The organism is Enterococcus sp. 5H (assembly GCF_028128615.1).
Lineage (GTDB): Bacteria > Bacillota > Bacilli > Lactobacillales > Enterococcaceae > Enterococcus_L.
Genome location: NZ_AMDP01000022.1, coordinates 57,672 through 173,014, shown reverse-complemented (window position 1 = coordinate 173,014; position 115,343 = coordinate 57,672). Strand labels below are relative to the sequence as shown.

106 protein-coding genes, 1 pseudogene and 1 other annotated feature (1 of these 108 only partly in view) are annotated in these 115,343 nt (G+C 34.4%); of the genes and pseudogenes, 26 read left to right on the top strand and 81 right to left on the bottom strand.

Features of this window, described 5'->3' with window-relative positions; translation table 11 throughout:
- Together ezrA and C240_RS10065 are read right to left on the bottom strand one after the other, a co-directional pair.
- A protein-coding gene (gene ezrA, locus C240_RS10070) for a septation ring formation regulator EzrA (protein ID WP_271494984.1) crosses the window boundary here: on the bottom strand, window positions 1–1,388 show its 5' portion. It extends 334 nt beyond the left edge of the window; the window shows 1,388 of its 1,722 coding nt (coding positions 1–1,388); its start codon is at window positions 1,386–1,388; the stop codon falls past the left edge of the window.
- 231 nt (window positions 1,389–1,619) lie between these two features.
- Complete coding sequence (locus C240_RS10065) at window positions 1,620–2,285, bottom strand: HAD family hydrolase (protein WP_271494981.1); 666 nt, start codon at window positions 2,283–2,285, stop codon at window positions 1,620–1,622.
- Between the two features lie 194 nt (window positions 2,286–2,479).
- Between C240_RS10065 and C240_RS10060 the strand changes: the two genes are divergently transcribed.
- The 3 genes from C240_RS10060 to C240_RS10050 all read left to right on the top strand — a co-directional run bounded on the left by C240_RS10060 (window position 2,480) and on the right by C240_RS10050 (window position 6,324).
- Window positions 2,480–3,832 (top strand): aspartate kinase, encoded by a 1,353-nt coding sequence (locus tag C240_RS10060; protein ID WP_271494978.1) that lies wholly within the window; start codon window positions 2,480–2,482, stop codon window positions 3,830–3,832.
- Window positions 3,833–3,983: 151 nt separating this feature from the next.
- On the top strand, window positions 3,984–4,748 hold the full coding sequence (locus C240_RS10055) for an ABC transporter ATP-binding protein (RefSeq protein WP_271494975.1): 765 nt from the start codon (window positions 3,984–3,986) through the stop codon (window positions 4,746–4,748).
- The gene (locus C240_RS10050; protein ID WP_271494972.1) at window positions 4,741–6,324 is read left to right on the top strand and encodes an ABC transporter; all 1,584 of its coding nucleotides are present in this window, start codon (window positions 4,741–4,743) and stop codon (window positions 6,322–6,324) included. The genes C240_RS10055 and C240_RS10050 overlap by 8 nt, the downstream gene beginning before the upstream one ends.
- Window positions 6,325–6,372: 48 nt before the next feature.
- On the opposite strand, the gene C240_RS10045 is transcribed toward C240_RS10050, so the two are convergent.
- The 4 genes from C240_RS10045 to C240_RS10030 form a co-directional block, all read right to left on the bottom strand.
- Window positions 6,373–6,894 (bottom strand): HAD family hydrolase, encoded by a 522-nt coding sequence (locus C240_RS10045; protein ID WP_271494969.1) that lies wholly within the window; start codon window positions 6,892–6,894, stop codon window positions 6,373–6,375.
- 48 nt (window positions 6,895–6,942) lie between these two features.
- Window positions 6,943–7,782: a Cof-type HAD-IIB family hydrolase gene (locus C240_RS10040; protein ID WP_271494965.1), complete on the bottom strand. Its 840-nt coding sequence runs from the start codon at window positions 7,780–7,782 to the stop codon at window positions 6,943–6,945.
- Between the two features lie 35 nt (window positions 7,783–7,817).
- Window positions 7,818–8,651 carry a DUF72 domain-containing protein gene (locus C240_RS10035; RefSeq protein WP_271494962.1) on the bottom strand — a complete coding sequence of 278 codons (834 nt, stop codon included), beginning with the start codon at window positions 8,649–8,651 and terminating at the stop codon, window positions 7,818–7,820.
- A gap of 145 nt (window positions 8,652–8,796) precedes the next feature.
- On the bottom strand, window positions 8,797–9,540 hold the full coding sequence (locus tag C240_RS10030; protein ID WP_271494959.1) for an acyl-ACP thioesterase domain-containing protein: 744 nt from the start codon (window positions 9,538–9,540) through the stop codon (window positions 8,797–8,799).
- A 450-nt stretch (window positions 9,541–9,990) separates the two neighbouring features.
- On the opposite strand from C240_RS10030, the gene C240_RS10025 reads away from it, so the two are divergent.
- From C240_RS10025 to C240_RS10015, 3 genes are all read left to right on the top strand, one after another.
- Window positions 9,991–10,836: a helix-turn-helix domain-containing protein gene (locus C240_RS10025; protein WP_271494956.1), complete on the top strand. Its 846-nt coding sequence runs from the start codon at window positions 9,991–9,993 to the stop codon at window positions 10,834–10,836.
- 337 nt (window positions 10,837–11,173) lie between these two features.
- Window positions 11,174–11,758, top strand: a complete 585-nt coding sequence (locus C240_RS10020) for a lytic polysaccharide monooxygenase (protein WP_271494952.1) — start codon at window positions 11,174–11,176, stop codon at window positions 11,756–11,758.
- 127 nt (window positions 11,759–11,885) lie between these two features.
- The gene (locus C240_RS10015) at window positions 11,886–12,830 is read left to right on the top strand and encodes a glycosyl hydrolase family 18 protein (protein ID WP_442896590.1); all 945 of its coding nucleotides are present in this window, start codon (window positions 11,886–11,888) and stop codon (window positions 12,828–12,830) included.
- A gap of 121 nt (window positions 12,831–12,951) precedes the next feature.
- Here C240_RS10015 and C240_RS10010 read toward each other — a convergent pair whose 3' ends face one another.
- The 3 genes from C240_RS10010 to C240_RS10000 form a co-directional block, all read right to left on the bottom strand.
- On the bottom strand, window positions 12,952–13,266 hold the full coding sequence (locus C240_RS10010; protein WP_271494944.1) for a DMT family transporter: 315 nt from the start codon (window positions 13,264–13,266) through the stop codon (window positions 12,952–12,954).
- Entirely contained in the window at window positions 13,263–13,598 is a 336-nt protein-coding gene (locus C240_RS10005; protein ID WP_271494941.1) for a DMT family transporter, read from the bottom strand. The genes C240_RS10010 and C240_RS10005 overlap by 4 nt, the downstream gene beginning before the upstream one ends.
- 903 nt (window positions 13,599–14,501) lie before the next feature.
- Entirely contained in the window at window positions 14,502–15,830 is a 1,329-nt protein-coding gene (locus C240_RS10000; protein ID WP_271494937.1) for an aminopeptidase C, read from the bottom strand.
- 143 nt (window positions 15,831–15,973) lie between these two features.
- Between C240_RS10000 and C240_RS09995 the strand changes: the two genes are divergently transcribed.
- The 3 genes from C240_RS09995 to C240_RS09985 all read left to right on the top strand — a co-directional run bounded on the left by C240_RS09995 (window position 15,974) and on the right by C240_RS09985 (window position 18,349).
- Window positions 15,974–16,348 (top strand): GntR family transcriptional regulator, encoded by a 375-nt coding sequence (locus C240_RS09995; RefSeq protein WP_271494934.1) that lies wholly within the window; start codon window positions 15,974–15,976, stop codon window positions 16,346–16,348.
- 15 nt (window positions 16,349–16,363) lie between these two features.
- Window positions 16,364–17,752 carry a PH domain-containing protein gene (locus C240_RS09990; RefSeq protein WP_271494931.1) on the top strand — a complete coding sequence of 463 codons (1,389 nt, stop codon included), beginning with the start codon at window positions 16,364–16,366 and terminating at the stop codon, window positions 17,750–17,752.
- A gap of 123 nt (window positions 17,753–17,875) precedes the next feature.
- Window positions 17,876–18,349: a GNAT family N-acetyltransferase gene (locus C240_RS09985; RefSeq protein ID WP_271494928.1), complete on the top strand. Its 474-nt coding sequence runs from the start codon at window positions 17,876–17,878 to the stop codon at window positions 18,347–18,349.
- Between the two features lie 90 nt (window positions 18,350–18,439).
- Here C240_RS09985 and C240_RS09980 read toward each other — a convergent pair whose 3' ends face one another.
- The 7 genes from C240_RS09980 to C240_RS09950 all read right to left on the bottom strand — a co-directional run bounded on the left by C240_RS09980 (window position 18,440) and on the right by C240_RS09950 (window position 23,221).
- Window positions 18,440–18,640 (bottom strand): heavy-metal-associated domain-containing protein, encoded by a 201-nt coding sequence (locus C240_RS09980; RefSeq protein WP_271494925.1) that lies wholly within the window; start codon window positions 18,638–18,640, stop codon window positions 18,440–18,442.
- Window positions 18,641–18,675: 35 nt separating this feature from the next.
- On the bottom strand, window positions 18,676–19,122 hold the full coding sequence (locus C240_RS09975) for a CopY/TcrY family copper transport repressor (protein WP_271494921.1): 447 nt from the start codon (window positions 19,120–19,122) through the stop codon (window positions 18,676–18,678).
- Window positions 19,123–19,341: 219 nt separating this feature from the next.
- Window positions 19,342–19,881: a dihydrofolate reductase family protein gene (locus tag C240_RS09970; protein WP_271494918.1), complete on the bottom strand. Its 540-nt coding sequence runs from the start codon at window positions 19,879–19,881 to the stop codon at window positions 19,342–19,344.
- A 103-nt stretch (window positions 19,882–19,984) separates the two neighbouring features.
- Window positions 19,985–20,290: a post-transcriptional regulator gene (locus C240_RS09965; protein ID WP_271495213.1), complete on the bottom strand. Its 306-nt coding sequence runs from the start codon at window positions 20,288–20,290 to the stop codon at window positions 19,985–19,987.
- A gap of 100 nt (window positions 20,291–20,390) precedes the next feature.
- On the bottom strand, window positions 20,391–20,762 hold the full coding sequence (gene yajC / locus C240_RS09960) for a preprotein translocase subunit YajC (RefSeq protein WP_271494915.1): 372 nt from the start codon (window positions 20,760–20,762) through the stop codon (window positions 20,391–20,393).
- Between the two features lie 81 nt (window positions 20,763–20,843).
- On the bottom strand, window positions 20,844–21,989 hold the full coding sequence (gene tgt / locus C240_RS09955) for a tRNA guanosine(34) transglycosylase Tgt (protein WP_271494910.1): 1,146 nt from the start codon (window positions 21,987–21,989) through the stop codon (window positions 20,844–20,846).
- 143 nt (window positions 21,990–22,132) lie between these two features.
- Window positions 22,133–23,221, bottom strand: a complete 1,089-nt coding sequence (locus C240_RS09950; protein WP_271494908.1) for an iron-containing alcohol dehydrogenase family protein — start codon at window positions 23,219–23,221, stop codon at window positions 22,133–22,135.
- A gap of 223 nt (window positions 23,222–23,444) precedes the next feature.
- Here C240_RS09950 and C240_RS09945 point away from each other — a divergent pair, with 223 nt between their 5' ends.
- From C240_RS09945 to C240_RS09935, 3 genes are all read left to right on the top strand, one after another.
- On the top strand, window positions 23,445–24,911 hold the full coding sequence (locus C240_RS09945) for an ABC transporter substrate-binding protein/permease (RefSeq protein WP_271494905.1): 1,467 nt from the start codon (window positions 23,445–23,447) through the stop codon (window positions 24,909–24,911).
- The gene (locus C240_RS09940) at window positions 24,904–25,626 is read left to right on the top strand and encodes an amino acid ABC transporter ATP-binding protein (RefSeq protein ID WP_271494902.1); all 723 of its coding nucleotides are present in this window, start codon (window positions 24,904–24,906) and stop codon (window positions 25,624–25,626) included. Before C240_RS09945 ends, C240_RS09940 begins: the two co-directional genes overlap by 8 nt.
- A gap of 108 nt (window positions 25,627–25,734) precedes the next feature.
- On the top strand, window positions 25,735–26,886 hold the full coding sequence (locus C240_RS09935) for a pyridoxal phosphate-dependent aminotransferase (protein WP_271494899.1): 1,152 nt from the start codon (window positions 25,735–25,737) through the stop codon (window positions 26,884–26,886).
- Window positions 26,887–27,148: 262 nt separating this feature from the next.
- On the opposite strand, the gene C240_RS09930 is transcribed toward C240_RS09935, so the two are convergent.
- From C240_RS09930 to C240_RS09870, 13 genes are all read right to left on the bottom strand, one after another.
- Window positions 27,149–27,850: a recombinase family protein gene (locus C240_RS09930; protein WP_271494896.1), complete on the bottom strand. Its 702-nt coding sequence runs from the start codon at window positions 27,848–27,850 to the stop codon at window positions 27,149–27,151.
- A gap of 347 nt (window positions 27,851–28,197) precedes the next feature.
- Window positions 28,198–31,257, bottom strand: coding sequence for a hypothetical protein (locus tag C240_RS09925; RefSeq protein ID WP_271494892.1), 3,060 nt, complete (start codon window positions 31,255–31,257; stop codon window positions 28,198–28,200).
- 315 nt (window positions 31,258–31,572) lie between these two features.
- Window positions 31,573–32,193 (bottom strand): hypothetical protein, encoded by a 621-nt coding sequence (locus tag C240_RS09920; RefSeq protein WP_271494889.1) that lies wholly within the window; start codon window positions 32,191–32,193, stop codon window positions 31,573–31,575.
- A gap of 12 nt (window positions 32,194–32,205) precedes the next feature.
- Window positions 32,206–33,048 carry a BsaA family SipW-dependent biofilm matrix protein gene (locus tag C240_RS09915; RefSeq protein ID WP_271494884.1) on the bottom strand — a complete coding sequence of 281 codons (843 nt, stop codon included), beginning with the start codon at window positions 33,046–33,048 and terminating at the stop codon, window positions 32,206–32,208.
- 15 nt (window positions 33,049–33,063) lie between these two features.
- Complete coding sequence (locus C240_RS09910; protein WP_333908810.1) at window positions 33,064–33,801, bottom strand: LPXTG cell wall anchor domain-containing protein; 738 nt, start codon at window positions 33,799–33,801, stop codon at window positions 33,064–33,066.
- A 40-nt stretch (window positions 33,802–33,841) separates the two neighbouring features.
- On the bottom strand, window positions 33,842–35,089 hold the full coding sequence (locus C240_RS09905; protein WP_271494881.1) for a hypothetical protein: 1,248 nt from the start codon (window positions 35,087–35,089) through the stop codon (window positions 33,842–33,844).
- A 61-nt stretch (window positions 35,090–35,150) separates the two neighbouring features.
- Window positions 35,151–36,014 carry a signal peptidase I gene (locus tag C240_RS09900; RefSeq protein WP_271494878.1) on the bottom strand — a complete coding sequence of 288 codons (864 nt, stop codon included), beginning with the start codon at window positions 36,012–36,014 and terminating at the stop codon, window positions 35,151–35,153.
- Between the two features lie 600 nt (window positions 36,015–36,614).
- The gene (gene metF / locus C240_RS09895; protein ID WP_271494874.1) at window positions 36,615–37,478 is read right to left on the bottom strand and encodes a methylenetetrahydrofolate reductase [NAD(P)H]; all 864 of its coding nucleotides are present in this window, start codon (window positions 37,476–37,478) and stop codon (window positions 36,615–36,617) included.
- On the bottom strand, window positions 37,479–39,743 hold the full coding sequence (gene metE, locus C240_RS09890) for a 5-methyltetrahydropteroyltriglutamate--homocysteine S-methyltransferase (RefSeq protein ID WP_271494871.1): 2,265 nt from the start codon (window positions 39,741–39,743) through the stop codon (window positions 37,479–37,481). It lies immediately after the preceding gene.
- A 145-nt stretch (window positions 39,744–39,888) separates the two neighbouring features.
- The gene (locus C240_RS09885; protein ID WP_271494868.1) at window positions 39,889–40,614 is read right to left on the bottom strand and encodes an epoxyqueuosine reductase QueH; all 726 of its coding nucleotides are present in this window, start codon (window positions 40,612–40,614) and stop codon (window positions 39,889–39,891) included.
- Between the two features lie 282 nt (window positions 40,615–40,896).
- Entirely contained in the window at window positions 40,897–42,192 is a 1,296-nt protein-coding gene (locus C240_RS09880; RefSeq protein ID WP_271495207.1) for a hemolysin family protein, read from the bottom strand.
- 192 nt (window positions 42,193–42,384) lie between these two features.
- On the bottom strand, window positions 42,385–44,331 hold the full coding sequence (locus tag C240_RS09875; RefSeq protein ID WP_271495204.1) for a KUP/HAK/KT family potassium transporter: 1,947 nt from the start codon (window positions 44,329–44,331) through the stop codon (window positions 42,385–42,387).
- Between the two features lie 473 nt (window positions 44,332–44,804).
- Window positions 44,805–47,441 (bottom strand): calcium-translocating P-type ATPase, PMCA-type, encoded by a 2,637-nt coding sequence (locus C240_RS09870; RefSeq protein WP_271494865.1) that lies wholly within the window; start codon window positions 47,439–47,441, stop codon window positions 44,805–44,807.
- A gap of 687 nt (window positions 47,442–48,128) precedes the next feature.
- Here C240_RS09870 and C240_RS09865 point away from each other — a divergent pair.
- Both C240_RS09865 and C240_RS09860 read left to right on the top strand, forming a co-directional pair.
- Entirely contained in the window at window positions 48,129–48,383 is a 255-nt protein-coding gene (locus C240_RS09865; protein WP_010762625.1) for a helix-turn-helix transcriptional regulator, read from the top strand.
- A gap of 19 nt (window positions 48,384–48,402) precedes the next feature.
- Complete coding sequence (locus C240_RS09860) at window positions 48,403–48,741, top strand: hypothetical protein (RefSeq protein ID WP_271494862.1); 339 nt, start codon at window positions 48,403–48,405, stop codon at window positions 48,739–48,741.
- A gap of 77 nt (window positions 48,742–48,818) precedes the next feature.
- Here C240_RS09860 and C240_RS09855 read toward each other — a convergent pair whose 3' ends face one another.
- Both C240_RS09855 and lanM read right to left on the bottom strand, forming a co-directional pair.
- Window positions 48,819–48,989, bottom strand: coding sequence for a hypothetical protein (locus C240_RS09855; RefSeq protein ID WP_271494859.1), 171 nt, complete (start codon window positions 48,987–48,989; stop codon window positions 48,819–48,821).
- Between the two features lie 81 nt (window positions 48,990–49,070).
- A complete protein-coding gene (gene lanM / locus C240_RS09850) occupies window positions 49,071–51,977 on the bottom strand; it encodes a type 2 lanthipeptide synthetase LanM (protein ID WP_271494856.1) in 2,907 nt (968 codons plus the stop codon).
- Between the two features lie 436 nt (window positions 51,978–52,413).
- On the opposite strand from lanM, the gene spx reads away from it, so the two are divergent.
- Complete coding sequence (gene spx, locus C240_RS09845; protein WP_271494853.1) at window positions 52,414–52,812, top strand: transcriptional regulator Spx; 399 nt, start codon at window positions 52,414–52,416, stop codon at window positions 52,810–52,812.
- Between the two features lie 291 nt (window positions 52,813–53,103).
- On the opposite strand, the gene queA is transcribed toward spx, so the two are convergent.
- Window positions 53,104–54,135: a tRNA preQ1(34) S-adenosylmethionine ribosyltransferase-isomerase QueA gene (gene queA, locus C240_RS09840; protein ID WP_271494850.1), complete on the bottom strand. Its 1,032-nt coding sequence runs from the start codon at window positions 54,133–54,135 to the stop codon at window positions 53,104–53,106.
- Window positions 54,136–55,214: 1,079 nt separating this feature from the next.
- Between queA and C240_RS09835 the strand changes: the two genes are divergently transcribed.
- From C240_RS09835 to C240_RS09820, 4 genes are read left to right on the top strand one after another with little or no spacing between them, the layout of a single operon-like run.
- Window positions 55,215–56,402 (top strand): betaine/proline/choline family ABC transporter ATP-binding protein, encoded by a 1,188-nt coding sequence (locus C240_RS09835; RefSeq protein ID WP_271494847.1) that lies wholly within the window; start codon window positions 55,215–55,217, stop codon window positions 56,400–56,402.
- A 4-nt stretch (window positions 56,403–56,406) separates the two neighbouring features.
- Window positions 56,407–57,042 (top strand): ABC transporter permease, encoded by a 636-nt coding sequence (locus tag C240_RS09830; RefSeq protein WP_271494844.1) that lies wholly within the window; start codon window positions 56,407–56,409, stop codon window positions 57,040–57,042.
- Window positions 57,042–57,974: an osmoprotectant ABC transporter substrate-binding protein gene (locus C240_RS09825; RefSeq protein WP_271494841.1), complete on the top strand. Its 933-nt coding sequence runs from the start codon at window positions 57,042–57,044 to the stop codon at window positions 57,972–57,974. Before C240_RS09830 ends, C240_RS09825 begins: the two co-directional genes overlap by 1 nt.
- Window positions 57,974–58,642, top strand: a complete 669-nt coding sequence (locus C240_RS09820) for an ABC transporter permease (RefSeq protein WP_271494838.1) — start codon at window positions 57,974–57,976, stop codon at window positions 58,640–58,642. The genes C240_RS09825 and C240_RS09820 overlap by 1 nt, the downstream gene beginning before the upstream one ends.
- Before the next feature lie 62 nt (window positions 58,643–58,704).
- Here C240_RS09820 and C240_RS09815 read toward each other — a convergent pair whose 3' ends face one another.
- The 6 genes from C240_RS09815 to C240_RS09790 form a co-directional block, all read right to left on the bottom strand.
- Window positions 58,705–60,528, bottom strand: a complete 1,824-nt coding sequence (locus tag C240_RS09815; protein ID WP_271494835.1) for an APC family permease — start codon at window positions 60,526–60,528, stop codon at window positions 58,705–58,707.
- Between the two features lie 399 nt (window positions 60,529–60,927).
- Entirely contained in the window at window positions 60,928–61,257 is a 330-nt protein-coding gene (locus C240_RS09810; protein WP_271494832.1) for a hypothetical protein, read from the bottom strand.
- Window positions 61,258–61,403: 146 nt separating this feature from the next.
- Entirely contained in the window at window positions 61,404–62,567 is a 1,164-nt protein-coding gene (locus C240_RS09805; protein ID WP_271494829.1) for a cation diffusion facilitator family transporter, read from the bottom strand.
- A gap of 218 nt (window positions 62,568–62,785) precedes the next feature.
- A complete protein-coding gene (locus C240_RS09800) occupies window positions 62,786–65,452 on the bottom strand; it encodes a YhgE/Pip domain-containing protein (protein ID WP_271494826.1) in 2,667 nt (888 codons plus the stop codon).
- Between the two features lie 184 nt (window positions 65,453–65,636).
- Complete coding sequence (locus tag C240_RS09795) at window positions 65,637–65,864, bottom strand: hypothetical protein (protein WP_271494824.1); 228 nt, start codon at window positions 65,862–65,864, stop codon at window positions 65,637–65,639.
- 105 nt (window positions 65,865–65,969) lie between these two features.
- Window positions 65,970–67,322, bottom strand: coding sequence for an FAD-dependent oxidoreductase (locus tag C240_RS09790; protein ID WP_271494821.1), 1,353 nt, complete (start codon window positions 67,320–67,322; stop codon window positions 65,970–65,972).
- Window positions 67,323–67,500: 178 nt separating this feature from the next.
- On the opposite strand from C240_RS09790, the gene C240_RS09785 reads away from it, so the two are divergent.
- Complete coding sequence (locus C240_RS09785; RefSeq protein ID WP_271494818.1) at window positions 67,501–68,982, top strand: helix-turn-helix domain-containing protein; 1,482 nt, start codon at window positions 67,501–67,503, stop codon at window positions 68,980–68,982.
- A 203-nt stretch (window positions 68,983–69,185) separates the two neighbouring features.
- Here C240_RS09785 and lepB read toward each other — a convergent pair whose 3' ends face one another.
- The 35 genes and pseudogenes from lepB to udk form a co-directional block, all read right to left on the bottom strand.
- Window positions 69,186–70,013 (bottom strand): signal peptidase I, encoded by an 828-nt coding sequence (lepB, locus tag C240_RS09780; protein WP_271494816.1) that lies wholly within the window; start codon window positions 70,011–70,013, stop codon window positions 69,186–69,188.
- A gap of 221 nt (window positions 70,014–70,234) precedes the next feature.
- Window positions 70,235–70,609, bottom strand: a complete 375-nt coding sequence (locus C240_RS09775) for a LysM peptidoglycan-binding domain-containing protein (RefSeq protein WP_271494813.1) — start codon at window positions 70,607–70,609, stop codon at window positions 70,235–70,237.
- A gap of 32 nt (window positions 70,610–70,641) precedes the next feature.
- Entirely contained in the window at window positions 70,642–71,994 is a 1,353-nt protein-coding gene (locus C240_RS09770; protein ID WP_271494811.1) for a hypothetical protein, read from the bottom strand.
- 36 nt (window positions 71,995–72,030) lie between these two features.
- The gene (locus C240_RS09765) at window positions 72,031–72,732 is read right to left on the bottom strand and encodes a hypothetical protein (RefSeq protein WP_271494808.1); all 702 of its coding nucleotides are present in this window, start codon (window positions 72,730–72,732) and stop codon (window positions 72,031–72,033) included.
- A 411-nt stretch (window positions 72,733–73,143) separates the two neighbouring features.
- Complete coding sequence (locus C240_RS09760; RefSeq protein WP_271494805.1) at window positions 73,144–73,524, bottom strand: type II toxin-antitoxin system PemK/MazF family toxin; 381 nt, start codon at window positions 73,522–73,524, stop codon at window positions 73,144–73,146.
- Between the two features lie 15 nt (window positions 73,525–73,539).
- Window positions 73,540–74,658, bottom strand: coding sequence for an alanine racemase (gene alr, locus C240_RS09755; protein ID WP_271494802.1), 1,119 nt, complete (start codon window positions 74,656–74,658; stop codon window positions 73,540–73,542).
- A gap of 177 nt (window positions 74,659–74,835) precedes the next feature.
- On the bottom strand, window positions 74,836–75,189 hold the full coding sequence (gene acpS, locus C240_RS09750; RefSeq protein ID WP_271494799.1) for a holo-ACP synthase: 354 nt from the start codon (window positions 75,187–75,189) through the stop codon (window positions 74,836–74,838).
- A gap of 249 nt (window positions 75,190–75,438) precedes the next feature.
- Entirely contained in the window at window positions 75,439–76,971 is a 1,533-nt protein-coding gene (gene cshA / locus C240_RS09745; RefSeq protein ID WP_271494795.1) for a degradosome RNA helicase CshA, read from the bottom strand.
- 335 nt (window positions 76,972–77,306) lie between these two features.
- Window positions 77,307–78,674, bottom strand: coding sequence for a UDP-N-acetylmuramoyl-tripeptide--D-alanyl-D-alanine ligase (locus C240_RS09740; protein ID WP_271494792.1), 1,368 nt, complete (start codon window positions 78,672–78,674; stop codon window positions 77,307–77,309).
- A 113-nt stretch (window positions 78,675–78,787) separates the two neighbouring features.
- Window positions 78,788–79,864 (bottom strand): D-alanine--D-alanine ligase, encoded by a 1,077-nt coding sequence (locus tag C240_RS09735; RefSeq protein ID WP_271494789.1) that lies wholly within the window; start codon window positions 79,862–79,864, stop codon window positions 78,788–78,790.
- A gap of 118 nt (window positions 79,865–79,982) precedes the next feature.
- Window positions 79,983–80,447 (bottom strand): YaiI/YqxD family protein, encoded by a 465-nt coding sequence (locus C240_RS09730; protein ID WP_271495194.1) that lies wholly within the window; start codon window positions 80,445–80,447, stop codon window positions 79,983–79,985.
- A gap of 21 nt (window positions 80,448–80,468) precedes the next feature.
- Window positions 80,469–81,479: a hypothetical protein gene (locus C240_RS09725; RefSeq protein WP_271494786.1), complete on the bottom strand. Its 1,011-nt coding sequence runs from the start codon at window positions 81,477–81,479 to the stop codon at window positions 80,469–80,471.
- 218 nt (window positions 81,480–81,697) lie between these two features.
- Window positions 81,698–82,708, bottom strand: a complete 1,011-nt coding sequence (locus tag C240_RS09720; protein WP_271494783.1) for a sugar kinase — start codon at window positions 82,706–82,708, stop codon at window positions 81,698–81,700.
- A gap of 13 nt (window positions 82,709–82,721) precedes the next feature.
- A complete protein-coding gene (gene dagF, locus C240_RS09715; RefSeq protein WP_271494780.1) occupies window positions 82,722–83,462 on the bottom strand; it encodes a 2-dehydro-3-deoxy-phosphogluconate aldolase in 741 nt (246 codons plus the stop codon).
- Between the two features lie 44 nt (window positions 83,463–83,506).
- The gene (locus C240_RS09710; protein WP_271494777.1) at window positions 83,507–84,601 is read right to left on the bottom strand and encodes a DgaE family pyridoxal phosphate-dependent ammonia lyase; all 1,095 of its coding nucleotides are present in this window, start codon (window positions 84,599–84,601) and stop codon (window positions 83,507–83,509) included.
- Window positions 84,591–85,700, bottom strand: a complete 1,110-nt coding sequence (locus tag C240_RS09705; RefSeq protein ID WP_271494774.1) for an amidohydrolase/deacetylase family metallohydrolase — start codon at window positions 85,698–85,700, stop codon at window positions 84,591–84,593. Before C240_RS09705 ends, C240_RS09710 begins: the two co-directional genes overlap by 11 nt.
- A gap of 8 nt (window positions 85,701–85,708) precedes the next feature.
- Window positions 85,709–86,797 (bottom strand): DUF871 domain-containing protein, encoded by a 1,089-nt coding sequence (locus C240_RS09700; protein WP_271494771.1) that lies wholly within the window; start codon window positions 86,795–86,797, stop codon window positions 85,709–85,711.
- A complete protein-coding gene (locus C240_RS09695; protein WP_271494768.1) occupies window positions 86,794–87,054 on the bottom strand; it encodes a hypothetical protein in 261 nt (86 codons plus the stop codon). Before C240_RS09695 ends, C240_RS09700 begins: the two co-directional genes overlap by 4 nt.
- Before the next feature lie 60 nt (window positions 87,055–87,114).
- Window positions 87,115–88,431, bottom strand: a complete 1,317-nt coding sequence (locus C240_RS09690; protein ID WP_271494765.1) for a PTS sugar transporter subunit IIC — start codon at window positions 88,429–88,431, stop codon at window positions 87,115–87,117.
- 122 nt (window positions 88,432–88,553) lie between these two features.
- Window positions 88,554–88,871: pseudogene (locus C240_RS09685) on the bottom strand (DUF4310 family protein); the annotation flags it as partial.
- Window positions 88,872–88,930: 59 nt separating this feature from the next.
- Window positions 88,931–89,713, bottom strand: a complete 783-nt coding sequence (locus tag C240_RS09680) for a DUF4311 domain-containing protein (protein WP_271494762.1) — start codon at window positions 89,711–89,713, stop codon at window positions 88,931–88,933.
- The gene (locus C240_RS09675) at window positions 89,714–90,088 is read right to left on the bottom strand and encodes a DUF4312 family protein (protein WP_271494759.1); all 375 of its coding nucleotides are present in this window, start codon (window positions 90,086–90,088) and stop codon (window positions 89,714–89,716) included.
- A gap of 29 nt (window positions 90,089–90,117) precedes the next feature.
- Window positions 90,118–90,471 (bottom strand): glycine-rich SFCGS family protein, encoded by a 354-nt coding sequence (locus tag C240_RS09670; protein ID WP_271494756.1) that lies wholly within the window; start codon window positions 90,469–90,471, stop codon window positions 90,118–90,120.
- A gap of 47 nt (window positions 90,472–90,518) precedes the next feature.
- Complete coding sequence (locus C240_RS09665; RefSeq protein WP_271494753.1) at window positions 90,519–90,857, bottom strand: PRD domain-containing protein; 339 nt, start codon at window positions 90,855–90,857, stop codon at window positions 90,519–90,521.
- A gap of 5 nt (window positions 90,858–90,862) precedes the next feature.
- Window positions 90,863–92,731 (bottom strand): BglG family transcription antiterminator, encoded by a 1,869-nt coding sequence (locus C240_RS09660; protein WP_271494750.1) that lies wholly within the window; start codon window positions 92,729–92,731, stop codon window positions 90,863–90,865.
- A 525-nt stretch (window positions 92,732–93,256) separates the two neighbouring features.
- A complete protein-coding gene (locus C240_RS09655; RefSeq protein ID WP_271494747.1) occupies window positions 93,257–94,207 on the bottom strand; it encodes a Gfo/Idh/MocA family protein in 951 nt (316 codons plus the stop codon).
- Window positions 94,208–94,374: 167 nt separating this feature from the next.
- Window positions 94,375–94,716, bottom strand: coding sequence for a type II toxin-antitoxin system PemK/MazF family toxin (locus C240_RS09650; RefSeq protein WP_271494744.1), 342 nt, complete (start codon window positions 94,714–94,716; stop codon window positions 94,375–94,377).
- A gap of 630 nt (window positions 94,717–95,346) precedes the next feature.
- Entirely contained in the window at window positions 95,347–96,774 is a 1,428-nt protein-coding gene (locus C240_RS09645) for a PASTA domain-containing protein (RefSeq protein ID WP_271494741.1), read from the bottom strand.
- Window positions 96,767–97,441: an ABC transporter ATP-binding protein gene (locus tag C240_RS09640; protein ID WP_271494736.1), complete on the bottom strand. Its 675-nt coding sequence runs from the start codon at window positions 97,439–97,441 to the stop codon at window positions 96,767–96,769. Before C240_RS09640 ends, C240_RS09645 begins: the two co-directional genes overlap by 8 nt.
- A 10-nt stretch (window positions 97,442–97,451) precedes the next feature.
- Window positions 97,452–98,948 carry an ABC transporter permease gene (locus C240_RS09635; RefSeq protein WP_271494733.1) on the bottom strand — a complete coding sequence of 499 codons (1,497 nt, stop codon included), beginning with the start codon at window positions 98,946–98,948 and terminating at the stop codon, window positions 97,452–97,454.
- A gap of 54 nt (window positions 98,949–99,002) precedes the next feature.
- Window positions 99,003–99,692, bottom strand: coding sequence for an ATP-binding cassette domain-containing protein (locus tag C240_RS09630; RefSeq protein ID WP_271494730.1), 690 nt, complete (start codon window positions 99,690–99,692; stop codon window positions 99,003–99,005).
- Entirely contained in the window at window positions 99,689–101,032 is a 1,344-nt protein-coding gene (locus C240_RS09625; protein WP_271494727.1) for an ABC transporter permease, read from the bottom strand. The genes C240_RS09630 and C240_RS09625 overlap by 4 nt, the downstream gene beginning before the upstream one ends.
- 57 nt (window positions 101,033–101,089) lie before the next feature.
- Complete coding sequence (locus C240_RS09620) at window positions 101,090–102,181, bottom strand: sensor histidine kinase (RefSeq protein WP_271494724.1); 1,092 nt, start codon at window positions 102,179–102,181, stop codon at window positions 101,090–101,092.
- A complete protein-coding gene (locus C240_RS09615; RefSeq protein ID WP_271494719.1) occupies window positions 102,172–102,840 on the bottom strand; it encodes a response regulator transcription factor in 669 nt (222 codons plus the stop codon). Before C240_RS09615 ends, C240_RS09620 begins: the two co-directional genes overlap by 10 nt.
- 200 nt (window positions 102,841–103,040) lie before the next feature.
- Window positions 103,041–103,670 carry a uridine kinase gene (gene udk, locus C240_RS09610; RefSeq protein ID WP_271494717.1) on the bottom strand — a complete coding sequence of 210 codons (630 nt, stop codon included), beginning with the start codon at window positions 103,668–103,670 and terminating at the stop codon, window positions 103,041–103,043.
- 122 nt (window positions 103,671–103,792) lie between these two features.
- Here udk and C240_RS09605 point away from each other — a divergent pair, with 122 nt between their 5' ends.
- Window positions 103,793–104,245 carry a GNAT family N-acetyltransferase gene (locus C240_RS09605; RefSeq protein ID WP_271494714.1) on the top strand — a complete coding sequence of 151 codons (453 nt, stop codon included), beginning with the start codon at window positions 103,793–103,795 and terminating at the stop codon, window positions 104,243–104,245.
- Between the two features lie 48 nt (window positions 104,246–104,293).
- Here the strand turns inward: C240_RS09605 and C240_RS09600 are convergent, their stop codons facing one another.
- Window positions 104,294–104,980, bottom strand: coding sequence for a YjjG family noncanonical pyrimidine nucleotidase (locus C240_RS09600; protein WP_271494711.1), 687 nt, complete (start codon window positions 104,978–104,980; stop codon window positions 104,294–104,296).
- Entirely contained in the window at window positions 104,970–105,725 is a 756-nt protein-coding gene (locus C240_RS09595; protein ID WP_271494708.1) for a 16S rRNA pseudouridine(516) synthase, read from the bottom strand. Before C240_RS09595 ends, C240_RS09600 begins: the two co-directional genes overlap by 11 nt.
- 429 nt (window positions 105,726–106,154) lie before the next feature.
- Between C240_RS09595 and C240_RS09590 the strand changes: the two genes are divergently transcribed.
- The gene (locus C240_RS09590; RefSeq protein WP_271494706.1) at window positions 106,155–106,766 is read left to right on the top strand and encodes a 50S ribosomal protein L25/general stress protein Ctc; all 612 of its coding nucleotides are present in this window, start codon (window positions 106,155–106,157) and stop codon (window positions 106,764–106,766) included.
- A 166-nt stretch (window positions 106,767–106,932) separates the two neighbouring features.
- Entirely contained in the window at window positions 106,933–107,253 is a 321-nt protein-coding gene (locus tag C240_RS09585; protein ID WP_271494703.1) for a DUF960 domain-containing protein, read from the top strand.
- Between the two features lie 475 nt (window positions 107,254–107,728).
- Here C240_RS09585 and C240_RS09580 read toward each other — a convergent pair whose 3' ends face one another.
- From C240_RS09580 to C240_RS09555, 6 genes are all read right to left on the bottom strand, one after another.
- Entirely contained in the window at window positions 107,729–107,977 is a 249-nt protein-coding gene (locus C240_RS09580; RefSeq protein ID WP_271494700.1) for a GlsB/YeaQ/YmgE family stress response membrane protein, read from the bottom strand.
- 28 nt (window positions 107,978–108,005) lie between these two features.
- A complete protein-coding gene (locus C240_RS09575; protein WP_271494697.1) occupies window positions 108,006–108,476 on the bottom strand; it encodes an Asp23/Gls24 family envelope stress response protein in 471 nt (156 codons plus the stop codon).
- A 37-nt stretch (window positions 108,477–108,513) separates the two neighbouring features.
- Window positions 108,514–108,729: a DUF2273 domain-containing protein gene (locus C240_RS09570; RefSeq protein WP_271494694.1), complete on the bottom strand. Its 216-nt coding sequence runs from the start codon at window positions 108,727–108,729 to the stop codon at window positions 108,514–108,516.
- A gap of 14 nt (window positions 108,730–108,743) precedes the next feature.
- Window positions 108,744–109,301: an alkaline shock response membrane anchor protein AmaP gene (gene amaP, locus C240_RS09565; protein ID WP_271494689.1), complete on the bottom strand. Its 558-nt coding sequence runs from the start codon at window positions 109,299–109,301 to the stop codon at window positions 108,744–108,746.
- Between the two features lie 288 nt (window positions 109,302–109,589).
- On the bottom strand, window positions 109,590–111,230 hold the full coding sequence (locus C240_RS09560) for a peptide ABC transporter substrate-binding protein (protein ID WP_271494686.1): 1,641 nt from the start codon (window positions 111,228–111,230) through the stop codon (window positions 109,590–109,592).
- Window positions 111,231–111,249: 19 nt separating this feature from the next.
- On the bottom strand, window positions 111,250–111,972 hold the full coding sequence (locus C240_RS09555) for a gamma-glutamyl-gamma-aminobutyrate hydrolase family protein (RefSeq protein WP_271494684.1): 723 nt from the start codon (window positions 111,970–111,972) through the stop codon (window positions 111,250–111,252).
- Between the two features lie 287 nt (window positions 111,973–112,259).
- Window positions 112,260–112,487 (top strand) — a binding site (T-box leader).
- Between the two features lie 590 nt (window positions 112,488–113,077).
- Here C240_RS09555 and C240_RS09550 point away from each other — a divergent pair.
- The 3 genes from C240_RS09550 to C240_RS09540 are packed head-to-tail and all read left to right on the top strand — an operon-like array spanning window position 113,078 to window position 115,223.
- A complete protein-coding gene (locus C240_RS09550; protein WP_271494681.1) occupies window positions 113,078–113,719 on the top strand; it encodes an amino acid ABC transporter permease in 642 nt (213 codons plus the stop codon).
- A 36-nt stretch (window positions 113,720–113,755) separates the two neighbouring features.
- Window positions 113,756–114,391 (top strand): amino acid ABC transporter ATP-binding protein, encoded by a 636-nt coding sequence (locus C240_RS09545; protein WP_271494678.1) that lies wholly within the window; start codon window positions 113,756–113,758, stop codon window positions 114,389–114,391.
- 13 nt (window positions 114,392–114,404) lie between these two features.
- Window positions 114,405–115,223, top strand: coding sequence for an amino acid ABC transporter substrate-binding protein (locus tag C240_RS09540; RefSeq protein ID WP_271494676.1), 819 nt, complete (start codon window positions 114,405–114,407; stop codon window positions 115,221–115,223).
- Window positions 115,224–115,343: the final 120 nt, after the last annotated feature.

Genomic DNA, 115,343 nt, shown 5'->3' with positions numbered 1-115,343 from the left:
TCTTCAATTCGATCCGTTGCAACAAAGAAGAATTCTAGGTAATCAGCAGGCAATCCAGGTAAACGTTGTTTTTCAACATGGCGTTTAATGTTGCGTAAACGGAAATCATATTGATCTACTTTTTCTTGGGCTACTTTTTCACCTTTACGTAATTCTTTTAATGAATCATCAATTTCAACTTGTTGATTTTCGATATCATCCAAAATCTTGTAACAATCTTTAAAGAATGCTTGTACTTCAGAATAAGGAATTGTATGTTCTTTCATTTTCGGTTCAAAATCTTCATAACGACGAATAATTTCTTCGATTTCAGTTTGGAACCCTCTTGAACGACCTAATTCATTATGATTTAGTGTATAGCTTTGTGAAGTGTGATCTAGTTCAATCATTAACTGACGATTATTTTTTAGCGCGTGAGCGATATAATCGCCAACAACTTTATGATTTGTGATAACGTATTTCTTCGCATTAATTTCACGTTCCATGATTTCATATAATGCATCAATCGCATTAGCTGTATCACGATTAGCAACTTCTACTGCATCAACTTCTGTTTTCTCTAAATCAACTGTAGAGTTTTTCACACGTTTTTGTACACGTCTTAATTCATCTTCGAAGTTTTTCTCTGGGAAAACATAGTGATCTGCAATCAGGCGCTTATAGCCCTCTTCAATTTCTTTCAATTGATCTGGGAATGTCCGGTTCAATTCGTCGTATAGCGGTGGAATTCGTTTCATAACATCATCTAACTCATAAGTATGACGTTCAGCATTTTCCAAAACTTCACGTGCTTCAATCGGATCTCCCGATGTATTTAATGTAACAAACTGAGTAAATTCAATTTCGATATTTTTTAGTTGTTTTTGTAATTCCGGATACGCAGAACCAAATTCTGATTTTTCATCATGAAGCAGCTTGCTGATTTCTTCATAAACATCTAGAGCCTTTTGAACTTCTAGTGAATTACGTTCTTCACTTTCACGCAGTTCTTTCAGACCGTTACGGATGATTTCAACTTCTGATTCCATCTCAGACATTGTTTCATCAGCTTCAGCTACAGCTCTCTTAGCTTTCATAAAACGGAAGGTTTCATTTAAATTTTCAACTTCGAAAATCTGACTTTCTAATTCTGCAAAAGAACGAGTAGAAATCTCAGTCCAACGTTGATTCCATTCTCTGAATGTATTCTGACTTTGACCGACCATGTGCATCTTCTTGACATCGTCTACTTCTTCAATCACCGGTAAGTCGAAGAGATCTTCCTTCCTCTTTTCCAGATCATCGAGTTTCATTTGATTTTTCTTTCTCATAAAATAACCAACTAGATACAGTACAGCTGCGATGATTATTATAGCTAAAACTACGATAATGATCAGATTATTCTTCATTCATGGTTCCTCCGTTTATTTATCCATATATGATAATGTGCTTACTGATAAATAACATTCATATCTGCTTCAGCAGCCACATTAGTCTCTTATTTACTTAAATAATGTCTAAAAACACCTACAGAAAATTATACCACAATCCACTCAATCAAGCACTAATTAATTGTAATTTCTTAAGAAATGTTTTGACTTTGTAACAATGCAATATATTCTTACGCACTATAGTCTATTTTAACCGACTTCTTCTGATAATTGCAACTTTTTGCAAACTTCACTAAGAGTGGCAATACTGTCATCCGCTAATCGTTGATCCATTCCAAAATGCAGGTCTTTTAAGGCCCAAACACTCATCTTTGCATCATAAGCTGCTCGGATTCCTTTTTCTGAATCTTCGATTACCAGACAATTTTCAGGTTTAACTTCTAACTTACTTGCAGTATACTCATAAATCTCAGGGTTTGGTTTGCTCTTTTCAAATTGTGTTCCGCTTACGACAATATCAAAATAACTCGTAAATTGTCCTTCTTTCAACACTTCTTGAATCACAGCAGTCGTTGACGATGAAGCTAACCCAATTTTATATCCGTTTCTTTTTAAATACTGTAAAACTTTTTTTGCATCCGGTTCAATCAAATTACTGTAATCAATCGGATGTTCTTCTTTATATTTTAGATAGTGCTCAGTTAAAAAAGCTTCATCATAGATTGTATCATTAACTTCAAAAATCGTCTTCCATAAACTGCGCATGTCTGCTCCAATAAAAAATTGGATCGGTATTTGTTCAATCGATAAATTATAATTTTTGAGAAATGCTTTCCTTCGTTGATAATAAAACTCTTCACTGTCAACAAGCACGCCATCTAAATCGAAAATAATTGCTTCAAATCTTTGCATCATTTCGGCGCTCCTTTTTTGACTATTCATGTTCAGCTCTACTAGTCTAACAAAAGTTTTAAAAAAAATGAAGAAATTTGTAGAAAAATAACGTAAATATATGAATTATTGTCCTTTTTGCAGTTGCTTTTCCTGAAATATTTCGGTATTCTTTTACTATTATAATGAAAAATCTATTAAAATTAGGAGTGAAAAAAGTGAAAGTCATAAAATTTGGAGGGAGCTCGCTCGCATCAGCAGCTCAGTTAGAGAAAGTTTTACATATCGTAAAAGAAGACGTTTCACGAAAGTTTGTGGTTGTTTCAGCTCCTGGTAAACGTTCTTCAGAGGATATAAAAGTAACTGATTTACTGATTGCTTATTATCATGCGTATACAAATAATGAAAATACTGAAGAGATCTGCAAAAAAATCGTGGCTCGTTATGAAGCAATCCTAGATGAGCTTGCTATCAATAAAGATGTTTTGGTTGAAATCCAACATGCTATCCAGCAACTAGTTACTCTACCTAAAGATAACAATCCACATTTGTTCGATGCTTTTTTAGCTAGTGGCGAAGATAATAATGCTAAGTTAGTTGCAGCTTTTTTTCAGCAGAATGGGCTGAATGCTCGTTATAAAAATCCAAAAGATCTTGGTATTATTGTATCTGATGAACCTGGAAATGCGCGTATTTTAGCTTCTTCTTTGAGCAAGATTAATCAATTTAAAACAACGGACGATATCTTAGTAATCCCAGGTTTCTTTGGATACACGGAAACTGGGGAGATTTGTACTTTCTCTAGAGGTGGTTCCGATATTACTGGTTCAATTGTAGCCGCTGGAGTAGGCGCAGAAATTTATGAAAACTTTACTGATGTAAACGGGATTTTCGTTGCTCATCCGGGTATTGTGAGGGAACCAAAAACTATTAAAGAACTGACTTATCGGGAAATGCGTGAATTAGCTTATGCTGGTTTTGCAGTACTTCACGACGAAGCCTTAATGCCCGCTTATCGTGCCAATATCCCTGTAGTCATTAAAAACACTAACAATCCAGATCATCCTGGAACACTCATTACCACTTCACGTACGGTAGAACATGAACCTGTTGTCGGAATCGCCAGCGATCAAGGTTTCGCCAGTATTTATATTAGTAAGTATTTAATGAATAGAGAATTAGGCTTTGGTCGCCGTCTATTACAAATTTTAGAAGAGCTTGGTTTAAGCTACGAGCATATGCCTTCTGGAATTGACGATATTTCAATTATTTTACGTGAGAAGCAATTATCAATTGAAATTGAGGAACAACTAATGGAACGGCTGGAAAAAGAATTAGAACCGGATGAATTACGAATTACTCACGGTTTGTCCATGCTAATGATTGTCGGCGAAGGTATGCGCCAAAGGATTGGTGTTATGGCTGACAGTGCTCAAGCTTTAGCAGATAACCGAATCAATTTGGAAATGATTAACCAAGGATCTTCTGAGGTAAGTATTATGTTTGGGATTCAGGAAAATCAAGAGAAAAAAGCAATTGAAGCCTTGTATCAAACATTTTTTAGTATATAGTTACCTTCAGGGAGAAAACTACAATTTAGTTTTCTCCCGATTTTTCATCTCTACTTTCTTTCAATTATCATTGCAAAATAAAAAAATGTTTCTATTCGAGAATTGACTGGAGTACAATAGAAGTAAGAAAAAAAGAAAAGGTGGGATTTGTGTGATAGAGTTTGTAAACGTTAGTAAAAATTACGGGGAAAAACAAGCATTAAAGGGGTTAAGTTTAACCATTAAACAAGGAGAAATTTTTGGCTTTTTAGGTCATAATGGAGCTGGAAAATCAACGACTATTAAAAGTCTAGTCAGTATTATTCAGCCTTCCAGTGGCTTAATTAGCGTTGACGGGCTAGATTTAGTTGATAATCGTATGGCTATCAAGAAAAAAATTGCTTATGTACCTGATACACCAGATATTTTTTTACAGCTAACGGCTAGTGAATACTGGGATTTAATTGCTGCTGCTTATGAACTCAATTCGGAGCAAAAGCAAGCTCGTTTAAATGAGTTAGCAACTCTATTTGATATGGTTAGTCATCAAGATGAAACTTTGGCTAGTTTTTCACATGGTATGCGTCAAAAAACAATTATTATCGGCGCTCTTTTACCTGATCCTGAAATTTGGATTTTAGATGAACCGTTACAAGGATTAGATCCTCAAGCAGCTTTTGACTTGAAAGAAATGATGAAAGCTCACGCTGCTAAAGGTAATACAGTTATTTTCTCAACTCATGCACTTGATACTGCACAACAACTTTGTGATGAACTTGCGATTTTAAAAAAGGGAGAGTTAATCTACAATGGTTCTGTTGAAACATTACTTGAACAATCACCTAATGAATCACTCGAAGCAATTTACTTAAAAATGGCAGGGCGTCAATCTGATGTGTCTTCAAAAGATACGATTATTGGTGATTCTCATGAATAAAAAACAGCTGATCGAATTAGTTCGCGTAAATCTTCGCTATGCCAATCCTCAAATAACCGACCGGGCACGAAGAAAAGGAAAAAGCGGGAAAGCTTTAACCAAAGCTCTAGTCAATCAATATTTATTATCCGGGGTCCTTTTTTTATTCATATATGGAGCTACGATGTTTGTAATGGATTTTAGTAAAATGCCGGGATTTTTTACGTATTATGTTGCTCTATTTGGTATTTTAGCTTTTTCACAAGGAATTTCAGTTATTTACAATGTCTTTTTTGAAAGTCAGGATTTACCTGCTTACCTGCCACTGCCTTTTCGCCAAAGTACTATTTTCACTTCAAAGATTTTAGTTGTTGTCTTAACAGTCATTCCCTTTGTTTTTCCAATGTTTGTTGTATTTTTATTGACTGGCTGGCGTTCAGGAATTTTTTTACCTATTACTATTATTTTATCACTACTATTATTTCTTCTGATCCTAACGATTGTTTTTGCCGTATGTTGTTTGATTGTCTTTGGTTTAACGAGAACCAATTTCTTTAAAAAACATAAAAAAGTGGTTACCAGCTTATTATTAGGTATTTCAATGACTGTTGCAATTGTTGGGATCTTAATGATTAACGGACAAACTTCTTATTCAGAAACTGGTTTAGCAGATCGTGCACCTATTGCCGTTTTAATGCCAATTTTTGATGCTGCTTCAGCCCCTTATTCGCAAGCTGGCTTAATCAGTCTGGTTGGCTTACTTGGTTTATCTATCATTTTACTATTTGCAGTTAAGCAATTAATTTTACCTAAACTGTATGAACAGTTAACTGATTTATCTATTGCTAAAAATGTGTCTAGGCGAAAACACAAGACAAATCAAAATTTGAAACAGTTATTCATTGGTTACAATAAACAGCTATTAAAAGAACCCAATTTAATTATGCAAGTCTTGTCTAACTCATTATTAATGCCCATTATTTTCATTGTGACCTTTGCATTTGGAGGCACTTTAAATTTTACTAATTTGAATATTCGTTTTATTGGTGTCGTTTTTCTGGCAGGTTTTGCGTTAGCTGTTATGACTGTCAATCAAACCTCTTTTGTCAGTAACTTGATTTCTCTCGATCAAGAAAACTTTAATTTTGTACAAGCTTTGCCAATTTCAATGCAAATTTATTTGAAGCAGAAGTTCTTAGTTGGATTTTTTGTTCAAAGTATTTTGACAGGTGGGATTTCATTGATCGGCGGAATTTTATTCAAACTTCCAATAGTTTTTGTAGTTTGTTTAGTTCTTGGTTCACTGTTAGGTAGTTACTTACTGTGCCTTCGGTATTTTGCACGGGATTATCGTTTCCTTTTGCTTGATTGGACGAATATTAATCAATTATTTACAAGAGGTTCTGGAAGTGTTGGACTTATCTTTACACTTTTTGCATCAATTTTTGCTAGCATCATTCTTTTAGTTATCTATGGTTTTGCAGCATTTTATTTGCCATTTTGGCCATTAAATTTAAGTGTCTTTGCTATTGTATTAATAGTAAGTTTTTTATGGATACGTCACTATCAGAAAAATTTTTGGGCACCATTCGATTAACTAAAAATAGACTGAGACATCACATTTCGATTCTCAGTCTATTTTTGTTTAAGTTTCATTAAATAATTGTCGTTGACGTTCTAACTCTGCCTTGATTTTTGGCTCTGGCGCATAGTCCATTTCCCAGTTGTCTGGTTTTAATACTTTGTGAGTAACTGGATGATAACGAGGTTTGCCATCTGGAAATAGTTTACCCATGTTTGCTTCATGAACAATCGAAAAAATCTCTGTGGGATCTACACCTAGTAAGGAAAATGAACCATACGTAAAATATAATAAATCTGTCAAAGCATCAACTTGTTCCACTAAAGGATCGGTTACAACCTTTTGTTTACTAAGAACTTTCGTTTCTGCCTGATCGACTGACTCTTTTAAATTTGTCACTAATTTTTTGAACAGTTCTACATCATTATTTGCCGCTCCATATAAAAACTCTACCAATTCTTCTGCTTTAAAACCTGCTCGAGCAGATGCTTGTTTAGCAGAAAACTCTGTTGGAACGTTTGGTCTTCTATTGTCAAATTGTTTGTGAAATGCTTCAGTCTTTTCAAATGGATTATCAATCTTCATACTTTTCCTCCTAATTTTAACTGTTTGCCATCTTTAGTAATCCTATTATTATTCAACAATTCCATAATGTTTTAATGCGTAATAAATCCCGTCTTCATCATTCGTTTTCGTCACAAAATCAGCTGCAGCTTTAACTTCTGCTTCTGCGTTTCCCATCGCTACTCCTATACCGGCACCGTCCAGCATTTCTAGATCATTCCAGCTATCGCCAAATACCATCACTTGATCCAATGTTAAATCGAAACGTTCTACAAATTTTTCAATTCCTAAAAGTTTTGAGCCCTTTGCTGGAATAATATCCACTGTATATGGATTTGAACGGGTAAATCGACATACTGGCAATTGTTCTTGCAGCCAATTAAATTCAGATTCCGGACTTAAAAGAACACATTGATAAATCGGCTTAGTTAAAATATCCAGATCATGGTAACGTTGCTCTTTACGATGAAATGAAAACCTGCTTACGGTATTTTTTATAAACATCATCGGAAAACGTCTTGGTAAAAAACGAACAAGTTTTTTAGCCCCTTTCATTTGACCAAAACGCATCAATGAACTGCCAGCTATTTCCTCATTACTACCGAAAATGATTTGCCGATGATACTGATCTGAAAATGATACTATTTTTGTCAAAACTTCTTTGGAAAAAGCTTCAGCCCAAAATACTTCCTCATTCGTATAAGCTAATTGACCATTGTATGTTACGAAAACATCCAAATTTAGTTCATCTGTTTGTTGCTTCAAATGGACTGGTCCACGACCAGTCGCAATCCCGCAAATAATCCCTTTAGCCTGAGCTTGAGCAATTCCACGTTTCGTTGATGCTAATATTTTTTCATTTTTGCTAACTAAAGTACCATCGATATCAAAGAAAATAGCTTTTATCATAATGTTCCCTTTCGTTAATAACCAGTAGTAAGTACTTAAAACAGTCCCATTTGCTTCGGATTTAGATTGTCGTACTCTATCGCCAGTCCCGCTTTCATTTCTAATAAATTCTCAGCCGCATCGCCACCAGAATTATTATTGAAAATTACACCAACTTCTTGGCTTTCTCGTGCAACTTTTACTACGGCTTCGCTTAATTCTGCAATTTCTTCTGAGTTATAGCGATAGAGGGTTCTTTTTTTGCGCCAATCTTTATCATTTGCCATCCAACCTGCAGCATTACGCCCATGAAAACGAAATAGTGTAAACTGCTCATTCGTAACAAACGGAAAAAAAGGAACTGGATTTGTAGGAATCTGTGGTTCATCAACAATCACAAGTGAAAACTGATTTTCTTTCATAAATGCGAGTGTTTGTTTGATATATTTCGCTGTATACCATGACCCATTTCGCAATTCAATTGCAATCGGATACGCTTGAAACCATTTCCGGATTTTTTCTAAATATTGAACATTTTCTTTGGTGCAACTAAATGTCCCTGAAAATTGAATCAAAAATGCAAAAAGCTTACCACTTTCAATTAATGGTTCCATACTGTTTAAAAAAGCTTCTATCATTTCTTCCTCGCTCTGATAATACTGTTGCCACTCTCCTTGACAGCTAATACCGCTATAGACTTTCATAACAAAGCGAAAATTGTCCGGTACCGACTTTGTCCACTCTCTAACAGAGTCTTGTTTGGGGATTCCATAGTACGCTGTATCCATCTCAACTAATGGAAGATAGCCTGCATATTCATACAAAGAAGAACGTTTTTTTCCAGTTAATTTATCATGCTCATTAAATGAAGTTAAACCTAATCGAATCATAAAGTAATTCTCCTTTCTATATTTCACTCCTCTGATTACTATTATGTACATATTGTTTCATTTTATACTAAAAAAGACCAAGGCAAAACATAAAATTGCCTTGACCTACAAAAAAAGTTACTATTTAAACATGAGCTAATAGTTATTATTCATGACTTTGTTTCCATTTCATGTTTGCTTCACAGTAGATTTGCCCGTCGATCCGAATTTCATGGCGAGTAGATTGTCCTTCATTATCCTCAAGTAGTTCATAATGACTTTCCACTTGTTGACCGTACTCAACTTCTTTATCAAATTTTACATTAATAAACGTCGGTTCGTGTGACGCTAAAAAATCATACCCTAAAACATCCAATAACCAATTAAAGTAAATTGCATTATTTACATGCTGGTTGCCATCAATATCAAAGTAGCGAACACGATAAGGTAAAAACTGGCCTGCTTCAACCTTTTCAATTTTTTCACCACGATAAATTTTCGTGATTTTTTCACTTTCATAAGGTTCAATAATTTCAGGTAAAACACTGCTCATTTTACGATTTGCTTTATCCATCAAAACAAAAGTAGATTTAATAAGAACACATTCATTTCCTTGTTCATCGTGAATCCAAAAATTACGATAACAAAAATACTTATTATAAGCCATTGCTTGCGTTGTTACGTCAATTTTTTCACCAACTTTTGGTAAACGTGTAACATGAATTTCGTAATTAGTAATGACCCAGCCTAAGCCAAATGAAGCCACAAAATCTGAACCTCTTCCTAAAGCATCACTTTGCTCTTCAGATGTTTTTATGACAACAGCTAACATAGATGGAATTGTCATTTTTCTTGTAATATCCCCATCATAATAAGCAACTTCATACGGGGTTGTAAATTTTTTAGCCACTGGATCTCCTCCTTTTTAATGCTCAGATCACTCATTAAATTATAACATAAGATTCAAAATGGATAACCTCAAATAAAAAATCAAAAAAAAATCATTTTTTTATGAATAACACTTGTATTTTTTGATATTTTTGTTACAATCAAAATCAGCTCAAAAATAAATGAACTGTACCAATTCAAAAAAAAACTAAAAAACTTTTCAATGAATTAAGAAAAATCTCACTCATAAAAAAAGTTTTTCAGCCTTACCTATTTGTCAAAAAAATTCCGCTATTAACTAATTTTTTCACACTATACGTGCCCAGTGTTGCCGTACGTGATCAAATCATCTAAAACTTCTGAAAACGCTCCCATTGCCATCCCTCCAAAAAAATTAGTTGATTATAAAGGAATAATACCATACTATTAAATAAAACTAAAAATATAATGCGTAAACATAGAGAGGATACATATGAAAATCAAGGGAGATATCATTCGTTCAGTAAGAAAACAAAAAAAATTGTCTCAAGTAACTTTAGCCGCTGGAATTTGTACTCAAGGAACTGTAAGTAATATTGAAAATAAAAATGTCTGTGATAGCCTTGAAATTCTTGATGCTATTTGTAAACGACTAAACCTTAGCCTTGAAAGTGTATTGGATGACAATGATGAGAAAAAACTTACGACTTTATTAAATCATGTAGAAGAGTTATGCAATACCTTTAAACATAAAGAAGCTCATGCACTTTTAAAAGAATCGTCAATTAATGTGGCTGATTTTCAAAATAAAGAATTAGAGTTGCGCTGGTTTTATTTTATGGGAATTACCAATTTAATCGGGTTTAACAATACAACTGACAGCCTGTTTTATTTTTACCGTGCTGACGAATTAGGTGATTCCAACTCTATTTATGCTATTCTTTCAGTAAACAGTCTCGGCATTGTTTATGAAATGGCTGATGAGTTGGATAAAGCCAAAGTTTATTACGAGAAATCTATTGCTATGCTGAAAAAAATGACGATTACCATCCCTATTGAAGCTACAAAAATCTATTTTAATACAGCTAAATTTTATTCGTTAACAAAAAAATATGACTTAGCATACGATCTAGCTTTACAAGGTATGGCACTAAATCGCAGCTATCAATCCCTATATATGTTGGATCTACTAGCTTATGAAGCGGCCTTCAATGATTTTATGCGTTCAACAGATCTAGCAGTGCCTGACTTCAGTAGCGCAAAAGTATTCGCTACATTTAATGATAATCAAAGTTTGTTAAACGTGATTGCAGACGATGAAAAAAATATGAAACGATAAAACTAATTAAATCAGGATGTGGATGAGAAAATTTTTTTCTCTATCTGCATTTTTTTTATGCAAATTTATTTTTTTGAGTAATTAATCCAACTATTTAATTACCAAATTCTTAGATTATTTTTATTCATTTTCCCCCTCGCAAAGCTGAAATACCTCAATCTAGTTGATTGACAAAAAATATTCATTCCAAAAATTATTATTATTTATTTGAAAAATATTATATATTTTTATTAAATATTAATAAATAAATTATTGCGTATTATTTGAATAATAAAAGTTGCTATGATACATTAATTTGTGTAAGCGCTACAAAAAAATACTTTTGGGAGGAATCACAATGAAAAAAGTAATGCTTAAAGCAGTACTAGTACTTGGTTTATTAGCAGGAGGATTATCTGTTTCTGCTACTGTTACTCATGCTCACGGATACGTTTCATCACCAGGAAGCCGCGCCTATTTCGGTAGTTCTCAAGGTGGCAAACTCAATAAAGATGTTGGTCGTGCAGAGTGGGAACCTCAAAGTATCGAAGCTACAAAAAATACATTTATTCCAGGGAAATTAGCTAGTGCAGGCGTTAGCGGATTTGATCCACTAGATGTTCAGACTGCCGATCGTTGGCATAAAACAGATATCACAACTGGTCCATTAGCACTAACTTGGACCTTAACAGCTCGTCACAGAACCTCTACTTGGGATTACTATATTACAAAACAAGGCTGGGACCCTAACCAACCTTTAGATATCAAAAACTTTGATTTAATTGGTCAAGTTAATGATAATGCAACGATTCCAGCTGCTACAGTCAATCATACAATCACAATTCCAGCTGACCGCAAAGGCTATCATGTTATCTATGCAGTATGGAATGTCTACGATACAACGAATGCTTTTTACCAAGCAATTGATGTGAATATAAAATAGACTAAAAAAGGAGTTCGTATTTATGAAAATGAAACAGCTTATTTCCCCTTTATTATTAGTTCTTGGTCTTTTCTCAGCTAGTGTGCTTCTAAGTTCTCCAGTACAAGCTGCTGATTCTGCTAGTGAAATGGTTAGTATTTCCAATAAAAAAGTTTTAGTTGGTTACTGGCACAATTGGGCATCAAAAGGTAAAGACGGCTATAAACAAGGAACTTCAGCTAATATTTCTTTATCTGAGGTAAATAAAGCCTATAATGTTGTCCCTGTTTCATTTATGAAAAGTGATGGCGTCAGTAGAATCCCAACATTTGCCCCTTACAATAAAACAGACGCTGCCTTTCGTCAAGACGTTGCATTATTGAATAGTCAAGGTCGTGCCGTTCTACTTGCATTGGGTGGTGCTGATGCTCATATTCAGCTGCAAAAAGGCGATGAACAAGCTTTCGCTAACGAGATTATTCGCCAAGTGGAAACCTATGGATTTGACGGCTTGGATATCGATTTAGAGCAATCAGCAATCACAGCTGGCGATAATCAAACTGTCATTCCAGCGGCCTTAAAGATTGTCAAAGAACATTATCGTGCACAAGGTCAAAATTTCATCATTACAATGGCTCCAGAATTTCCTTACCTAAAACCAGGCGGTGCCTATGAAAAATATATCACTTCTTTAGATGGTTATTACGACTATATTGCCCCTCAACTATACAATCAAGGAGGCGATGGCGTTTGGGTAGATGAAATCAATAAATGGATTCCTCAAAGTAACGATCAATTAAAGTATGAGTTTCTTTATTACATGTCTGACTCAATGATTCATGGAACAAGAACATTTCTAAAGATTCCAAATGATAAGCTTGTATTAGGTTTACCAGCAAATGTTGACGGTGCTGGCAGCGGCTACGTAGTTGATCCTACCGCAGTTTATAGAGCGTTAGATCAATTAGCTAAAGATGGTAATCCAATCAAAGGTTTAATGACTTGGTCTGCAAACTGGGACGTTGGGACAAACTCTGCTGGAGTTTCCTATAATAATGAGTTTGCTACTAGATATGCTCGTATTTTACAATAGTAATTAGCTAAAAAGACTATGCAGAAGTGAGGTACTCTCAAAAAACTAAAATTTTTGAGAGTTGAGTCACTTATTCTAAATGCATAGTCTTTTTTTATTAGCTAATTTCTTTCAACATAATTTATCCAATCAGCTTCAACCCAATGACTGAGCACAAAATAACAATGATAAACATAACTCTGCGCCAATCTTTTGATTCCCCATAAAAAAACATACCTAATAAAGCGCCACCAGCTGCACCTATTCCTGTCCAAATAGCATAGGAAATTCCCATAGGTAAGCTTTTCATTGCTAAATAAAGAAAGCCAAAGCTACTGCCAAATGTTATGAACAATAAAGCAAGGGATTGTTTATCTTTCCTTTGTGTAAAACGATTAATTGATCCTACACCTAACATTTCAAAAACACCAGCAATAATTAAAAACAACCAACTCATTTCTGATCCACTCCTTTTTCTCCTGTAACCATTTTCAAGCCCATAACACCTATTAACAGTGTTGCAATCAATAACATCTTAGCGATTTTAAATTCTTCACCAAAAAATAAAATTCCGGTAATAACTGTCCCTGCAGTCCCTAAGCCAACAAATACCGCATAAGCAGTACCAACCGGCAAAGTTTCACCTGCTTGAATTAAAGCATAAAAGCTAATGAAAATGAAGATCACTGTTAAAACTATCTCCCACCACGTAGTGCTATGCTTCATACCTATAACCCACAATACTTCAAAAAAAGCGCCAATTAATAATTTTATCCAGTCTTTATTCATTTAAAGATCCTCCTTTTTCTATAGTCTCAAGTTTCTCACGCCAACATAAATAAAAAAGCGCTAATCAACAATTCCATCTATGGCCTAAGAATTGTTAATTAACGCTTTATGGCTAAGTATCCGGCGATACTTAGAAAAGGTTTTTGATTTAATTATATTTTTGCTACTCAAGACTGATTCACATTCTACTCCACAATAAATGTTTTGGCAACTATAATTTGATTACACTTACTTAATCAAAATTTAATAATCTTAATCTCCAGTGTAACTTTCTATCTTAAAAGAAGTACAAAATGTGTAAAAAGAACAAACTCATTTGTTGAAATACTAAACATTCCACTGTATAAATCAGAATAAATTACGCTTAAAAGATGATTAAATTGTGTCTCACAATTTTGTAAATCTATTCAACATATGATACACTATACATATCAAAAAAAGATTCTTAGTGAATCGGTTAACGTTGGTATTACTTACTTTAGGCGGTGGTAATATCAGCGTCTTTCTTTTGTATATACAAATTATAACACACGAAAATCTTTTTGAAAATGTGCATTTACTTTTGGTAAAAAAAATGATGCGGCATTAAAATTACTTATATATCATGCGATAATATTGACGAATTTTTGATAAAAATCGCTTAGTCTTGAGCAATTGGACTAACCCCCGCACAATGCATAAAGCGCATTGTACGGGGGTTAGTAAATTTTCGAAAATCCTAACTTTTCCATACCGCTTATTCGGATTTTCGTTGACATAGCTATAACTCAGAAAGTCATGCCCCAATCACATCATTTTGAATCTGAATGAACATGGAAACAAAGTACTCCTCTCGGAAATTTACACTTCAATCCTGCTCTTAATTATTTCTTATTTTTAAATATACAACTCTTATCTATTTTGTTACGCCAAAGCTCCCATTGGGTCCCAAGGTGCCAAAATAGTCGGCTCTTGTTTCCACACTTCTTGTAATTCTGCTGATAAAAACTCTTTACGGACAACGATTTGGTACGTATATTCATCCATCCAAGCATCACTCATAACGAAAAAGCCTTTAGCTCCAACTTTTTCTCCCCAGCTATTTTCCACTTTCCATTTAGTCGAATTGTTGTCAATTAAATCCACACCAGTCAGAACCATCGCGTGTGTCATCAAGCTTTCACCATAATCTAAACGTTCAGCTTTTGTCATAGTAAAATCGATATCAAATAAATCGTTCATATCATAAGCATCTAATGACATAATTCCACTATCTCTTGTAGAAGATTGACCCACGTCACAGCCAAACCAGACAGACTCACCTTGCTCTAATTGAGCAATTGCCAATTTTTTAAAAGTAGACATATCAACATTGATATATTTCACTTCTTTACCGCCTACTACATTTCCCAACATCTCTACTGTATAGGTTTGATTATATGGTTTATCGCTAGTCGGTGCATTGATAATGCTAATGTACTCAGTTAAATCAACGCCAACATATTTTTCGTAAAATGATTGTGGTGTTAAATTTTGATCTAAGTGATAGTTTTTCTCTTCATCACGATATTCAAAATCAAAGGTTTCAGGTGGTGTTCCTAGAGAAATTGCTAAAAGATTATAGACTTCACCTAACATTGTTTCTTTTGCTTCTTGAACTTCTGCAGCTGGTTTTCCAGAAATCATCATTTCGCGTAATGTCACCGCATCTTTTCTAAGTTTTTTATTCAAATAATTATTTAAATCTCGAGAATTTGAACTGTTACTGCTTTCCGGCATAACTGTTTTCGGCACCACACCATATTTTTGGAAAATTGAAACGATCATATCCCATTGCCCACCGTCTTGTTGCGGCGTTGCTAATAAAAATGCAACTTTTCTACTATCTAAATCTTGGTCAGCGGTCGCGATGATATTTTCATAAAAGTAATTTGATTTTTCATACTTGTCCCAGAAAAAAGTATAGTTTTGCGAAAGTTCAAAATCTTTTAGATTAAAGCTATTAATCATTTTGTGTCTAAATGTATTTAGTGCAGCAAACATCCAGCAACGACCACTTTGTTTTTGGTTTGAAACTTTACCTGTTGTAAGATCCACCGAAAAAACAGGGACATTATTGACTTGAGCACTTTGGTCCTCTGCAGAAGCACTGATTCCATTTTTTACAACACTTCGCTGCAACGCATTTTGTTTATTATTTTCTAAAAATGTATCATGGAACTTTTGAGTAACTGTTGGTTCAATTGCTGACATATTGATTCATCCTTTCATTTATAACGTTTCTTTTTTATTATATGCCTGAATAATTAATCTCTCAAGCTTTTCCATAAACTAATTGCTTTTTTGTATTGTTTGTATTAATATATGTAATACAAACAAGTAAAAGAGGTGAAAACATGTTATTAACGATCGAATCACAAAGTGAAACACCTATTTATCAACAAATTTGTAATCAATTGATTGTTGGCATTGCTAAGGGTGAATTAGAAAGTGGCGAACTTTTACCCTCTGTACGTCAAATGGCAGATGAGATTGGCGTTAATATGATGACTGTTTCAAAAGCCTATTCTTTACTAAAAAATGAAGGATATATTTTGACAGATCGCCGTAATGGAACCAGAGTAGCTGAAAAACAGGAAAAAAATATTCTATTTGAACAACGTTTTTCAGAAACTTTAGGGCTATTACTAGCTGAAGCCCATATTCATCAACTTTCAGAACAAGCAGTGCAAGAAGAAGTTAAACTGATTTATCAAAAATTTAAGCAATAAAGGACGTGAAAAAAAATGAATTTAATTTTATATTTATTACTTGTTGGTGTTAACATTATCATGGCTTTAGCGGGAAGGATCCCTGCTAATCCACATAAAAATATTATTTTAGAAACAACTTTACCTAAAGAAAATCTCCAAGATAAACAGGTGCTCTCAATTACTAAAAAATACAAAAAAAGATTGCTGCAATGGGCTTTGATTTTTTCGATTGTCGCACTGCCCATTATCGTAATCCCATACGACTCATTAACAATGATTTATTTTCTAGTCATTATGTTTACTTTTATCGGAACATTTTATTACTTACAAATTTTATATATTCGTAAAATGACTGTTTTAAAAGTGCAAAATCATTGGATACTCCCAACCAGTCCGATTTTAGTTGATACAAAGCTAGTTGCCAATAAAAACCGTAAATTAATTTCCATTTGGTGGTTTTTACCAAGTATTGTGCTCACTTTAGGTGGAAGTATCTATTCAATTAGACAGTTAGGCTGGTCTACTAGTACCTTGCTATTCAGCTTAATCTCGATTTTTGTGATCGGTATGTTTTTGCTTTTTTACTATTTCATCGCACGTTTTCCAGTTAAACCATTAACAAGTGAAGAAAAAATCAATCAACAAGTCAATGATTTAATGCGTCATCATTGGTCCGTTTTAATGGCTGTATCTGCTCTTGTTATGAGTCCTTTGTCTTTTATTCCTACACTTTCATTGACTGTAACGTATGAGCGAGTACTTGTAATCACTGTTATCTATACGTTGATAATTCTTGCTTTTGTTCTATTTACTTTCTTTTATTTGTTTTCATCTAGAAAAAAACAAGATCAACTGATTGCCCAAGCAGTTGAATATCGTTACAGCGATGAAGATCAATATTGGAAATATGGAATTTATATAAACCCTAATGATAAAAGAATCCTAGTTCCTGATCGAATGGGTATGAATATCTCAGCCAATCTAGGTAGACCGGCTGGTAAAATTTCACTAGGCGTTACTGGTGTTCTGGTTTTAATTGCTTTAATTGTGGCAACTATTCCATTGTTAATTAGTGATTTTTCCGCTAATCCATTCCAGCTAGCGACAACACAACAAGGCATTACATTGACAGCTCCAATGGGTCAAAGTAGAAAAATTGAATGGAAAGAGATTGAACATGTCGAGTTATTAGAAACAATGCCTCAAGACAGTATAAAAGTCTTTGGTACGGCAACAGAAAACTATTTAACTGGTGAATTTCAAGTGAATGGACAACCTTCTTATCTATTAGTCTATCCACAAGAATCACCTATTTTAAAAATCCAAACAAAATCGAAAAATTACTACTATACAAACAAAGATCCAAATCTAACACAAAAATATTTCATAAGAATCCAAAAAAAAAAGTCAATAGACCATTAAATTCACCGTAAATATTAAAATTTTATCATTTTATTTTATAAATTACATCTTTCAGGAATTTCCTTTTGACATATCGTTCTTATATGATTAAACTATGTTTAACAACAAGGAGTGAATGAAAAGATGCTTACATTTAATTTAGAAAACTACCAAAAATCTGATTTAGAAGAACTCGTAGCTTTGTTCAATTCAACTGTTCAAGCAGTGAACAAAAAAGATTACTCAGACCAGCAAATTAAACAATGGATACAACCGACACCCGATTATGATTCATGGGATAAAGTCCTTAGTTCTACACATACCCTTGTTGCTCATCAAAGAAATAAAATTCTTGGCTTCGGTAATATTTCAAAAACGGGGCAGCTTGACTATTTATATGTTGATAAAGAATGGATTGGCTACGGCATTGGAAAATCATTGGCTAAAGGCTTAATTGATTATGCAAGCAAATCTGGTGCTAAAAAGATCACCGTATATTCATCGATTACAGCAAAACCATTTTTTGAATCTTTAGGCTTTGAAGTAGTAGAGCAAAAAAGTAATTACCGTAACGGCGTACTATTACTTAACTACTTGATGATTTTACCAATAGTTTAACTAAAAAAGCTCGTATATATTTGGTTTTAAACCAGATATATACGAGCTTTAATGTTTTTATAAACTAAATCTTTCAAGTGTTTTTTTCTTTTATGCTACCGTAAATTTAGTTTCAGATAACGCATCTTGAAGTTCTTGAGTTGAAATTTCTCGATTACTTTCAATCACAGCCGACTTTTGTGCTAAATTGACTGTTGCTAGTTGGATGTCATTAATTTTTTCAAAATTTTCTTTCACGATTGTGACACATCCATCGCATTTCATTCCATTAATTGTAACAGTTTTTTCCATTATAAAACACTCCTTAAAATCTTTATTTGAACTACTTAATGAACTAATCGACACTGACATTGCCCCGGTGTACAGTTACACTTAACTTCATCTACAGCCGTTTGCCGTTTTTCTTGCAGTAGCAGCTCTAAATGATCAATATCAGAAAAACTTAATTGGCTATCCTCAATGATTGACTCAAGAACTTTGCCCACTTTCTTACTACAGACTTTAGCTAACATCTCTGCAGAAATTGTATCAATACTTTTACGTTCTTCAACCAAAGGAAAATAAACAAATTTATTGCCGACTTTTTTTGTGCCCAGCATCTCTTTATCAACTAAACGGCTTAATAACGTTTTAACTGTCGTATTTTTCCACTCAGTTTTTTCATTAAGAATCTCAGTTACTTCTTTACTGGTGGTTTCATTAGTTGCCCAGGCAACACGCATGACTTCCCATTCAGCGTCAGTGATATTCAAAGTTTTTTTCTTTTCTGACATAAAAAAGTCTCCCCTTCGTTTAGTGATTTTTTATTAAACAGACACACAACTACAATCGTAGTCGATGCATATATTTATAATAAGCTTTTTTTCTATTATTGTCAAAGAAAATTTTTTCATAACCGTTAATCAAGGTTTCAAATTTATTAACTATAAAAAAACTATACCAGCAACAGCTTTTTTCAGCTTATACTAGTATAGTCGTATATTTAAATGAAATTAGTTTTCAACCTTTTTGTAAGTCGTATACACCATGCCGTTTTTTATATACATATCATCTACTTTTACATTAATCGGACCATTAAACTCTCTGAATAAAGGAATACCCTTACCTAAAATTGTCGGAATTGTTGTGATAATATATGTGTCAATTAAATTTGCTTCAACTAAAGGAGCAATTATACTTCCGCCACCAACAACCCAAACAGCTTCGCCTTCCTCTTTTTTCAGTTTTTCCACAAGTTCTACTGGAGATTGACTTGTGTATATTAGTTTATCCGTATTTTTTTCTGGATGACTAGTGATAATATAAGATGTTTGTTCTTCGTACGGGTAGTTATCCGGAGCTAATTCATTTACCACCTGATCGTAGGTTGTCCGTCCCATAATAACTGTATCGATTTTTTCCATTAATTCTTGGTAACTTGTATCTTCTTCAACTAACTCAGTGCCGCCGCCTAAAAAATCAATACTGCCATCCGTCTCAGCAATGTAGCCGTCCAGACTTGCCGCAATATATAAAATAATTTCTCTACTCATTCTTCTTCCTCCTTAACCGTTCATTCTCTGAACTAATAATTTTACTTGATTTATCTTTTTCGTCAATTAGTTTACCCATATCTTCAATAAGTTTTTTATTTACTTAAAATAGATCTTCTAAATCATGCCAATCATTAATTTTTAGACTGCTCGTTTGAGCCTTTAATTGTTGATAATCAAAAAATTCATTTGGCTCAATATGTAAAATATCCTCACGACAAGCTTTTAGCGATTGTGGGGTATTTTTTTTCCAACGATATCCGACAAGATAATTCATGAGTTCTGCTTCATTGACCGATGAATAGCCAAGTTGTTGAAAAAACTGACATTTAGCTTTCAATTCTTTTTTCAGTAAAATTTTTTGATGCCAAGACAATTTCTCGATGGAAATCCCCTCCTTAAGTATAATCAAAATTGATCTAATCCAATTACGATTCATTATGTAAAATGAGTTAAATAGCACGTGGCTTTTTTACGATCAGAAAGAAAAAATTCCAGCAAGCTGGAATTTATTCTTTCGTTTCATCATTTTCTGAAGTTTCTTGTTCTGCTGGTTCTTCAACCACAGTTTCTTCTTTGGTTTCTACAACTGTTACTTCATCGTTATTAGCTACGACTGTTCCAGGTTTAACTGTTTTAATCGCTGCACGATCGAACTCAAGGATAATTCCTTCACAATCGATAAATACAGTTCTCTTTTCAGTATCGAATTCTGAAATTACTCCGTGTAAACCACCAATTGTGATGATTTCATCGCCCACTTTCATTGTATCTAAAAGTGATTGACGTTCATTTTGTTGTTTCTTTTGAGAACGAGTCATAAAAAACATCATACCCGCTAAAAGAATTAATGGTAAAATAAACGAAATTCCTCCGCCCATTTCTTTTCACCTCACTATCATATAATCACTAGTTTACTGTAACAAAATTTCTTGTTCAACACTAGTCTTTTGGTCTTTTTTTTAGAAATTTTTCGCATTCTCTTTATTAAAGCCGTATTCTTCAAAAAAGGCTTGACGAAATTCTAATAAATTATCATCCATAATCGCTTGACGCACTTGTTTCATAACATTCAACAAGAAATATAAATTATGGTACGAAGTTAAACGAATACCGAATGTTTCATCGCATTTAATCAAGTGACGAATATACGCTCTAGAATAGTTTTTACATGTGTAGCAATCACATTTTTCATCAAGCGGACGGAAATCTCTCGCGTACTGTGCATTCTTAACCACTAAGCGGCCTTTTGATGTCATACAAGTACCATTGCGGGCAATCCTTGTTGGTAAGACACAGTCAAACATATCAATCCCGCGAATGACACCATCAATCAATGAATCAGCAGTACCAACGCCCATCAAATATCTCGGTTTATTTTCCGGAATTAACGGAGTCGTAAAGTCTAAAACACGATTCATTTCTTCTTTGGGCTCACCAACTGATAAACCACCAATTGAATACCCTGGAAAGTCCATACTTACTAAATCTTTTGCACTTTGACGACGTAAATCTTCAAAGCCAGCACCTTGAATGATCCCAAATAATCCTTGACTATCTGGTTTTGCATGAGCATTTAACCCACGCTCTGCCCAACGTGATGTGCGTTCTACAGATTTCTTAACATAATCATAGCTTTCATCAAATGGCGGACACTCATCAAAACTCATCATAATATCTGATCCCAGTTTATTTTGAATATCAATCGCTTTTTCTGGAGAAAGGAACAACTTAGAACCATTTAAATGATTTCTAAAATGAACCCCTTCTTCCGTAATATTGCGCATATCACTTAATGAAAACACTTGAAAACCACCAGAATCAGTTAAAATCGGTTGATCCCAGTTCATAAATTTATGTAAGCCACCTGCTTCTTCAATCAAGTCTTCTCCAGGGCGAAGCCATAGATGATAGGTATTACTTAAAATAACGCCTGCTCCCATTGCTTTTAATTCTTCTGGTGCAATTGTTTTTACCGTTGCAAGTGTTCCTACTGGCATAAACATCGGCGTTGGAAACGTCCCATGTGGCGTAATTAATTCACCTAAACGGGCTCCTGTGTGCTTTTCTTTTTTTATTAAACGATAACGAATGGCTGGTTGAGACATTCATTCCCCTACTTTCTTTTGTAAATTCACGCTTCAACCATCATACGTTTTTTTACGGTCATTTGCAAGGGATTATCCGCTTTCAGGCAAGTTTCTGTCCTATTTTTAACAAATTACTAAATATTCTGCTTTTCTCAAAATAACTATTTTTGCGTCATTGCTTTCTCTAATTCAAACATGGCATTTTTTACAACATCTGGTGTGATTGTTTCTTTCATATAATGAATTGTCTCATGGCTTTCTGCTGCTCGCTCTGAAACACGTTGATAATCCTCTGCTGATAATATCATATTCATGTCGGCTAAAGACGTGGGTAAGTTTAAACTACGATAAAACGGAATCAGACGCTCAATTTCAGCCCATTTATTTTCAATAACTAATTGAACAAAGACTCCATAGGCAACCTTGTTCCCATGCAACTGCTGATGACTTTCAGGTAAAATCGTTAACACATCATGAATTGAATGCGCTCCAGCTGTCCGACCATAATCATCGCCGAAACCGCCAACCATTCCACCTAGCAAGATGTTTGTTTCAACTACATTTAAAAAGGCTTGATTAATTTCTTTTTCTTCCATGGCTTTTAAAGCTTCTTGACTATCTGTTAGTAAAATATCTCGACATTTTTGTGCTGCAAAAGCCGCTACTTGAATTTCAATTGGTTGTACCGCTAGTTGGGAAATCATCGCATCTGCTTCATACCACTTAGCTACTGTGTCACCAATTCCCGCAATCATCAAATCGATTGGCGAGTTTAAAATCACCGCTGGCTCAATCAACACTAGTGCATTACTCGTTGAAAATACGTCGTATCGCTCCATTGATCCATCTTCTTTATAGATCACGCTTAACGGTGTATACGCGGCACATGTGGCTGCTAACGTTGGTAAAATTAATACAGGTTTTTGACATTGGTGTGCCACAGCTTTGCCTAAATCAGCAATTTTACCACCGCCGACTGCGACAATCCCATCTGTTTTATTTTCGTTAACAAAGTTGGCTAATTCGATTGTTTTTTCATCTGTACATTCACCACCGTAATATACAAATTCTGCATCTATATTCACTAAATCCGGGAAATATACTTTAGCAGCTTCCCAGGATTTTTTCCCATGTAAAACTAACACTCTTTGAATTTTCCTTCTACTTAAATGCTCTTCCAAACTATTCCATGAACCTTCACGGCATTCATACTCTTGCGGTGCGCCTCTAACGATTAATGATTGATTCATCTCTTCCGACCTTCCATTTTTACTAATTTTTATGCAAAAGTGAAAATTTATGTATTCTTTGATAAAATTCACTTTTCCTTTCCCTTAATCTATGATATGATAATTCACATCCGAAAACAATAAATTTTTATACATTTATCCATTTTTTTTAGAATATTTATTGATTTTACTGATAATTACAATTATATGGTTATCATCAATCCACTATAAAGGAGACGAACAAATGAAATTATGTAAAAAAACTTTCGCATTTATCATCCCTATTCTATTGGTATTACTCACTTTTCTTCCAGCTGGTACCGCACTTGCTGACGAAAAAGATCCTGTCTACGACAACATTATCAAACGTGGTGAATTGATCGTTGGTTTATCCGCTGATTATGCACCCTACGAATTCCATGCAACGGTTGATGGTAAAAACCAGATCGTTGGTTTTGACATCTCTATTGCTCAAAAAATAGCCGATGATCTTGGTGTTAAACTAAAGATTGAAGAATTGGGTTTTGATGCATTATTAGGTGCACTAAAAACCGGCAAAATTGATTTGATTATTTCCGGGATGGCTCCAACACCTGAACGAATGAAAGAAGTAAATTTTTCTCATCCTTATATGACCGTTCAGCAAAAAGTTGTTGTTCGTAAAGGTGATGAAAGTAAGTTTACCTCTGTAAATGATTTCGATGGTGTCAAAGTTGGTGTGCAAAAGCAAACAACTCAAGAAGAATTAGCAAAAACTGAATTAATTGGCTCAATTCCAACCTCTCTACAAAAAGTTCCAGATATTATTATGAACTTAAAAAACAATAAAGTCGATGCGGCTGTTCTTGAAGGTCCAGTTGCTGAAGCTTATGTAGATCGTGATCCAGACTTAGTTTTCGCAGATGAAGTAACTTTTGAACAAGGAGAAAAAACAGCTGCTGTTGCTATCCCTAAGAATGCTCCTATCCTTGAAGAAAAAGTTAACGCTTCTATTCAAACAATCAATGATAATAATTTGTTGGAAGGCTATAAAAAAGAAGCCAATGAGTTAATGTTTACTGATGACCAAAGTTTCTTAGAAAAATATGGTAAATTTTACGTTACTGGTGCTGGCTATACCATCTTCTTAGCCTTTATGGGTGTGCTATTTGGTTCCCTTTTAGGTGGACTTCTAGCCCTAATGAAATTATCTAAATCAAAAATTTTCCGTGGTATTGCGATTGCTTATATTGAATATGTCCGCGGTACGCCGTTATTAGTACAAATTTTTATCGTCTATTTTGGTACAGGTGTTTTAGGTCTAGATTTATCTAAACTTGCTGCGGGTTGTATTGCTTTAGCTTTAAATAGTGGTGCTTATGTAGCTGAAATCGTTCGTGCCGGAATTAATGCTGTTAATAAAGGTCAACTTGAAGCTGCCCGCTCATTAGGTATGAATCAACCACAAGCAATGCGTTACATTATTTTACCGCAAGCAATCAAGAATATTTTACCTGCTTTAGGAAACGAATTTGTCACAGTAATCAAAGAGTCATCAGTCGTATCAGTCATCGGTGTCTCTGAATTAATTTTCCAAGCCGGCAATGTTCAAGGAGCAAGCTTTAAACCATTCTTACCTTATCTTATCGTTTCCTTGATTTACTTTGTCCTAACCTTTACTATTTCTCGCCTATTAGGTGTAGCTGAAAGGAGCATGAGCACTAGTGATTAATATAAAAAACTTACACAAAACTTTTGATAAAAATGAAGTCTTAAAGGGAATCGATTTAGATGTAAAAGCTGGGGAAGTTGTTGTCATCATCGGTCCATCTGGTAGTGGAAAAAGTACCTTTTTACGTTGCTTAAACCTATTAGAACAACCAACAGACGGTATAATTGAATTTGAGGGTAAGAATTTACTGGATAAAGATACCGATATTGATGCCCTTCGTCAAAAAATGGGAATGGTATTCCAAAATTTCAACCTTTTCCCTCATAAAACGGTTTTAGACAATTTAACGATTAGCCCAATTAAAGTCAAAAAAGAAACAGCTGAATCTGCTAAAGAAAAAGCACTTAAATTATTAGAACAAGTTGGCTTAAAAGAAAAAAGTACAAGTTACCCATCAAGCCTTTCTGGTGGACAACAGCAACGGGTAGCTATCGCCCGTGCGTTAGCAATGAATCCAGATGTAATGCTTTTTGATGAACCAACTTCTGCGTTAGATCCAGAAATGGTTGGTGAAGTTTTGGCCGTAATGAAAGCTTTAGCGGTTGAAGGTATGACGATGGTTGTTGTAACACATGAAATGGGATTTGCCCGTGAAGTCGCCGATCGAGTAATTTTTATGGATGCTGGCATCATTCAAGAAGAAGGCACGCCAGAAGAAATTTTTGGACAACCAAAAAATCCAAGAACGCAAGACTTTTTAAGAAAAGTTTTATAAAAACTAAAAGAGGGCAAAGCAAGTATAAACAAATTTGCTTTGTCCTCTTTAAAAAACAGAAAAATAATATAAAATGAATGAAAGCAATAAGTTATTGGAGGAAACAACATGGATATTTCAAACATCGCACAACGTCATCAGCTACCTGCTGAAAATATTTTAATGGATATAGCTACTTTAGCCAAACAAGTACCGAATCTTTTAGATCTATCGATTGGTGATCCAGATTTAATTACTGATGAGCGAATTATCGAAGCAGCTTTTACAGATGTTAAAAACGGACATACTAAATACACTGCTTCTGGCGGGAGTCAGGAATTTATCGATACTGTTGCACAATTTTATCAAAAACAATATGGATTATCTTTTGAGAGCAACCAAATTCGAGCAACCGTTGGTGCTTTACACGGAATGTATTTAACGCTGCAAGTTATTATTGATCCTGGCGATGAAGTTATTATCCATGAACCTTACTTTTCTCCTTACAAGGATCAAGTTATTTTCGCAGGAGGTAAACCTGTATTTATTCCAACTTATGAAGAAGATGACTTTCAAATTGATATTGATGTTTTAAAAGCAGCAATCACAGATAAAACCAAAGCAATTATTATCAATTCACCAAATAACCCTACTGGTGCAGTTTTTTCACCTGAAACATTTAAAGCTATTGCCGATTTAGCTATTGAACATAATTTTTATATTCTTTCAGACGAAGTTTATGAAGCTTTTTGTTTTTATGATGAATTTGTTCCGATGGCAACTTTTGCTCCTGAACATACGATCACTTTCAGCAGTTTTTCAAAAGCATTTGCTATGACTGGCTGGCGGATTGGCTATATGATTGCACCTGCTTATATCAATGAAGCAGCAAAACTAATTAATGAAAGTATCACATACTCTGCACCAAGTCCTTCTCAACAAGCCGGGATTTATGCACTAAATCATGCAGAACTGTTAGTCCCGACAGTCGTATCAGTCTTTCAAGAACGCTTGGAATATTTGGAACAGCGAATTGCTAAAATTCCATTCCTATCGTTACATCCTGTCAAAGGCAGCATGTATGCGTTTATTAATATTTCTAGAACAGGTCTAACATCTGTTCCATTTGTTGAAAAAGTCTTGAAAGAAATAAATGTATTAATGATTCCAGGTAAAGCTTTTGGCGAAACAACTGGCGATGATTATGTACGTTTAGCAGCTACACAGGATATTAGCGTTTTAAAAGACGCATTTGATCGAATTGAACAAATGAATTTTTGAAATTAAAAGAGGTGGGATAAGAGGCTGAGCCAAAAGCGTTTAGCTCCGAGAAATAAGAAGGGATTCACGAAAATTGCTCTTCAAATTTTTGTGAATTTCAGCTTATTTCCGAAGCCTTCAATTCTTAGAGCTTTAGCTCTTAGAAATTGATGTGATCGGAACAGAGTGGAGTAGCTGCTTTTTTCTCGCCGTTTATTCGGATCTAGTGAGTGAAACAAAACTGATTTTTAGTTTTGTCCCACTCAACTGTCCCACTAGCTTTTTATAATTGCTCACTGTCTGCTAAAGTATTGTATAAGATAACTAGAGTTGTAACGATACATACCCCTATTTGAATCAATAAATTATCTGAAAAATTCTCAGATAATTTAATTGTTGCAATCGCTAAAAAGAAACAGATTGCTAAAACAACCGCTAATTTAATTCGCTTAAATTCCTGTTGAATCCGATACACGGTTTCGACTGGTACTCCTTTATCTTTAGCTATTTTTCTTAATTTACGTTTCCCAATCAATTGCCATATAATTTCTCGATATAATTGTTTAGCTTCTGGTTCTCGACTAAAAACAGAAAAATTATTATTGTCACTTTTTTTATTAATCTTGAGTTTAACTAAACGTGGATGCACTAATTTATCATTTTTACATACCCATAAAAGTACCTCTCGCCATTCTGCCAAAGTTAGTGCTGGTGATGTTAATACAACCAAATCAAGTTCCAAATCTTCCAACTCATCAAATAGTTCAAGTAACATATGATAATCTCTTGAAATAACTTCTAAAAATGCAATAACCAAGCAGTCACCTGGTTCTGTATAATCTAGTAATCGCTGAAAATCACTGTCAGGATCCTTAATTACTTCATTACCTTGTTTACCATCTGAAAAAATTTCATCTACCTCATAACCCTCTAAAAGATCGAATTGTTGGTTTAGCTTATATTCACGAGTGTAACCAAATTTCATTATTATCTACTTCCTCTTTTTCTTTGTATGTTCTTGACTTTTATCAACAAGAGGCTGGCTTATTCTCCTTTTTTTGGAGAGTTGTTGCCTATTTTTTCTTGAAACAGTTTTTCTTTTCCATAGTTGTTCCATTCTTTTCTCTAGCTGAGAATTTCTGTGCATCACAAAAATAATTAATAAGCTATGAATTAAGCTAATCATTGCTAAAGCAACTAATAGTAGATACATTCACGTCATTCCTACTTTTTTTATTTAAAGTGTTTTTCAATACTTAGAATAAATATTTTTCAACCTGTTTGATCTCAAATTATTTACTTTTTAACGGCATTAGCAAATGTGGGTTATTTTTATTTTATTTCGATTAATCCTAAATTATTGTTTTTGTATTCCGAATGATACAATGTTGGTGTTTTTATAGATGGCTTAATATAAATTGTTAGCCAAAACTCTGGATTAGTCGATACATCGACTTTAATTGGATTTTTAGAACTATTTTCAGGAGAGTGAAACTGCTTATTCATTGATAATACATACCCAACTAATTCATAATTCATTGGTATTTTCGGTACAAACGAATAGATTGGCTCGTCGAATTTAAAAGTAATAATCCGTGTGTCAAATCCTATTGAATTATCAACACTAGAAGCCATCGTTAATGAAAACTCATCTTTTTTCTGTCCTGAGCTAGTACTACTTTCCAATAAACCATAACCTTGCTTAGGTATAACTACTTGATCGTTTGTTTCTGTTATTATTTGTCTAGCACGGACTGTCAATTTTTGATTTGCATAGATCAAGTTTCCTTCCTGAAATGTGCTACTAAAAGTCAATTCAAGCGGGGAAACATATTCTCCTTCCGGCATCACTAATTTAATAAAATCATAAGAAGCTATTTTTGTCGGAGTGATCGTTTCTTTCTTGTTTATCATTAATTTTTGATCAAATAATAAGTTTCCTGACGGAAGTGGATTACCCAAATTGTCATAAGCTTTTAATGATATTTTTTGTGGAATATCCGCTTCCCAATACACATCAGTGACTTCAATACCTTCCTTTTGATTCCCATACTCAGAAAATTCTACATAGAAACCAGTTTTATAACCTAAGTTGTTAGCATTTAAGTCATTCCAATATTTAGTGGTTGATTCTTGAGCAAATTCTAAGACGTGCTCACCACTTCCTCCAATACTACTATCGTATCCAGTATTGTTCGGTTCTGCAAAAGTTCCTCCAGTAACCGGATTGTTGAAGCCTTGATAAACGCCATTAGGTGCTTTACCACCTTCAGTATACTTCTTCTTATTGAAGAAAATTAAGCCAGCTTCCGGTCCATTAACCCAATACCAATTTGGTTCATTAAGCGCATAGCTAGTAATAATTGGCAATAGCTTGGGATCATCATTTATTTTACTGTTATCAGACTTGATAATTCTCGCGCCACCAAGCCATCCGGACTTTTTAGCAATATTATCGTAAACATGATCGTGTTCTTCTAAAGAAGTCAGAGTAGCCAAATAACCTGTCAGTCCTTTATAGGTCTCTTTTTTTGCTAAATTGTATGCCACCAACCAAGGATTAACAGCAGAAAAATAAGTATAGTAATGTACTTTTCCATTTGGATCTACCCAAGATGTGTACACTTTTTTATGGAAGATTATGCGAATACTTCCCTTTTGATTTTTTTGAGACTCAACTGTAAATCGCAAACTATTTAAAAAATTAGTAATTGTCGTTAAATCATTTTGTTCCTTAATCGCAAAAGTAAAAGATTTGGAATCAGCCGTTGCACTGTTTTCATACGAGTACCATTTGGTTGGAAGCTTTAACGTTTTAAAGTCTTTAATTACGGCGTTACTCGGTGTTTGAATTTCTATAGACTCCATTTGGTTATTTAATGAGCTATCCAAATTCAGATTAATCAATTTCGCTTCATCCTGTGTTCGCTCAACACTAAAATCTACAGCTTTAGGTAAAGCTTTAACTTGTTTTTGTAATTCCTCAATCTTTTGACTACTTACCTTAGAAATATTATTAGATCGATCTACCGCTACTACATGTAAATATTTTTCGGAATCATTTTCATGAATTGTAAATGCACTTGCAGTTTTATAATCAATAGAATTATCGCTTGATGCAACATACCGATCAAAAGACTCTGAACCAATCTTGCCATAAGCATCCTTATATCTTTCAACTTTCTCGATTAATTTTGATGTTGCAGAATCAGTCACTTCATAGAAATAACCAGCGGTATTACTCACAATAGTTTCTTTGACTATATTTGATTTTTGAGAAACTCCAGATTTATTACTGGCTTCTACATACCATTGATATTCCGTTCCATTATCAAGTGCATCCACCTCAATATTGATATCATCTTCTCTGCCATAACGCACACTAATTTTGGGTGCATCAGGTGCTTGGTCATCTTTAATCGTTTGGTCATATGCAAATTTGTCTGAAGTTACTTGAGCCAAATTATATAAAGTATTAGTAATTATTTTCCTTTCATCTAATGTAGGATTTTGATTAATTTGAATTATTCCAATATTGTTACTTGTTTTTAAATATTCATTATTAGTTAAAGTATTATATTCAAGCCACGTTGTCCCACTATCTGTCGTTGTTCGTTCGACAGTTTTAGTACTAGATGTAGTTAAAACTGCATCATCTTTTATTTCAATAGGATATTTCATTAAATAACCATTATTAATTACCTTTACTTCATCAATTGCTGCTAATTCAGTTGACTCAATCACGTTTATATCTAGTGTATCTTCGAATTCTGACTGCATATTAATAATGGCATTACTTCCAAATAATCCTCCTCGACCACTCCCTAGAAATAACTTAGTTGCTTCCATAGCATCCTGACTTAGTTTATTCGTTTGATCTTCCTCTTTAACAATCATCATAATTACATCATATTGATATTCACCTTTACTATTTTTCAAATAGCTATCAGGATTTTCATTATATTTATTTAATGATTCCGAGTTAATCTTAAGCTGATTTTTACCAATTGAAGACTCTGTTTGCAATTCTTTTATCCAACTATTGTTTCTTTCATCTTCATCAAAGTATACATTTAACACTTTAATTGGTTTGCCATAGTTCGCAGATCGCTTATTCCAAGTAGAACCATTCTCAGATTGATACAATTGATAACCAACCTCATTTACATTACGAATAGTATTCCACTCCAACTTGACATAATTTTTTCCTTCTTCTTCGCTCCATTTACTTTTAGCCGTCGTTCTAAAATTTTCTTCCCCTAATACCTTAGACGCTTTCATATCACCTTTATTTACAAAAAAATAGCCGCTAACTAAAAAAAGAACTACTACTAACAAAAACTGCCATTTCTTTTTAATTTTTTTATTCGTTTGCCGTATTCTCTTTTTCATCTTATCTCCTTCTCATCAATACTCACCAAATCAATGATTCTTTTTCAAATAGGCCTAAACAGACGTGTTAACTAACGAGAACTAACAAGGAATTCACGAAAATTGCCAAGAATCACCTTGAACTTATGAATCCATGATGATTGGTACCTACTCAGTGCTCTTCAAATTTTTGTGAATTTCAACTTATTTCCAAATGAGACTGCTTCTGCTTCTATAGTTTATCCAGTCACTAAATGCTTGATTATAATTCAAAGAACCATATCGCAAGCTTTAATAGAAAATGAGCAACCTAGCATATAGAACCAATTACCTAACCTAAATTGTTTTTCCTACTAATTGTCGATCGATTATTCCCAATGCTCCACTAGTAGGTACTGTGCCTTGCCACCAAGCATCACGATAAGCATATTTTCCACAATTGATAGCTTCCACTTTTATTAATAGACTAAAAACAGCTTGTTGGTACTCTTGTCCCAATCCACTTTTTAATTTAACTTGTGTAAATAAATTTTCTGTTGCATTGGACTTTCCAGGCTTTAAAACATTTAAGTAGTAGTAATAACCATCTTCCCCTAATTTCCAGTTAGCACTATTTAAATCTAAAAGTATTTCATTTCCAATTTTCGAAGGTAGTAATTGGGTAGCCCCTTTGCTTTCTATCCGAACTTCAGGATGCAGCATAACACGTACAAACTGATTAACCGTTCCCGAATTCGTAATAGTCACTTTTTTTTCTATAGGTTTATTGGGTAAAATTGTAGTTGGTTCTGTAAAAACCTCATCAATCTTCGTTTGCAGATTTCCAATTTGAAATAAATTTACTTTTTCTTCTCTCATAGTCATGGCAGCATAAGCAGCTGTGCTTCCAATAATCAGACACACAATAACTACAGGTACGCCCCACATAAGATACCGACTTTGATTTCTTTGTATCATTTTAATCATCTCCTAATGAACTTTTTCACGATACATCGCTTCTATATGTGACCCAGGAGAAATTTTCCAATCTTCCATCAGAGCCTTTGTAATATCATGAGCATCCATAACTGGAACTAACTGATACAAAGAACCTTTATATTTATTAGGCAAATTTTTATCCAAAGAAACATTCCTAATTAATATCCTTGTACGATCCCCTGGTTCTAATATTTCTGAGTAGTAGAAGTATCCTTCTGAGTAAAACCAATAATTTTCCAATCCTGTTGCTGGTTGCCTGCTATCACTGTAAATATAATAGTCAAAAAAGTTAATTTTCAAATATTTAAGTCCTTCAATTGTTCGATTCCCTTTATAAACATAGGCTGTCTTTGGATTTTCCTTATCACTTTTATACACTTCGGATGCTTTATAATATTTTCCAGAAGCAAGTTTATATGTATTACCTTTTTTCCAAGTAGCAGAATCACTCATCGTCATATCCGTTCCACTTGAATTCGGTACAATTTTTAAATTTCCATTGCCAGCCCCATCAGACATATCAAGTTCAAATTGAGCAAGAAATTCATAGACAGAAACACGAATAATTACAGGTATTTGACCGTTATTTCTTATTAGAACCTTTTTCTCTGTTGATGCTCCAGGTACCCACTGCAGATTGGGTGTAAATACTTCTTCAATTTCAGCTGAAAGTTTTTTTCTACTTGATTTGCTTTGATTAATCTGTTCATCACTATAGGTAATCCATGAGTATGTACTACCCACAATTAAAAATAAACTTAACGCCACGGAAAATATTGCTAGAAGGGTTTTATTTTGGTTAATTACTTTCAATATATTTTTTTTCTTATTCATTATCTGTCCCTTTCTCTACCCAATGCCACTTTGATCTTCTTTTCTTTTTTTCCACAGTAAAATAGCAATCAATACTAATAACAACCCTGATAGGATTTTATAAATCAAATTTTTTATTTCTTCTCCCGTCCTAGGGAAAACGCCTTTTACTTTTGGCTTAACGGGAGAAACTGAACTATTTTCTGTCTTTTGAGGCAAATCAGGTTGATTTTTTGTAGCAATAAATGTCCATTGATATGTTAACTGACTCTCTTCTTTAAATTCTTGAATAGTTAAATCTTTAGATACTTCAAATTTTGCTGTTAAAACTTGATCTTTTCCATATTCACATGTTCCAATTATTAATGGTTGAACTGTCCAATCAAACTCTCCATTCCCTAGCAACGAACCTTGATATAATTTCTTTTCATCTAGAGACAACGTTAGCTGAATATTTTTGTCAAAATCAATAAGTCCTTTAGACGATACCGGACTAACCAAAAGTCCTAATTCAAAAGGTTCTTTTAAATCTAAGCTTCGAATTGTAATCGTTTTTTCATAAATCTCTCCAGGCAAGACATTTGGCAAATCAACATAGTACTCGCCTTCGGAAGAAGCATATACCCCTGTTTCATCGCCAATGACTAACCCAGAAGGAAGGGTTTGACTAGCAACAGCTAATAACGCTCCACTGGAAAAAGTAATAAAAACACTTAATATACTGCCTAAAATTATGAATAGCAGACGCTTTCGCATCAATCGCTGCTGCATCATTTTTCACCCTTCCATTCCTCAATTATTGTTAAATCTTAAATTAGCTTGCTGATTGTCCATCCAGATATGTTGTAATTTTTTTCGTGTCTGAGCCATCAGCTCCATTTAAGTTCCAACCAGTAGAATCAACTAAAGCTTCTTTTGTCGCTTGAATTGCTTCCATTTTAACAATTAAATCATAAGTCGCATTTGTATACTCTGTTCCAATTAAATTAGTGAATATTAATTTTTTCAACAGATTAGGAGTTGTTGCCCCAGATTTAACTGGACTTGTAAAGTAGAAATAACCATCTTCTTTATTGTATACCCACTTATCATTTGTAAGAGCTGCAGTCGTTACCATGTCTGTTCCATATTCTATATTGATTCCGTTAACGCCTAAAGCAGCTTTATCCGTTTGAACACCTTTTTTCTCTGTATCAGCTAACGGGATTTGATCCGCTCCTGTTGCAGGTGTAGCTGCTGGAATTGCTGATAATCCTAATGTTTTTGCAGTATAATCATAATCTACAGCATATTTTTTACCGGCACTTCCTAACAAAGAGGCTTTAGCAGCTGTTGCTTCAGCTGAGGCGCCTTCTAAAGACGACGATGCCCAGTTAGCTACATTATTACTATATCCGCCTTTGTAAACTGAATATTCAGCTTTATTCATCACAAGATTCCAATCTTGTACGTTTGTTCCAATTGAGTTACCACTTGCAATATTAACTTCTGAAGTCATTGCTTGATATTTACCAGTTTCGTATTCAAAAAATGCAGCAAAATTGAAATCAGTAGTTTCAGCGCCTGTTACAGGATCCTTAGTCACAGAACCTTTAGCATAAACTTTTACACCAGCTGGCATTCCAGCACCTGATCCGTCTTTGACTTTACTAGTTACATCAGTATAGCCACTTTGTGCATCAATATATTTTTCACCATCATATTCAACTGGTACATCATCAGATAGAGTTGATGTTGCATTTGCTACCCAACCTGAAGCCCGATTTGTTACTGCACCTTTTTCAGTTAGATGCTTCAACACTTCTTCATAAGAAACACGGACAAAGACAGGAGTATTACCCGAGTTTGTAACAGCTACTTCTTTTGTTGCTTCTGTACCAGGGATAATTGGTTTAGGATTCCAATTTTCCTCCACACTTACACTACCATCTTTGATTGCTGCCGATTTCACTCGGTTAATTCTTTGATCTTGAGAGTTAATCCAAGCAAATGTTCCCGCTCCAATTGTTAACACAGCCAAAAGTGCAGCTGCTGCTAACTTTTTCTTTTTGTTCTTCTTCATTTTTGTAATCCTCCTAAAATTTTTAATATATATTCTCACTTATAAAAAATAAGTGGTAATATCATCTTTCATATGTTCGATAGCTAGTATTTCTTCTGCAAATATTTTGTTCTTCATTCGGCGAAATCAAATAGGCTTTAATAACTAAAATAAATCCATACAAAGAAAGTACACTTACTAAGCACGCCCAAAACTGTTTTCGAATGAATTCCAAAATGTCACCCACATTAGGCACTGCAAATACTACTTTCCCTAACACGCGATTGGCGGGTATCGGCGGATCCTTACTTTTATTAGCATCACCTTTTGTGACAATAAAATCACCTTTTTCTCCATTCAGCTCATCTCTTCGTTCGATCATTCTATGCGTCAAATAGCGAGAACCATCTCCTACAGAGAAAGTTACGATATCATCTTTCTTAACCTTATTTCCATCAGTTAATTTAACAATTACAATATCTCCTGCGTAAAATCCACCGTCTGGCCCACCTTTTTGTGGAACCATAGAATTAGTTAGCACAGTATAAAACCGATAACCAAAAATTGAAGCTGTTGATTTAGAACTAAACGAAAACATAACTGCCATCATAATTATCCCCAAAGTAATCCCGTAAAAAATAAAATTTGCTAAAAAAGAAAAAAGCAGCGACCCAGCATTTTTTTGAACTACAATTTCCCGATTTCTCTCATAGCTATCTCTCATTCTTTTTCGCTGAATTGGGCGACGCCGACGTTCGTATACTCCGTTCGAAAGAGGACGTGCTGTTGAATTTTTCTTAGATTTTAATCCACGCTGTTCGTATCTTTCATTTGAATACAATCTTCTATTTTCTGAACGATCATGGGTACGCTGATCTGCAGATCTTCGTCTGCCTCTTTCATCTCTAGAACGATTACTATAACGAACAGTCTCTTTTTTTGACATATTCGGTTTCCTTTCTTGGAGGTTTTGATAATTTTTTTCAGAAGAAGTCTTTATCACAACTTACTTCATTTAAGAAACTACTAAAAACAAAAATAAACAAAGACCTAAATACCATAAATATTTTTTTTCATCCTACACAAAAAACTTTACTACTTGTTATTTTTTATGTCAATATATTTTTAATAATTTTTATTTTTTATAACCTTAAATATTTTCAAACACCCTAATATGTATTTAATCTTACTAAGAAAATTATGTTTCTTTTCCACTCCATTTTTGACCCACATTTAAAAATACTGTTAAATCAATGAAAATGAGTTTAAATCCGATAGTTACAAAAACAAATTACAAAAAATAGAAATAGAACATCACAAAAATAGATTTATACAAATTTATAAAAACAAAACTCCTTTCAAATATATTGTTATTTTTAAAAAACAAAAAAACACTCTTTAAGTTATTTTATAATTGTTAAAAACATAGAAATATCCAGTTTAAAACTATTAACAAACTACTTTTTATTCTAAAAACAAAAATAAACCGTACAAATTCTTGATTTAAACCAATCAAGTCGTACGGTTTTTTCCATTTTATAAATATTTATGCCTCAAATAAACTTCTAGTTGCTTCTCTTATTTTTTGTGCTACATAAGGATTATTCATTGTATACAAGTGAATTCCCGACACTCCTTGAGCCACTAAATCAACAATTTGGTTAATTGCATAGGCGATTCCGGCATCACGAATTGCTTCAGGATTATGTTCATATCGTTCCATCATTTTCAGAAATTTTGACGGTAAATTAACATTTGACATTTTAACAATCCGTTCAATCTGTTTTTTGTTAACAACAGGCATAATTCCCGCTTGAATTGGAACACGAATATCAACGATATCACATTTTTCTTTGAATGTATAAAAGTAATTATTATCGAAAAACAACTGTGTAATTAACTGATTTGTCCCAGCATCAACTTTTCGTTTTAAATTTTTAATATCAACAACAGAATTCACAGCATCTCCATGCGTTTCTGGATAACAAGCCCCAATAATATTAAATTCTCCTTGTTCATGAATAAAAGCAACTAGATCATTCGCATATAAAAAATCTTTCTTGGGCTCTTTATCAGTAAGAATATCACCTCTAAGAGCTAAAATATTTTCTACTTTTTTCTGCTTTAATTCTTGTAAAATCGTACATATCTCCTCTTTTGAAAAATTCACAGCTGGTAAATGCGCAACACTTGGTAGAAACTGCTCTTCTTGAATTTTTTGAGCAATATCCGCGGTACTCAAATTATCACCTGTTCCTCCTGCTCCCAATGTTACACTGATAAAGTCTGGCTGCTGACCTTTTAATCGCTCCAAAGTATGATAAATCGTCTCAATCGGTGCAGTCCGTTTCGGAGGAAATATTTCATAAGAAAAAACAGTTTTTTCTTTAAACAAGCTATCTGTTCTCATTTACACCCCTCCACGTACCTTTTTAGCAGCTAATACAAGGTTCTCTAAACTAGCTTCTGTTTCAAATATGCCTCTAGTTTTTAAGCCGCAGTCAGGGTTTATCCAGATTTTTTCAATTGGTAACTTACTTAAAATATTATGGATTGTGGTCTCTATTTCTGTAACCAAAGGAACGCGAGGTGAGTGAATATCGTATACGCCTGGTCCAACTTGTGTTTGGAAATCAATCGCCTTCAATGCATTTAAAATATCCAAATTGGAACGAGAAGCTTCAAACGAAATAACATCTGCATCCATATTGTCAATATCTTGAATGATATCAGAAAATTCGCTATAGCACATATGCGTATGAATTTGGGTCTCAGGCTGAACCTTACTATGAACTAATCGAAAAGCTGGAATTGCCCAATCTAAATATTCAGAATGCCAGTCCGTTTGGCGTAAAGGCAACTTTTCACGCAGCGCCGCTTCATCAATTTGAATAATTTTAATTCCATTTGCTTCTAAATCCAAAACTTCTTCTTGAATCGCTAATGCCAATTGCAATGTCGCTTCTTTCAAACTTATATCTTCTCGTGGAAATGACCAATTCAAAATAGTTACTGGTCCTGTTAACATTCCTTTCATTGGTTTATCCGTTAGTGTTTGCGCATATTTAGAATAAAAGACCGTAATTGGTTTTGAGCGTGACACATCTCCCCAGACGATTGGCGGTTTTACACAGCGGGTACCATAAGACTGAACCCAAGCCTTTTCTGTAAATAGATAGCCTTCCAAACTTTCGCCAAAATACTCTACCATATCATTACGTTCAAATTCTCCATGAACTAAGACATCTAAATCAATTTTTTCTTGAAACTCAACACATTCAGCTATTTTCTTTTGATTAAATACTGTATATTCAGCTTCAGAAATTTCACCTTTTTTAAATTTCGCACGATTTTGTTTCACTTCTTTTGTCTGCGGGAAGGAACCAATTGTAGTTGTCGGTAAAATAGGTAACTTTAATTGTTCTTTTTGAATTTCAGCTCGTTTCGCTAAAACAGGGACTCGTATAAAATCATTCTCAGTCAATGATTCAATTTTTTTAGCTACTTGTGGATTTTTAGAAAAGCGTTCTTGTTTAAATAATGCTATATTCTGCTCCAGACTTTCCTGATGTTCACCTTTATTCATAATAATATTTTTCAAATCTGTTAATTCTGTTAATTTTTCAACTGCAAAAGCAAAATATTTCAATACTTCTTTATTTAAACTTGTTTCGCTTGAAATAGTGTACGGAACATGTAGCAATGAACAAGATGTATTTAAGACTACCTTGCCAAATAACTGAATTTTTCCAAGTAAAGCTATAGTATCTTCATAATTATTTTTCCAAATATTTTTCCCATTAACTATTCCGGCAAACAATAATTTATCTTTAGGAAATCCATGTTCTTCAAGCAATTCCAGCGTCTTGCGTCCTTCCACAAAATCCAAACCAATTCCATCAAAAGGAAGATTAATTAAGTCTTGATACACATCTCGAACGTCTCCGAAATAAGTTTGTACCAGTACTTTTAACTTTCCCTTTTTAGCTAATAATTTTGTATATAACTCCTTAAATTGTTGTACTTCCTCTGAAGTAATATCCAAAACTAATGCTGGTTCATCAATCTGAAGCCATTCACCGCTCTCAAGGTTCAATCGTTCAAAAATTTCAACATAAGCAGCAATTGCTTCCTCATAAAAATCTTTGGCTTTTTTTGAACCATGATAACTTGCCAATTTTAATAGCGTAAAAGGTCCTAGAATCGTTGGTCGTGTAGTTATTCCATTTGCTTTTGCTTCGTTAAAAGTTGTAAATAATTGCTCTCCAACCAGCTTAATTTGAGTTTCATCATCAAGTTCTGGAACCATATAATGATAATTGGTATTAAACCATTTTTTCATTGCTAACGCTGTCACATCTCCAGCCTCACCTTGATACCCTCTAGCTAATGCAAAATACGTTTCCAAGGGCGACAAATTTAGCTCCTGGTATTTTTTAGGTACTATATTCAATAAAACTGCTGTATCTAATGTTGTATCAAAATAAGAAAAATCACCACTTGGAATAAAATCAATTCCCTGATTAACTAAAAGCTGCCAATGTTTTTTTCGTAACTCTTGGCCTATTTTTTCCAGCTCATCCGCTGAAATTTCTTTTCTAAAATATTTCTCTGTTGCAAATTTAAGCTCTCTAACTTCTCCCACTCTTGGGAACCCGATAATTGATGTTTTCATACATTTCCTCCTTCAAAAAGGTATTTCAACTACTTTACCACGAGAAAGAAATATAGAATAACACTTATTTTCTATCAAAGTTTATAGATTTAAACTATATAAAAAAGACAACGACCTCATTCCAAAGAAGTCATCATCTAAAAAATTATTCTTTTTTCTCTGCTAAAAAAGCTTTGGCATCTATGTTAATTGCTTTTAAATCAATCCTTTGTTTTGTTGCTGCAAACAGACAGCCACAATAACATTGACGATAAACATCATACTCTTTGCACAACTCAATCGAACGTTTATAGCCATTATTTTTCTTGAAATCACTAGGTAAATAATTTGTCGCATAAAATTTTTGAATATCAATACCTATTTTATTAATTAACTGACTATTTTTCTTCGGTGATAGCGTTAACGCACTACCAAAATAATCATAACATAATTCCTGCGCTTTTTCGGCAACAATATCCAAACGCATTTGAAAACAAGCAGAGCAGCGTTTGCCCCCTTCTGGTTCTTCTGTCAACGCTTTTTCCTGCACCATTTGAATGAATTTATTCGGTTCATAAGAAGCAGCTAAAAACTGAACACTATTGCTAGTCCGCTCATTAAACGCTTCAACAAATTCTTTTTGAACCAGCTCTCGACGCTGATACTCTGCTCGAGGATGAATATTAGAATTAGCAAAATAAATTGTCACATCTGCAAATTTAGTCAAGTATTCCAATGTATACGTACTACACGGCGCACAACAGCTATGAAGTAAAACAGTCGGGCGTACATCGGATTTTTCCCATTCTGCAATTACTTTTTGTAATACTCGATCATAGTTTATTTTTTGATTTGGTATCATTTTTTCTGTTATTTCAGTTAAATTTATCATAAGACCTCCATTGAAAGGTGCATCCTACTGCTATTTTACTAAGTTCAGAAAAATTTAGCTAGCTTTTTTTGCTTTCAGAACAAACTATTTACAAAATAGTCTGCTATAAAATTTTCTACTTTAAACATACTAAAATACTATTATTAAAAAAATATCGAAGAATCAAAATTCCCTACCACCAACTTCTGGAATAACTTTTCAACAACAGATCTAACTTAGATCAGAAGTAAATAAAAAAAGCGGGAACAAAAAAGTATTTTCACCTTTTCTTCCCGTTCATTTTTATTTTACAGCTCTTCTTACTTTAAAGTATTCAATATGCGCATGTTCATAATCCATCACTTCAAAGGTAAAATCATCTATCATAATTTTATCCCCCACAGTAATTTTGTTTTCTTTTTGTTCCACAATAAATCCTGCTAAGGTACTCATTTCTGATGCTTCAAAAGCTGGAATTTTAACTTTAAAGTAGCGTTCAAAATCATCAAGTGTAATTTTTCCTGAAATAATATAAGCGTTATCCGATTCTTTAGCAATCAATGCATTTTCTAAATCTGTTTCATCACGAATATCCCCAACTAGCTCTTCTAAAATATCTTCGATTGTAACCATACCTGTTGTTCCACCATACTCGTCCTTCAAAATCGCAATATGCTTGCCTTCTTTTCTCATCATTGTTAGTAAACTTTTGATGGGAATAGTAGCTAGTACAACAATCGGCTCTTCAACTAACTCACTGACTTTCTTTTTCTTATCGACAAATGATTCTTTAATCAACGCTGGCAATGTAACATACCCCAACACTTGATCTTTTGACTCCTCGATAACTGGATAACGACTATGTCCTCGTTTTAATGAATGTTGAATGGCTTGTTCTACGGTTTCGTTAGCTTCAAAAACTTCCATTGACGTTCGATCAACTTGGATTTCTTTTGCAAGAGTATCATCAAATTCAAAAATATTTTCCATATAATGATATTCTTCTTTCGTTAGTTCACCTTTTTTATAGGAATCCACAGCGACAAATAAAAGTTCTTCTTGGGTTAATGTCTCTTCTCCTTCAGAAACTAATTTTATGCCTAAAAGTTTTCCTAGTGCAGCAGCTGAGTGATTCAAGAGCCAAATAAACGGATACATCACTTTGTAAAAATAATGCAGTGGTTTTACAATAGCTAATACAACTTTTTCTGTTTGAGCAATACTATAACTTTTTGGCAAAAGTTCACCAACGACTACGTCTACATATGTTACAATAGCAAACCCAAGAATAACAGAAATCGTTCGACTTAATGCCCCACTAATTGGTAGCTCTCCAATCAATGGATGAAGCACTGCTGCGACAGAACCTTCACCAACCCAACCAATAATCAACCCAGTCAGTGTAATCCCTAATTGACTTGCCGATAAATAAGCATCTAAATGATGCGTCACGTGAATCGCCAATTCTGCGTTTTTAACGCCATCTTTTTTCAGTTGATCTAACCTTGACATTCGAATTTTTACTAATGCAAATTCACTCGCTACAAAAAATGCTGTAATAGCGATCATTAAAAATAATATAAAAAAATTAATTGCCAGCATGCTCTACACCTCTTTTTCTTCTTTCAATCATTATTATACTTGTCCTTTAAATTTAGCGCGAATGGAAGCTATTGTTTTGGATAAAAAGAGTATGAAACAAAACTTTTTTTAGTTTTGCTTCATACTCAAAATGTACATAAATGGCGCGAAAAAGAAGTACTACTAAACTTCTTTTTCAATTGTGTCCTTTTACAAAGCAGCTTTTCTTTCACGTAATCTAGTTTTCCGAGTATTTCCAATGATTAATGGAACTGACTCGTATTTGACTTCACTATATTCCAAACCAAACCAGTTTTCCGGTGAAGTTGTTCTTTTTTTGAGTGCCAATTTTATTTGCATAATCTGACGATCCCATTTTTTTAATTCCGTTACTTTTGACAATTCCTCACGGATAATAATAAATTGGAAATCTCCTACCTCACGCCCTGGAGTTAATGAATATTTTTGCGGTTGTTTTGGTAAACGTCCTTCTTTCATCAAGTCATGAACAATCTGACGGATATAAATATTCACTTCTTGCGCAACATGGAAACCTAGATATAGCTGAACTTGAACAATAAAATCTGTTCCCATCATATCTACTGAATATTCTTTCGTAAAAGGTTCATCCGTTACTTCAACATTAACAAACCAATATACATTAGCCCTTTTAGGCTGTTTATCTAAAATTGAATAAATGATTTGACGTCCAATTTCATCACCAATTTTATCAGGAGTCATAAAGACCACATTTGTTTGTGATTTTGGAACAGTCGGATCATCTTTTAACATCCTTAACTGTTCTACGTATTGATCTAGAGGAACTGTATCTGATGTTTTTTCTTTGATTATATTGCCCCACTCCCAAACAGTCATTACAGTCAAAATCAATAATGCAATTCCCACAGCCACGTAACCGCCATGGAAGAACTTCGCAATACTTGAAACAAAGAAAATAGATTCAATGCTACCAAAGAATAACGTAACTAAGTAAACAATCCAACTTGGTACACCTTTTTGCAACAAGTAAAACATCAATAATACTGTCGTCATTAACATTGTCACTGTAATTGAAAGACCGTATGCCGCTTCCATATGCGTTGAAGTTCTAAATGTCACAACAATCAATGAACAAACAATCCACAAAATCATGTTAACTGCTGGAATATACATCTGTCCGATATTTGATCCTGGATAAATAATCTTCAACCTTGGTAATAGCTTCAATTTTATCGCTTCCGAAACTAACGTAAACGAACCAGAAATCAATGCTTGAGAAGCAATAACCGCAGCTACAGTAGCAAAGACAACTCCTACCAACATAATACTATTTGGCATCATTTGGAAAAACGGATTTAAACTTTCAATCGCTAGAATAGATGGATCATTTTTTGCATTTAACACCCAAGCTGCTTGTCCTAAATAATTAAGAACTAAACAAACTTTAATATATGGCCAACTAGCACGAATATTATGTTTTCCAACATGACCTAAATCTGAATACAATGCCTCTGCACCAGTCGTTGCTAAAAAGACATTTCCAAGTACAAATATCCCTAACTTATTCTCAGGACTAAATAGTAAATGAACCGCATAATAAGGATTTAACGCACGAAGTACCGTCCAGTCCTGTCCAAAATTAATGAGACCCATAATTCCTAAAAAAGTGAACCAAGCAAACATAATTGGACCAAAAGCTTTTCCTACAGCATCCGTCCCAAATCGTTGAATCGAAAATAGAATCAGAATAATAGCCAATGTAATAATCACAATGATATTTTGGTCATTCCCAAAGCGATCAAAGAAAATCGGAATTCCACGCAGCCCTTCGATGGCAGTCGTTACCGTAACAGCTGGTGTCAACACACCATCTGCTAACAATGCTGCACCTCCGATCATCGCTGGAATAATCAAGTACTTACTCTTTTTACGTACAAGTGTATAAAGTGAAAAAATACCGCCTTCTCCATGATTATCTGCGTTTAAAGCAATGACCACATATTTAATTGTCGTTAAAATTGTCAATGTCCAAAATATTAATGACACGGCTCCAATAATAAAGTCCTCAGAAACATTTTTCAGACCGCCATTGTCACCAACGATCGCTTTCATCACATAAAGCGGACTTGTTCCGATATCGCCATAAACGACCCCCATCGCTACCAACAATCCGGCAGCAGTCAATTTCTGATGATGCGAAACTTTCGACTTCTCTGTCACAAAAATTCTCCTCCTAATAAAAAAACTGGCTAATACAAAAAAGTAAAACAAGAGACCTAAGTGAAACGACACTTGGCCCTTACACTTAGGTCTCGCAATTTCATTCTTAGACCAGTGTTATCACACTTGCTGTTGATCTAAAAACATAGCTAAGCTATGCTGCTACTCCCCTAAGATTTTCACTTGGACAACCAAGCAAAAACAATGGTTACTATTAATAATTAATTTAAATAATCCAAATCAAAAAAATCAAAACAACTGATTTCGATAACAACTATAATACTCCTTCAACATTTTAGCAAGTCTTTTATGGAAATAATTTCAATAGTATTTTCAAAATAGCTTTTCATCTATAAAAAAAGCTTAATACTGATTCCCAAATAAGGAATCAAGTATTAAGCAAATTCTATTTATTCTTCTTCATCTTCTGTTGAATAATGGAATTTAATCATTTCATTAACAAAAATCGGAACAATTGATAATCCAATTACTAATAACCAGTGATTCATCCCAATAGGTACTAAACCAAACAACTCTTGAGTAAATGGCAACAACGCAATAACAGTAGTAATAATCACTGCTAGCACAGCCATTTCAAAAAGAGATTTATTTGATGATAACTTCACTCTAAAAATAGATTGCGTACTTCTTACATTAAACACATGTAAAATTGAAGAATACGCTAAAATCAAGAATGCTACGGTTTGACCAATTTCTTGGCTAGCATTAAAAAAATATGAAACAGAATCAACATTAGCTCCTAAGTAAAAACCAAATAAGGTAATTACTGTAAATACAAAAGCGTTAATCCCGATTTTTTGCCATAAACCGCGCGCAAAAATTCCTTCGTTTCTTGGAATTGGCGGTTCATCCATAATCCCGTTTTCAGCAGGTTCTTTCCCTAAAGCAAATCCAGGTAAGCCATCCGCGACCACGTTTACAAATAATAATTGTACAGCAGTAAAAGGTGCACCCCAGCCCATTAGCATAGCAATCAAGACAATAAAAATCTCAGAGATATTACAACTTAATAAGAAGTTTACAGCTTTACGAATATTGCGATACACTGCCCGACCTTGAGCTACGGCATCTACGATCGTCGCAAAATTATCATCTGTTAAGATCATATCAGCTGCGCCTTGAGCAACATCGGTTCCGGTAATTCCCATCGCACAACCAACGTCACTAGCTTTAAGCGCCGGCGCATCATTAACACCATCTCCGGTCATCGCAACAACAGCACCTGTCCGTTGCCAAGATTTAACAATCCTAATCTTATCTTCAGGAGTAACTCGTGCATAAACAGATAATGATTTCACTCGTGCATCTAATTCTTCATCCGTCATTTTTTGTAGTTCAGAGCCTGTCAAAGCTTCACTTTTGTCTTGTAAAATCCCTAGTTCTTTCGCAATCGCTCCTGCAGTGACTACATGATCTCCTGTAATCATAACAGTTTTGATGCCAGCCTTTTTCGCTCTAGCAATCGCGCCCTTACTTTCTGGTCTAGGCGGATCAATCATACCAATCAAACCTAATAGACGTAGATTTTTTTCCAAAGCTTCTGAGGTAATTTCCTTTGGTTCTTCATCATAAATAGCGTAACCTACTGCAATAACGCGCAGCGCACGTTTACCAAAACGATCATTTACAACAGCAGCCTGATCTAAATCTCCAAAACGGAAACGTGTTAACAACACATCAAAAGCACCTTTAGTTACAGAGATATATTTTTTCCCCATTTTATGAACTGTTGTCATCATTTTACGTTCTGAATCAAAAGGAATTTCACCAATTCTTGGATATTTTTCTTCTAATTCGGCTTTAGTATGATAGTTTTCTTCCACCGCTCGTACTATCGCTGCTTCTGTAGGATTTCCTTTAATAACTAAATCATCACCGTCTTTATCAACGATAACATCTGTACAAAGAGAAGCCATTTTTAAAACTTCCATTGCTTCATCGGTCATCGCATCTTCTGTATCTGTTACTTCATCACTACGTGACCAAACACGGCGGACCCGCATTTTATTTTGTGTTAATGTTCCGGTTTTATCAGAACAAATAACATTAGCTGTTCCCAACGTTTCAACAGCTGGCAAGCGGCGAATAATGGCATGTTTTTTCGCCATTTTCTGTACGCCATAAGCCAAAGTTAATGTAACAATAACCATTAACGTTTCTGGAACTGCTGCAACCGCTAAGGATACGGCAGTCATAAACATTTCTAATAAGGGCTCTCCTTGCAACTCACCAATGATAAATACAATCGCAGCTGCTGCTAAAGCAATCAGACTAATTCGCTTCCCTAATTGATTTAAACGTTTTTGCAGAGGTGTTTGCTGTGTCACATCATCATTTAGTAATCCAGCAATTTTACCCATCTCAGTCTGCATTCCCGTTGCAGTAACAATTGCTCTACCGCGTCCATTAGCTACAGTACACCCTTTAAAGACCATATTAATCTGATCGCCAAGAGGTGCATCTTGCTTCCCTATGTACTCTGAATCTTTTTCAACAGGTTCGCTTTCTCCTGTTAGGGCTGATTCTTCCACTCTAAGTTGAGATGTTTGAATTAAACGAGCATCTGCTGTAATCATTGATCCCGATTCTAACACCAGTATATCGCCAACAACGACATCTTCTGCATCAATAGTTTCTACTTTACCGCCACGTAAAACCGAACTGCTTTGTTTATTCATATCTTGCAGTGCAGCTAATGACTTTTCAGCATTTCCCTCTTGAACGATCGCAAGTACAGCATTAATAATTACAATAGCAATAATTAAAATCCCTTCAAAGTAATCACCATGTTCTGTGGCAATCGCTGTATAAAATGAAATAGCCGCTGCAACCAGTAAAATAATTGTTGTAAAATCTGATAAACTGTGAAGAAATTTTTTTAAAATCGAATCTTTTTTAGCTTCTTGAAATTTATTAGCACCATATTCTGCTAATCGCTTTTTGACTTCTTGTTCAGATAATCCAGTTTCTCTATTGGTATTCTTGTCCTTAATAATTGTTTCGATAGGTTGTTTGTATGCTTCCATCCTATTCCCCCACTTCAAATTTTTTTCTTCTATTAATAAAGCATCCATATTCACTATAACATGTTTAATTTTCAAACTTCAATAAAAATGGCTAATTTTTCATATTTTTTTCTAACTTTTTTCTTCCCACTCTCTTACTAAAAAAACATCTACATTTTAAGTCTTTAAAGTTGAAAACGTTTACTATCTATGTTACTATAATTGTAGAAGGAAGGAGGAAATATCAGTTGTATTGAAGAATTTCTCGAAGCATGAGATAAGTAAACACAAAATTGTTAGCAGAACACGATTCACCTTTCACCAAAGTATGTGTAGAGTAAATAATCAGAAAAACATCTTTTTAAATAGTGAATATGTGTAAAATTTTGGAAGAAAATAGTCCAATAACAACAAACACACATACAAAGATAGTTTGATTAAAAAAAAATTAGAAATTGAAACGTAGAAAATGTAATGAAGACAAGATTTGGTTTATGAACAAGAAATTCAACTAATTACTTTACATGTACGTCTAAAAGTAAAAAAAACAAAACTCAATACACTGATTCCTTCCGTAATCAAAGGCCAAGCTAATCGAGAAGCTTGGCTTTTTTGTTTGCAAGATATTTGTAAGTGAAAGTAAGATATGGTATAGTGACTATGCGCTTTTTATTTGATACATAACTTACACTATTGGAGGGATTTGCATTGCCAAAAAAGAAGAACTCATCTTTCGAGAGTTCCATTCACGTCTACAGAGCCATGAAACGCATGACCCAACAGGAACTTGCTGATAAGGTAGGAGTATCTAGACAAACAATCATTCAGTTAGAAAGAAATAGGTACAATCCTTCCCTTTTACTGGCTCACGACATAGCAGACGTTTTCGAGGTGCCAATTGAACAAATCTTTACGTTCAAAAAATTAACCGAAGACGAGCAAACAAACGAAGAAACCGATTAACGGAAGGAAAGGATAAATTATGACCGAATCACTCAAATCTTTTTTTGATAACTTGCCTACAAATCATTGGTCTAGCATACTAATCGCTGTACTATCAGTCATTTTCATTGTTTACTCAATTTATTTTTACTTTAGTAAAGAAGGTAAAGATGAACGTGGAAAGAAAATTATTTCGACAGCAAGTTTTATCTCTTTTATTATCACAGTAGTTTTAATGTCCGTTTTGAATAATAATGCCGTGATTTTTGACATTATTTCAAAGAATGAATTATCTTTCAACTGGATACTAAATTTCTTTGTGTTAGTTATTTCGGGTGTTGAAGCAATTGGCATATTAATACTGAGAAGAATAAAATAAAAAAATAGCTAGAAAATAACTCAACAGGTTATTTCCTAGCTATTTTTATTTAACGATAATTTGATAAATTTGCTTATTTAGAAACAAATTAGTTTAGTCCAACCACCAAGTGAGTTAGGTGCTACTTCTTCAAGTCTGTTAAACATTTCTTCTGTTTCTTCATTTCTTTCAAATGATGCACCAATAAATTTGTCTACCTTTTTCGAATCCGTCTTAGTTTCCATTTTTTCAATAGATAATTTTCTCATAATATTATTTATCCCCCTTTTGTTAATAATTAAATTATAAAGCGTTATCCCGAATAAGTAAAGTTCTTTTTTCAAGAAGTTTCACTTTATAAATAAAACGGATGGTACCATAGTAGAATTATAAGCACGAAGAATCTGATAACCAACACCAGATAATCCACAAAACAGGCTTACCGAAATATTTGCCGAATCACTTTTTAAATTAATAGTATTTTTTATTAATACATTGATATTATTCAAGGAATTATCTGCTATTCCATAGTTCCCATGACACAGACAATCATCTATAGTTGTTTCTGTTTTATTTTTTTGGATTATTCTATTTAATAAAGGATCTGACAGTTGAGCCGCTGTTTCTTCAATCCCAATAAGCCCGCGACACCAAGAATCGTTTAGAAACCCTTCCTCTTCAAGCAATCGCTCAAACTGATCTTTATACCATAAAATCTTCTCACTAATTATTTCATCCTCAAGAATGTTGTTAGCTCGTACTAAACCGTTGAGGACACCTGCATAACCATGAGCAAAACTATTATCATCCATCTTCTGTAAATCAATCTCTTGGGTGTAGTATAAAAGTAGATCATAAGCATCTTTGTTTTCAAAGCGTTCATAAACTTCAGCTAAAATAGCTAATAAACTAGCTTTACCGTACAACCACTCATTTATGTGCATCTTATTTAAGCTCACTTTATTTTTTAATTCTTTTAAATTCGTTACTAGATAATGAAAATGTTTATCGTCCCCAAGCAATCTAGTAACAAAATAAGCTGTTGTTATTCGCATACCTTCACCAAAAAAGGCACTTTCATACTGATCTTCTTCGGTATTTATTTCAGCTAAAAATAGCTCTTTTTCTAGTAAATGAATGATTTCCTGATAGCTTTTCTTTGGAACAAAGTAATTTAAGTAAATGAAAAATAAATACAGTCCCGCACTTCCTCCATAAAGGTCCGTACCAGGATAATTAATTACAATTTTTCCATTAGGCTGCGGAAAAACTGACATCCAGTTGAGCACATTTAAATCAGTATCTACAGCTAATTGACCAATTACTTGATCCCCGATATCTGCAGCTTTTTGTAATAAAGTAGATTCAAGCAACTCATTTTTTGCCGGCACCTCTATTTCCTGTAAAGAGTATTCTAATGTACCTAAACTTTCTTTTAGTAACAGATAGGAAAAGTTACTTGTTGTTTGTGTGATTTTCTCCATATGTTTAACAGTTTCTTGTAATGGTGTTCGTTCCAGTAAGTTCAATATTTCGTGACCGTTAGTATAAACCTGAGTTAAAGAAGTATTCGCTGTAAATAAGGGTACATCGTGATCTAACATTGCTTCTATTTCAAAAGGAATCAGCACTTCAGGGATATTTCTACTAGCCCACAAATTTTCAATGATTTTTTCACGTTCAATATAGTTTGACATGGAATCTGTATGTAAGGTGAAATTTAATAAATTTCCGTAATCTTGCGTATCTCTGTAAATCAAACGAATAGTTGTGTTTGCGAATAACTCTTCAAATTTTTTGATAAATTGTTGCTTGTTCTTTAATAAAAGCTGATTCATATCTTTAAAGGCTTGTTCTATTACAGAACTGTACAGACGGTAATCAACGGCCTCTCCAGCAAAATAAGGGATGTTCTGCGCCCCTTCCATGTAACCTTCTTCTAATTGAAAAGCGATATCACTAGATTTTTCATTTTTCAACTTTCTAACCTTTTTAGGTAACTTTTGTTTCGCACCCGATAGTGCATCTCCATCTAAATCACGCTTCCATTGTTCTTTTTGCGGTAATAATCCAGAGACAATGACAGATTCTTTCTCTATTCTTACTTGTCTGGATAACTTTTGAGATTGTTTAAACATATTAGGTCTAATCAAGGTTTCTACATCAATTAATACAGGATACGAACCACTTGCGATTAAATTTTCCATATGAAGGTCTGTTGCACCCAACCAGTAAACAATCGCCAATAATTGTCCGTAATTTTCATAAAAATTAGTAATTTCAGCTATTGTTGTACATTCTTTGTATGGGACTTTTTCTTCAATCGTAAAGTCTGGAAAAGTAATTCGTTTTATCTTATAAAACGATAGCTTTGGAGCTAGCTTCTCAACATAGCCTAAAAGCTTATTAAAACGCTCTCCTATATCCAGGTTTTTGAATTTGAAAATCAATTTCGTTTCTTGTATCTGAAATTGAATAACTGTTTTCCCATGGTTGTGACTGTCCCCTTGACCTAGTTTTACTTGATCAAGAATCAATGGTGTAATAAGCCCAAATTCATGAGCTAACTGATTTGAAGACTGATTCAACGAGTAAATAAATGCTTCAATCATTTCACAGGCAAACATTAGTCTGGTAGCAAGCACTCTGGCAAGCGCTGGATATTCTCCGAAAAAAAGATATGTACGCTGTTTATCTCCAAGAAATTCCTTAATGTAATTGTTAAACTCTTGCTCCTTTGTCTCAGCTTGCAAATGATATTCTTCAATCATTTGATGAACATCCCCAACCAAAGTTTTTTGCGCAATGAAAAGAAGTTCATCTGAAAGTTGAGTAGTCAGCTGACAAATCACTTGTTCCGTCAACTGAATACTAGGAAACTGCTGCGTTAACTTTCGAAGATACTCTTCATAATAGTTCAAATGAAAACGTAACGCTGCAGCTAATTCTAGTTTTTGTATCGGTATCTCAGAAATAAATAAGTGTTTATGCAACTGAAACCATTCACTTTCTTCAATGATCGGCAATAACTGCTCAGCTCGTTCTTCTGTAAAAGGCAATAATCCTCTGCTAAAAAGAGATTCATCCCATTGAGAATACTGAAATATTTTTGTATAATCATCAGGTTTCAACAAACTTTTACGTGCTTGCCACTGTTTAAAGTAAAGCTGTTCATCCTCATTTGTCTCCTGATTTTCCCAACACTGGGTTCTTTCTGAAATAGTTGTTGCATAGCTGTACGTTAAATCATCGCTCATGATTTTCTCTCCTTAGTTTATCTCTATACTTCAATAATAATAAAAAAACACAAAAAAAACTACGTTATTTTTAATTTGAGTGAATTTGTTTACAAAAAACTGTATAAATTTAATTTTCCCTTCACATATAAAAAAATTGGAGCTTCCATTCAATAGATCTTTGTGTCAAAAAAACTAGCAAAATCAGCTTTTTAACAAAAATAACCCAACTTTAAGTATTAATATTTTTACATAACAAGCCCTGTAGAAAATAAACTAGCAATCACTTTGATAGCGCTGCCAAAAATAACTAAAATTTATGAATTTAGTGTTATTTCTGTCAATTAATCTTAAAAAACAGCTATTTTGTATGCATTTAGTTTGTGAATTCCTTACTTTTAGTATATTATAGTTTTTAAGAGGTATGTACCAATATTTTTTGAAAGGATATGAAATTATGTTAAAATTATATACTACTAATAGCTGTACATCATGCAGAAAAGCGAGAAGATGGCTGATTGCCCATGATATTCCATTTGAAGAAAAGAATTTTGGCACAACTCCCATTACCTTAGATGAACTAAAAAATATATTAATTCTTACTGAAGAAGGAACTGAAGATATTATTTCTATTCGTTCTAAAGTTTTCCAAAAATTAGATAAAGATATTAATGAACTACCACTACATGAATTACTAGAATTGGTAAAAGACAATCCTGGTTTACTACGTCGTCCAATCATGATTGATGAAAAAAGATTACAGATTGGTTTTAACGAAGATGAAATTCGATGCTTTTTACCAAGAGCAGTTCGTAAAAGAGAATTATCTCAAACATTACTTTTAAGCGGTTTATAACTGGTACTACCTCGAAACGTAAAACATGTTAATCAAAAAGAGGCTGAGACAAAAGCGTTTAGCTCCGAAAAATAAGAAGGCATTCACGAAAATTACTCTTCAAATTTTTGTGAATTTCAGCTTATTTCAGAAGCCTTCAATTCTTAGAGCTTTAGCTCTTAGAAATTGTTGTGATCGGAACGAAGTGGAGTAGCTGCTTTTTTCTCGCCGTTTATTCGGATCTAGTGAGTGAAACAAAAACTGATTTTTAGTTTTGTCCCACTCACTTTTGTTATCCAAATAATTCGCCCCTTATTTGACAAACATAGCATCGCCAAAACTAAAGAAGCGATAACGTTCATCAATGGCATGCTGATAAGCTGCCAAAGTCAAATCTCTACCCGCAAATGCACTAACCAACATTACTAATGTTGATTTAGGCAAATGAAAATTGGTAGAAAAAGCTTGTACGACTTTAAATTCATATCCTGGAGTAATAAAAATATCTGTCCAGCCACTGTCCGCTTTAATCTGACCATCAAATTTTGTACCGATTGTTTCTAATGTACGAATTGAAGTTGTTCCAACAGCTATAATCCGACCGCCAGCTGCTCGCGTTTCATTTAGTTGTTGTGCTGCAGATTCCGTTAAGCGGTAAAACTCACTGTGCATTTCATGTTCAGCAATATTTTCCACACTTACAGGGCGAAATGTTCCTAACCCTACATGTAACGTCAAATAAACAAGCTTTACACCCTTTGCTTGGATTTTCTCAAGTAATTCTTGCGTAAAATGTAATCCGGCCGTAGGAGCTGCTGCAGAACCATTCTCTTTGGCATAAACTGTTTGGTAACGATCAGGATCTTGCAAACGCTCCTTAATATAAGGCGGTAGCGGCATTTCTCCCAGCGTTTCCAAAATCTCTAAGAAAATACCTTCATATTCAAAGGTTACAATTCGTCCGCCATGCTCCAATTCTTCAATAACGGTCGCTGTTAATCGCCCATCGCCAAAACTAATTTTCGTTCCGACTTTGGCTCTTTTAGCGGGCTTGATCAAAGTTTCCCACGTATCGCCTTCAGTATTTGTTAATAAAAGAACTTCTAAATGTCCTCCTGTATCTGGCTTTTCTCCATACAAGCGGGCAGGTAAAACTCGCGTATCATTCATAACTAGTGCATCTCCAGAATGCAGTTCATCGATGATCTCATGAAAATGTTTATCTTGGATTTCCTTCGTTTCACGATCTAAAACTAAAAGCCGTGAACTTGCCCGGTCCTTTAACGGGGTTTGAGCAATCAGTTCTTCCGGTAAGTCAAAATCAAAATCTTCTGTACTAAGCATAATTGTCACTCTCTCTACTAGATTTGTCTTGGCTATTCTAACATTTTTTACGCTATCTGGCTATGACGAAAGCACACCGCAATCAGCAACTGAGCTAAATAATTTTGACGTTACTGCTCTATTTATTTGTTATCTGCAAAAAATCCCAAATTTTTATTCATGTCTTCTCTATTAAAAAACTATTATTCACTTCATTGTCTATTAAAAGTATCAAAGACTACTTTAGCACAACCAGAACATTACCACCTTAACGATTCAATCAATGCTAGTTCGTCTTTGATCCTTCTGAAATGTCAAAAAGCGTATTTTCGAATAGTTGTTGGCTGTCGGCTTCAGCCAAGACCACTCTCCAACACAACTTCTTGCAATTCTAAGATAGAAACAAAATAAAAATGGTGTTGGTAAACTCTACCAACACCATTGCAAGTTCAATAAATAGACATCACAAGCTCCATCCGAAAATCTAAAAAAATAAACTCTAGATATTTCTCTCAAAATTGAGTAAAATGAATTATGTTGATGTTACGCATTGACAGGGCAACTTGATTGGTCAGCGTTATCTGACCTTCTCAGGGCTTCATAGATCAGCGCCAACTGATTTAATGAAGTGCCTTTTTATTATATTCGTTTCTATCTACCCTTCATTTTAAAGAAAAACAATATCATAGTCAATAAGACAAAAATATTTTTGCATAAATGTTAATTTTTTCCTATTCTAATAAGCATTCCCCCTCAAACAATTGGATCTGTTCAAAAATTATTTCCCTTTTCATCTTTAAACTACGCAAAAAATCCATACATTCATTTTTTGATTCAAATCCACAAATAGTTGTATTTATCTCCCTTATTTCACCCAGAAATTCTCAAGTCTCTATCACTTATTTCTAACAAAATAATCCTAAAAAAAAACCTCTCATTTGTCCAAATCAGGATTTTGTAGCATACTAGTAATAGATATGTTATTGAGAAACATTTAATGAACTTGGTAAAGTTGATAAGAATCAGTTGTAAAAATGGCACTATTTTTGAAAACTGATTCAAAGAAGTATTCAACATAAAAAGAATTTGGGGTGAGAAAGTTGATCGAATTTCAACACGTTTCAAAAATTTATAAAGGTGGTAAAATCGCTGTTGATGATATCAATCTGTCTTTTGACAAAGGTGAATTCATTTGTTTTATCGGAACTAGCGGTAGTGGTAAAACAACTTCAATGCGAATGATTAACCGAATGACAGATCCGTCAAAAGGAAAAATTTTAATTAACGGTGAAGATATTCAAACAATTAATCCTGTTGAATTACGTAGACAGATTGGTTATGTTATCCAAAATATTGGTTTAATGCCACACATGACCATCAGAGAAAATATTGTTCTAGTACCAAAATTACTCAAAGTTGATTTAGAAGAGCGAAACAAGATTGCAGAAAAAATGATTGATTTAGTTGAACTACCTAGAGAAATGCTGGATCGTTATCCAAATGAGCTTTCAGGTGGTCAACAACAAAGAATCGGAGTTGTTCGGGCTTTAGCAGCAAATCAAGATATTATTTTAATGGACGAGCCTTTTGGAGCTTTAGATCCTATTACTAGAGATTCGCTGCAAGATTTAGTGAAAGATTTGCAAGAACGTTTAGGAAAAACTATTGTCTTCGTTACTCATGATATGGATGAAGCACTAAAATTAGCTAATCGAATTGCCATTATGAGTGAAGGAAAAGTCATCCAATTTGATACACCAGATAATATTTTACGTCATCCAGTGAATGAATTTGTTGAAGAGCTGATTGGTGAAGATCGTTTGATTCAAGCTAAACCAGACATCACCACGGTTGGCGAAGTTATGCTAAATAATGCGATTACCATCACACCGGAAAAATCATTATCTGAAGCAATTAAGCTGATGAGAGAAAAACGGGTTGATACACTGTTAGTTGTAGATGGGGCTGGAGTATTGAAAGGCTTTATTGATGTTGAGACACTTGACCGCCGCAAAACTAAAGCAACGAGTGTTAGTGATATCATGAACCCAAAAGTTTTCTTTGTAAAAAAATCTTCTTTATTGCGCGATACCCTGCAACGTATTCTAAAACGAGGCTTAAAATATGTCCCTGTTGTAGATGACAATCAAAAAGTTGTCGGTATCTTAACTCGAGCATCCTTAGTAGATATCGTTTACGATGTTATCTGGGGTGACGAAGAAGAAACAACCGACACACCTAGTGAAACAGAATCAACTGATGTCAAACAACCTCAAGCGGAGGTGTAAGAAAATGAATCAGTTTCTTCAAGAAAAAGGAAATGAGCTTGTTACAAAAATTGGTGAACATATTTTTATTTCTGGCGTAGCATTACTGCTCGGAGTTTTATTAGCCGTACCTATAGGAATTTTATTAACTCGGACGAAAAAAACAGCAGCAGTTGTTATTGGTTTAACAAGTGCCTTACAAACGGTTCCTTCATTAGCTTTACTAGCATTGATGATTCCTATCTTCGGAGTAGGAAAGATTCCGGCAATTATTGCCTTGTTTATTTATTCTTTGCTGCCGATTTTACGAAACACTTATATTGGAATTAAAGAAGTCGGAGCTGACTATAAAGATGCGGCCAAAGGAATGGGAATGACCAATGTTCAGTCTATTTTCTTAGTTGAATTACCAATCGCCATGCCGACAATTATGGCGGGGATTCGATTAGCTGCCGTTTATGTTATCGCTTGGGCAACCTTAGCTTCTTATATTGGCGCTGGTGGTTTAGGTGATTTTATCTTTAGTGGATTGAATAATTATCAACCTGATTTGATTTTCGCTGGAACCATTCCGGTAACTATTTTAGCTTTGGCAGCCGATTTATCACTTGGTTTGTTAGAGAAAAAATTAACTCCTAAAGCATTAAGGGAGGCAGACTAATGAAAAAGAAACTTAAGTTATTACTTGTAACGTTTAGCAGTATACTATTATTATCCGGTTGTTCTTTACCTGGTTTATCTTCCAATGCTGATGATTCTACCATTGCTATAACTGGTGGAATTACATCAGAAGCGCAAATTTTGGCGAGTTTGGTTGCTGGAATGATTGAACACTATACCGATGAAAAAACAACAATTATCAATAATTTAGCGACAACCACAATCAACCACCAAGCGATGATTAATGGTGATGCGCAAATTTCAGCAGCTCGTTATACTGGTACAGATTTAACAACAACATTAAACTTAGAACCAATTAAAGAGCCTGAAAAAGCTTTTGATAAAGTCAAAACAGAATTTGAAGAACGGTTTCAGCAAAAATGGTTTAAATCTTATGGTTTCGCCAATACCTATGCGTTTATGGTGACCAAAGAAACAGCAGAAAAATATAATTTAAAAACAATTAGCGATATGAAAAGCGTCGCCGATCAATTGACTGCTGGTGTAGATACTTCGTGGATTGATCGTAAAGGTGATGGCTACAAAGGTTTTACAGAGGCTTACGGCTTTGACTTTAAACGCGTTTTCCCAATGCAGATTGGATTAGTTTACGATGCAGTTGCAGCTAATAAAATGGACGTTGTTCTGGGCTATTCGACTGATGGACGAATCAGAAGTTATGATTTAGTTATTTTAGAAGATGACTTGCACTACTTCCCTCCATATGATGCATCAGCAGTTGCAACAGATGCGGTGCTAAAAGAACATCCTGAACTAAATGAAATCATTGGAAAATTATCTGGAACGATTTCTACTGAGACCATGCAAAAATTAAATTATCAAGCAGACAACGATTTAATGGAACCTGAAACCGTTGCTGAGAATTTCTTAAAAGAACACCATTACTTCGAATCTGAAGGAGGTGGGAAATAATGCAGAATTTACAGGACATGAATTTACTGCAACAATTTTTCTATTACTTTGACCAAAACGGCAGCTATGTTTTAAGTCAGTTTGTACAGCATTTTTTAATTTCAATTTATGGTGTATTATTTGCCTCTATCGTCGGAATTCCAATCGGGGTTTTTATCGCTCGTAGAAGAAAAATGGCTGGCTGGATTATCAGCATAGCTAACTTAATTCAAACTGTTCCTTCGCTTGCAATGTTATCTATTTTAATGCTAGGACTTGGTTTAGGTGTTAATACAGTTATTGTAACGGTGTTTTTGTATTCCCTTTTACCGATTATCAAAAATACGTATACTGGCATGATTCAAGTGGATAGAAATATCTTGGATGTTGGAAAAGGTATGGGGATGACGAAATGGCAACGTCTTTATATGGTGGAATTACCACTTTCTGTATCAGTTATTATGGCTGGGATTCGTAATGCCTTAGTTGTTGCTATCGGGATAACAGCGATTGGAGCTTTCGTTGGTGCTGGTGGTTTAGGAGATATTATTATCCGTGGAACTAATGCCACCAATGGAACTGCGATTATCCTTGTCGGTGCTTTACCAACCGCTCTAATGGCGATTATTACTGACTGGGTTCTGGGCATGATTGAACGTCGGTTAGATCCAGCGAGTAAACATTCTTAATTTAAATAGAAATGCAGCTAGAACAAAGGAAAATTTCCTAAGTTCCAGCTGCATATTTTTGTCTATTTCTTTAAGTGATAACTGTAAGTGGCAACGACAATATTTTCCCGCCAAGATAAACGTAAACGCAAGCGTAAACTTGTCTGATTATGCAAAATATTTTGCCAACGTTTATTCGGCACAAACTGTGGAATTAGCACTGTAGTTGTATAATTGCGTTTTGCTGAATTTTTACTCATAAGATCTACATAACGTAAAATTGGATTTGTAATTGAGCGATATGAAGAATGGATAACAGAAAAACGTACATCTGGAAAATGTTTTTTAAACGCCGCTTCGATTTCTTTTTCCTTTTTAACATCTTCATCCATTGATACATGCATTGCAATCACATAATCCCCGATTGAACGAGCATAATTCACTGCTCCTACGTTTGCTTGAGTAGCATTTCCCACTAAAACAATAACTGTATTACCAGCAAAGTCTTGCTGCATCACAGCTTCTTCAATCCGTAATTGTTCAGCAACATTTTTATAATGAGTATGAATACTATAAAAAACAAATAACAACACAGGCATAATAATGAAAAATGGCCAGATGTCACCTAAACGATAGATAAACAAAATAACGATAATCGCGTAAGAAATGCAGGCACCAACAATATTAGCGACCGATTTTGATAACCATTTTTTCGTTTCTTTACGCCACTTGATGACCATCCCTGTCTGAGACAAAGCAAATGGAATAAATACACCAATTGAATAAAGTGGAATTAAACGTGCTGTTGAACCTTGAAAGATTAACAGCAATACGACTGATCCGGCTGCTAAGGTCAATATGCCATTAGAATAGCCTAAGCGATCGCCACGATCCATATACATATGAGGCATAAACTTATCTTTCGCCAAATTATAGGCTAAAACTGGAAAAGCTGAAAAACCAGTATTCGCCGCTACAGCCAAAATCAAAGCCGTAGCAAACTGTAAAATATAATAGAGAATATTTTGTCCAAAGACTGCTTTACCAATTTGAGCTAGAACAGTTACTTCTTCTTGTGGAACAATACCATACCAGTAGTTGATAAACGTAATTCCTACAAAAAAGAACCCTAAAATAGTCGCCATCAATGCCAGTGTCCCAGCAGCATTTTTTGCTCTAGGTTTTTTGAAAAATGGAACGGCATTACTAATCGCTTCAACTCCTGTTAACGAAGAAGAACCTGATGAAAATGCCCGTAAAATCAATGCAATCGTAATTCCCGGCACAACAGTTCCTGGAATAGCCGTAGCATGTAAAGGTGCTGCACCGGTCATAATTTTAAACAAACCTGTTACAATCAATAATGTAATCACTGCAATAAAACAATACACAGGAAACATCAAAAAATTAGCGGATTCTCTCAAACCACGCAGGTTCATCAACATAATCAACAAGACAATACCGATAGAAATTGCCACTTGATGCTCGTATAAAGACGGTACAGCAGAAATAATTGCTTCCGCACCAGCAGACACTGAGACCGCCACTGTTAACATGTAGTCAACAAGTAACGAACCACCAGCGATTAGTCCAGCATTTTTCCCTAAATTTTCACTGCTAACAACGTAAGCCCCGCCGCCATGAGGATATGCATGAATGATTTGCCGATAAGATAACGTCAATGAAATAAGTAAAATAATAACAAAAGCAGCAATCGGCAATGAATACCAAATAGCAGCAGCAGATAAAGTGACCAACACAACAACGATCTGCTCTGTGCCATAAGCAATAGATGATAACGCATCTGAAGACAGTAACGCAAGCGCTGCAAATCGACTTAATTTATGTTCATCATTTTCAGTCGATTTTAGCGGTTTTCCAATAAATAATCGTTTTAAATAATCCACTCTTTCTTCACTCCTTCAATCTGATAATAAGACCTTTTTATTTTCAGTTACATATAAAATATATAGTCGGCCACTCTCTTTTTTTCCGCAAACAATCACATATGCTACGCCTTTAGATGTTGAATGTCAAACATTTTTCTGCATAAATTATTAAAATATTTATTCGTTCTTAGCTGTTTATTAATTTTTCTAACTTATTCATTATCTTCATTTTATCAAGGTTCGTTAATCAAAAAAAATATTTCGCTTTTTAATAACATCAACGGCTATTTCTTCATAAAATAAATAGTAAAGTAAAAAAAGGTTGTTTTGAAATTGATTAAGAAAAAAAAAAGACCTAATAAAAGTCGCTCCTTTGTTATTTTGGGAGAACATCCTTCTATTTATTGGTCTTTTTTTCTATTGAAAATATTCGCGATTTAAACTTTCATAATCATCCAAGTGCCATTCATTACCAACTAGTTCATGTTGCGCCTGGTTCTTTGGTTGCTCCAGTTGTTTGAATTGCTGAACATTCGTGGTCAGCATATGCGAAATTGTTTCGTCTTGCATCTTTATTATATGTTTCAAACGAACCCGTTCTAATTTTAAATCAGTGATTTCTTCTTGCTGTACTTCTTTTTTACTCCACATATTTTGTAAAAACTGTTTATCTCTGACAATAACCAATGCCAAAACAACGATCACAATAACTAAAAAATATAGAATAAATAACATGTGTAAACCCATTTTCCCAATTCCTCCTAACACTATATCTTATATTAACATGTTATAGGATTTCGTTTTTTCATTTTTTTTATAAAAACAAATATTTTTATACATTTTTTGAGAAAAACTTACACTAAGTTCTTTTTTTCATATTATTTTATTTATATTTAGAGCAAATAGTTGTGATCAAAAGTTACTTCTACGGTATAATCGCCAATATTTCTATATACTTGATCCTGAATCCTAATTTTCAATTCCTGATCGGTTACTTTAAAATGATTAGGTACAACTAAATCAAATAAGATACGAGGCTTTCCTCCATGGTCAACTAAACGAATGTCATGAGCTTTCAGCTCATTATCAATGGATTTAATGACCTTCTTCAATTCTTGATGAATGAATTGCTGTTTTTGATCGTATAAATTTACTGGATCAATGTGACAAACTAAATCGACACCTAATTGATCTTTGAATTCTTTTTCAACTGCATCAATTGTTTCATGTGCCTGAATTAAATCCCAACGATCATCTATCTCAATATGAACTGAAGCAAATGTTTTATTTGGCCCATACTGATGAATTAGCAAGTCATGATACCCCACAATATCAGGTACAGAAGATAAATATTTTTTCATTTCATCGATAGCTTCTTGGTCCGGCCGAAGTCCCATTAATTCATTCACGAATTCCCGAATTAATTTGAGTCCGCTAAAAATAATATAACAAGCTATCAGTAACCCAACAAACCCATCTATTTTAAGCCCAGTAAGACCTTCCATCGTCGCTGAGACTAAAACTGCAATTGTAGTATAAACATCATTTAAGCTATCTTTTGCTGTGGCAATCAAGGTATTAGAATCAATCTTCTTAGCTACACGTTGATAAAAAACACCTTGCCAAACTTTTATTAAAATAGATAATAGCAACACAAACAAAATTATTGGCGTAACTTTGATACTTTGCGGATCTTTAACACGATCAATCGACGTCATAAAAAACTGAAACCCAACAAACGTAATCAATAATGAGACCAACATACCACTAATGTATTCAAACCGTTCATGTCCATATGGATGCTCTTTATCTGCCGGCTTACCAGAAATATAAAAACCAACTAAAGTTAATACAGAAGATACCGTATCCGATAAATTATTCATCGCATCTGCCATAATCGAAACACTTCCGGAAATAAGACCAATTAAAAATTTACCAACAAAAAGCAGTAGATTAGATAATAAACCAATTACCCCCGCAAAAATGCCAAAAGCTGTTCGAATATCTGAATTTTTTTTATGGCGTTTTTCAAATTGTTCTATCAAACTATTTATCATCACTTTCCCCACCTTTTTTAGCATATCTTAACACTATAAAATTTTTTTACTTATTTGTATAGAGAAAAGCTACTTTTTTTAGCGTCTTTTTATTGTTTAGAAAAGCCCAAGTTCTTTGCTGGGATTCCCTTTGTTTTTTTGTTAGGCACACCTTGAACCTCCAATAAAAAATGAGGCAAAACGAATATTCGCTTCACCTCACTTTAAAAAATCCACTTTTAATGGAAAATATGACTTTCATGGGATACTTTTGCTAGTTTCTTGGTCTTCTCTTCAATGTAAGGATATAACCACACCCCTAACACACAGAAGACAACACCGATACTGGTTAAAATAATAATGGCTTTCCATGCATTTGGCCAATAAATACCACCAGCAGATTCTCTTAATAAATTCACCGCATGTGTAAATGGTAAAAACGGATTAATAAATTGGAAGAATTTTCCAGAAACCTGAATCGGATAATTTCCGCCGCCTCCTGAGATGGAGAGAACCAAAATAATAATTGCAGCTCCCTTCCCAACATTCCCAAACAGTGCGACTAGTACATAAACCATCATCATAAAGACTAACGCAATTAATAGAGCAAATATCACGCTATAAACTGGCTGTCTGACGTCCACACCTAATAAGAAATAATTTCCTAAGGTAACAATCAATGCTTGCGCTAAGCCCATCACAAGGAAGGTTAACATACGGGCAGAGAATTGCTCTCGTTTTGAATATTTTCCGCGATCTTTTTCATCCAAATAAAAATCAGTTGTCGCAATACTTGAAAATAGAACTGCACCTACCCATAAACAAAGAGCGGTATAAAACGGTGTACTGGCAGATCCGTTATTCGCAATTGGATAAATTTGATTTTCTGAAATCTCAACTGGTTTTGTAAAGAAGTCACTTTCGGCGTTAGCGTCCAGTTTAAGCAGCTTAATCACTTCTCCTAAGTCAACATCTTGTTCACCTTTCCTGATGGCATCAGCAGCCTTATGGAGCCCTGTTTTGATATTTGGCCAGTCATTTTGAACTAAATCATTGGCTTTGTTTAAAGCTGATTCTAAATCAGGCATTTTATCGTTCACAGTATCTAACGTTGTTGTGATATTTTCTTTGATTCCCGGATAGTCGTTTTGGATAAAGTCTGCAGCTAATCCAAGTTTTTCTTCAACTATAGGCAATTCATTATTGTATAGCTCTGCACCTTTATTAATGCCATTTACAATTGTATCCATATGACCGTTCAATAAGACATTTGCATCATGGATTTCTTGTTTAATCGCAGGTAATTCTGCTTGATATTTTTCTAAAATGCCAATTGCATTGGCAACTGTTGCTTCAGTTGCGTTCAATAAAGCGGCAAAATCAATTTGTTTGGCTTGATTCAGCAGTCCTTGAGCGGTACTGATAGTGCTGATTAGTTTTGTTAAAATGTCATTTACCATCGCTGAAACTGCATCTACATCTATACTTCCTGCAAAAGCTGCAATTTGATTGGCATCATTTTGAATTGCTTCTAAATCAGCATCAGTAATCGCATTAACATCTAGATTGTCTACTTTACTTTTTAATACAGAAATCATATTGCTTACGGTATTTAATTTATCAATTGTTGGCTGTAACTCTTGGTTGCCTGCGGCTTCTTGAATTTGTGTTAAAGTTTGGATTAGTTGTTGGATCACAGCTTGTTGACGGCCTAGACTATCTGACAATTGCTGTTTCAACATTTCACGTTCTTCTGGTGTTAATTGATTATTTCTGAGTTGTTCAACAACCGAAGCAACACTAGAGCTAATTGTTCCGATGGCTTGTAACGTTACTTTCATACTGCTGGTAATTCCCGGAAGTGCTTCTTGTAGTTTCGTTGCACCTTCAGAAGTTGCTTTTGCCAAGCTGTCTGCTTGATCTCCCAATTTCTGAATATCAGGTAACGCTGTCTGAACCCCTTGAATAATTATTAGTCCTTGTTTTGCTTCGCTGATTCCTTCATTCATGGTTTGTTCCACAGAAGCAAAATCTTCATCAATCATTGCTAATTGTTTACCAGCATTCTGAATTTCCGGTATTTTTTCTTGTAGGGTTAAAATAACTTTTGCTTGTTCTTTAATTGTTGGCATTTTTCCATTTAACTCGACTAATTTGTCCCCCATAGCATCAACTCGAGGTAAATAGTCAACAAACTCATTCGCTTTTGCTAGTTTTTCCTTTAGTTCCGGCATTTTTCCATGTAAGGCAACTACCTCTTGGGTATATTTATCAATTTCAGCAATATTATCGTCTGTAGAAAGAATCATATCCTTCACCTTAGTAATACTGATTAAATTAGAGTCCAAATTGTAGCCAATCTCATTAAAAACACTGACTAGTGTACTACTTGCTGTTTTAATAAACTCTTCTGTAATTTGAGATTGTAGCGAAGAAGCACCCTTATCAGCAATTTTCGGCGCAATCGCATTGATTTTTTCGTTAATTGAATACTCTATTTTAGGCTTTGTAATTTCACCTGTGGTAAAACTCAATAAATCTTTAGAAAAATCTTTTGGTAAATAGATTCCAGCATAGTATTTACCAGATTTTACTCCTTTATCCAACTCTTGTTTTGAGTCTACAAATTTCCAGCCCAGCTGCTTATTTTCATGGAGATTTTCCAGTACTTCTTTTCCAATAGCCACTTCTTCACCTTGAAAGGAAACTGGCTGGTCATCACTGTAAACTGCTATCGGCAGCTCACCCGTATTTGCATATGGGTCCCACAAAGCTTTAATATTAAACCACGCATAAAGTGATGGAATTATCATCAGTGCAATAATTAATAATGTAGCGATTGGATTTTTAAAAATGCGTTGCCAATCTAATTTGAATAATTTAAATGTATTTTTTATCTGTTTCATCCTGCTCACCCAATCTTTTTAATGACTGATTTACTTTAGCATAATTTTTTTCGCAATAACAAATGAAAAAGCCTAATTCTGTCTATTTCTACGACAGGTCTTCAAAATTGTCGTAACGAACTTTACACTCAAAAAAAGACAAACTCATTCAAAATGAATCAGCTTGTCTCTTGTTCACTCACGTTTATAATTTTGCTGAAAATTCTGATACTACTTTCTTCACTTCATTAACCGCATCGGGATCTAAGTAAGAAAGCGCTCTGGGAACTACACTCATTAGATACATTTTATCCAGTTGATCCGTTGTTCTTCTTTCCATCAGTTCTGCCAGCAAATGTTTCATGTCTTCTTGATGTTCTGCTTTAGTCCGATCCATAATAAAGTCATAAAACTTTTTCTCCTCTGCTTTCATCGGCAATCCCTCCTAGAATTTTTATTTCATTATAAACTTAAATAATCATAAGTTGTAGTAATTTGCATTTATTAAGCAGATAATACTGAATATGATCTTAAAAATCTATTCTTGATATTTTCGGATTAAAAATTCATATGCTGCACGACTAATAATCCCCATTGGTTGATTAATTGCAGGATTAAAGTAGAAATCCATTGTCACCAGTTCTTCTAGAGTGGTTTCTTTATCAATTGCTAGTGATAATGTATTGATCGATTGCGTAATATCTTTTTCAGACATCAATTGACCGCCAATTAATTTATGACTGCCTTTCTCAAAAACCAGTTTAATGCTCACTTCTTCTTGCAATTCGAGATAAGGCAACTGACATGGTAATGTTAAAAAAATACTTTCTACATCAATTCCTTCAAATACGGCTTCTACTTCTGTTAAACCAGTTGTAGCAATAAAGCAGCCAAAAATTTTAGTTGCTGTCGTTTTTTGGGTCATCGTATATTTCATCGAATGTCCTAATATATTCATCGCTGCAACCGTCGCACTTCGTACAACATTATTAACTAAGGGAATAAATGATTTACGATAGCTATTGTGTACAGGATAAGAAATCACATCTCCTATAGCAAAAATATCCGGATCACTTGTCTGCATATACTCATCAACTCGAATCGTTCCATTAGCATTTAACTCTAATCTATCCTTAACTAACGTTGTATCTGGACGCGCATTTACCGCAACAACTACATAATCATTTTTTATTTCTTCATTGGTTGTTTTTGTTATAAATGGCTCGTTTTCAATATCAGAAAAACCGATGACACTTTCGTTTAGATGAAGATGAATACCAGCATTTTCGATTTTTTTCTCGATTATTGTAGAAATTTCTTTGCCTACGTAACGGAATAAAAGAGAATCAGCACTTTCAATTAAATGAATTTCTTTGCCTTTATCCTTTAACGCATCGCATAATTCCACACCAATATAACCACCACCAACAATTGAAATCGTCTGAGCCTGTTCTAGCTTTTCCAAAACAGCCACTGAACTAGGATAACTTTTAAATACAGTAACCTTATCTTCACTTGGCAATGTCATATTGGTAGAGAATTGATTCGAGCCTGTTGCTAAAATTAATTTATCGTAATTAACTTCAATGGTTCTTTCATCGGACTCTTCACAGATGATTGTTTTTTTCTCCGAGTTTATTTTAGTAACGGCGGTATTAAGTAATACTTCTACTCCTTGGAAAATTAGTTGTTCTAAAGTAGTATATCTTGCTTGATCTAGTTCATCTATCAAGTGATTCATTTTCAAGATAATCCCACTCGAAATATAACTAAGCTCACCTCTTTTTTCAATCAAAACGACTTCAATCTTAGAATTCAATTTTTTTAGTGTCATTGCGGCTTGGAGTCCTCCATGTGAGCCTCCGATAATTACTACTTTCACTAAAGTCATACTCCCTTCAGCAGATACATTATTACTATTTTATAAAAATTTAACAAAAATAACGTTCTGTCCTATTATATAGAAAATTACAATATTTTTAAATAATAATAAGTACAAATTTTCTTTTTATAAGTTGCGTATTGCCATTTTCTCATGAATAAAGTATCCTTAATATGAGGTGTCTATTATGCTAAAACGAGATTTTTTAGAAAAGCCCTTTGATTATATGAATGATATATTATTATTTCTCTATAATAATCAAGGCAAAGCAACAAAAAATGAGCTAGTTCATGAATTTCAAATTAGTTTACCAACTTTAAATGAATACCTTTCCTTTCTCCAAAGCTTTCTCGAAGAGAATAAGATAGAAGACCAAGTTGAAATAACCATCCAAGGTGAACATATAACTCTAAAAAAACAACAAACTTTTCCCTTAAAAGAAGTTGTTGTCCTTTTTTTAGATAAATCGATAAAATTTCAAATGGTAAATCAGTTATTTACAAAAGGTGAGTTAAGTTGTGACTATTTTCAATTAAATTATGCTATCAGCTCTGCAACTTATTATCGTAAAATTACTGAGCTTAATGAATTATTAAAAGAATTCCGTCTACAAATCAAACGAGGAAAACTTATCGGTGAAGAAAAGCAAATTCGTTACTTTTTCTTTAGCTTCTTTTGGTTTCTATTTGAAGATAAGTCGAGTCTGGAAAAAGAAACAGCGAATCAATACCTTGGCTTTATAGAGATTTTAAAAGAATCCCTTAATTTGGTATTTGATCCAACTGAAGTCCTTCAAATTAAATTATGGATGAAAATATCTTTCAGACGTGTCACAACAGAATATAATCCTGTTATCAGTCCAAACTATGATTATCCTGATCGACCATTATTTGAAGAACTTAACATTGCCCTACATACATATATGAAAAAAATCGACCGTCCATATTCTATTTACGAAGCATACATGTTTTATGATTTCTTTTGTTCTATGCATAATTTTTCGCCCAATTCTTCTTTTGCTTTTAGATTGGCTGAAAAACAACGCAGAGAAAGTTCTTATTTAAACTACATGAATAAAGTTATTTTAAAATATTTGAAGCAACAAGGTTACTTATCAAGCTATGCTTCTTCTGCTCGTTTATTGTATATTGAAAATTTATTATTTCAATTACACTCTCAACTTTACTATTTCGATGGATTCATTTTACCCTTTGATAGTTGGACGATTAAATCCATTGTTAATGCTCATCGCCATCCATTTTCCGGTAATGAAGTAGTAGAATTAATGGAGATTGCGACGAAAAAATTTGATCAAGATGGGGAAAAAGGCAACTACAAAAATAAATTTACTGAAATTCACTACACAATTATTTTAAATCATATTGCAGAATTGAATGAGGAAAAGATTACCATCGGAGTTTATCATTCCTTGAATCCTTTTATCGGTGAATTAGTCATTCAGCATCTTACTAATGTTCTAGGTCATAAATATCCGATCAAAGCCGAAGACTTTAATGAAGATAGCCATTATGACATACTGCTTTCTAACATTTATACTGAAGCTATTGAAGATAAGCAAGAACTTGTCTATATCTTTTCTGATATCGGAAACAGTTATGACATGACCGAAATTGAAAAACTAATTATTCAATTAATTGATACTAGATAAAATTAATTTTAACTATTACTAATTGAAATTATAGCAAAAAAATAGAGCTTTATGTTCTCTGTTTTCTTTCTATCTGCGAAATTTAATGAGAATTACTGAAATTTAACTAAAAAAATATTTGTTTTTATTTCATTTTTTTTGAAAAATAAATTTCATCTTTCGATTCTTTTGTTAATAAAAAAACGATAAAGTTTATCGTTTTTTTATTTTATCCAGCCTATATGATCGAACGGAGCATATCTAAATGAAACTACACCTTCAACAGCTTGTCCATCCACCAGTCCAAACGCCCTGCTATCACTAGAATTGTTCCGATTATCTCCTAAAACAAAGTAATGATTATCTGGAATTTTATCCAACTGAGACAATTGTTCTAAGGCCTTTTCTGATATATTCACTTTTATTGTACCATCCGGTAGTTCAGTAGCCGCAGAAAGTTCAGAAACATCAGGCAACTCGTCAGCTTGATGATTAATAAATAAATCACTGCCTTCTGTCCAAATTGTATCTCCTGGCATCCCAATAATTCGTTTTACATACTGGTACTCACTATCTACAGGTGGTTTAAATGTAATAACTTCGTATCTTTGTAGATCTTTTGTTCGTCTAACAATAACTCGATCCTTATTTAATAAGGTCGGATTCATAGAATCTCCATCAACCATATGTGGTGAAGTATTTAAAATGAAGAAAAAGACAATGATCGCAAAAATTACTACTGGCAACATGAACTTGATAATTTCAATAATGTTGTCTTTTCTTTTTTTCTTTCTTCTTTTTTCAATTTCTTCTTTAGTGAGTTTCTTTCGTTTCTTTTTACGAGGAGGCATCTTTCCTTTTGGTAAAACAGCAGTATCTTCTCGATCTGATTTTACTCGGAGACTATCTTCAGGATTTCGGTCTTGCTCTCTCGGTTTTCTCCGCTTCTTTTTAGGTGCAGAAGGTTGTGATTTTCTATTTTTTGGCTTTTCACTATGATTGGTTTTCTTTTTTGTTGGTCGTTTTAAACGCTCATCTTTCATCTCATCCATGATACACCTCGATTAAACTCTTTATACTCTTAGTTAAGAATAACAGACTGTTTTAGATTTTTCCATATAAAAACTCCATTAGTCATCTGGATTTTTTCCTACGAATATATCTTTCTCCATAATGAAAAAGTGAGGGCAACAAAACTTAAACAAACGTTTTGCTTCCCTCACTTAAATTCGTTAAAAGTAGACAGGTAATATTCAGATACAATGTTTATCTATTAATTATCCAATACTAATTCTTGACCTTCAAAGATTACACTGCTGCTAAGTTGATTTCTATTCATTAATGTTGGGATTGATAAACTCATATCTTGAGCAATTTCCCATAAAGTTTCACCATTTTTCACAACATAAACTTCTTTAGGCGTTTCACTTTTTTGACTTTCGACAGTCTGTTCTGCCTCTGCTGAAGACTCTACTGGCAATTCAGCTTGCTGCTCTGTAGATGCTGGAACTGGCACAGGCATAGTTTCATTACCGCCAACAGAAGCCCCTAAAACCAATGAATTAGACATAAAGTACACAACAGTGCTAAACAATACTGTAGAGAAAATCAACAATATAAGATGTGTTTTATTGATTCGTTTTTTCATATTGTTCTTCCTCTCATCTATTTTCAGGCAGACTAGTTTCCATTTTTATCTAATCGTGATAATTTGCTTAAACGTTCTTCTAATTCACGATAAATAGTCATAACTTCATTTTTAGATTCTTCTACTTCGTTAGAAATGTTCTTCGCACGATTACCGATATTCAACATTTCAAGCTCAGCTGAATTAATCATATGTTTAGCTTCTACTTGAGCTTCACTAATAATACGATTTGCTTCTTTCTTCGCAGAAACCATAACTTCACCGATCTCTTGTTGAGATTTTAGTGCTTCTTCTTGTAATGATTGATTTTTCAGTAATAAATCATTAATTTGTTGTTTAGCTTGCAATAATTCAGTTAATTGCTCGCCTTTTGCATCCCCTGTAGCAGATACATTACGCATTGTTTCTAACTCAGCGTTAATTGTTGCAAGTTCTTCTTCTTTTTCTTTATACATGCTTCTCAAGCCAGCTAATTCAGATTCGGAAACATTTTTTTGAATAGAATATTTATCGTTAAGTCCTTGAATACGTCCAAGATTTGCTTCTAATTCAGATTTATCTTTTAAGACTGCTTCTAATTCTTTTTTCAACTCATCAATTCGACCGTTGTCAATAGAAGAATCATTTGTTACTGATAAAGTTATTTCTTTATCTTTAAGCTCTTGATTTTCTTTTTGTAATTGGTTCATTTGTCCTTGAAGATCAGCAAGTTTTTGTGTCAACTCTTGATTTTCTTTATCAGTCGTTTGAAGTTTTTCATTTAATGCTTCTAATTCCATCTTCACCGTCTCCAATGCTTCTTCTTTTTCACCCATATTTCCTTGGGCAGCTAATTTAGCTTGTAATTGTTGGATCTCTGTTTCTTTTTCTAGAATTTTTATTTCTAATGCTTTGTCTTTTTCGATAAGCGCTGTTTCAAGGTAAGCGATTTGTTCTTGCCCATTAACATTTTCTTTTTTTAATGCGTCAATTTGTGCATTTAACCGAGCAATTTCTTCAGTTGAATCTGATAATTCATTTGCATCTTCCAACTCAAAAATTTCAGTTTCTTTTTGATTAAGTTGTGTTGCTAATTCGTCATTTTTCTCTTTTAGTAGTTCAAGTTCTTCTTGATTACTTTCGACCTTAATTACTAATTGTTTATTTTGTTGAGACAAACGGAAATTTTCGTCTTTGTTTTGTTCGAATTCTGATTCTTGCATTCTGTATTCTTCGATTAATTCTCTTAATCGTGTAATTTCTTTTTCTTGTTCATCTAATAAAGCACTATTATTAGTTGTTGTTACTGTCGGTTGTTGTTCGTTATCTGAATTAAAAGTAATATCTTGAGATAGTTCTTCTTCAGAAACTTCATTGATTTTTTTAATTAACCGCCTTTTTGCCATATTTACACGCCCCACTTTTTATTTCTTTGTTACTTGTTAACCTAAAGCTACTTTTTCTAAGTTAACGTCTTTTGATTCTCTTGAATAAACAAATGATTGTTTTGATAGTTTATTTGTTTGATCTCGATATGTACAGTTGAAATCAATCATTGTGATTTCTTTTACCGGCTGCAGCTCATTTACGAAAGTTTCAATGTTTTTTTCAGCTGTTTGGAAATCGTTGAATGACAATGCTGTTGGAAAAACTGAAATCGTCAGAGTTTCCGTTTTTTGACTAATCATAATTGCTACGTTAGTTTCTCCAAAAAAGGGCTGCCAATCTCTAATAAGCTGAAGTTCATAATTATCTAAAGCCTGAGCATCTCGACTTTCTACAATTTTTTTCCAAGGAAATTCTGTCAATTTTAAAGCATCTTGTTGGTAACTTTCAATTTCAGCGCCTGAAACGGCGCTTCCTTTAGTATCTTTGATTTCTTCTATCTTCAATTCTAAATCTTTATTATCTTTTCTTAACGCATCTTGATTATACAAGATTCCCAATAAGATTAAGCTAAAAATAATTGCTGCAATCATTAAAAAAAGTAATGATCGATTGTTTTCTTGATACTTGTAAAAATTGATTTTCCGTTTCATTTTAGGGCTATCAGAATCCAGACTTTCCAGTTGGAATCGTACATATAACTGATAACAGAAAAAAAGAAACAGTATTACTACTAATGCAAACATGAAAATCGTCATCAAAAATAAACTCCCTTATCCATTAATAAAAAAACACTAAATAAATCTATTTTTTTGAAAGTTATCCACTTTCCACCCAATTATACATAGTTTATTGTAACATTACACTGCGTTATTGCCAACTTTTTTTTATATAATCCTCCAAAAGTCAACAAAAACAGTGAATGCTTTCATATAATTTAGCATTTTTTTATTATTTATTGCAAAGGAAACCACCTGTTTACCTTGATTTTTTTTTATTATGATTTCTCTATTCTGGGTTATTTTAGATTTTCATTTCATAAGTAAAAATAACATGACTAATAGTTAAGATCAGTTCGATAAACTTACTTACACAAATCCAATACTTTGGATTTTTTTCTAAATACTATTGAAGTAAAAGTCTCTATTTTTAAAATAAGTAGAATTGATTTAACGGTATGTACCCAAATTTTCTTGTTCTAATTCTGATTCAACAATTCCTATGCTGACTCCTAATGCACGATCAACTGATCCCATAATTTCAGTGCTTAGATGACAAACTTTTTCTTTTAAGCGGATTTTATCAATTGTTCTAATTTGTTCTAACAAAATAACAGAATCACGTTCTATCCCTGTTTCTTCCGAATTAATTCCTATATGTGTCGGCAATTTTGGTTTTGCCATCTTTGCGGTAATTGCTGCCACAATGATGGTTGGACTAAAGTGATTGCCTAAATTATTTTGCACTACGAGTACTGGACGTACTCCCCCTTGTTCTGATCCTACAACAGGGGATAGATCTGCAAAATATATGTCACCCCTTTTGACCATTTGGAACCTCCTATTCTATTTGTATTCTCTTGGCATACGTTCTGAAAATGTACATGCTACTTCATAATGGATCGTGTCTAACTTTTCAGCTACCATTTGCATCGTTATTGTTTCTCCATTGTCGTCTCCGATTAATGTAACCCGTGTACCGACAGCGACTTTTTCCGGCAATCGAATCATGCATTGATCCATACAAATTCGCCCAACAATTTCACATTTGATTCCATTTACCAATACTGAAAATCCTTGTAGATGACGTAACCAACCATCTGCATAACCTATCGGTACAGTTCCAATCCATTCGTCACTACTTGTTGTATAGGTATTGCCGTAGCCAATCCCTTCACCTTTAGGCAGCTTCTTCACTTGGATCAATGTTGAAACTAAACTTAAAGCAGGTTTTAATGGATACGGTTCAGGTAATAAATTACCGGAAGGATTTAACCCATACATTGCAATACCAAGACGAATCATATTCCCAACATTGTCCGGATGCCATAAAGCTGTAGCGCTATTACTAACATGTACATACTTAGGTAATTGCTTAAGCTCTGATATGATGTCTTGAAAACGTTGTTCTTGTTTATTAAAGTAACTAATATCCACTTCGTCTGCTGTCGAAAAGTGAGTGAATAATCCTTCCCAAATTAAACAGGTAGCTGATTGTGTGAGTTCAACTGCTTGTTTAGTCGTCTGGGCATTCATAAATCCAATACGTCCCATTCCTGTATCAACTTTTATATGTATTTTTAATGGTGCTTGTGTTTCTATATGGGTTAAATGTTTAATCGCTTGTTCTAACCATTCTTGCGTTGTTACTGTGACTGATAAATCGTATTCTAGCAGTAAATCTATGTAGGAAATGTCCACAACACTTAAAATAAGTATTGGATCTGTAATACCTGCTTGACGTAATTCTATCGCTTCGTCCAGTATCGCTACGCAAAAACCTGTTGCTCCACCTTTTTTCGCTGCTTTAGCAGCTTGAACAGCTCCATGTCCATACCCATTTGCTTTAACTACAGCAAATAATTCTGTAGTTTCAGGCATTCGTTTTACTTCATTACAAACATTTTCTGTAATTGCTTGTGTATCAATTACTAACTTTGTGGGACGGTGCCATCCTACAGCCATATGTGTCCTTCTTTCTTTAATAAGCGAAATAAATGTAGTTATCGCCTAAATATAATCCCTTTTTATCATTGTACTATGTTAGTGTTGATTTTACTTACTGAACGTAAAGAAATCAAGTTACACTTTTGTTATACTGTTTATTCAAATATCTTTAAATAAAAACAATTCCATATCTAATTACTCATCTTCCAGAATAATCTGCGCAACTGCAAACGTATCGGTATGTGAAATTGACACAAATACTTTTCCTTGATGAGGAGATTTGGTGACTTTCGGCGCGCCGTTTTCTTCCTTTAAAATCTCAATATCTTGTAACCCAACATTACCAATTCCTGTGCCCCAAGCTTTAGAAAATGCTTCTTTACATGCAAAGCGACCAGCTAAAAATTCAACTTGTCGTTTGTGCGGTAGTTTTTGAAAGATTGCATACTCTTCAACCGTGAGAACTCTTTTTATAAAAGAAGACTTTGTGGTAATGATCTTATCAATTCTTGAAAGTTCTACCATATCTATCCCAATTCCTTTTATCATTCTTCCAAGTCCTCTTTTTTTATTTTATAAATTACTCTTATTCTATCAAACTTTAGCAAATTTTCCACATATTAATTGTAAAAATTAATAAAATAAGGCGTAACAAAGTTTTTAAGCTTTGTTACGCCTCTATAAAACGACTTAAATAGTGAGAAATTATCCAATTGTTCTTACTTTATCAATTAATTTACGATTATTAATTTTTTCAATAATCATAGTTAGGCTGTGCTTAGCCATATATTAATTTGCTTAGTTTGAATTATCTCTTATAACAAAGCTACGTTTTTTGTCGTTGTGACGTTTTGCAGAGCGATTATCTTTATTTTTGTTGTAGCCACCGCTGCTGCTGTGCCCTTTGTTGTTTTTATTACCACGGTAGCCGCCGCCACCATTTTTATTGCGGTTACGGCTGTTTCCGCCGCCTCCACCACGGTTATTTTTATTAAAACCTTTTTTAGTTGATGGCAATGGACGTTCCGGTGTAATTTTAACTGGAACAGCATCTGATGGATCTTTAGAAATAGTTTTTAATAACAATGCTGCTAAATCTTCAGCAGAATATTTTTCTAATAGGTTTTCTGCAGATGGAAGATAATTTTCAAGACCGTTTTCTTTTAATTTTTCTTCGACTGTTTCAATAGCTGCACCTAATTGTCCTTTAAAGGCTTCTTTTTCACTTGGTGGACGTAAAGGTGTCATGCGTTTTTTCGTTAATTCTTCAATAACATGTAAATAGCCCATTTCATTCGGTGTAACGAAAGTCACTGACATTCCGCCTTTACCAGCACGACCTGTACGGCCGATACGGTGAACGTAGCTTTCAGGATCTTGCGGGATATCGTAGTTGTAAACGTGTGTTACGCCTGAAATATCTAATCCACGAGCTGCAACGTCTGTTGCTACTAAAATATCTAAATTACCATTTTTAAATGAACGTAAAACACTCATACGTTTTTGCTGTGACAAGTCACCATGAATACCTTCAGCTTTGTAGCCACGAGCTTCTAATCCACGAGCAAGCTCATCTACACGACGTTTAGTACGACCGAAAACAATCGTTAATTCTGGTGTTTGAACGTCTAATAAGCGAGTCATGATGTCGAATTTTTCGAAGTCTTTTGAGCGAACGTAGTATTGATCAATTAAATCAGCAGTCATTTCTTTTGCTTTGATCTTCACGTGTTCTGGTTCTTTCATAAACTTAACGCCAATGTTTTTGATAGCAGTCGGCATTGTAGCTGAGAATAAAAGTGTTTGGCGTTCTGCTGGTACTTTAGAGATAATTTTTTCAATATCTTCTAAAAAGCCCATATTCAACATTTCATCTGCTTCATCTAAAACTAGTGTTTCAACTGTTTCTAATTTTAATGTACGGCGATTAATGTGATCTAATAAACGACCAGGTGTTCCGACAACGATATGTGGATTATCTTTTAGTCCTCGAATTTGACGACCAATATCGGCTCCGCCGTAAACTGCTTGAACGCGGATTTTTTTATCGCGGCCTAAACGGTATAATTCTTCTTGTGTTTGGATTGCTAATTCACGCGTAGGCGCAATAACTAATCCTTGTAACATACGTTTTGATGTATCAATTTTTTGCAACATCGGTAAACCAAAAGCAGCAGTTTTACCTGTTCCTGTTTGAGCTTGTCCGATAACGTCTTTTCCTTGTAATGCCAATGGGATTGTTTCTGCTTGAATCGGGGTAGCTTCTTCAAAACCTGAACGTTCGATTGATGTCAATAATTCTGGTGTTAAGCCAAGTTCTTTAAATTTCAAATGATATCCTCCTAGATAATGTTTGTTGTAGAAAAATTTACTTTTTCTGTGTTTTGTTACAGGTGATTTGACTTTCACTAATTTTGAAAATGTTCCGTTATGCGCATAAACCTTCAACATAGGTCTATTTTATTTTCTCATTAGCGTTACCGAAAAATCCACCTTATGAAGCCTACAGGCACTAGAAAAGCCAAACGACTTCGTTTAGCTTTTTTAATCTTTATATTAATAGATAAGTTCCTTTTACAGGGACTAACTATTTCTCTACTTCGATCTTCCGGCAATAGGTTATTCTAGCATATTTTTAGGTTTTCAGCAAGTTTTATGAAAGCTTACTAAGTTTCTATCAAATTATTTAAAACTTCATTCAGCCCCATGCCGTTACTAGCTTTTAAAACAACCATATCTGTTGGGTTAAGGATTGTTTTTAATTCAGCAATTAAATCTGATTTTTCTTCTTTAGTAAAATAGTGAATCTGTTTTTCTGAATATTTTTCTTTTAAGGCCTCTCTCAACGTGGCCATTTCATTTCCATAAAGAAAAACTTCGTTAATTTCAGTTGGGTTTAAATGTTGGCTAACAGAAGCATGCATCGCGGCTGAATCAACACCTAATTCAAGCATATCTCCTAAAACAGCTACTCTTTTTCCTTGTGTTGGCATTTGACCAAAACTATCTAAAACTAGGTTCATAGCGGTTGGATTTGCATTATAAACGTCACTTAAGATTTCAGTACCGCTTTTTGTTTTAACCCATTCCGTACGATTTTTAGTTAGTTTAAATCCAGCTAAACCTGCTTGTATTTTTTCTTCCGGAATCTCGAACCATTGTCCAATTGACAGTGCAATTAGAGCATTACCTACATTATATTTTCCAGGAACAGGAATTGTAAATACGGTGTCCAAACCATTTATTTTAAAACTTGTTTGTTCTTTTTGAGCTTCTATAATTTCAGCTTGACAGTCCGCGTTTTCCCAACCGAAAGTTTGAATGGTTTGCGGTAAGTCTTTGATTAAAGGTTTTAATAACGGTTCTTCTGAGGGAATCAGCAATAAGCCATCTTTCACTAACCCAGCAGTAATTTCCATTTTCGCTTGGGCAATTCCTGCTCTGGAACCTAGATTTTCAATATGGGCTTCACCAATCATTGTGATGGCCGCTACAGCTGGTTGAGCTAGCAAAGAGAGGAAATCAATTTCGTGAGCGTGATCCATTCCCATTTCCAAAATCAGTTTTTCAGTTTCATCCGGCATATGTAAAATGGTGTACGGTAAACCGATATCGTTATTATAATTCCCTTGCGTTTTATAGGTTTTAAATTGTTGCGCTAAAACAGCTTCAGTCATATCTTTCGTCGTTGTTTTTCCATTACTTCCTGTAATCGCAATGACTGTTGGCTGCATTTTTTGTAAATAATACACAGCTAAATCCTGCATCGCTTTTAACGTATCTGGCACTTTTATAATCGGCAGCTCTGCTGGTGCGGCTTCTGTTGAACTCCAAAATGCTGCTCCTGCTCCATTTTCAATAGCCTTGTTAATAAAGGAATGTCCATCATTTGTACCTTTAAGCGGAACAAATAAGTTATCTTTTGTAATCAAACGACTGTCAAATTCAATTCCAGTTAAGTCAAAATCTTGCCATTGTTTCCAATCATTTGTCGCTTTTGTTGCTTCAGCTACTTCCCAAAAAGTTAGTTTCATCGGTTACTCTCCTTTTCAAACGTAATCTCAGTTAGGTTTATTAAAATAACACATCAACATAAAAGGGCTGAGTCAAAACCTCTAGTGTTTTTCCCCCTCCCCTTTGTATTTATCTATCTGTCATAAAAGCTTTGTCTTTGTTTAAAGCGGTTTAGCGCTAATTGAATTAATTCTTCAATCAAGTCACTATATTTCAACCCCATATTTTCCCATAACAATGGATACATGCTAAATTGTGTGAATCCCGGCATTGTATTTAACTCATTTAGGAACAATTCATTTTTGCTTGTTAAAAAGAAATCACAGCGGCTTAATCCGCTGCCGTCTAAAATGGTGTAAGCTTTTTTCGCAAATTCTTGAGCCTTTTGATGAACTTCATCTGGTACTTCTGCTGGAATTTGCATCGTAATTTGATTATCAATATATTTCGAGTTATAGTCATAAAAATCAACGTCTTTAACAATTTCGCCTGGCAAAGTTGTTCGAACGTCTTCATTTCCTAGAATCGCAACTTCAATTTCACGAGCTTCAATTCCTTGTTCAACAATTGCTCTAGAATCATAACGATACGCTTCTTCCAAAGCATTCTGCAATTCTTCACGGTTTTCCGCTTTACTAATACCAACGCTGGAACCCATATTAGCTGGTTTAACAAAAACAGGATAAATCAATGATCCTTCACATTGCTCAAAGACTTTTTTAGGATTTTCTTTCCAATTACTTTTCAGAACCGGAACGTATGGTACTTGAGGGATACCAGCTGTCTGCAATAAATATTTGGTCATAATTTTGTCCATTGCATTAGCACTTGCTAAAACACCCGCCCCAACATATGGCAGACCTAACGTTTCTAAAAAGCCTTGAATCGTCCCATCTTCACCATTTGGTCCATGAAGTACTGGGAAAACGATCGTATCTTCTTCCTTAATTTCACAAGGCATAATAACTTTTCCAGTGTATTCGCCCCACTTGTCTACTTCGCCGTCTTTTGACCAATTTAGTTTCAAAACATCTTCACTTTCAGGCTTTTCTGATAAAAGCGGACCTTTGACCCATTCACCATCTTTACTGATAAAAACCAACTGAACTTGGTAATAATTATAATAAATCGCATTTAAAACGGAATAGGCAGACAATATTGAAACATCGTGCTCTTCACTTCTCCCACCATATAGCAAAGTAATCTTCAAATGCTTTTCCTCCTAAGTTTTCTTTTACATTGTTGTACTCAACAGTGAAATTCAAAATAGCTCTTTCATATTTTAGCATAAAAGTTTTTAACCGAATAGAATCAAATAAAAAATTCAACTAATTTTTGTTTGATTCGGACCTCATTGACTGAATCAAATCAATTAACTTAGCCTTAAACGTTTCACGATCTGCTTTGGTAAAAGTTTTTGGTCCCTTCGTATGCCCTCCGCTTTTACGAACTTTCGCACTAAAATAGCGCTGCTCCAACAAACCATCGATATTGTCTTTGGTATATTCATAACCCAGCTGATGCAAAACACGAACACCTTTGGGTAAAACTAATGAAGCTAATCCATAATCTTGCGTCACTAAAATATCACCTGTTTTAATTAGCTGAACGATTTTATAATCTGCTGCGTCAGCTCCTTTATCTACATAAACAAAGGAAACATTTTCAGGATATTCTTTCAGCGAATAGTGGTCGATACTCGTTACAATCAACACATCTAACAACTGTTCCAAAGCTACTTCAATCGTTGTATCTTTTACTGGTGATCCATCACCATCTATTACTAATTTCATCATCGCTACCTCTCGCTTTTCTTAATTTAAATACCAAGCAGGATGGCGTTTTAAGAAAATTGAAACCTCATCAAAAACTGCTTCTTTCACAATTTTATATAGCTCAGGATTTCTGATTTTCTTTTTGATTGCACCTGTATAGCGAGGGCGTTTGACTTTAATAGATAACACCACATCAAATCGCTCTGGAAAATTTTCAATAGTTAGATATTTTAAGCGATTGGTTTCTTCTAAAAATTGATTAATCGCATCAACTGTCCCTTGAATAAAGCCATCCAAGTGAGTTCCGCCATCTGCTGGCAAATGACCGTTCACAAAACTATCTTTAATACTCGTCGAGCCATTCTTTGAAATAACTGCTTGGATCGTGACGCCTTCACTGACTGTATTGATTACTAGCGGCTCACTGCCTCTGGTAATGCTATCATCTTTTTGAAAAATATATTCTATAAGACCTTGTTCATAATGGAAGTAATTTTTTTGTTTTTTGCCATCAGTTAGTGAAATCGTCAAACCACCGTTTAGCATCGCTAATTCTTGGCAGCGATTAAACAGGATAAAATAGGATAATTGCTTGTCACCAAAAAGTGTTTTATCGGGTGTAAAAGCCATTTCAATTCTTTGCCCTTCATCCTCAGAGGGAATCAGCGCTTTTTTGTTTAACTGACCATGTTGATAGATTTGAATTGTTCGTTTCCCTAATTTTTCTACGCCAAACCCTAGTTGTTCTGACAATGCATTAACAACTGAAAGAAATAAGTACGGCGGTGTATATTGTTCTTCTGGTCTTTTATTTAAAAATAATCCTTTTCGGCTAAAAAATGAAAAAATAATTTGTTCTTGTGTAAGCTCCATCGAAAGTTCCGCCTGCGTTATATCTACTGCTAGTTGCAATAAATTATCAAGTACTTGTAGCACCATACTTTCTAAACCAGTAGGACCAATTCCACCAATGTACATACTTGGTCGTTTGCGGATACTATCTTTTAAAACATCATTATCTAGTGCTTTCCAAATATTTTCATCGGTCACGTTGATCTCCTCCTGTAAACAGACTTTTTCATAAAAATAACGAATAAAATAATTGCGTTAACGTCTTTAGCATAACAATTTATCTCAGCCACGTAAATGGTTTAGCTTGATTCTCTTCTTAATTTTAAGCGATCGGTATCATTTCTATTATAAAGAAAAAAAGACTAGAACGAAAGTAGTATAAAGAGATTTACACTATTTCATCCTAATCTTTCATTTTAACGAATCAAATCAACTGTTGGGTGCTCCATAACATGTCTAACTTGTTTTCGTGTGGTTAGCGGTACATCGCCCTGAATTGTATGCGCCAAAACACCATTTGCTGTTGCAAATTCAACGGTCTCCATTAATGACCAATTTTCACAATAGCCCAGTAGAACACCCACAGCATATCCATCACCGGCACCGATCCGATCTAAATTAACAATTTCTCTTGGATCAGCTTGAACAAAATTAGACTTATCAAATAGAAAACCTGCTAAATAACGTTTATCTCCTTCGGCTAGACGCATCGTACCTGCAAAATATTCAACTTGATATTCAGTCATAAACTGACGCACAATGCTCTCAAACTGTTTAGAAGCAGCTAGCGTTTCATCGAGAGGTAATCCTAATAAATCCGTTAAATCTCTTTGACTGCCAAAAACTAAGTCACAATAAGGTAAGATTTTTTGGTATTGTTCACGCATAAAAGTAACGTCATGTGCTTCGTTTAAACTAGGTCGAAAATTAAAATCAAAGCAAACTTTTTTACCTTTTTCATGAGCTTTTTGCGCTAAATCAAAGGCCGCAGATCGTGTTTGCTCAGTTAAACTTAACGAAATCCCGCAAATATGAACTAAATCACTGTCATCTACTATTGAGTCAAACGAATAATCCGACCTACCGCTTATACCAAAAGAGCTATTACGGCGATTTTGATACGTCACCTGCGTGGGTCTGGGACCAAAACCCATCTCAGCAAAATAAGAACCAATATGATCTCCAGCTGTTTGAATCCAGTGATCTTGAATCCCTAGTTGACGCATGCTAGCTTTAGCTGCATCTCCTAAGCGATTATCTGGAACTTTAGTTATCAGACTTGTTTGACAGCCAAAATGAGCCAGATTACTTAAGATGTTGACTCCTGTCCCTGTAAAATCCATACGTAGCTCTTTCGTTTGTTCCAGCATCAGATATTCTGGCGGAGTCAAACGCATCATTATTTCACCAAACGCTGCAATTTTCATTAGTTATAACCGCCTATTTTAATGTATTTTCCATCATACCAAGCAATGTTTTCACGTCTTCCGGTCTTGTGTCACCTGTTTCAGAGTCAATGATTGAACTATATACATGTGGAATAATTTTCTTGACACCGGCATCGACAGCAATTTGAACGATTTCTTCAAAGTTTTCTAAATCAATACCGCCAGTCGGCTCCAGATAAAAATCATATTTTGCACAAGCTTCAGCCACTGCTTTATATTCTTCAATATGAGCTAACCCTTTCATTGGGAAATATTTGATCGAGCTGCCGCCCATATCTTTTAATAATTTGATAGCTGTTTCAATACTCACTTCGCCAGCTGGTGCTTGTGAACTTAAAGGTCCCGTCGCAATATTAACAATCCCAACTTTGCCTGTTGGTGATACTAAACCATTAATAATTGTGTCTTCTTGACCTAATAAAGCACGAGAAGTTCCAACTCCTGTAAATACTTGGTTAACATGCTGTGGTTGTAATTCTTTTGAAATTCTTGAAACCATTTGACTTTGATTTGGATCCCCCGCACCTAAACCAACAGATAAAGCATTATTTGTTGCTGCGGCATATTTTTTCATATCTTCAATAGCTAATTCATCGGTTGGATAGTTTTTAGATAAAACGCCTAAAACAACGTGTCCTTCTGCAGCTTCATAACAAGCTTTTGCGTTTTCTACTGAGTTAGCAAGTACATTTAAACAAATACGATTTTCTAAATAGTTGGGTGTTAATGACATAATTTTTACTCTCCTTTGTTGTGAGTCACAACGTCGATTTTATTTTATTTCATAATTTCTGATAAACGAGTGACAATTTTCTTCATTTCCGTTTCATTGACAGAACGAATATCAAATTCAATGATGCCATTGTTTGCTTGATATTCTCTTGTATAAATAGCTGGGCTTTTTGCTTTTAATTCGTTAATTACGTCTTTTGCAGATTTATCCCCTGAAATGTTGATACTCGCTCGATAAATATCTCTGCCCGCACCATCTTGGACAACCTTCGCTTCAATGTTAGGAATTTGGTTTACACTTTCGATGAAAGGTGTTAGACGAGTTTTCATTGAATCACCTGTCTCACTGCCGTTTTTTATATAATCTTCTACAGCTTGAGTAAAGCCTAAGATATTGTCTTTACCAATTTTCATTGCACGACCGATTCCTTGACCTTGAAGACGAACCCATTCGATAAATTCTTTTTTCCCGATAACTAAACCAGCGCTTGGTCCTTCGATCGCTTTAGCCCCACTATAAATAACTAAATCAGCTCCAGCTTCAATATACTTGAATAGGTCTTCTTCCGCTGCTGCATCGACAATTAAAGGTACATCATGTGCTTTGGCAACCGTTGCTGCTTCAGCCACACTCAACATACTTTTTTGAACGGTATGATGACTCTTAATATAAAGAATCGCCGCCGTTTGTTCTGTAATCATCATTTCGATATGCTCCGGGGAACACATATTGGCGTATCCAGCTTCGACAACCTGACCACCACCTTGTTCCACCATTACCTCAACAGGCGTGCCATAATCTACATTGTGTCCTTTAGGTAAAATAATTTCACGTCTCGCAATTTTCTCAGTATAAGGATGATAAGCATGATAACTTGAACCTTCACCGATTAAAGCTGCAACACTTTGAGCTATTCCAGCCGAAGCTGAAGAAACAACTTGAGCGTCTTCAACATTTAAAAGTTTCGCCAAATATGCACCTGTTTGTATGCTTAATTCGCTCATCTCAAAGAAATGCTCACCACCAAATTTTTGAGCAGCTAAAACATTCTCAGAAACTTTTGATACTCCTAAAATAGTCATTCTACCTGAGGCATTAATGACTTCTTTTAAATTGAATTTTTCATAACTAATTGTCATAGACAGTTCCTCCTATGATGGTTTTTACAGGTTTAATTAATTCAGTAGCTTCTCTCGTAAATCCATTTGAATCAGTTAATGTTTTTTGACCTGCTTCGATTTTGAATAGTGTGATATCCGCATCGTAACCTTCAGCTAACTGACCTTTTGCAGTAAAATGGAAACTTTCAGCTGGTGTAACCGTTACTTTTTCAATAATTTCAGACCAATCATAACCAACCACACGCAATTTTTCCATTGTTGTAGCTAAGTCGTAAACAGGACCATTTTCTCGATTGCGAATATAAATATCCGTACTAACGGAAGTAGCTTTCATTCCTTCTTTTAGCGCTGTTTCGGCGACATGAAAATTAAAGCTGTCCGTCCCATGACCAATGTCGAAAACAATTCCTTTATCATAGGCTAACCAAGTAAATTCTTTAATTTTATTCGTATCCTGATCCAAAATACCATTAGGTTTGCCATTAAAACAATGTGTTAATATATCACCTTGTGACATATGGGCTAAAATTTCATCTAACTTTGGTGGCGCAGAACCGATGTGTACCATTAACGGTAAATTATTATTTTTTGCTTGGATATTTTTTGCCATCTCTAACGGTGTAATGCCATTATCTCCGATAACTGTTTTACTCATTCGTGCCTTGATTCCTACGACAAAATCAGGTAGTTCAGTCAGCGCTTTATGGACTAATTCTTCTTTAACTTTGCTTAAATCAGCTAACTCGTCTTGCTCGACAATCCCCCATTTAGAGATATTAACTAAAGCATAGACATTCGTTTTTGCTTGTTTTGCCAAATCATAAAACTCATGAATATTTTCAGCGCCAGTTGTTCCAGCATCAATAACTGTCGTTACGCCTTTTTTCACGCCAATTTCGTCTGGAAAATCATAATATAAGGTCATTTTTTCAAAACAATGAACATGATCGTCAATCCAGCCAGCTGACACATAGGTTTCACCATCTAATTCGATTAGCTGTTTGGTTTCAGCGTCGATATTTTCTGCTATTTTTACAATTTTACCAGCATTAATTGCTAGTTCAATCGGCTTTCCGTCAATGGTTTTTCCCTTTTTGATAATTAAGTCGTAACTCATTTTATCCCCTACTTTTCTTTAAATCTAAATTTAGTCCAGGGTTTTACAAAATCCAACAACAACAATTCTTTCTCTGTTATTTGACCTACTTTGTTTTTCCGCTCATCCTGATGCGGCTGTAAAACAATTTGCAGTTCATTTTTGTATTTCCCAAATTCATCATTTCCGATCACAACATCGCCAACTTGAAATTCTTGGGTATTATCATGACTCGGATTTTTTTCGTTTTGGTATTTTTTACGAACTTCTGTTGAACGTACCACCTGATCCGTGATATCACCGCGGCGAAAATGTTGTTCACTTAAAACAATTGTTTTTTCCACTTCACTTGCTTGGTCAGCAAATTCAACCGCTAATTCTAATTGATAACGATTTAAATTGCCAAGAATCTCCAGTTCTTCATCTGACGCGTAGGCATTTCCGATAATCACATCATCAATTAAACCAGTTGCAAAAAGATGTTTTGCTTGTACTTCTACAGGTAAATGACGGTGCAACTCTAGTGTCGGCAATCCATCATTAATATCCCAAGGACCAAGCTTTCCTTCTTGTGAATTAATAAAAGCCGCAGTCCGGATGCCTTGCTTTTTAAAACGAACACTACAACGTTCAAAAAAATCATACGGCAAAGCAGTTCCTTCTTGTGGGTAAAAATTATGGCAGCCGTACAGAAACGGTACATTTGCTTCATACGTTAAAATATTGTCTAAGTATGCTACATCATTACTCATATTCAGCTCAATCGCCAAATCAAATGGATTGAATGTTAATTTCGCTTCTTTATTGCCATCAAAACCGACATCCAAACGAATCCCGTCAGCTCCTGTTTCATAAAAGAACGTCATGTCATCATACGAAATTTGCAGTTCATCAAAAATATTTGGTGCAACATCTAAAATAGTCTCAAACCCTAACGATTTTGCATAGGAAATCAACGAACTGAATTTTTCTTTTACGACTTCTTTTCCCTCAGTAACTTCTAGCATGCTCATGAAAATTCGTGAAAAGCCGCACTCACTGGCTTTCTTAAGATATGCCTTGTCTTTTTCTACATCACTATGATCTGGATAAACTGATACTCCTAACGCTCGTTTCATTTACTTTTCCCCCGCTCAAAATGGTCGTATTTGTTACGATATTTCCATGAAATAATTGAACTGCACAAAATTGTCACCGTGCCAACAACAAATACTGGCTGGCCGCTTAATAAACCCACTAAAATCCCAATGAAAATTGCTCCAATTGAAGCAATACACAGGTGCATTAAACGTAAATTCGTGATTTGTTCAGGCAGCCAATTTCGCTCAATAATAACTTGACTAAGAATAAAAAATACAATAAACCAGATAATCATTATAAACACCAAAGAGGATAGTCGTTCAACTTCCGCTACCCTCCCTTTCATTTTCTAATTTTAAGCTTCTTTTGCTTGTTGTTCCAGTGCTAATTCTTCTGCTTCTTTGTCTAATTGTTGTTTTTCATATACTTTGAAGAACGGGTAGTAGATCGCCAAAGTAATCGCAAAATTGACACATACAAGAATTGCAGCCGGAACACTCCAGTTCGTACTCATCCAGGCAGCAATTGGCGCCGGTATAGCAAACGGCAAGCGCGCTGCCATCATTGGAATGACGTTGGTCACTGTTAAGAAATAAGAAAATGTTGTGGTAATTAATGGTGCTACGATAAATGGAATCCCTAAAATTGGGTTCATAACAATCGGTGTACCAAAAATTACTGGTTCATTAATATTAAATAGACCTGGTAAGAACGATAAACGTCCTAAACTTTTCAAGTATTTTGATTTGGAAAACATCATTAAAACAACTAGGGCTAATGTTGTACCAGCTCCGCCGATCCAAATAAACCATTGTAAAAATTGCTCTGTAAAGATATTAGGTAAATTGTGAACAGAGGTTCCTTCTGAAAAAGCCAACGTATTTTCTGCAATTGACATATCCCAGAAAGGTCGGATCACAGGTCCCATAATCGCTGGTCCGTGAATCCCTAATACCCAGAAGAAACAAATTAGAAAAACAGTCAGTAGTCCACCAAATAAGCTATTGCCTGCCAAGGTATCTTTCAGCGGCATTAATAACGTACTTAAGAAACCATTTAAGTCAAAACCTATCACATGGCGAATTACCCAAAATAGTAATAAAATCACTGCGCCAGGAATTAGTGCAATAAATGAATTAGAGACTTCCGGCGGCACACCATCCGGCATTTTAATTGTAATATCTCTTTGAATAAAGAAGCGATAGATTTCCACCGAAACCAAGGCTGTAACAATCGCACCAAAAAGTGAGGCTGAACCTAAATTCGCTAAATTGATGTAACGACCTGCTCCAATAACATCTTGTACATCCTCAAACACTCTAGTTGGCGGGGCAGCTGTAACTAAAAATGCCATAACTGCTAAAATACCACATGTTAAGGAATCTAGTTTGTAACTTTTCGCCAATGATGCCGCAATCCCAAAGGTTGCATACAAAGCTAACAATCCCATTGTGTAACGAGATGGAATATCCAAAACTGCCTGATAAGGTTCAATAAATTTAGTATACGAATCGATCGGAATATTTTGAAACACTGTAAAAAATGCTCCGACAATCGTTAAAGGCATTGTTGCAATAAGTCCCTTTCTGATTGCTGTCATGTGTCTTTGCGATCCAAACTTATTGGCAACAGGCATCAATTTTACTTCCATCCACTGCACAAAACCGTTCATTTCTTTTTCCTCCGTTCAAAAATGTTTGTTAAAAATAGAATAGAATTATTTCCCATTCATAATAACATGGTAACATTATAATGTAAACGGTTTTCAAAAGAAAAGTGCAAGTTATCTCATCATTAACTCGGTAAATCCACCGGGAAAATTGCACCAAAGATCATTGCTCCTAGAATTGCACCACCAGCAATCGGCTTTTTCCAAAGGTAAAAAATGACTGAACCGATAATTGAACCAATCCCGATAGGAGCAGAAGCTCCACATGCACTAATAATAATCAGTGGACCTAAGAACCGACCGGAAGCATTACCAGCACCCATCATGACATCTGCACCAAATGTAGAAGATGATTGATTAATTGTAAATTTGCGAATCGCAACGATGATTCCGCCAATAACCAACCCTAGTACCATTCCTGTTAATAATGAAAGCCAAAAATTCTTTTTTTCCTCTAAACTCAATGTCTCTTCCATTAAGGTTCCCTACTTTCTTCTAATTATTAGTTGCCTATACTAAAAATATCATGCATATTTTGCAGCCAGCCTGGAATTTGCAGACGGAAACTTTCGATCATTTGTAAATCAAAACCGCGGAAAAACCCACTTAGTACAAATAATAAAATGATAGCAGCCATCATGCTTTTTGTTACTTTGTTCCAGCCACTTTCGTCTACGCCTTTACCAATTAGAATCCCTAAAACAACACCAGGTACAGCATTTCCCATAATCATCGTAGCCAAACCACCAAAAATAGTTCCCCATAAACCAGAACGTTTACCTGCATCAATTGCAGCTAACCAGAACAACACTGGCATAACCGTGTTAATTAACAAATTTGCAGCTGGTACCAAAACCGCAACCGCAGTTACTTGTAAAGATTCTGGAATTGCTGAAGCTGTAGTATTTAAAAATGCTACAACAATCATTCCCACAACTGCTCCTGATATGCCCATTTTTTTCGGATTATGCATTGTTTCAGCTACATTTTTATTTTTTACTAATAATGCCGCCGCTGCCCAGTTTGGAATAACCCGATGATCCACATCTTGTGTAAAAGCTCCTGCGCCAACTGTAGATGCCCAAGCATTAAAGAAGAAGCCCAATCCAAATGAAAAATGACTTGCCGCATCTCCTTCACAAGCATTCATTTCTCCTAGTGTTCGAAACGCTCCTAACCCTTGTGTACTGGGTGCATGAAACATTCTGGCAGCACCAGCTCCTGCTGCAAACCCAACTAAACCACCAATCAATAATGATTTTAGTAAAACGACTACTACATCCATCTAATGTACCTCCTTATACTCTCTTTTTTTCTTAGCAAACGGTAGAGGAAGACCATTTGGATCGGTTACTCTTTTTTCTACAAACTGGATTGTCTCCATCTCAATCAACGTTATTTCTACTTCAACATCCAGCAGCACTCGATAATCTGTACGAGTTCGCGGCAAAAATAAAAATAAAAAACGCTCAGTAAAAGTTTCTTGTTCAGCTTTTACAACTTGAATATCTAATGGTTCAATCCGAATAATGACATCATTTTTTTCCTTTAAAACACGATTATGAATTTGATTCAGCGCATTGGCAAACGCCTGATTTTTCTCTTTACCAGTACCTTCTACTTGAATGATCTGACGTTTTTTAATGGTTACTTTTTCCATCCGTTCTTCCTCCTTATCTCGTTTAGTAATTAACCAATCTTTTTAAGATACGCTTCAACAATTCGTTTACCTAACTCTTCTTGATCCATAAACCCAAAACCTAAAACTGTTTTCCCATCGTTAATCGCTGTGATGCCTTCATCAATTGAGCGCATACCATGACGTTCAGGATAGCCATATTTTGTCGCTGCCGTTAACGCACCTGCGCCACCACTGCCGCAAAATGAAATACCTAAATCAGCATTTTCCTGCTGCATTACATCACCTAAACGCATATCGGCACCCATTCCCGGTACAACTACTGCTTTACCACCGGCTGCTTCCACACCTTTCGCTACATTTTGCCCTTTACCTAAACGATCTGCAATTACTACTGTTACCATAATTTTTTTCCTCCTAATTTTAAAATCAAAATTATATTTCAGTTTTTCTATATTTCAGTTTGCCGTGCTGCTTCAAAATGAATCGATAAAACATACATTTCAGCTTGCGGCAAATTACCTATATGCTGAACTACTTTATCCGCGATTGCCAGCGCTTGTTCGGAAACTTCGGCAAACATTTCCGGATCAACACCTGACATTTCTTCTCTTGCGATGGAGCGTTTAATCATTTCATTTACATGATTGATTAAGATTGTCCATTGTAGTTCTGTCGGTTGTATTTTTTCAGCTACCAACAAGCTGTTAATTTGCTCTAAGGAGGCTTCTAATTCGATTTTATTTGGACTTTCATCGATTATCTTTTGAGCATCGTCATTTAATTTCATGTGCATTACTCCTCTCTTATATAATTCAATAAAGCAGTGATTTCTGCCTGATTAACCATTAAATCATTTTCAGCAAAGATCCGTTCAATTTGTTCAACCAATTCTTGCTGAGCTAACAACGTTTCTTTGACGATGTTCCCTTCATTTTCGTACTGACCATTAAATATAATTCGATGAACCATCAACATCACATGGAGTAAAAATGCTTCCTTATATTCTTGTGTTAGTTTTTGATCAAAAGTCTTCAATAACTCCTCATAAATAACATACGTTCGAACTAAAATATCACGACTTTCTGTTTCAATTCCTTGATTCTCTCTAATCTGCTGTCTAGGAATTAAACGAGGAACCTTACCCGTTTTCGTGTGTGTTAATATTTTATTAACTTCTTCTTGAATACTATGAATATCTGCTTCTGTTGGTAAAGGATTGACTTTGACAAACGGTCGATTAAGAATTTCTATAGGAAAAATACTTAAAACTAAATCTGGATTTTTTGTTTCAATTACTTCAGTAGCATTTAAAACAGAAGCAAAACCAGCAATTTCAACATTTGCAACTTCTTCCATAATTTTTTGCTCAATCAAACTAGTTACACCTAAACCTGTGGAACAAACATAAACAATCCGTACAATATTGATCTCATGTTGATTCTTTTCATAAGCTACTAAAAAGTGCAGTGCGATATAAGCAATAAATGAATCGTTAATCAGTAAAGCTGATCCTTCAATATCATTTTGACTTGCTTGTTGAATAGCAGAAAATAATTGTGGATATTTCGCCTTAATATCATCTACAAAGGGATTATATTCATTGATAAATAAATGTTTCTTTGTTAATCGTAAGGATAGATGAGCAAAAAGGTTTGTAAATAATTGACGATCCCGATAAAAAGGAAAATTCACTTCTTCAGAAACATCCTTGATTAACTCTTCTGTTAAACCAACAATATCTTGCTGATTATTTGCTACAAATACATCGCTGTATACATATAAATATTCATCAGCTAAAAGCGGCAACTCATAATAATCAAATACCTTTTTCATCAATAAAAAGGGCAGTTCTTGGGTTTGCTGCAGGACTTTTTGATTCGTTAACATTTTATAAGCACCAACGGTATGATGAAGCTGCATTCTAGAAGCAGCAATGGCTACACGTAATGTAATCGATAAGATTTCTGAATAATTAAATTGGTCAAACAACGAAGGATCTAACAAATTTGCCATTTCTTTTAACGCTACTTGATAGATTTTTTGAAAAATCGTATTTACTCCTACATGAACTTCCTGCATCTTTTTCTGCTGACCAGACTGGACAAAATAGCTCATAATTTGATAAATATCATATTCCGTAATTTCTTTTTGCGTAATGTACTCCATCAATAAACGCATTTGGCTTTCTCCACCAATGATAGAAAAACCTTGCCTACTTTGGCGATTTAAAGCTAAACCATAGACCTGAATTAATTCCTCTACTCGATCTAGATCACTGATAATTGTATTTCTGCTGACCTGAATCGCATCCGCTAATTCTTGTGATGTTAAGCAGTGTTGGGCCAACAATAATTTGAATATTAACTGATTAATCCGCAATTCTTGATCTGGATAGGTTTCAAAACGTTCTACTTCAATGATTTCATTCTTCAGCGTTAATCGTTCTGAATCTGGTATTTCTAGCCAAATTCCTTTATTGCGCCGTGTGTATAGTTGAACGTTTTGCTCTTTAAACCACTCTCGAATATTCTCCATATCATATTTAATCGTCCGCACACTAACGTGAAATGTTTCTGCTAATTCTTTGGTAGTCACGCTGTTTTCTAAATCTAAAAGTAATAACAAAATTTTGATTTCTCTTTTTGATAAGTGCAGTGACATCTACTCACCAACTCTCTTTCCCTTACATTTGAACTATAGCTTGATTTTTAGTGGATAACAACACAAAAAAGTTGCACTATTGTAAGTGCAACTTTTCATTGTATCCTATTTTCTCTAAAAAACTCAAATGTCATTTGATGTTATTTTATTAAGTTTTTTTACTCATTTTTAGTGTAGCTGCACGTTTTCTTTCGTTCCTGTTAGTGCAACTCTATGTTGCTATTGTGGAAATACAAATTGCACCTACTCGGATTTTACTAAACAAAAAAGAAGACCGAAGTCTTCTTTTTTCACAGTATTTATAAAAATAAATAGATAACATCTTCTCCACAAAAATATTTATCCGACACGCCTACAATCCGGTAGGTAGATTTCTCTATGTGCCTCTGTGGTTTCATCAATCACTAGCCGTCAAAACGGAATAGCCGAAGCTATCTGATTGGGTCAACTCGTCGCATGAGGACTACTTTAACATAGATACTCTACATTTGCAAATGCTTCTGAATAAAAACTCTCAAAGTGAAACTATTGCGCATACATTTGCTCTACTAACTGAACGGTGGACAATGTAAGTCTTTTGGTCATCACGGGACTTTCAACTAGCCCTCGTTGAATGCATTCATTCACATGATCTACTTCAAAAACAAACTCACTTGCAAATTCTGCCACCAGTTCTTCTTTTTGCCCCTGTTCATTATAGAGCGTCGCTTGTTGAGCTTTCCAAAAATAAGGAATTTCAATTCGTCCCTTTTCTCCGTAGATTATCATTTTACTTGGAATATCTAGTTTTACCGAAATAAAAATAGTCCCTAAAACCTGATTCTCAAATTGTAAGGCAACATTACATTGTTCATCCGTTGATGCTTTTGTCCTGGTCATTGTACCATTAAAATCTATAATCGGCTGATCCAACAAAAACTGCATATACTGAATCGGATAACTTCCTGAGCCATGTAATGCACCGCCGCCTGCTTCAATAGAGTAAAACCAACTAATATGCTCCACACTGGGATATGCGGTGATCGATTCCAGCCAACGAACCTTTCCAATTTTATTTTGCTGAATGGCTTTTTTTATTTGGAGACTAATTGGTAAAAAAACAGCTTTTTGTGCTTCCATTAAAAAACAGCCCCGTGCCTCAGCTAATTCAAAAAGTTCTCTTGCCTGATCAGATTGTAATGTAAACGGCTTTTCAACTAACACATGTTTGTTATGCTGTAATGCCATTTTAGCAGCAGCATAATGACCTTTATTATATGTCGCTACATAGACAATATCTATTTCTTCATCTTGACATAAATCTTGATAGTTGCCATAAGCTTTTGCAATACCTAATGTTTCAGCCAGTTCTTCAGCTTTGTTTATCGTCCTAGAAGCAATTGCAGTAACTTCACCATATCTACTTTGGTTGACCCCTTCTACAAATCTAGGCACAATTTGAGCGGTACTAATAATGCCATATCGAATTTTATTCATTATTATCGACTCCTTTAAGTTTAGTGTAGCTATAAAACAGTAAAAACACAAAAAATCGTGTAACTACAGCTTGCACTAATTATTAAAGTCTTTATTTCTTACGTAATTTGAACTATCATCACTAACGAGTATTTATGTATATCTTTCTTTATGTATTACTACTTAATTTAACGAATACCTACACTTACTTTTAAAGCTTGATTTACTTTAATCATATCGTCTTCTTGCAACTGACAGATTTTGTGAAGTATACGTTCTTTATCTAGTGTCCGAATCTGCTCTAGTAAAATTAAAGATGGTGTTAGCCGATCGTCATGCGGTATATCAACCATGACTTGCGTTGGCTGCATCTTCTTATTTATATTTCTAGTAATCGGCGCAACAATCAGTGTTGGACTAAATAAGTTTCCTTTATTATTTTGAATAATTAGTACAGGTCTGATGCCGCCTTGCTCTGAACCAACAACTGGTGAGAGATTTGCATAAAATATTTCTCCCCTTTTTATCATTCTATTTTATCCCCCCTAACAAAATATTTTCTTATGTAAATTATATCATGCTTTTATAGAAAAATTTTTCAATATTTTATACCCAACCCATAAAACTTTGATAATCTTTACAAAAAAGAAAATTTCGTGAGAAAAACTACGCTATTTTCCCCCTTTAGAAAACAAAAAATTATTATATATACTAGAATTAATTCAACTTCATTTCTATTAGAAAACAAGATTCTCTATTTATCTATCAAATTAAAATAATGCGAAATAATTATAAAACCTTATTTAAATAAATAAAAAAACGTTTAAAATAACAAGGTTAAAGCATGATTATTTTTTCCACCCATAGATTTATTTTTCCTTAAAAGATCAATTTAAATTAGCTCTTCATTATTAAATAATTCAGCCGTTCTTACAACTAATCTGTTTACTCAATATTTTTTAATCAAATTCTCATCTAAAAAAACTCACGATTTGAAAAAACCAAACAAAAAAATAAAACCTGAAACATAACTCTTTGAGTTATATCTCAGGCTAGTGATATTCTAATTTGGCTAGTGGAGGCAGAAACAAGACTGTTTTACTTCTTACATAAGTGAGACAAAACACCTCCTTTACTTGCCAATTCCAAAACACAAATTACTACTGTAAACTTTGCGGTTCGCTGTCTTTTTCAGCATTATTCTCTTGCGGCTTAGGGGTATAAGAAGAAGCACCTTCTAGATTACCTAAGCTAACATCTAAAGCTACCGTATAATTCAACGGAACATATAAATTATACGCGCTCATTCCTACAACCGTTCCTTTAGGTTCAGCTGAATCTACGTAACGAACAGTATATTTGATGTTTGCACCTTTAGACTGAAATTCATCATGAAACTGCTTTGGCAAGTCACCTTCCAGTGTATTTCCTCTTAAATCTTTTAAATAAGGTTTTCCCGCTGAATAAAAGACTTTTATCTTCAAATCGTCTTTATTGGTCAATTCCGTACCTGCAGCCACACTTTGTGAAATCAACTGACCATACGGAATATTCTCTGTAAAAATGGCTTTTGCTTGAACTTCCAGTCCATTTGCTGCTGTACTAGCTTCTTCTGCAGTATATTCTGCAAAGTTGGGAACAACAAAACCTTTACCTAAAGAAACTGTTACAGTTAAGCTATCTTTTTTAGCGATTTTTTGATCTTTCTCGATACTTTGCGAAATAATGCTGTCTGCTGGAACATCTGCTGAGCTGCTTTCCTCATAAGTTACATTGATTTCATTCGTTTTTGCCCAACTTTCAACTTCTGATTTCATTTTATTTTTAAAATCAGGTACAGCAATGTTCTTTTCAAAGGTTTCTTTCCCTTTAGAATAGTACATATTCGCTTTATCTTTGCGTTTATAACTTTCTTTAGTAACGTCCTTATTTACAATTTCAAAACGAGTGGCTTCTCCTTGAGGCGTAGCCTCACTATACTCATCTATAATAGAAACATTTTCAGCTTTATGCTCTTTGATCCATTTTTCTACCTCGTCTTTTTTCATAGACATAAAATCAGGCAATTTTAATTTTTCTTCTGGATCTGGGCCTAAACTCGCTGTAACAGTCAATTCAGAACCTTTTTTTATTTTACTATTTTGCTTTTCTTTCTGAGCAATAATTTTATTAGCTTCTGTATCTAAATTGTATTCTTGCTCAACCTTTAGTTTTACTTTATTTTCTGTGGTCCAAGTACGTACTTCTGCCAAATCTTTCCCCTTAAAATCAGGTAGCTTTACATGAGTCTGCTGATAATAAATAAAATACAATAAACAAATCACTACTAATGTTCCTATTCCAATAAGAAGTTGTTTCTTTTTTTTCTTCTGATGATACGTTGGATCAAATTCTGTACCGTCTTCCAAAGGTTTACTGCGTGTTTTTGTAGCATTGTCATTATTGGTTTGATTTTTTGGACCAAAAGTTTCATTCTTAGAAGGATTAGATTGTTTTTCGTCCCCTACTTTCGGCTGATGGTCGGTTGATTTTTTTTCTTTTGTTTCGTCGTAGTTTGATTGATTAAAATTAGATAAAAAGTCACTCATGCAGCATCAACTCACCTTGCTTGAGAAAGTAGGTTTTATCGGATTGTTTCGCTATTTCGTTTGAATGGGTTACTACAATCACACATTTATTATGAGTTGTAGCTAAGTCTTTAAAAATAGTGACAATTTCTTGTTCCATACCTTCATCTAGATTGCCAGTAGGTTCATCAGCAAGAATAATATCAACATTGGTTGCTAAAGCTCGTGCAATTGCTATCCGTTGTTGTTCTCCACCAGATAATTGACCGACCAGTCGATCTGCTTTTATTTTATTAATACCAATGTAATCCAACAAGTTATACGCTACGGCCTGACTATCCTTAGGCATCTCATTATCTGTAATAGACATGGCCACTAATACATTCTCTAACCCAGTAAGATAAGGAACTAAATTGTAGCTTTGGAAAATAATACTGATATCGTCTCGGCGGTATTTTTCCATTCCAATCGTTTTAATGTTTTTTCCGTTGTACAAAACTTCTCCTGACTTCGGTTCGTCTAATGCACTAATTAGCGAAAGAAATGTTGTTTTCCCAGATCCTGATTGACCTAGGATGGTATAAAACTGTCCTTTTTCAAAATTTATGGACAAGTCATGTAAAATCATTCGGCGTTTGTCACCGTCTTGATAAAAGTAATTTACGTTTTTTGTTTGTAATATGGTCATATTTTTTCTCCTACATCATGATTTTCTTTGGATTTAACCGTAAGACATAGGTCAAAGGTAAAATCGCAGACAACAACACTGTACTTATTCCTGCAATCAAGAACGTCACAATATAACTCAGCGAAAATTTGACTTCATAAGCACTTGAAACATCTTCCATTGTTAAATTTGACAGGCTCGCTCCACTACCAAGTGTCATTAAGCCACTAGTATTTCCACTATCAACTTGTGAAAAAGCATCACTGGCAATTAATGAATCGGATACCATTTTTCCTAAAAAATTTCCCGTAAGTAACGATAGACACATTGCCATTAAACTAATTAGTAATAATTCAACAATGATTTGCTGCATTACTTTCGCTCTTGTTTCACCGAGTGAAAGATAGATTCCCAACTCGTGTTTACGATCACGCAAGAACAGGACAACTACTAAGGAAATGATTAATAACGCTGCACCGATAGCTAATAAAACAACATAACCTGAAATTTGTGACATCTTTTTAAAAGTCCCGCCTATTTGATCATATTCATCAGTCGAGGCATTCAGTTTGTAAAATTCCGGAACCATCGCTTTTGTTTCTTCTTTGAACGCATCAACATCTTCTGGTGATTTTAAAATAAACGTTGGTGTCACAGGATTTAATTGCTCTTCTGTCATTTCTGTACCATCGCTATTTTTGTATTTATCCGGAAGGGCAATTTTACCTTTCTCATATTCAGCTTTATTAATGGACGCAACCGCTCCATTTGGCAAATAAGCTGTATTAAATTGTTCAGTTTCCAGCATTTGCTGATTCATATCTTTTGAGTCTTTTTCGTCAGCTTTTTTCTTTTCTAATGTGACAGGTTCAAAAATACCAATAATTTCAATCGGATGATCTTGTGTATATAACTCTTCTGATGAACCATCCTGTTTATAGTCCATTGTTACACTATCCAAAACTAGTTGATCGCCTACATTTACGCCATTAGCTTCTGCTACTTTTTTCGAAATAATCCCTACTGCTTTACCATTGTCGATCTCTTCTTGGGTAAACGTTCGTCCATCGACTAATTTCATTTTTTTCTCTTTAAAATCAAGTGGTTCAACTAGGTTGCTGCCTTTTAATGATAGATGGTTTGGCATCGCCACTCCCATTGAAGCGTTTTCTTTTTGTTCTAGTTCGTACCCTTTTACTTTCTTCATCTGGATAAATCCAGAAATACTATAATCAAATTCTTTTACATAAGGGGATTGGCCCATTTTTTGGATATCATCAATTTTTAATCCACTAGGAGCTGATAGCTGTCCGTCTGAACTTTCATTCATCATTTTTTCATAGTCCATGTCTACGCTAACCGTTGCCCCTAGCTGATGTTTGATTTTCTTCTCCACATTATCTGTCGATTGCTGAATAGCAATTGATCCAGCAATCACATTCCCTAAAATAAAAATTACTGCAAATAAAATAATTGATTTTCCTTTTCTTCTAGTAACACTACATAAAGCCCTATTCCAATAGTTCATAAATTTTTCCTTCCTAGTCAAAGACAAACAGTTCCCAGAACTTTCTGTTTCTAGTTATGAATTAACTAGTTTTCCCACGTTGTCTTTGATAAATGATAGTTTCCCACCATTCAAACCCCATAATTCATCCACATCATCAGCAATTGTTTTTACTTGAGAGCTGATAATGATACACTTATTTTCATTTTTGGCGTATATACGTAAAAAACACATAATCATTTCCAAAGAAAGTTCACTTAATGCTTCAGCAGGTTCATCGATTAAAATAATTTTTGGATCATTTATCAACGCATTAATTAAATAAATTCTTTGTTGATTTGAATTAGATAGCTTTTTAACTTTTTGATGCGCTACCTTTTCATCTAAACCGACTTTTTTCAAAGAATTATAGAAAAACTGTTTATTTTTCCTGCGCTTATCGATTCTTCCTACACTCATCTGTAAAGCATCCAAAACAGTTCCGTTAGTTAATAGATTGAAGCGCTGGAAGATAGTTCCTACTTCTTCTCGTCGATAAGCATCACGGTCAATGGTAGTTACATCCTGATCTTCAAAATAAATTTGTCCCTTAGTAACTGTTTCTAGTCCTGTCAATAGTGCCAGTAATGTACTTTTTCCTGCACCACTTTTGCCCAGAATACCGTAAATTTTTCCTGGTAAAAACTCGATAGTTATATCATTTAAAATCGTTATGTCTGATCGTTTATTTGTATATACGACATTTTTTAGAGAAAGAATCGTCATTCGTCAAAGTTCCTTTCTAACATAAATTCAATAGACTCAAATTTGAAAAGCTTGTACCCATCAACTGTCAAGATAATCATTAAAAATGAAAGAGCTACACCTAGTGTTTCTATCACAATAGTCACATTTATTATCATTGGAATTGTAGAAATCTCTTTAGCATTTGCGGTATTTAGCAGACTAATAAGTTGCGTAATTTCAGGTGATAGTTGATTTTGTTTGTTCAATTGCCAATCTGCAAACGGCTGTACTGTGAACTTTGTAAGTAAGAAGGCTATGCTACAAGCGATAAAAGTAACAACGATTAATTCGATCAAATGGCTTAACATTAGTTCTTTTTTTGAAATCCCAATATTTCTCATCACTGTAATCTCTGGAGTAATTTTCTTAAATCTTCTGACTGAAAGAAAAATTAAACTAAAACTGCTAATGAATAGAAAACCTAATAAAATAATTCCTGTCATCATTCTTATCCCATTTACTGGATTTAGCATCAGTTTTAAGTTATCTTCGTTTGTTGCAATTTGAAGCTCATCCGGCAAACCTTTTTCACGTAATTCTTTTTCAAACTTTTGTAATGTTGCACTATTTTCTAAATCATATGAAGTGCTTGTATAGCCGTATTTATCAAAGTCTTTGCCTGCTGTTAAGGTTTCCATAGTGGTAAAAATTTGGTTTTCCTGAGTCGCTGAAAATCCAGAAGCTGGTTTAACCGCGTCTTCTTTTTTCTGTTGATAGATTCCTGCAACTGTCAGCTCTTGCTTTTCAGATTGATTTCCTCCAATCACTGTAAAAGCAATTTTATCACCAATTTTAAGCTGATTTATTCGTGCCACTTCAACGCTAATCAAACATTCGTTCAGTTTCAGAGTGTCTTGTCCTTCAATAATTTTTTGATTTGATTTATCTAACTGTTTCTCAAGATCCATATTATCAAGACCTGTTAAGACCGCTGTCGCTTGAATTGCATCAAGTTGTGAAGCATAAGTTCCTGTTATAGCCACATTCTGAGAGTTTTGTCCTTCCGTTGTTAATTCATCAAAAATAACCGGTAGATTGGCAACCATTTGCATGGCTTTCACATATTTTGATTCACCAAATTTGAGGTATTGTTCTTTTGTTAGTTTTTTTTCATGCATTGAATTATCTAAATCTGTGTTAAAAATTGTTGCAACTAAATTAAATTGCTTACTATAGGCATCTGTAAATTGCTTAGCTGAGTTATAAACGGTAATCATCATCATCATCACCCAAATAAGCAAAAGAAGAGTGATCCCCATTAGCAAGTAACTTCCTTTACGTCTTCTAAGATTTAAGCATGCATGTTTAAAGACGAACATCTTTTCGTTCTCCCCCTTTCTTACTGCCACTATATCAAATCAATTGTTAACTGAATGTTAACTTTCTAAAAATTCCGGAAAAGATAAATAAAATGTTGATCCTTGATTTTTTTTACTTTCAACATAGACAAAACCTTGACATAAGTCACAAACATGGGATACTACTGACAATCCAATACCATAGCCATCTTGTTTTAAGCCATTCATTCGATAATTATGATTAAAAATTGTTGAATGTACTTTAGGATCAATTCCGTTTCCCTGATCTTCAATTTGCACAACTATACTGCCTTTTTGATTCGCTACTGAGACAGTAATCGGTTTTTGTTCTCCGTATTTGATCGCATTATCCACTAAATTAGAAACAGCTCGATAAATCCAACGTTTTTTCCCTAAAATTACTGTAGAATCATCTTCACTAAAAGAAAAATTAAGCGCCGGATAACTTTTATGGTAAGTATCGCAAACTTCTGCACAAACTAAGGAAACATCGACTTGTTCACTCATTGTCTCTTCCGTATTTGTTGATAAGGTTAAAATATCGTCGATACTGTCTGTTAACCGATCTAACAGATGGATATCGCCCGATTCTTTTTGCTCTAATTCGAAATTTGTCCGTAACACTGCTATTGCGTTTTTTTGCTCATGTGTTAAATAACTACTTAAACGCTTATAATCCTCCAAGTTCCCATCCAATTTAGCTTTTAGTTGTTTAAATGCTTGTGCAACAGTCCTATCTTCGACTTCATCTTCAGAAAATTTTTCCAAAAATTGTAAATCATGAATAATTCCAACCATTTGTTTTCGATAAATTCGCCTTAAAACAAACCACATTGTCATTGCCAAGATAAAAATCGCAAAACAAGCAATTAAAATAATCATCAGTAAATATTTAATAATCCCAGTAAAATATAGATCATCTAACGCTTGAGTACTCACCATTTCATCTGTTCGTAATTCAACTACTTCATTTTGCTGAATCGCGGCTTTATCTTCCATATTTACAACATACACCGCTGAACCAATCGACTGTCCAATATTTAAAGAGCGCCAGTTGCTGCCTAACACAAAAAAACTACCAACAACAATTAACACTACAAAAAATGCAAACCCTAATACTGTTAAACCAATTTTTAAGTTCACTCGCATAATTGATACCCTTTCCCTCGAATTGTTTTTAAAAGTTCTTTATTGGATGTTTGTACTAATTGTTTTTTCAGTCTCGCTAAGTGGACTCGTAAAACCGAAGAAAATGGATCAAAATTTTCATCATAAACATGTTCGGCAATTTCTTCTGTGGAGATAACTGCCGGATGTTTTTGAGCAATACACAATAAAATATCGAATTCTTTCGGTTTTAAATAGATTTCTATATCGTTATAGCTGGCAAGCCGTTTCACTGGGTCAATCATTAATTGTCCGATTTTTATATTTGGAGATGTTCTGCCATGAAATCGTCTGATTACAGCACGTATTCGCGCCACTAATTCCAATAATTCAAAAGGTTTCACCAAATAATCATCTGCACCAAAATCTAATCCTTTTGCTCTTTCTTCAATTTCATCTCTAGCTGTTGTGATAATAATGGGTAAATCTACCTCTGATTCTCTTAAAAAATGCAAAATTGAAAGTCCATCTTTATCCGGCAAATTTAAGTCTAGTAAAACCACATCATATGTGTTTACATATGCCTTTTCCTCTCCTTCAACACCAGAAAAAGCTAAGTCTACTAAAAATTTTTCCCGCTCAAGTCCTTTTTTTACTGAAATAGCCAGTTCCCGATTATCTTCAATAATTAAAATCCGCATCCAATCTTTCCTTTCCAAATAAATAACATTCCGATCAATAGTTATCACATACGATACTATAAAAATTAATAAGCTGTCTATATTTTACTTACTAAATTCACGAAAAATTCAATATTCAAAACACAATAAAATAACAGCAACTGACTTTCAAACATTGTGTCAGTTACTGTTATCTTTTTTTATTAATAAATCATTCTATCTTAATTTTCATTTAAAATACTTGCTACTTTTGTGGTAATCAAATCAATGGCTACGTGATTTTCTCCACCTTCCGGCACTATGACATCAGCGTAACGTTTCGTTGATTCGATAAATTGATGATACATCGGTTTCACAACGGTTAGATATTGTTCAATAACAGAATCTAAGGTTCTACCGCGTTCTTCCATATCCCGCTTGATTCGACGAATAATTCGAATATCATCATCTGTATCCACGTATAATTTAATATCCATTAATTCTCTTAAGCGACTATCTTCAAGAATTAAAATGCCCTCTAAAATAATTACTTCTTTTGGTTCTTGAATCAAAACATCTGAACTTCTAGTATGGGCAACATAATCATACACTGGTTTTTCAATTGCTTGATAATTCAGCAATTGCTGCAAATGTTCAATCAACAAATCCGTATCAAAAGCAAATGGATGATCGTAATTAGTCGCAAGCCTTTCTTCAAAACTCAAATGGCTTTGATCTTTATAATAAGAATCCTGTTCCAACATCATAATAGAATGATTAGGAAAATGATTGAAAATCGCCCGACTAACACTGGTTTTTCCACTACCGGAACCACCGGTAACGCCGATTACGATTGGCTGATTGTTTTTCATTCAACGAAACCTCTTTCTTGTCTGTAATAGTCACAATTACCTTTTTCTATTATAATGGAAACGAGCCAGAAAGCCATAATTTTATTCATTTTTTTATTAAAAATACGGAAAGGGCGTTTATTATGTCGATAAAAGAAATCCAGTACTTTACTACCTTTCACTATGAACTTCTATTACTAGCTGATCCTGATAAAAATGTAATCAATAAATACTTGCCTCGCGGAATCAGTTTCGAATATCGTTCAGCTGATGATGTAGCTGGTGTTTTAGTCCTATTACCTACGCGTCCGGAAACACTGGAAATTGTTAATATTGCAGTATCTGAAGCTTTTCAGAATCAAGGAATCGGAGCAAAATTACTCCACTTTGCCATAGACTATGCAAAAGAAAATTCTTATAAAACTGTAGAAATTGGAACTGGCAGTACTAGTTTTGCACAATTGTATTTATATCAAAAATGCGGATTCCGTTTAACGAGTATTGATCGAGATTTTTTTGTTCGTCATTATGATGAAGAAATTATTGAAAATAAACTTGTTTTAAAAGATATGGTGCGTTTAAGCTTAGATTTATAATTTAGAGCGTGTTTGTTTCAGCCTCTCATTTCAAATATTGTTCTATTTTTAATCATTCAAAACTGTAAAAATATCATCTAAACGGCTAATTTCATACGTCGGCTGAATGGCTGTTTCTTTAAGCTGTTTTGTTGGATTTAGCCAAAGTGTTTGAATCTCTGCCAAATTACCGCCTTGAATATCTGACACTAATGAATCGCCGATAATCATCGTTTTTTCACGATCAAAATCAGGAATTCGTTTAAATACATAATCAAAATATTCGATCATTGGTTTTTGAAATCCGACTTCTTCTGATACAAAAATATCATTAAAATAAGGGGTTAATTTAGAATCGTTTAATCGTTGGTATTGCGTTTTTGCTACACCATTCGTTACAATATATAGCTCATAATCCTTATTCAATTCTTCAATAATTGCTTTGCTATTGCCTAATAAATCATGACCTTGGCTAAGATGCTGACGATATTTTTCGCCAAGCTCTTTACCATCAACACTTTTGTTTAATTGTTCAAATAAAAGACTAAAACGTGTATCAGTAACCGTTGCTTTATCTGTTTTACCTTGTTCAAAATCGCGCCATAATTGTCGATTAATTTTTTGATAAGTCGCTTCTATTTCATCCGTTAACAAAATATTTTCTTCTTGAAACAATGCCTGAAGTGCCTTTTTTTCTGTTAATCGAAAATCTAATAATGTATCGTCTACATCAAATAATAATGTTTTAAATTTCATGATCTACGCTCTTTTCTTTTTTATGTGTAGTGAAGTAAGGAAGCAAAGCTTGAAGTTCGTCTTGGTTTAAAGAACGATAATGACCTACAGCAAGTGTTTCGTCTAAGCTGATTGGTCCCATAGATAAACGCTTAAGGTATATTACTTTTTTGCCTACTGCTAAAAACATCTTTTTCACTTGATGAAATTTGCCTTCGGTGATGTCAAGATAAGCTCGGCTTTGGTTTTCTTGGGCTGATATAATGGTCAGTTCTGCTGGTTTGCACTTCTTTCCGCCAGTAAATATGATTCCTTTTTTAAACGCTTCACAGTCAGCTTCCGTTAATCGCTCGTTAACCACAACTTCATAGCGTTTCGTTACTTTTTTATGCGGCAGCAATAATTGATAACCCAGTTGTCCATTATCGGTAATTAATAATAGCCCCTCAGTATCACGGTCTAGTCTGCCAATCGGGTACAAGCCTTTTCTTCGGTGATTTTTATCAATTAAGTCAATAACGGTTTGGTGCTCACTATCACTCACTGCACTTACAACTCCGGCTGGTTTGTTTAGCATATAATAAACATGAGTCGCTTGCTGAATTTTTTGATTCCCAACAAAAATCTCTTGTAAAGCTGCATCTACATTTTGATTTTCAACAATAATAACTTGCCCATCAACCGTTACTTGTTTACTGCGAATCAAGGCTTTTACTTTTCTTTTAGAGCCTATTTTTTCTTGTTCCAGTAGTTTATCTAAACGCATGTATCTTCCTCATTTCAGTTAATATTTTAGTATAAATTAAAAAAGTTTAAAAGAAAAGAGGTTTTCTTCACTTCCCTTGACTTACATTTCGATTAGGGTTATGGTTGATATAGAAAGTGAATAAGGTTTCTCAAAAACAGCGTAATGACCTGGGAGAGAATAAGGTATCATATGGAATTTTTCCCTGGATAATTGTGCACAATTATTCGGGATTTTTTGTTTTTGCTGTCCGTTTTGTAGAAGCTTTTGGTTTGTTTTTTGAACCTAAAACCTTAGCTAAGTTATTGCTTTTACATGTTTATTTTCGAGATCAGCAAAACTCCTTTTTTCCATCATGTTGCGTTTTGCAGATAACCAAATATGAATTCACTTGATTTACCTCGCTGATATATTTCGTTCAGCAGTTAAATTTAAGGAGGAATTTAGGTTATGTCAGTATCATTAGAAGTTAAAGAAAGAGCCGTCCGTCCACGTTCACTAAGAAATCAACTACGTCACTCTGGTCAAGTTCCTGCAGTCGTTTATGGTTATGAAATTGAAAGTACAGCTATTTCAGTTGACGAAAAAGAATTAACAAAAGTTTTGCGCGATAATGGTGCCAATGCTGTTATCACAATGAATGTTGGTGGTAAAAAGATCAACACTTTGATGTACAAAGCGCAATTAGACACATTCACTAGCCAATTGAAACATGTCGAATTTTTAGCAGTAAATATGAAAGAAGCGACTGAAGTTGAAGCTGAAATCGTCCTTGTCGGCGAATCTGAAGGCGTAAAAGCTGGTGGAGTTTTAGCTCAAAACTTATACAACGTCCTTGTTTCTGCAACTCCAGATAAATTACCAGAACGTGTAGAAGTTGATATCACAAAATTAGCAATCGGTGATGCAATCACTGTCGCTGATTTACCAAAAGAAAAAGATTATGACATCATCACTGATGCTGAAGAACAAATCGCTGCTGTTGTAGAAGCACAAGCAGCAGATGTTGAAAGCTCTGAAGAAGCAGCTGAACCAGAAGTGATTGGTGAAAAAGCAGAATAAATACTCTATTAAATAAATATTTCTGAGAAGATAAGGTCAAAAGCCTTATCTTTTTTTTGACTATTTTTAAGCATTATAATTGCTTTTATTTCCAAACATGACAGGCGCGAGTTTTAAAAAAATGAGGTATACTATTGTTATCAGATAGATAAAGGAGGTCAAACAAATGGTTGAAAGTTTTGATAGTGAACGTCGTCGTTATGCTTCTCTGGGTGTGGTTGAGCGATTGCCCGGTGCATTAATTGACAGCATCTGGCTAATTATTGATATTGATTTAAAAGGCGTTATTCCTCTAACAAATATGCTTTATTTTGATTTAATCGACAATGGGGGAAACGTGACTGTTCACTTTTCTCAAGAAATAAGTGATGTCCAAATGGCCATTGATTTGCCTTTCCCTTATTACGATGAATACCCATCTCAAATTTTTGCTTTTGATGACGGTAATAAAGAGACGATCTTATTACCTGCTGAAATGTTGGAATAAAAATAAAAAAAACGATTGATTCTTTCCTCAACAGTGTTCTTGGCTGTTGTAGAAAGAATCAATCGCTTTTTATTCATTTTGAACGTCCTCTAAGGTCCAAATCAAGTTTCCTTTTTGCTTCCAGATAAGATGGCCTGTTGTGCCGGTGTATATTTTTTCAAAAACACTTTGACTATTATCTAGCAAAGATGATTTTGAAAAAAAGAAATCACTTAATTTTTTTAGGCTTTTTCATTTCTTATTTAGCATTTTTTAACATAAAAATGTTCACTAATTTTCTTATAAGAGTCCTCTCACAACATCCCTTTCAGCTCAAAATTTTCATTTCGTTTTCTAAGATTGTTAATTTTAAACGATTAAATACTTTTCGCTAAAAAAGGTACTTAATATATAACTTAAATCGTTATATATTAAGTACCTTTTAATTGAATTCATAGCCAAAAGAAGTAATAATTTCCATTGCTCTGTTTTCTTATCAAGCCATTCTTTTCGCAATAAATGAATAAATCGCAATACAGATAATCGCGCCTATCAAGGCTGAAATAATTGGAAAACCACCAATCACTGGTCCAAAGTTCCCTAAAAGCATTGTTCCAACCCAGCTTCCGATAAACCCAACAATAATATTTCCAACCACACCGCCAGGTACATCTCTACCTAAAATTGCTCCGGCGATAGCTCCTAGTACTCCGCCAACAATTAATGACCAAATAAAACTTAACATGCTAATCGTCCTCCTATAATATTATGACTTACTGTAATGTACGAGTATTATTTTCTTGTTTGTTATTTTCAGTAGTATCATCTTTTTTCTTATTATCAAATTTTTCTTCGTATTGCGCTTTTGTCATAATATCATCCACATTCATATTGAATTCAATCACGTCAAGACCAGTCATGTTTTTCACTTCATCTGTAACTTTTTTCGTTGCAGCGTCAAATACTTGGGCGATATTTTTACCATATTCACCAATAACATCCAAATCGATTGCAACTTGTTTTGTGCCAACTTCTGCACTGATTCCTTTAGTCGGATTATTTCCGTTTGTAAATTTGTCGGTCAAGTTTGTAATGGCATTTCCGCTTAATCCTAAAATTCCTGGAATTTCTGAAACGGCAATACCCGCAATTTTTTTCACTACTTGATCATCAAATGTCAATTTGGTTTTGATCCCATTTTGATTTGTTCCTTCAGTTGTGTTTCCATTTGCTTTGTTATCCATTTTCTTCTCAACCTTTCTGATTTGTTACTATTTATTTTTATCTTTCAAACATAGCTTGAATTGACGCTATGATTGAAGAGATACTACGTTGTTCGTCCTTGACCATTCCGATAAAAAAGCCAATTCCTGTAAATAAAATAATTAGAATAGTTTTCCAAAAACCAATCGTCATAAACAAAATTGCGATCACAATGAATAATAGTGTGAAGCCAATTTGGTTGCGATAAGGAGCCAATGATTGTAATTTTTTCATGTGCGTCTCCCCCTTTATACAACACGTGATTGTCTTTTATTAGTTGTTGCAAGTGATTCAGCTGCTTTTTTCTTTTTGAAAATTACTTTTACTTTTTTCGTTTCAACTTGAGCCGTTTTAAATAGTGACTGTGCAATTTGTTCTTGGATTTGTTTACCTGTATTCACTAGCTGTTGATCTTCAGCTACTGTTACTCTTACATCAGCTAACCGTTTTTTAGTCAATTTCACTTTTACTTGGGTTTCATCGTTTTTGACAATCTCTTGTACCGAACTTCTTGCTATTGATTCTAAAGTAGATAACGGCAGGTTGATTTGGCCCATTTCTTTTTTTATGCGTATTTCATTTTCTGTGATTGGTTTAAACACCACTAACCAAAAAATTAAAAATAGCAAAATAATCAAGGTAATCAACACGATTTGGTAAAAGTAAAACAACCAGTCTGACTGAAGCAACAAATCATGATAAAAGGTGGAAACAACGCCTAGATTCTCAATCTGAGAATACAAACCAACGATACCAAAAATGCCAGCTATCAATAATAAAACAATAAAAATTTTGATTACTCTCATAGAATTTGCCTCCAACGTTGTTTATACTTTCTATATTTTATGGTAAACGTATTTTCAAACAATTACAAAAGTTACGCGTTAAGTAATTTTGACTTACTCATTTTTCTTTAACTATATTCGCTTTCAAAACCTTTGTATCAGTATTGTTTGACTAGTATGTTTTTTTGCATAATAAAAGAGCCTGATACACAATATTGTGCGCACAGACTCTATTTATCAGAAAAAATAATGATACGTAGGTGCTTCTTTCAAGAATAAGTTAAACATTTCTATGAAATATTTTATATTTTAATCAACATAAGCTAATCGGTAAGAAACAGTTCTCCCAAAAGGAAAAACTTGTAAATCTTGTAATTCGTCAGCTTTTAGGTACCCAATAGAGCCTTGGTAAAGCGGTAAAACGGCTGCATCTTTTTCAATCAAAATTTCTTCTAAATCAATCATTTTATCCCAACGTTGTTTCGGCTCATTGGCTAGTGTAATTCTGGCATCATTTAATCCCGCATCATATTCAGGATTATTATAGCCTGCCGTATTCAAACCACTCTTAGAGTCATAAAATTCTAGGAAGTTGATCGGATCAGCATAATCTGGTGTCCATGTTCCAAAGACTAAGTCAAAATCGCCAGCTGTTTGTAAATCTAAACGATTTTGTAACGGAATCGATTTTAACTTAATTGTTAGACCTGGGAGATTTTGCTGCAATTGTCCTTGAACATACTCAATTGTCTTCTTCGCAAGAGCTGTGTCAGCTGAAAGCAGCTCTAATTCTATTTCATCTTTGCCTAATTCTTTTTTAGCCGTTTCCCAGCTCTTTTGTGCAGCAGCTAAATCAAATGATAGATAATCGCCGCTTTCTTTACGGAAATCTTCACCTGTTTCCGGATCTTTCGCAAAATCTTTTGGCACAAAGCCATTAATTGCAGTCGAACCGTCCCCTAAAATATCTTTAGCAAACGTTTCTTTATCTATTGCTTGTAAAATTGCTTTACGAACATTAACGTTGCCGGTTACTTCACGTTTATGATTTGGACTTAAATAACCGACCATTGCTTTGGAAACAAAATTTGCCTGTGGAGAATCTTTATATTGCAAAGCATACGTGTCTGCTAAAACAGTATAATCCAAGTCACCAGCATCAAAAAGATTCGTTCCTGTACCGATTTCTTTGATTACTTGAACATTGATTGTATCAAGTTTTACATTTTCTTGATCCCAGTAGTCTTCATTCTTCTTTAATTCCCATGTTTCAGTATTACCATCCCAGCCTGAAATCACAAATGGACCATTACCAACAAAATCATCTGTTGATGTTCCATAAGCTTCGCCTTTTTCTTCAGCAAATTTTTCATTTTTCGGCATAAATGGCGTACCTACCAGCACTTGAGATAAATATGGAATAGGATACTCAAGCGTTAATTCCAAGGTTTTGTCATCCAATGCTTTTACACCAAAATCATCCAAACTCGCTTGATCTTCACGGATTTTCCGACCATTTTTGAAGACATCCATCTGATTGCTACTACTTGATCCATATGCAGGGTCAACTACATTTTTAAAAGCATAAACAAAATCACCAGCAACTACTGGATCTCCATTTGTCCACTTCGCATCTTTCAATTTAAAAGTATAGACTAAACCATCATCGCTAACCGTTGGCTCACTTTCCGCAATTCCTAATTCTGGATCATGATTTTTATCCATACGATACAGACCTTCTACGACTTGACCGATCATGTCTGAGCTATAAACATCAGTATAATGTGCACTATCCAGTGTGGATAACTCACCACCTGATGCCACTGTAATTACTTGTTCTTGTGTACTTCCTGTTTTTTCACTAGCTGAATCGTTGGCTCCTTTACCACCACTACAAGCTGCTAACAACAAACCAGCAACTAAAATCAAAACGCCAAACTTCTTTTTCATTTATTTCGCTTCCTCCTTTTTATAATTCTTTTACCACATATTTAAAAGCTGCCATTTCCTGCTCCAAATAATCGTAAGCAAAATCCGGATGCCATTGTACACCTAAAATTATCTTACCAGGACCTCTACACTCAATTCCTTCGATCACACCGTCTTCACTGTAAGCTGTAACTTGTAATTCTTCTGCCAAGGTTTTTACCGCTTGAAAATGAAAAGAATTAACTTTCGTTTCCTCACCGTAAATTTCACGCAGCATGCTTCCGGCTTCAGTTTGAATCTTATGTGTCGGGATTTCTCTCGGTACAGGTACTTGCATATGGGAAATTTTGCTGCTGTTTAGATGACTAATCTCTTGGAATAAACTGCCGCCTAACGCCACATTTACTAACTGCATCCCACGACATACAGCAAAAATTGGTTTATTTTGGATCATAGCTTCTTTAATCAAGGCTAACTCAAATTGATCTCTTTCTTCGAATAAGGCTGCCTCTTCAACTAAATTCATTTCACCATATAATTTGGGTGATACATTTTGACCGCCAGCTAGAATTAATTTGTCAATATGGTTTATATATTCTTTCGCTAATTCAGGTGCGCCAACAGGTAATACTAGTGGAATTCCTCCTGCGTTCTGAACTGCTCTCACATAACCGGCAGGTGTATAACTTACTGGTAAATGATATAAGGTTTCCCCTGCATCACTAATCTCATTTGCTGCTATCCCAATAATCGGACGCTCCATATAACCTCACTCCTCTTTACTACCAACAATAATTGTACATAGTTTATCAGATATGGTCAGGAAAGAATAGTAGCAATAAAACTTATGCGATAGTTTTTCGCTATCACCAATTCACTTACTTTTAGAAAGAAAACAACTAATTATATTTTACCTCAACTCTGAACTTTCTGTAATTTTTATGCTTATCAACACAATTCATTAAAATATTCTGATAATTCTATGTTGACAGAAGAAAAAACAGGTGGTAAAGTAGTAAAAAAGCAAAGCAATATTAGTTGCTACGATCGTTAAATACAAAGAACAGAAGAGTACCTTTATTTTTTTCTGAAGAGAGTCTTTGGTTGGTGCAAAAAGACGTAAAGATAAGGCGAACCACATCTGGGAGTTAACTTTTTGAACCCTTAGTAGGAAAGTTCGGGTATGCCCGTTACAGCATCTGAAGTCTCTGACTTCCTGAGATTATCATTGCGAAGTGATAATAAATAAAGGTGGAACCACGAATTTACGTCCTTTGGCTATTACGGCCAAAGGACTTTTTTTATAAAATTTTTATAGTTTAAACAAATAAATAGGACAAGTACTCATCGTTCATTTCCTGACAGAGACTTTTTCATCTGCTGAGAGAAAAAGCTGGAAACCTTTGACAAACACACCTATTTCAGTCAACTTCTGAATCAAGTAAGAAGCTGCGGCTTTCTCCGTTATCAGAAAAGGATCTTTCATTTACATGACAGACCCTATGAGATTAATGTTGTGAAGCATTAATAAATTGAGGTGGAACCACGATATTATCGTCCTCTTGGCTAATAATTGCCAAGAGGACTTTTTGCTGTGAATCACTACACTTCGTTACGATCTCATCAATTTCTAAGAACTAAAGCTCTAAGAATTGAAGGACTACGATTGGCTTCTCCAAAGTAGATGATGAACAGTACTTGGCGAACTCTGTGAGCGAAGTTTCATTACTAGTGAATCACTACACTTCGTCATCTATAATAACTAACGGTCCATATCAAAACAAAGAACAGAACAGCTACTTTCCAATCAAAAAACAAAAATCATTCTCAATCAGCAACAAAACCAAACAAACATCGGAGGGAAAAAAATGAATTATATTTTAGAAATTTTACCAGCTTTACTGGATGGCGCCATTATGACATTAAAAGTATTTATCTTCACTTTACTTGGATCAATCCCGCTGGGAATTTTAGTCGCATTTGCCTTGCAAACAAATTTTAAACCGTTGAACTTTTTAATTAACATTTATATTTGGCTGATGCGGGGAACTCCTTTGTTGCTTCAATTAATTTTTGTTTTTTACGGTTTGCCTTTAATTGGAATTGTATTTGAACGTTATGATGCAGCTTTGTTCGCTTTTATTTTAAATTATGCAGCTTACTTTGCAGAAATTTTCCGTGGTGGAATTCAATCCATTCCTGAAGGACAATACGAGGCAGCTAAAGTTTTGCGTTTAACTAAATTCCAAACAGTCTCTAAAATTATTTTGCCTCAAGTAATCAAAATTGTTTTACCTTCTATTGGTAATGAAGTCATCAATTTGGTGAAAGACACTTCGCTAATTTATGTTCTTGGTTTAGGGGATCTCTTACGCGCTGGAAAAATTGCTATGAGTCGGGATGTCAGCTTACTTCCACTTGTTTTAGTTGGAATTATCTACCTGTTATTAACAGCTATTCTAACATTAGCTTCAAAAAAAATGGAAAAACACTATCAATATTATAAATAAATGCCTATATCATTTTAAATTTAGGAGGAAATCAGTATGTTAGTAGTCAAAAATTTAATTAAAAGCTTTGATAATCGTCGCATTATCAATGAATTGAATTTAGAAATAAAAGATGGTGAAATTTTAACCATCGTGGGACCTTCTGGCGGTGGAAAAACAACTTTACTTCGTTGTCTGGCGGGATTAGAAACCATTGATTCAGGTGAATTAATCATGGATGGTGTTCCATTTAATCCAGTAGAAATGGATAATGCTGACCAAGTTGTAGGCATCGTTTTTCAAGATTTTCAGTTATTTCCGCATCTTTCTGTTTTAGACAACGTAACGTTAGCACCAATTTTAGCATTAAAACAATCCAAAGAAGCTAGCGAAGAAGAAGCCATTGATTTATTAACCAAATTTGGATTAGGTGGAAAAGAAAGGTTGTACCCATACCAATTATCGGGCGGTCAAAAACAACGAGTGGCACTCGCTCGTGCTCTTGCTATGAAACCAAAAATTTTAGGCTACGATGAACCTACCAGTGCTCTCGATCCAGAGCTGCGCCAACAAGTTGAAGATGTAATTTTAACGTTAAAAGAACAAGGTATGACTCAAATTGTCGTTACACATGATATGAATTTTGCTGAAAATATTGCAGATAACATACTCACCGTAAAACCTGTTCAGTAGAAAGGAAACTGTTATGAAAAAGAAAAAATACTTACTTATTCTAGTAACAAGTTTATTAACGATTTTACTTCTTGCAGGTTGTGGTAGAAAAAAAACAAATGAAGATCAATGGTCACGAATCAATTCAGAAAAAAAGGTGATTGTCGGTTTAGATGACTCTTTCGTACCTATGGGTTTTCAAGACAAATCGGGCGAAATTATTGGTTTTGATGTTGACCTTGCTCGAGCAGTGTTTGATTTATATGATATTGAAGTTGATTTCCAACCTATTGATTGGTCCATGAAAGAAAACGAACTGCAAAACCAAACAATCGATTTAATTTGGAATGGTTATTCTAAAACAGCTGAGCGAGAAGAAAAAGTGTTGTTTAGTGATGAATATATGGAAAATGAACAGGTCGTTGTTTCATTGAAAAAAAATAACATTGCGAGCTTCGCTGATATGAAAGGCAAAATTTTAGGGGCTCAAAATGGTTCTTCCGGTTACAACAGTTTTGAAGAACAGCCAGCTATTCTAAAAGATTTTGTTAAAGATCAGTCTGCTATTTTATATGATGGATTCAATGAAGCCTTTATGGATCTAAAATCAGGAAGGATTGACGGGCTATTAATCGATCGTGTTTATGCAAATTATTATCTCTCACATGAAGATAATTTGGCTGATTACTCTATTGTTAGCGGAGCGTTTGAAAGTGAAGCGTTTGCCGTTGGATTGCGTAAAACAGACAAAGAGTTAGCTGAAAAAATTAACAGCGCGTTTAAAGAACTTAGAAAATCAGGTAAACTTGCTGAAATTTCTAAAGAGTGGTTTGGAGAGGACGTAACAAAATAACACAATGTTTTAAGCACCAAAAAAGAGGCTGAGACAAAAGTGTTTAGCTCCGAGAAATAAGCCGGAATTCACGAAAATTGTTCTTCAAATTTTTGTGAATTTCGGCTTATTTCCGAAGGA

What these genes read in the sequence shown, in the direction of transcription:
- C240_RS09860 (WP_271494862.1), top strand. Translation starts at nt 48,403, where the DNA reads ATGACCGAATCACTCAAATCTTTTTTTGATAACTTGCCTACAAATCAT.
- C240_RS09920 (WP_271494889.1), bottom strand. Translation starts at nt 32,193, where the DNA reads ATGATACAAAGAAATCAAAGTCGGTATCTTATGTGGGGCGTACCTGTA.
- C240_RS09805 (WP_271494829.1), bottom strand. Translation starts at nt 62,567, where the DNA reads ATGATAAATAGTTTGATAGAACAATTTGAAAAACGCCATAAAAAAAAT.
- C240_RS09620 (WP_271494724.1), bottom strand. Translation starts at nt 102,181, where the DNA reads ATGCGAGTGAACTTAAAAATTGGTTTAACAGTATTAGGGTTTGCATTT.
- C240_RS09825 (WP_271494841.1), top strand. Translation starts at nt 57,042, where the DNA reads ATGAAAAAGAAACTTAAGTTATTACTTGTAACGTTTAGCAGTATACTA.
- C240_RS09545 (WP_271494678.1), top strand. Translation starts at nt 113,756, where the DNA reads ATGTTAGTAGTCAAAAATTTAATTAAAAGCTTTGATAATCGTCGCATT.
- metF (WP_271494874.1), bottom strand. Translation starts at nt 37,478, where the DNA reads ATGAGAACAGATAGCTTGTTTAAAGAAAAAACTGTTTTTTCTTATGAA.
- C240_RS09605 (WP_271494714.1), top strand. Translation starts at nt 103,793, where the DNA reads ATGTCGATAAAAGAAATCCAGTACTTTACTACCTTTCACTATGAACTT.
- C240_RS09635 (WP_271494733.1), bottom strand. Translation starts at nt 98,948, where the DNA reads ATGAACTATTGGAATAGGGCTTTATGTAGTGTTACTAGAAGAAAAGGA.
- C240_RS09935 (WP_271494899.1), top strand. Translation starts at nt 25,735, where the DNA reads ATGGATATTTCAAACATCGCACAACGTCATCAGCTACCTGCTGAAAAT.
- C240_RS09540 (WP_271494676.1), top strand. Translation starts at nt 114,405, where the DNA reads ATGAAAAAGAAAAAATACTTACTTATTCTAGTAACAAGTTTATTAACG.
- C240_RS09630 (WP_271494730.1), bottom strand. Translation starts at nt 99,692, where the DNA reads ATGACGATTCTTTCTCTAAAAAATGTCGTATATACAAATAAACGATCA.
- C240_RS09665 (WP_271494753.1), bottom strand. Translation starts at nt 90,857, where the DNA reads ATGAAATTAAATGACGATGCTCAAAAGATAATCGATGAAAGTCCAAAT.
- C240_RS09550 (WP_271494681.1), top strand. Translation starts at nt 113,078, where the DNA reads ATGAATTATATTTTAGAAATTTTACCAGCTTTACTGGATGGCGCCATT.
- C240_RS10010 (WP_271494944.1), bottom strand. Translation starts at nt 13,266, where the DNA reads ATGAGTTGGTTGTTTTTAATTATTGCTGGTGTTTTTGAAATGTTAGGT.
- lepB (WP_271494816.1), bottom strand. Translation starts at nt 70,013, where the DNA reads ATGGATGAGATGAAAGATGAGCGTTTAAAACGACCAACAAAAAAGAAA.
- C240_RS09645 (WP_271494741.1), bottom strand. Translation starts at nt 96,774, where the DNA reads ATGAGTGACTTTTTATCTAATTTTAATCAATCAAACTACGACGAAACA.
- C240_RS09875 (WP_271495204.1), bottom strand. Translation starts at nt 44,331, where the DNA reads ATGGGGGTCGTTTATGGCGATATCGGAACAAGTCCGCTTTATGTGATG.
- C240_RS09885 (WP_271494868.1), bottom strand. Translation starts at nt 40,614, where the DNA reads ATGATAAATTTAACTGAAATAACAGAAAAAATGATACCAAATCAAAAA.
- yajC (WP_271494915.1), bottom strand. Translation starts at nt 20,762, where the DNA reads ATGGGCGGAGGAATTTCGTTTATTTTACCATTAATTCTTTTAGCGGGT.
- C240_RS09705 (WP_271494774.1), bottom strand. Translation starts at nt 85,700, where the DNA reads ATGAGTTACGACTTAATTATCAAAAAGGGAAAAACCATTGACGGAAAG.
- C240_RS09575 (WP_271494697.1), bottom strand. Translation starts at nt 108,476, where the DNA reads ATGGATAACAAAGCAAATGGAAACACAACTGAAGGAACAAATCAAAAT.
- C240_RS09985 (WP_271494928.1), top strand. Translation starts at nt 17,876, where the DNA reads ATGCTTACATTTAATTTAGAAAACTACCAAAAATCTGATTTAGAAGAA.
- C240_RS09690 (WP_271494765.1), bottom strand. Translation starts at nt 88,431, where the DNA reads ATGAACGGTTTTGTGCAGTGGATGGAAGTAAAATTGATGCCTGTTGCC.
- C240_RS09770 (WP_271494811.1), bottom strand. Translation starts at nt 71,994, where the DNA reads ATGGCAAAAAGGCGGTTAATTAAAAAAATCAATGAAGTTTCTGAAGAA.
- C240_RS09800 (WP_271494826.1), bottom strand. Translation starts at nt 65,452, where the DNA reads ATGAAACAGATAAAAAATACATTTAAATTATTCAAATTAGATTGGCAA.
- C240_RS10035 (WP_271494962.1), bottom strand. Translation starts at nt 8,651, where the DNA reads ATGATTCGATTAGGTTTAACTTCATTTAATGAGCATGATAAATTAACT.
- C240_RS09910 (WP_333908810.1), bottom strand. Translation starts at nt 33,801, where the DNA reads ATGATGCAGCAGCGATTGATGCGAAAGCGTCTGCTATTCATAATTTTA.
- C240_RS10065 (WP_271494981.1), bottom strand. Translation starts at nt 2,285, where the DNA reads ATGATGCAAAGATTTGAAGCAATTATTTTCGATTTAGATGGCGTGCTT.
- C240_RS09585 (WP_271494703.1), top strand. Translation starts at nt 106,933, where the DNA reads ATGGTTGAAAGTTTTGATAGTGAACGTCGTCGTTATGCTTCTCTGGGT.
- dagF (WP_271494780.1), bottom strand. Translation starts at nt 83,462, where the DNA reads ATGTCATTAACACCCAACTATTTAGAAAATCGTATTTGTTTAAATGTA.
- C240_RS09580 (WP_271494700.1), bottom strand. Translation starts at nt 107,977, where the DNA reads ATGTTAAGTTTTATTTGGTCATTAATTGTTGGCGGAGTACTAGGAGCT.
- C240_RS09570 (WP_271494694.1), bottom strand. Translation starts at nt 108,729, where the DNA reads ATGAAAAAATTACAATCATTGGCTCCTTATCGCAACCAAATTGGCTTC.
- C240_RS09670 (WP_271494756.1), bottom strand. Translation starts at nt 90,471, where the DNA reads ATGGTAACAGTAGTAATTGCAGATCGTTTAGGTAAAGGGCAAAATGTA.
- C240_RS09830 (WP_271494844.1), top strand. Translation starts at nt 56,407, where the DNA reads ATGAATCAGTTTCTTCAAGAAAAAGGAAATGAGCTTGTTACAAAAATT.
- tgt (WP_271494910.1), bottom strand. Translation starts at nt 21,989, where the DNA reads ATGTCTCAACCAGCCATTCGTTATCGTTTAATAAAAAAAGAAAAGCAC.
- C240_RS09595 (WP_271494708.1), bottom strand. Translation starts at nt 105,725, where the DNA reads ATGCGTTTAGATAAACTACTGGAACAAGAAAAAATAGGCTCTAAAAGA.
- C240_RS09785 (WP_271494818.1), top strand. Translation starts at nt 67,501, where the DNA reads ATGCTAAAACGAGATTTTTTAGAAAAGCCCTTTGATTATATGAATGAT.
- C240_RS09950 (WP_271494908.1), bottom strand. Translation starts at nt 23,221, where the DNA reads ATGAATCAATCATTAATCGTTAGAGGCGCACCGCAAGAGTATGAATGC.
- C240_RS09600 (WP_271494711.1), bottom strand. Translation starts at nt 104,980, where the DNA reads ATGAAATTTAAAACATTATTATTTGATGTAGACGATACATTATTAGAT.
- C240_RS09625 (WP_271494727.1), bottom strand. Translation starts at nt 101,032, where the DNA reads ATGTTCGTCTTTAAACATGCATGCTTAAATCTTAGAAGACGTAAAGGA.
- C240_RS10000 (WP_271494937.1), bottom strand. Translation starts at nt 15,830, where the DNA reads ATGTCAGCAATTGAACCAACAGTTACTCAAAAGTTCCATGATACATTT.
- C240_RS09760 (WP_271494805.1), bottom strand. Translation starts at nt 73,524, where the DNA reads ATGGTCAAAAGGGGTGACATATATTTTGCAGATCTATCCCCTGTTGTA.
- C240_RS09650 (WP_271494744.1), bottom strand. Translation starts at nt 94,716, where the DNA reads ATGATAAAAAGGGGAGAAATATTTTATGCAAATCTCTCACCAGTTGTT.
- C240_RS09905 (WP_271494881.1), bottom strand. Translation starts at nt 35,089, where the DNA reads ATGAAGAAGAACAAAAAGAAAAAGTTAGCAGCAGCTGCACTTTTGGCT.
- C240_RS09995 (WP_271494934.1), top strand. Translation starts at nt 15,974, where the DNA reads ATGTTATTAACGATCGAATCACAAAGTGAAACACCTATTTATCAACAA.
- lanM (WP_271494856.1), bottom strand. Translation starts at nt 51,977, where the DNA reads ATGAGCGATGATTTAACGTACAGCTATGCAACAACTATTTCAGAAAGA.
- C240_RS09590 (WP_271494706.1), top strand. Translation starts at nt 106,155, where the DNA reads ATGTCAGTATCATTAGAAGTTAAAGAAAGAGCCGTCCGTCCACGTTCA.
- C240_RS09740 (WP_271494792.1), bottom strand. Translation starts at nt 78,674, where the DNA reads ATGAAACTAACTTTTTGGGAAGTAGCTGAAGCAACAAAAGCGACAAAT.
- spx (WP_271494853.1), top strand. Translation starts at nt 52,414, where the DNA reads ATGTTAAAATTATATACTACTAATAGCTGTACATCATGCAGAAAAGCG.
- C240_RS09820 (WP_271494838.1), top strand. Translation starts at nt 57,974, where the DNA reads ATGCAGAATTTACAGGACATGAATTTACTGCAACAATTTTTCTATTAC.
- C240_RS10050 (WP_271494972.1), top strand. Translation starts at nt 4,741, where the DNA reads ATGAATAAAAAACAGCTGATCGAATTAGTTCGCGTAAATCTTCGCTAT.
- C240_RS10020 (WP_271494952.1), top strand. Translation starts at nt 11,174, where the DNA reads ATGAAAAAAGTAATGCTTAAAGCAGTACTAGTACTTGGTTTATTAGCA.
- C240_RS09640 (WP_271494736.1), bottom strand. Translation starts at nt 97,441, where the DNA reads ATGACCATATTACAAACAAAAAACGTAAATTACTTTTATCAAGACGGT.
- udk (WP_271494717.1), bottom strand. Translation starts at nt 103,670, where the DNA reads ATGAAAAACAATCAGCCAATCGTAATCGGCGTTACCGGTGGTTCCGGT.
- C240_RS09900 (WP_271494878.1), bottom strand. Translation starts at nt 36,014, where the DNA reads ATGTCAAAAAAAGAGACTGTTCGTTATAGTAATCGTTCTAGAGATGAA.
- C240_RS10045 (WP_271494969.1), bottom strand. Translation starts at nt 6,894, where the DNA reads ATGAAGATTGATAATCCATTTGAAAAGACTGAAGCATTTCACAAACAA.
- C240_RS09720 (WP_271494783.1), bottom strand. Translation starts at nt 82,708, where the DNA reads ATGAAAATTGCAGCGTTTGGTGAAATAATGATGCGTTTGACTCCGCCA.
- C240_RS09675 (WP_271494759.1), bottom strand. Translation starts at nt 90,088, where the DNA reads ATGGAAAAAGTAACCATTAAAAAACGTCAGATCATTCAAGTAGAAGGT.
- C240_RS09555 (WP_271494684.1), bottom strand. Translation starts at nt 111,972, where the DNA reads ATGGAGCGTCCGATTATTGGGATAGCAGCAAATGAGATTAGTGATGCA.
- C240_RS09970 (WP_271494918.1), bottom strand. Translation starts at nt 19,881, where the DNA reads ATGAGTAGAGAAATTATTTTATATATTGCGGCAAGTCTGGACGGCTAC.
- C240_RS09980 (WP_271494925.1), bottom strand. Translation starts at nt 18,640, where the DNA reads ATGGAAAAAACTGTTACAATTAATGGAATGAAATGCGATGGATGTGTC.
- alr (WP_271494802.1), bottom strand. Translation starts at nt 74,658, where the DNA reads ATGGCTGTAGGATGGCACCGTCCCACAAAGTTAGTAATTGATACACAA.
- C240_RS10040 (WP_271494965.1), bottom strand. Translation starts at nt 7,782, where the DNA reads ATGATAAAAGCTATTTTCTTTGATATCGATGGTACTTTAGTTAGCAAA.
- C240_RS09615 (WP_271494719.1), bottom strand. Translation starts at nt 102,840, where the DNA reads ATGCGGATTTTAATTATTGAAGATAATCGGGAACTGGCTATTTCAGTA.
- amaP (WP_271494689.1), bottom strand. Translation starts at nt 109,301, where the DNA reads ATGAGAGTAATCAAAATTTTTATTGTTTTATTATTGATAGCTGGCATT.
- C240_RS09855 (WP_271494859.1), bottom strand. Translation starts at nt 48,989, where the DNA reads ATGAGAAAATTATCTATTGAAAAAATGGAAACTAAGACGGATTCGAAA.
- queA (WP_271494850.1), bottom strand. Translation starts at nt 54,135, where the DNA reads ATGCTTAGTACAGAAGATTTTGATTTTGACTTACCGGAAGAACTGATT.
- C240_RS09765 (WP_271494808.1), bottom strand. Translation starts at nt 72,732, where the DNA reads ATGACGATTTTCATGTTTGCATTAGTAGTAATACTGTTTCTTTTTTTC.
- C240_RS09560 (WP_271494686.1), bottom strand. Translation starts at nt 111,230, where the DNA reads ATGAAAAAGAAGTTTGGCGTTTTGATTTTAGTTGCTGGTTTGTTGTTA.
- C240_RS09700 (WP_271494771.1), bottom strand. Translation starts at nt 86,797, where the DNA reads ATGAAACGAGCGTTAGGAGTATCAGTTTATCCAGATCATAGTGATGTA.
- C240_RS09975 (WP_271494921.1), bottom strand. Translation starts at nt 19,122, where the DNA reads ATGTCAGAAAAGAAAAAAACTTTGAATATCACTGACGCTGAATGGGAA.
- C240_RS10005 (WP_271494941.1), bottom strand. Translation starts at nt 13,598, where the DNA reads ATGAATAAAGACTGGATAAAATTATTAATTGGCGCTTTTTTTGAAGTA.
- C240_RS09655 (WP_271494747.1), bottom strand. Translation starts at nt 94,207, where the DNA reads ATGAATAAAATTCGATATGGCATTATTAGTACCGCTCAAATTGTGCCT.
- metE (WP_271494871.1), bottom strand. Translation starts at nt 39,743, where the DNA reads ATGAAAACATCAATTATCGGGTTCCCAAGAGTGGGAGAAGTTAGAGAG.
- C240_RS09775 (WP_271494813.1), bottom strand. Translation starts at nt 70,609, where the DNA reads ATGAAAAAACGAATCAATAAAACACATCTTATATTGTTGATTTTCTCT.
- C240_RS10025 (WP_271494956.1), top strand. Translation starts at nt 9,991, where the DNA reads ATGAAAATCAAGGGAGATATCATTCGTTCAGTAAGAAAACAAAAAAAA.
- acpS (WP_271494799.1), bottom strand. Translation starts at nt 75,189, where the DNA reads ATGATAAAAGGAATTGGGATAGATATGGTAGAACTTTCAAGAATTGAT.
- C240_RS09915 (WP_271494884.1), bottom strand. Translation starts at nt 33,048, where the DNA reads ATGAATAAGAAAAAAAATATATTGAAAGTAATTAACCAAAATAAAACC.
- C240_RS10015 (WP_442896590.1), top strand. Translation starts at nt 11,886, where the DNA reads ATGGTTAGTATTTCCAATAAAAAAGTTTTAGTTGGTTACTGGCACAAT.
- C240_RS09870 (WP_271494865.1), bottom strand. Translation starts at nt 47,441, where the DNA reads ATGGAAGCATACAAACAACCTATCGAAACAATTATTAAGGACAAGAAT.
- C240_RS09790 (WP_271494821.1), bottom strand. Translation starts at nt 67,322, where the DNA reads ATGACTTTAGTGAAAGTAGTAATTATCGGAGGCTCACATGGAGGACTC.
- C240_RS09660 (WP_271494750.1), bottom strand. Translation starts at nt 92,731, where the DNA reads ATGTCACTGCACTTATCAAAAAGAGAAATCAAAATTTTGTTATTACTT.
- C240_RS09710 (WP_271494777.1), bottom strand. Translation starts at nt 84,601, where the DNA reads ATGACAATTAGTTATGAAAAATTCAATTTAAAAGAAGTCATTAATGCC.
- C240_RS09680 (WP_271494762.1), bottom strand. Translation starts at nt 89,713, where the DNA reads ATGGATGTAGTAGTCGTTTTACTAAAATCATTATTGATTGGTGGTTTA.
- C240_RS09990 (WP_271494931.1), top strand. Translation starts at nt 16,364, where the DNA reads ATGAATTTAATTTTATATTTATTACTTGTTGGTGTTAACATTATCATG.
- C240_RS09810 (WP_271494832.1), bottom strand. Translation starts at nt 61,257, where the DNA reads ATGGGTTTACACATGTTATTTATTCTATATTTTTTAGTTATTGTGATC.
- C240_RS09695 (WP_271494768.1), bottom strand. Translation starts at nt 87,054, where the DNA reads ATGATTATCTGGTTTATTGTATTTTTTATTCTTAGTCAAGTTATTATT.
- C240_RS09795 (WP_271494824.1), bottom strand. Translation starts at nt 65,864, where the DNA reads ATGAAAGCAGAGGAGAAAAAGTTTTATGACTTTATTATGGATCGGACT.
- C240_RS09925 (WP_271494892.1), bottom strand. Translation starts at nt 31,257, where the DNA reads ATGAAAAAGAGAATACGGCAAACGAATAAAAAAATTAAAAAGAAATGG.
- C240_RS09945 (WP_271494905.1), top strand. Translation starts at nt 23,445, where the DNA reads ATGAAATTATGTAAAAAAACTTTCGCATTTATCATCCCTATTCTATTG.
- C240_RS09730 (WP_271495194.1), bottom strand. Translation starts at nt 80,447, where the DNA reads ATGAAATTAGTAATAGATGGTGATGGATCACCAGTAAAAGATACAACG.
- C240_RS09930 (WP_271494896.1), bottom strand. Translation starts at nt 27,850, where the DNA reads ATGAAATTTGGTTACACTCGTGAATATAAGCTAAACCAACAATTCGAT.